118 protein-coding genes and 2 pseudogenes (1 of these 120 running past the window's edge) are annotated in these 115,343 nt (G+C 45.2%); 50 read left to right on the top strand and 70 right to left on the bottom strand.

The window, feature by feature from the left end; all coding sequences use genetic code 11:
* The 3 genes and pseudogenes from QUB64_RS12415 to QUB64_RS12405 all read left to right on the top strand — a co-directional run.
* Positions 1–592, top strand: a pseudogene (locus tag QUB64_RS12415) (cryptochrome/photolyase family protein); it begins 44 nt to the left of the window's first position.
* A 130-nt stretch (positions 593–722) separates the two neighbouring features.
* Positions 723–872: a hypothetical protein gene (locus QUB64_RS12410; RefSeq protein WP_333269401.1), complete on the top strand. Its 150-nt coding sequence runs from the start codon at positions 723–725 to the stop codon at positions 870–872.
* A gap of 152 nt (positions 873–1,024) precedes the next feature.
* Positions 1,025–1,210 (top strand): hypothetical protein, encoded by a 186-nt coding sequence (locus tag QUB64_RS12405; RefSeq protein ID WP_333269402.1) that lies wholly within the window; start codon positions 1,025–1,027, stop codon positions 1,208–1,210.
* Here QUB64_RS12405 and QUB64_RS12400 read toward each other — a convergent pair.
* Complete coding sequence (locus QUB64_RS12400; RefSeq protein ID WP_333269403.1) at positions 1,207–1,386, bottom strand: hypothetical protein; 180 nt, start codon at positions 1,384–1,386, stop codon at positions 1,207–1,209. The genes QUB64_RS12405 and QUB64_RS12400 overlap by 4 nt on opposite strands.
* A 420-nt stretch (positions 1,387–1,806) precedes the next feature.
* Here QUB64_RS12400 and QUB64_RS12395 point away from each other — a divergent pair, with 420 nt between their 5' ends.
* Entirely contained in the window at positions 1,807–2,061 is a 255-nt protein-coding gene (locus QUB64_RS12395) for a DUF2811 domain-containing protein (protein WP_332945218.1), read from the top strand.
* Between the two features lie 74 nt (positions 2,062–2,135).
* On the opposite strand, the gene QUB64_RS12390 is transcribed toward QUB64_RS12395, so the two are convergent.
* On the bottom strand, positions 2,136–2,354 hold the full coding sequence (locus QUB64_RS12390; protein WP_333269404.1) for a hypothetical protein: 219 nt from the start codon (positions 2,352–2,354) through the stop codon (positions 2,136–2,138).
* Between the two features lie 29 nt (positions 2,355–2,383).
* On the opposite strand from QUB64_RS12390, the gene hemG reads away from it, so the two are divergent.
* Entirely contained in the window at positions 2,384–3,841 is a 1,458-nt protein-coding gene (gene hemG, locus QUB64_RS12385; protein ID WP_333269405.1) for a protoporphyrinogen oxidase, read from the top strand.
* A gap of 232 nt (positions 3,842–4,073) precedes the next feature.
* On the opposite strand, the gene QUB64_RS12380 is transcribed toward hemG, so the two are convergent.
* The 6 genes from QUB64_RS12380 to QUB64_RS12355 form a co-directional block, all read right to left on the bottom strand.
* Entirely contained in the window at positions 4,074–4,766 is a 693-nt protein-coding gene (locus QUB64_RS12380) for a response regulator transcription factor (RefSeq protein WP_333269406.1), read from the bottom strand.
* Between the two features lie 117 nt (positions 4,767–4,883).
* Positions 4,884–7,103, bottom strand: a complete 2,220-nt coding sequence (locus QUB64_RS12375) for a hypothetical protein (protein ID WP_333269407.1) — start codon at positions 7,101–7,103, stop codon at positions 4,884–4,886.
* 631 nt (positions 7,104–7,734) lie between these two features.
* A complete protein-coding gene (locus tag QUB64_RS12370) occupies positions 7,735–8,946 on the bottom strand; it encodes an RNA-guided endonuclease InsQ/TnpB family protein (RefSeq protein ID WP_333269408.1) in 1,212 nt (403 codons plus the stop codon).
* A 394-nt stretch (positions 8,947–9,340) separates the two neighbouring features.
* Positions 9,341–9,508 carry a photosystem II assembly protein Psb34 gene (gene psb34 / locus QUB64_RS12365; protein ID WP_333269409.1) on the bottom strand — a complete coding sequence of 56 codons (168 nt, stop codon included), beginning with the start codon at positions 9,506–9,508 and terminating at the stop codon, positions 9,341–9,343.
* Between the two features lie 80 nt (positions 9,509–9,588).
* Positions 9,589–10,395, bottom strand: coding sequence for a thiazole synthase (locus QUB64_RS12360; RefSeq protein ID WP_333269515.1), 807 nt, complete (start codon positions 10,393–10,395; stop codon positions 9,589–9,591).
* 199 nt (positions 10,396–10,594) lie between these two features.
* Positions 10,595–10,810: a hypothetical protein gene (locus QUB64_RS12355; RefSeq protein ID WP_333269516.1), complete on the bottom strand. Its 216-nt coding sequence runs from the start codon at positions 10,808–10,810 to the stop codon at positions 10,595–10,597.
* A 348-nt stretch (positions 10,811–11,158) separates the two neighbouring features.
* On the opposite strand from QUB64_RS12355, the gene QUB64_RS12350 reads away from it, so the two are divergent.
* The gene (locus QUB64_RS12350) at positions 11,159–11,860 is read left to right on the top strand and encodes a Crp/Fnr family transcriptional regulator (protein WP_333269410.1); all 702 of its coding nucleotides are present in this window, start codon (positions 11,159–11,161) and stop codon (positions 11,858–11,860) included.
* Positions 11,861–12,159: 299 nt separating this feature from the next.
* On the opposite strand, the gene QUB64_RS12345 is transcribed toward QUB64_RS12350, so the two are convergent.
* From QUB64_RS12345 to QUB64_RS12325, 5 genes are all read right to left on the bottom strand, one after another.
* The gene (locus QUB64_RS12345; protein ID WP_333269411.1) at positions 12,160–12,489 is read right to left on the bottom strand and encodes a cupin domain-containing protein; all 330 of its coding nucleotides are present in this window, start codon (positions 12,487–12,489) and stop codon (positions 12,160–12,162) included.
* Between the two features lie 116 nt (positions 12,490–12,605).
* Positions 12,606–13,385 carry an SAM-dependent methyltransferase gene (locus tag QUB64_RS12340; RefSeq protein ID WP_333269412.1) on the bottom strand — a complete coding sequence of 260 codons (780 nt, stop codon included), beginning with the start codon at positions 13,383–13,385 and terminating at the stop codon, positions 12,606–12,608.
* 410 nt (positions 13,386–13,795) lie between these two features.
* On the bottom strand, positions 13,796–14,788 hold the full coding sequence (locus tag QUB64_RS12335) for a methyltransferase domain-containing protein (RefSeq protein WP_333269413.1): 993 nt from the start codon (positions 14,786–14,788) through the stop codon (positions 13,796–13,798).
* A gap of 103 nt (positions 14,789–14,891) precedes the next feature.
* Positions 14,892–15,989: a fatty acid desaturase gene (locus QUB64_RS12330; protein ID WP_333269414.1), complete on the bottom strand. Its 1,098-nt coding sequence runs from the start codon at positions 15,987–15,989 to the stop codon at positions 14,892–14,894.
* Between the two features lie 265 nt (positions 15,990–16,254).
* Positions 16,255–16,992: a LuxR C-terminal-related transcriptional regulator gene (locus tag QUB64_RS12325; protein WP_333269415.1), complete on the bottom strand. Its 738-nt coding sequence runs from the start codon at positions 16,990–16,992 to the stop codon at positions 16,255–16,257.
* Between the two features lie 90 nt (positions 16,993–17,082).
* Between QUB64_RS12325 and QUB64_RS12320 the strand changes: the two genes are divergently transcribed.
* The 5 genes from QUB64_RS12320 (at position 17,083) to QUB64_RS12300 (ending at position 20,484) form a co-directional block, all read left to right on the top strand.
* Positions 17,083–17,514, top strand: coding sequence for a DUF6220 domain-containing protein (locus QUB64_RS12320; protein ID WP_333269416.1), 432 nt, complete (start codon positions 17,083–17,085; stop codon positions 17,512–17,514).
* A gap of 9 nt (positions 17,515–17,523) precedes the next feature.
* Positions 17,524–17,949 (top strand): MAPEG family protein, encoded by a 426-nt coding sequence (locus tag QUB64_RS12315; RefSeq protein ID WP_333269417.1) that lies wholly within the window; start codon positions 17,524–17,526, stop codon positions 17,947–17,949.
* A 519-nt stretch (positions 17,950–18,468) separates the two neighbouring features.
* On the top strand, positions 18,469–19,047 hold the full coding sequence (locus QUB64_RS12310) for a hypothetical protein (RefSeq protein ID WP_333269418.1): 579 nt from the start codon (positions 18,469–18,471) through the stop codon (positions 19,045–19,047).
* Between the two features lie 625 nt (positions 19,048–19,672).
* Positions 19,673–19,888, top strand: coding sequence for a hypothetical protein (locus tag QUB64_RS12305; protein ID WP_333269420.1), 216 nt, complete (start codon positions 19,673–19,675; stop codon positions 19,886–19,888).
* 128 nt (positions 19,889–20,016) lie between these two features.
* Positions 20,017–20,484: a hypothetical protein gene (locus QUB64_RS12300; RefSeq protein ID WP_333269421.1), complete on the top strand. Its 468-nt coding sequence runs from the start codon at positions 20,017–20,019 to the stop codon at positions 20,482–20,484.
* A gap of 503 nt (positions 20,485–20,987) precedes the next feature.
* Here QUB64_RS12300 and QUB64_RS12295 read toward each other — a convergent pair.
* From QUB64_RS12295 to QUB64_RS12265, 8 genes and pseudogenes are all read right to left on the bottom strand, one after another.
* A complete protein-coding gene (locus tag QUB64_RS12295) occupies positions 20,988–21,434 on the bottom strand; it encodes a response regulator (RefSeq protein WP_333269422.1) in 447 nt (148 codons plus the stop codon).
* 29 nt (positions 21,435–21,463) lie between these two features.
* The gene (locus QUB64_RS12290; protein ID WP_333269423.1) at positions 21,464–23,998 is read right to left on the bottom strand and encodes a sensor histidine kinase; all 2,535 of its coding nucleotides are present in this window, start codon (positions 23,996–23,998) and stop codon (positions 21,464–21,466) included.
* Positions 23,901–24,164 carry a PAS domain-containing protein gene (locus QUB64_RS32960; protein ID WP_369124804.1) on the bottom strand — a complete coding sequence of 88 codons (264 nt, stop codon included), beginning with the start codon at positions 24,162–24,164 and terminating at the stop codon, positions 23,901–23,903. Before QUB64_RS32960 ends, QUB64_RS12290 begins: the two co-directional genes overlap by 98 nt.
* A gap of 115 nt (positions 24,165–24,279) precedes the next feature.
* Positions 24,280–25,518: pseudogene (locus QUB64_RS12285) on the bottom strand (DUF4118 domain-containing protein); the annotation flags it as partial.
* Positions 25,484–26,002 carry a transposase gene (locus tag QUB64_RS12280; RefSeq protein WP_333269425.1) on the bottom strand — a complete coding sequence of 173 codons (519 nt, stop codon included), beginning with the start codon at positions 26,000–26,002 and terminating at the stop codon, positions 25,484–25,486. The gene QUB64_RS12280 and the pseudogene QUB64_RS12285, both read right to left, overlap by 35 nt.
* Positions 26,003–26,172: 170 nt before the next feature.
* Entirely contained in the window at positions 26,173–27,747 is a 1,575-nt protein-coding gene (locus QUB64_RS12275; RefSeq protein WP_333394072.1) for a group II intron reverse transcriptase/maturase, read from the bottom strand.
* Positions 27,748–28,268: 521 nt separating this feature from the next.
* On the bottom strand, positions 28,269–28,706 hold the full coding sequence (locus QUB64_RS12270) for a hypothetical protein (protein ID WP_333269427.1): 438 nt from the start codon (positions 28,704–28,706) through the stop codon (positions 28,269–28,271).
* A gap of 19 nt (positions 28,707–28,725) precedes the next feature.
* The gene (locus QUB64_RS12265; protein WP_333269428.1) at positions 28,726–29,016 is read right to left on the bottom strand and encodes a hypothetical protein; all 291 of its coding nucleotides are present in this window, start codon (positions 29,014–29,016) and stop codon (positions 28,726–28,728) included.
* 60 nt (positions 29,017–29,076) lie between these two features.
* On the opposite strand from QUB64_RS12265, the gene QUB64_RS12260 reads away from it, so the two are divergent.
* A complete protein-coding gene (locus QUB64_RS12260; protein ID WP_333269429.1) occupies positions 29,077–29,259 on the top strand; it encodes a hypothetical protein in 183 nt (60 codons plus the stop codon).
* A 599-nt stretch (positions 29,260–29,858) separates the two neighbouring features.
* Here QUB64_RS12260 and thiO read toward each other — a convergent pair.
* Both thiO and QUB64_RS12250 read right to left on the bottom strand, forming a co-directional pair.
* Entirely contained in the window at positions 29,859–30,977 is a 1,119-nt protein-coding gene (gene thiO / locus QUB64_RS12255; protein WP_333269430.1) for a glycine oxidase ThiO, read from the bottom strand.
* A gap of 581 nt (positions 30,978–31,558) precedes the next feature.
* Entirely contained in the window at positions 31,559–31,897 is a 339-nt protein-coding gene (locus QUB64_RS12250; protein WP_333269431.1) for a 2Fe-2S iron-sulfur cluster-binding protein, read from the bottom strand.
* A gap of 117 nt (positions 31,898–32,014) precedes the next feature.
* Between QUB64_RS12250 and cimA the strand changes: the two genes are divergently transcribed.
* Entirely contained in the window at positions 32,015–33,628 is a 1,614-nt protein-coding gene (gene cimA, locus QUB64_RS12245; protein ID WP_333269432.1) for a citramalate synthase, read from the top strand.
* Between the two features lie 219 nt (positions 33,629–33,847).
* Here cimA and QUB64_RS12240 read toward each other — a convergent pair whose 3' ends face one another.
* The 4 genes from QUB64_RS12240 to QUB64_RS12225 all read right to left on the bottom strand — a co-directional run bounded on the left by QUB64_RS12240 (position 33,848) and on the right by QUB64_RS12225 (position 37,200).
* Positions 33,848–36,058, bottom strand: a complete 2,211-nt coding sequence (locus QUB64_RS12240; RefSeq protein ID WP_333269433.1) for a peptidase domain-containing ABC transporter — start codon at positions 36,056–36,058, stop codon at positions 33,848–33,850.
* A 135-nt stretch (positions 36,059–36,193) separates the two neighbouring features.
* Positions 36,194–36,376 (bottom strand): hypothetical protein, encoded by a 183-nt coding sequence (locus tag QUB64_RS12235; protein ID WP_333269434.1) that lies wholly within the window; start codon positions 36,374–36,376, stop codon positions 36,194–36,196.
* Between the two features lie 226 nt (positions 36,377–36,602).
* The gene (locus tag QUB64_RS12230) at positions 36,603–36,800 is read right to left on the bottom strand and encodes a hypothetical protein (protein ID WP_333269435.1); all 198 of its coding nucleotides are present in this window, start codon (positions 36,798–36,800) and stop codon (positions 36,603–36,605) included.
* A 172-nt stretch (positions 36,801–36,972) separates the two neighbouring features.
* Positions 36,973–37,200 carry a secretion protein HlyD gene (locus QUB64_RS12225; protein ID WP_333269436.1) on the bottom strand — a complete coding sequence of 76 codons (228 nt, stop codon included), beginning with the start codon at positions 37,198–37,200 and terminating at the stop codon, positions 36,973–36,975.
* Positions 37,201–37,658: 458 nt separating this feature from the next.
* On the opposite strand from QUB64_RS12225, the gene QUB64_RS12220 reads away from it, so the two are divergent.
* The 6 genes from QUB64_RS12220 (at position 37,659) to QUB64_RS12195 (ending at position 45,845) form a co-directional block, all read left to right on the top strand.
* A complete protein-coding gene (locus QUB64_RS12220) occupies positions 37,659–38,774 on the top strand; it encodes an HlyD family secretion protein (protein ID WP_333269437.1) in 1,116 nt (371 codons plus the stop codon).
* 414 nt (positions 38,775–39,188) lie between these two features.
* Positions 39,189–40,199 carry a tryptophan--tRNA ligase gene (gene trpS, locus QUB64_RS12215; protein ID WP_333269438.1) on the top strand — a complete coding sequence of 337 codons (1,011 nt, stop codon included), beginning with the start codon at positions 39,189–39,191 and terminating at the stop codon, positions 40,197–40,199.
* Positions 40,200–40,414: 215 nt separating this feature from the next.
* Complete coding sequence (locus tag QUB64_RS12210; protein WP_333269439.1) at positions 40,415–41,305, top strand: methylenetetrahydrofolate reductase; 891 nt, start codon at positions 40,415–40,417, stop codon at positions 41,303–41,305.
* Between the two features lie 270 nt (positions 41,306–41,575).
* A complete protein-coding gene (locus tag QUB64_RS12205; protein WP_333269440.1) occupies positions 41,576–41,782 on the top strand; it encodes a hypothetical protein in 207 nt (68 codons plus the stop codon).
* 87 nt (positions 41,783–41,869) lie between these two features.
* Positions 41,870–43,327 (top strand): esterase/lipase family protein, encoded by a 1,458-nt coding sequence (locus tag QUB64_RS12200; protein ID WP_333269441.1) that lies wholly within the window; start codon positions 41,870–41,872, stop codon positions 43,325–43,327.
* An 886-nt stretch (positions 43,328–44,213) separates the two neighbouring features.
* On the top strand, positions 44,214–45,845 hold the full coding sequence (locus QUB64_RS12195; protein WP_333269442.1) for a mucoidy inhibitor MuiA family protein: 1,632 nt from the start codon (positions 44,214–44,216) through the stop codon (positions 45,843–45,845).
* Between the two features lie 465 nt (positions 45,846–46,310).
* Here the strand turns inward: QUB64_RS12195 and QUB64_RS12190 are convergent, their stop codons facing one another.
* From QUB64_RS12190 to ebsA, 11 genes are all read right to left on the bottom strand, one after another.
* A complete protein-coding gene (locus QUB64_RS12190; protein ID WP_333269443.1) occupies positions 46,311–47,927 on the bottom strand; it encodes a response regulator in 1,617 nt (538 codons plus the stop codon).
* Positions 47,917–50,526, bottom strand: a complete 2,610-nt coding sequence (locus tag QUB64_RS12185) for an ATP-binding protein (protein ID WP_442921652.1) — start codon at positions 50,524–50,526, stop codon at positions 47,917–47,919. The genes QUB64_RS12190 and QUB64_RS12185 overlap by 11 nt, the downstream gene beginning before the upstream one ends.
* 50 nt (positions 50,527–50,576) lie before the next feature.
* Positions 50,577–51,563, bottom strand: coding sequence for an ABC transporter substrate-binding protein (locus tag QUB64_RS12180; protein WP_333269445.1), 987 nt, complete (start codon positions 51,561–51,563; stop codon positions 50,577–50,579).
* Entirely contained in the window at positions 51,556–54,300 is a 2,745-nt protein-coding gene (locus QUB64_RS12175; protein WP_333269446.1) for an ATP-binding protein, read from the bottom strand. Before QUB64_RS12175 ends, QUB64_RS12180 begins: the two co-directional genes overlap by 8 nt.
* A gap of 358 nt (positions 54,301–54,658) precedes the next feature.
* Positions 54,659–54,799, bottom strand: a complete 141-nt coding sequence (locus QUB64_RS12170; protein WP_333269447.1) for a hypothetical protein — start codon at positions 54,797–54,799, stop codon at positions 54,659–54,661.
* 559 nt (positions 54,800–55,358) lie between these two features.
* Entirely contained in the window at positions 55,359–56,339 is a 981-nt protein-coding gene (locus tag QUB64_RS12165; protein ID WP_333269448.1) for an SGNH/GDSL hydrolase family protein, read from the bottom strand.
* A 4-nt stretch (positions 56,340–56,343) separates the two neighbouring features.
* Positions 56,344–56,835: a YajQ family cyclic di-GMP-binding protein gene (locus QUB64_RS12160; RefSeq protein ID WP_333269449.1), complete on the bottom strand. Its 492-nt coding sequence runs from the start codon at positions 56,833–56,835 to the stop codon at positions 56,344–56,346.
* Positions 56,836–57,112: 277 nt separating this feature from the next.
* Positions 57,113–57,529: an MAPEG family protein gene (locus QUB64_RS12155; RefSeq protein WP_333269450.1), complete on the bottom strand. Its 417-nt coding sequence runs from the start codon at positions 57,527–57,529 to the stop codon at positions 57,113–57,115.
* Positions 57,530–57,544: 15 nt separating this feature from the next.
* Entirely contained in the window at positions 57,545–58,048 is a 504-nt protein-coding gene (locus QUB64_RS12150; RefSeq protein ID WP_293131869.1) for a DNA recombination-mediator protein A, read from the bottom strand.
* A 267-nt stretch (positions 58,049–58,315) separates the two neighbouring features.
* Positions 58,316–59,413: a phosphotransacetylase family protein gene (locus QUB64_RS12145; RefSeq protein ID WP_333269451.1), complete on the bottom strand. Its 1,098-nt coding sequence runs from the start codon at positions 59,411–59,413 to the stop codon at positions 58,316–58,318.
* Positions 59,414–60,089: 676 nt separating this feature from the next.
* Positions 60,090–60,464 carry a type IV pilus biogenesis protein EbsA gene (gene ebsA / locus QUB64_RS12140; protein WP_333269452.1) on the bottom strand — a complete coding sequence of 125 codons (375 nt, stop codon included), beginning with the start codon at positions 60,462–60,464 and terminating at the stop codon, positions 60,090–60,092.
* A gap of 377 nt (positions 60,465–60,841) precedes the next feature.
* Here ebsA and QUB64_RS12135 point away from each other — a divergent pair, with 377 nt between their 5' ends.
* The 3 genes from QUB64_RS12135 (at position 60,842) to QUB64_RS12125 (ending at position 65,208) form a co-directional block, all read left to right on the top strand.
* Positions 60,842–62,356 (top strand): glycosyltransferase, encoded by a 1,515-nt coding sequence (locus tag QUB64_RS12135; protein WP_333269453.1) that lies wholly within the window; start codon positions 60,842–60,844, stop codon positions 62,354–62,356.
* 516 nt (positions 62,357–62,872) lie between these two features.
* Positions 62,873–64,102, top strand: a complete 1,230-nt coding sequence (locus QUB64_RS12130) for a succinate--CoA ligase subunit beta (protein WP_333269517.1) — start codon at positions 62,873–62,875, stop codon at positions 64,100–64,102.
* A 209-nt stretch (positions 64,103–64,311) separates the two neighbouring features.
* Complete coding sequence (locus QUB64_RS12125; protein ID WP_333269454.1) at positions 64,312–65,208, top strand: succinate--CoA ligase subunit alpha; 897 nt, start codon at positions 64,312–64,314, stop codon at positions 65,206–65,208.
* Between the two features lie 163 nt (positions 65,209–65,371).
* Here the strand turns inward: QUB64_RS12125 and QUB64_RS12120 are convergent, their stop codons facing one another.
* Positions 65,372–66,073 (bottom strand): alpha/beta hydrolase, encoded by a 702-nt coding sequence (locus tag QUB64_RS12120; RefSeq protein WP_333269455.1) that lies wholly within the window; start codon positions 66,071–66,073, stop codon positions 65,372–65,374.
* 407 nt (positions 66,074–66,480) lie between these two features.
* Between QUB64_RS12120 and hpsL the strand changes: the two genes are divergently transcribed.
* Positions 66,481–68,145 (top strand): hormogonium polysaccharide biosynthesis protein HpsL, encoded by a 1,665-nt coding sequence (gene hpsL / locus QUB64_RS12115; RefSeq protein ID WP_333269456.1) that lies wholly within the window; start codon positions 66,481–66,483, stop codon positions 68,143–68,145.
* A gap of 792 nt (positions 68,146–68,937) precedes the next feature.
* On the opposite strand, the gene QUB64_RS12110 is transcribed toward hpsL, so the two are convergent.
* From QUB64_RS12110 to QUB64_RS12085, 6 genes are all read right to left on the bottom strand, one after another.
* Entirely contained in the window at positions 68,938–70,290 is a 1,353-nt protein-coding gene (locus QUB64_RS12110; RefSeq protein ID WP_333269457.1) for a hypothetical protein, read from the bottom strand.
* 68 nt (positions 70,291–70,358) lie between these two features.
* Entirely contained in the window at positions 70,359–70,805 is a 447-nt protein-coding gene (locus tag QUB64_RS12105) for a hypothetical protein (RefSeq protein WP_333269458.1), read from the bottom strand.
* Positions 70,802–71,674, bottom strand: coding sequence for a ParA family protein (locus QUB64_RS12100; RefSeq protein WP_333269459.1), 873 nt, complete (start codon positions 71,672–71,674; stop codon positions 70,802–70,804). The genes QUB64_RS12105 and QUB64_RS12100 overlap by 4 nt, the downstream gene beginning before the upstream one ends.
* Positions 71,675–72,110: 436 nt before the next feature.
* Complete coding sequence (locus QUB64_RS12095) at positions 72,111–72,335, bottom strand: helix-turn-helix domain-containing protein (RefSeq protein WP_333269460.1); 225 nt, start codon at positions 72,333–72,335, stop codon at positions 72,111–72,113.
* Positions 72,336–72,448: 113 nt separating this feature from the next.
* Entirely contained in the window at positions 72,449–72,919 is a 471-nt protein-coding gene (locus tag QUB64_RS12090) for a GIY-YIG nuclease family protein (RefSeq protein WP_333269461.1), read from the bottom strand.
* Entirely contained in the window at positions 72,900–73,106 is a 207-nt protein-coding gene (locus QUB64_RS12085) for a ribbon-helix-helix domain-containing protein (RefSeq protein WP_083888202.1), read from the bottom strand. The genes QUB64_RS12090 and QUB64_RS12085 overlap by 20 nt, the downstream gene beginning before the upstream one ends.
* A gap of 165 nt (positions 73,107–73,271) precedes the next feature.
* On the opposite strand from QUB64_RS12085, the gene QUB64_RS12080 reads away from it, so the two are divergent.
* Entirely contained in the window at positions 73,272–73,505 is a 234-nt protein-coding gene (locus QUB64_RS12080; protein ID WP_333269462.1) for a hypothetical protein, read from the top strand.
* Here the strand turns inward: QUB64_RS12080 and QUB64_RS12075 are convergent.
* Positions 73,490–73,708 carry a hypothetical protein gene (locus QUB64_RS12075; protein WP_333269463.1) on the bottom strand — a complete coding sequence of 73 codons (219 nt, stop codon included), beginning with the start codon at positions 73,706–73,708 and terminating at the stop codon, positions 73,490–73,492. The genes QUB64_RS12080 and QUB64_RS12075 overlap by 16 nt on opposite strands.
* 14 nt (positions 73,709–73,722) lie before the next feature.
* Here QUB64_RS12075 and QUB64_RS12070 point away from each other — a divergent pair, with 14 nt between their 5' ends.
* Together QUB64_RS12070 and QUB64_RS12065 are read left to right on the top strand one after the other, a co-directional pair.
* On the top strand, positions 73,723–73,956 hold the full coding sequence (locus tag QUB64_RS12070) for a hypothetical protein (RefSeq protein ID WP_333269464.1): 234 nt from the start codon (positions 73,723–73,725) through the stop codon (positions 73,954–73,956).
* Positions 73,953–74,408 carry an HNH endonuclease gene (locus QUB64_RS12065; protein WP_333269465.1) on the top strand — a complete coding sequence of 152 codons (456 nt, stop codon included), beginning with the start codon at positions 73,953–73,955 and terminating at the stop codon, positions 74,406–74,408. Before QUB64_RS12070 ends, QUB64_RS12065 begins: the two co-directional genes overlap by 4 nt.
* 96 nt (positions 74,409–74,504) lie before the next feature.
* Here the strand turns inward: QUB64_RS12065 and QUB64_RS12060 are convergent, their stop codons facing one another.
* Complete coding sequence (locus QUB64_RS12060; protein ID WP_333269466.1) at positions 74,505–74,861, bottom strand: HNH endonuclease; 357 nt, start codon at positions 74,859–74,861, stop codon at positions 74,505–74,507.
* Positions 74,840–77,245 carry a DUF262 domain-containing protein gene (locus tag QUB64_RS12055; RefSeq protein ID WP_333269467.1) on the bottom strand — a complete coding sequence of 802 codons (2,406 nt, stop codon included), beginning with the start codon at positions 77,243–77,245 and terminating at the stop codon, positions 74,840–74,842. Before QUB64_RS12055 ends, QUB64_RS12060 begins: the two co-directional genes overlap by 22 nt.
* A gap of 28 nt (positions 77,246–77,273) precedes the next feature.
* Between QUB64_RS12055 and QUB64_RS12050 the strand changes: the two genes are divergently transcribed.
* From QUB64_RS12050 to QUB64_RS12035, 4 genes are all read left to right on the top strand, one after another.
* Positions 77,274–77,762 (top strand): NACHT C-terminal alpha/beta 1 domain-containing protein, encoded by a 489-nt coding sequence (locus tag QUB64_RS12050; RefSeq protein WP_333269468.1) that lies wholly within the window; start codon positions 77,274–77,276, stop codon positions 77,760–77,762.
* A gap of 307 nt (positions 77,763–78,069) precedes the next feature.
* A complete protein-coding gene (locus tag QUB64_RS12045) occupies positions 78,070–78,282 on the top strand; it encodes a hypothetical protein (RefSeq protein WP_333269469.1) in 213 nt (70 codons plus the stop codon).
* A 225-nt stretch (positions 78,283–78,507) separates the two neighbouring features.
* Complete coding sequence (locus tag QUB64_RS12040) at positions 78,508–78,717, top strand: hypothetical protein (protein WP_333269470.1); 210 nt, start codon at positions 78,508–78,510, stop codon at positions 78,715–78,717.
* Complete coding sequence (locus tag QUB64_RS12035) at positions 78,714–78,980, top strand: type II toxin-antitoxin system RelE family toxin (protein ID WP_333269471.1); 267 nt, start codon at positions 78,714–78,716, stop codon at positions 78,978–78,980. Before QUB64_RS12040 ends, QUB64_RS12035 begins: the two co-directional genes overlap by 4 nt.
* Positions 78,981–78,996: 16 nt before the next feature.
* Here QUB64_RS12035 and QUB64_RS12030 read toward each other — a convergent pair whose 3' ends face one another.
* On the bottom strand, positions 78,997–79,392 hold the full coding sequence (locus QUB64_RS12030; RefSeq protein ID WP_333269472.1) for a hypothetical protein: 396 nt from the start codon (positions 79,390–79,392) through the stop codon (positions 78,997–78,999).
* Between the two features lie 380 nt (positions 79,393–79,772).
* The gene (gene typA / locus QUB64_RS12025; RefSeq protein ID WP_333269473.1) at positions 79,773–81,563 is read right to left on the bottom strand and encodes a translational GTPase TypA; all 1,791 of its coding nucleotides are present in this window, start codon (positions 81,561–81,563) and stop codon (positions 79,773–79,775) included.
* A 121-nt stretch (positions 81,564–81,684) separates the two neighbouring features.
* Here typA and QUB64_RS12020 point away from each other — a divergent pair, with 121 nt between their 5' ends.
* Entirely contained in the window at positions 81,685–82,011 is a 327-nt protein-coding gene (locus tag QUB64_RS12020) for a type II toxin-antitoxin system RelE/ParE family toxin (protein WP_333269474.1), read from the top strand.
* Positions 82,012–82,015: 4 nt separating this feature from the next.
* A complete protein-coding gene (locus tag QUB64_RS12015) occupies positions 82,016–82,375 on the top strand; it encodes a helix-turn-helix domain-containing transcriptional regulator (protein WP_333269475.1) in 360 nt (119 codons plus the stop codon).
* 310 nt (positions 82,376–82,685) lie between these two features.
* Here QUB64_RS12015 and QUB64_RS12005 read toward each other — a convergent pair whose 3' ends face one another.
* Positions 82,686–83,126 carry a hypothetical protein gene (locus QUB64_RS12005; protein WP_333269476.1) on the bottom strand — a complete coding sequence of 147 codons (441 nt, stop codon included), beginning with the start codon at positions 83,124–83,126 and terminating at the stop codon, positions 82,686–82,688.
* Between the two features lie 196 nt (positions 83,127–83,322).
* Here QUB64_RS12005 and QUB64_RS12000 point away from each other — a divergent pair, with 196 nt between their 5' ends.
* From QUB64_RS12000 to QUB64_RS11975, 6 genes are all read left to right on the top strand, one after another.
* Complete coding sequence (locus QUB64_RS12000) at positions 83,323–83,535, top strand: helix-turn-helix domain-containing protein (protein WP_293131940.1); 213 nt, start codon at positions 83,323–83,325, stop codon at positions 83,533–83,535.
* Between the two features lie 75 nt (positions 83,536–83,610).
* Complete coding sequence (locus QUB64_RS11995; RefSeq protein ID WP_333269477.1) at positions 83,611–83,829, top strand: helix-turn-helix domain-containing protein; 219 nt, start codon at positions 83,611–83,613, stop codon at positions 83,827–83,829.
* 219 nt (positions 83,830–84,048) lie between these two features.
* Positions 84,049–84,873: a M15 family metallopeptidase gene (locus tag QUB64_RS11990; RefSeq protein WP_333269478.1), complete on the top strand. Its 825-nt coding sequence runs from the start codon at positions 84,049–84,051 to the stop codon at positions 84,871–84,873.
* A 185-nt stretch (positions 84,874–85,058) separates the two neighbouring features.
* Positions 85,059–85,637 carry a pantetheine-phosphate adenylyltransferase gene (gene coaD / locus QUB64_RS11985; protein WP_333269479.1) on the top strand — a complete coding sequence of 193 codons (579 nt, stop codon included), beginning with the start codon at positions 85,059–85,061 and terminating at the stop codon, positions 85,635–85,637.
* A complete protein-coding gene (locus tag QUB64_RS11980; protein WP_333269480.1) occupies positions 85,520–86,206 on the top strand; it encodes a DivIVA domain-containing protein in 687 nt (228 codons plus the stop codon). Before coaD ends, QUB64_RS11980 begins: the two co-directional genes overlap by 118 nt.
* Before the next feature lie 353 nt (positions 86,207–86,559).
* Complete coding sequence (locus QUB64_RS11975) at positions 86,560–87,612, top strand: acyltransferase (protein WP_333269481.1); 1,053 nt, start codon at positions 86,560–86,562, stop codon at positions 87,610–87,612.
* Positions 87,613–87,626: 14 nt separating this feature from the next.
* Here the strand turns inward: QUB64_RS11975 and QUB64_RS11970 are convergent, their stop codons facing one another.
* Entirely contained in the window at positions 87,627–88,358 is a 732-nt protein-coding gene (locus tag QUB64_RS11970) for a TIGR04283 family arsenosugar biosynthesis glycosyltransferase (RefSeq protein WP_333269482.1), read from the bottom strand.
* 93 nt (positions 88,359–88,451) lie between these two features.
* Here QUB64_RS11970 and ubiG point away from each other — a divergent pair, with 93 nt between their 5' ends.
* On the top strand, positions 88,452–89,297 hold the full coding sequence (gene ubiG / locus QUB64_RS11965; protein WP_333269483.1) for a bifunctional 2-polyprenyl-6-hydroxyphenol methylase/3-demethylubiquinol 3-O-methyltransferase UbiG: 846 nt from the start codon (positions 88,452–88,454) through the stop codon (positions 89,295–89,297).
* Between the two features lie 31 nt (positions 89,298–89,328).
* Here the strand turns inward: ubiG and QUB64_RS11960 are convergent, their stop codons facing one another.
* Positions 89,329–89,526 carry a hypothetical protein gene (locus QUB64_RS11960; protein ID WP_333269484.1) on the bottom strand — a complete coding sequence of 66 codons (198 nt, stop codon included), beginning with the start codon at positions 89,524–89,526 and terminating at the stop codon, positions 89,329–89,331.
* Between the two features lie 118 nt (positions 89,527–89,644).
* Between QUB64_RS11960 and QUB64_RS11955 the strand changes: the two genes are divergently transcribed.
* The 7 genes from QUB64_RS11955 (at position 89,645) to QUB64_RS11925 (ending at position 93,795) form a co-directional block, all read left to right on the top strand.
* Complete coding sequence (locus QUB64_RS11955; RefSeq protein ID WP_333269485.1) at positions 89,645–89,971, top strand: cupin domain-containing protein; 327 nt, start codon at positions 89,645–89,647, stop codon at positions 89,969–89,971.
* A gap of 163 nt (positions 89,972–90,134) precedes the next feature.
* Positions 90,135–90,647 carry a flavodoxin FldA gene (gene fldA, locus QUB64_RS11950; RefSeq protein WP_333269486.1) on the top strand — a complete coding sequence of 171 codons (513 nt, stop codon included), beginning with the start codon at positions 90,135–90,137 and terminating at the stop codon, positions 90,645–90,647.
* Between the two features lie 215 nt (positions 90,648–90,862).
* Entirely contained in the window at positions 90,863–91,267 is a 405-nt protein-coding gene (locus QUB64_RS11945) for an alpha/beta fold hydrolase (RefSeq protein ID WP_333269487.1), read from the top strand.
* A gap of 150 nt (positions 91,268–91,417) precedes the next feature.
* The gene (locus tag QUB64_RS11940) at positions 91,418–91,600 is read left to right on the top strand and encodes a hypothetical protein (RefSeq protein WP_333269488.1); all 183 of its coding nucleotides are present in this window, start codon (positions 91,418–91,420) and stop codon (positions 91,598–91,600) included.
* Positions 91,601–91,800: 200 nt separating this feature from the next.
* Positions 91,801–92,301: a cache domain-containing protein gene (locus tag QUB64_RS11935; RefSeq protein ID WP_333269489.1), complete on the top strand. Its 501-nt coding sequence runs from the start codon at positions 91,801–91,803 to the stop codon at positions 92,299–92,301.
* Between the two features lie 39 nt (positions 92,302–92,340).
* Positions 92,341–92,604 carry a hypothetical protein gene (locus tag QUB64_RS11930; RefSeq protein ID WP_333269490.1) on the top strand — a complete coding sequence of 88 codons (264 nt, stop codon included), beginning with the start codon at positions 92,341–92,343 and terminating at the stop codon, positions 92,602–92,604.
* Positions 92,605–93,795 (top strand): ATP-binding protein, encoded by a 1,191-nt coding sequence (locus QUB64_RS11925; RefSeq protein ID WP_333269491.1) that lies wholly within the window; start codon positions 92,605–92,607, stop codon positions 93,793–93,795.
* Positions 93,796–94,086: 291 nt separating this feature from the next.
* On the opposite strand, the gene QUB64_RS11920 is transcribed toward QUB64_RS11925, so the two are convergent.
* From QUB64_RS11920 to QUB64_RS11900, 5 genes are all read right to left on the bottom strand, one after another.
* Positions 94,087–96,309, bottom strand: coding sequence for a heavy metal translocating P-type ATPase (locus QUB64_RS11920; RefSeq protein WP_333269492.1), 2,223 nt, complete (start codon positions 96,307–96,309; stop codon positions 94,087–94,089).
* 360 nt (positions 96,310–96,669) lie between these two features.
* Complete coding sequence (locus QUB64_RS11915; protein WP_333269493.1) at positions 96,670–96,936, bottom strand: FeoC-like transcriptional regulator; 267 nt, start codon at positions 96,934–96,936, stop codon at positions 96,670–96,672.
* A 164-nt stretch (positions 96,937–97,100) separates the two neighbouring features.
* Positions 97,101–99,440: a Fe(2+) transporter permease subunit FeoB gene (gene feoB / locus QUB64_RS11910; protein ID WP_333269494.1), complete on the bottom strand. Its 2,340-nt coding sequence runs from the start codon at positions 99,438–99,440 to the stop codon at positions 97,101–97,103.
* Entirely contained in the window at positions 99,440–99,682 is a 243-nt protein-coding gene (locus QUB64_RS11905; protein WP_333269495.1) for a FeoA family protein, read from the bottom strand. The genes feoB and QUB64_RS11905 overlap by 1 nt, the downstream gene beginning before the upstream one ends.
* A gap of 309 nt (positions 99,683–99,991) precedes the next feature.
* Positions 99,992–100,588: a FeoA family protein gene (locus tag QUB64_RS11900; RefSeq protein ID WP_333269496.1), complete on the bottom strand. Its 597-nt coding sequence runs from the start codon at positions 100,586–100,588 to the stop codon at positions 99,992–99,994.
* Positions 100,589–100,848: 260 nt separating this feature from the next.
* On the opposite strand from QUB64_RS11900, the gene QUB64_RS11895 reads away from it, so the two are divergent.
* Entirely contained in the window at positions 100,849–101,748 is a 900-nt protein-coding gene (locus tag QUB64_RS11895) for an alpha/beta fold hydrolase (RefSeq protein WP_333269497.1), read from the top strand.
* A gap of 132 nt (positions 101,749–101,880) precedes the next feature.
* On the opposite strand, the gene QUB64_RS11890 is transcribed toward QUB64_RS11895, so the two are convergent.
* From QUB64_RS11890 to QUB64_RS11835, 12 genes are all read right to left on the bottom strand, one after another.
* Positions 101,881–102,324, bottom strand: coding sequence for a DUF4079 domain-containing protein (locus QUB64_RS11890; protein ID WP_333269498.1), 444 nt, complete (start codon positions 102,322–102,324; stop codon positions 101,881–101,883).
* Between the two features lie 373 nt (positions 102,325–102,697).
* Positions 102,698–103,459 carry a WecB/TagA/CpsF family glycosyltransferase gene (locus QUB64_RS11885; RefSeq protein ID WP_333269499.1) on the bottom strand — a complete coding sequence of 254 codons (762 nt, stop codon included), beginning with the start codon at positions 103,457–103,459 and terminating at the stop codon, positions 102,698–102,700.
* A gap of 283 nt (positions 103,460–103,742) precedes the next feature.
* Positions 103,743–103,904 (bottom strand): hypothetical protein, encoded by a 162-nt coding sequence (locus tag QUB64_RS11880; RefSeq protein WP_333269500.1) that lies wholly within the window; start codon positions 103,902–103,904, stop codon positions 103,743–103,745.
* On the bottom strand, positions 103,901–105,271 hold the full coding sequence (locus tag QUB64_RS11875) for an O-antigen ligase domain-containing protein (protein WP_333269501.1): 1,371 nt from the start codon (positions 105,269–105,271) through the stop codon (positions 103,901–103,903). The genes QUB64_RS11880 and QUB64_RS11875 overlap by 4 nt, the downstream gene beginning before the upstream one ends.
* A 123-nt stretch (positions 105,272–105,394) precedes the next feature.
* Complete coding sequence (locus QUB64_RS11870; protein ID WP_333269502.1) at positions 105,395–106,495, bottom strand: glycosyltransferase family 4 protein; 1,101 nt, start codon at positions 106,493–106,495, stop codon at positions 105,395–105,397.
* Between the two features lie 470 nt (positions 106,496–106,965).
* Complete coding sequence (locus QUB64_RS11865) at positions 106,966–108,108, bottom strand: glycosyltransferase family 4 protein (RefSeq protein WP_333269503.1); 1,143 nt, start codon at positions 108,106–108,108, stop codon at positions 106,966–106,968.
* Positions 108,109–108,465: 357 nt separating this feature from the next.
* Entirely contained in the window at positions 108,466–109,680 is a 1,215-nt protein-coding gene (locus QUB64_RS11860) for an IS110 family transposase (protein ID WP_333269504.1), read from the bottom strand.
* Positions 109,681–109,972: 292 nt separating this feature from the next.
* On the bottom strand, positions 109,973–110,152 hold the full coding sequence (locus QUB64_RS11855) for a hypothetical protein (RefSeq protein ID WP_333269505.1): 180 nt from the start codon (positions 110,150–110,152) through the stop codon (positions 109,973–109,975).
* An 18-nt stretch (positions 110,153–110,170) separates the two neighbouring features.
* Entirely contained in the window at positions 110,171–110,398 is a 228-nt protein-coding gene (locus tag QUB64_RS11850; RefSeq protein WP_333269506.1) for a hypothetical protein, read from the bottom strand.
* A gap of 3 nt (positions 110,399–110,401) precedes the next feature.
* A complete protein-coding gene (locus QUB64_RS11845) occupies positions 110,402–110,953 on the bottom strand; it encodes a hypothetical protein (RefSeq protein WP_333269507.1) in 552 nt (183 codons plus the stop codon).
* A 95-nt stretch (positions 110,954–111,048) separates the two neighbouring features.
* Entirely contained in the window at positions 111,049–112,299 is a 1,251-nt protein-coding gene (locus QUB64_RS11840) for a hypothetical protein (protein ID WP_333325580.1), read from the bottom strand.
* 434 nt (positions 112,300–112,733) lie between these two features.
* On the bottom strand, positions 112,734–113,255 hold the full coding sequence (locus tag QUB64_RS11835) for a helix-turn-helix domain-containing protein (protein ID WP_333325583.1): 522 nt from the start codon (positions 113,253–113,255) through the stop codon (positions 112,734–112,736).
* Between the two features lie 424 nt (positions 113,256–113,679).
* On the opposite strand from QUB64_RS11835, the gene QUB64_RS11830 reads away from it, so the two are divergent.
* From QUB64_RS11830 to QUB64_RS11820, 3 genes are read left to right on the top strand one after another with little or no spacing between them, the layout of a single operon-like run.
* Positions 113,680–114,381, top strand: coding sequence for a hypothetical protein (locus QUB64_RS11830; protein ID WP_333325585.1), 702 nt, complete (start codon positions 113,680–113,682; stop codon positions 114,379–114,381).
* Positions 114,378–114,911, top strand: a complete 534-nt coding sequence (locus QUB64_RS11825; RefSeq protein ID WP_333269511.1) for a hypothetical protein — start codon at positions 114,378–114,380, stop codon at positions 114,909–114,911. Before QUB64_RS11830 ends, QUB64_RS11825 begins: the two co-directional genes overlap by 4 nt.
* The gene (locus QUB64_RS11820) at positions 114,866–115,024 is read left to right on the top strand and encodes a hypothetical protein (RefSeq protein WP_333269512.1); all 159 of its coding nucleotides are present in this window, start codon (positions 114,866–114,868) and stop codon (positions 115,022–115,024) included. The genes QUB64_RS11825 and QUB64_RS11820 overlap by 46 nt, the downstream gene beginning before the upstream one ends.
* Positions 115,025–115,343: the final 319 nt, after the last annotated feature.

The following is a 115,343-nucleotide window of genomic DNA, read 5'->3' as shown; positions in this document are numbered from 1 at the left end:
CCAAGTGACTCTCAACAGCACAGATCGTAAATCTGCCCTACCCGTAATTTTAATTGAATCTTGGCAGCACGTTCAACAGCGCCCCTACCACCGACAAAAATTAGTATTAATTTGGTCGGCAACGCGCCACTTGGCTGAAGAATTGCGCGGCGCTGGCTGTCAAGTCACTTACACAACATCGGCCGACTTTGAAACACCTCTCAAAGCTTGGATTCAAGCTCACAAGATCGCGGAAGTGCGGGTGATGGCGCCGAACGATCGCCCTTTTTTGCAGCTAATCCAAAACTTGCAACTTCCCTGGAAAATAACCCTACTTCCCAACAATCAATTTTTGTGGACAGAAACAGAATTTAAAGATTGGGCATCAACCAGCAAACGTTTGTAAATGGAAGACTTTTATCGAGCCAGCCACCAGCGTTTCCAAGTTTTAATGGATGGCAATAAACCAGTCGGAGGCAAGTGGAATTTTGACTCATAAAATCGCCAGCCCCCAAAAGGCAAACTGAATGCACCGAAAGCTATCTGGTTTGAACCGGATGCCATAACTCAAGAAGTTATCGCACAAATTAAAGCTCTGTCTTTCCCAACTTAGGGAAATATTGAACCTTTTCGCTGGGCGGTGACGCGAGAGCAAGCGAGAGCAAGTATTAAATAATTTCATCTAACAGCTTCTCCCCATTTTTGGCCCCGATCGAGACGCGATGGTAACGGGAGAAGAAACAATGTGGCATTCCCTAATTTCTCCGTATCTCAATATTGGCTTGTTGCATCCTTTAGAAGTTATTCAAGCTGCCGAAACAGCCTACCTCGACAAAAACTTAAATTTAAACGGCGTCGAGGGTTTTATCCGCCAAATTATCGGCTGGCGATAATACATTCGCGGTGTGTATTTTTACGTGGATGCTGATTATTTTCCGAAAAATTGGTTCAACCACAATCAGCCTCTGCCGGAGTTGTTTTGGGATGCTAGCAAAACTGATATGAACTGCGTCTGCGAATTATATCAATAAAATGAGCGATTATTGTGGGGGGTGCCAGTTCGATCGCACTGTGCGGGGGACAATGCCTGTCCCTTCAATTTCTGCTACTGGGACTTCCTGGCGCGCCACCGAGAGAAGCTTCAGTCGATCGCATCAGCTTTATTTTAGCCAACCTCGACAAAATGCCGCCCCAAGAACTGGCAACCATCCGCCAAACAGCCCCCGACTAGCACTCTTGAAGGAAGAAGGAAGAAGTCCGAGGGAAGTCGGAAGAAGGCTGAAGGTAGAGGGCTGAAAACACCAATGACCTGTTTGGCCAATGCCCAATGACCTGTTTGGCCGATGCCCAATGCCCAATGCCCAATGCCCAATGCCCGATGACCGATGACCGATGACCGATGACCAATTAATCCCCTTTGCAATTCTTATTTTTTCCCTGACTTTTCCCTAAACATTCCACAGCGTTTCCACAGGCAAGTCCGAGGTTTTCCACAGATTTGAGAAAGTTTTCCACAGAAATTAACGGCACGGTCGGATCTTGCTGCGGAATTGGGGATTTCGTTAACCTCTTGCCAAATCCCTCATACAAACCTCAAAAGTATAAATTTATGTAACAAAAAAAGCCTCAAAAGGCTTATTATTACGTAAATCTTTTTTTTACCTAAAGGACTTTGTAATATTTTGCAACATTGACAAACCCACCTATTCATACGCACAATGATGCGACCGACCTAAAAAAAGCGCTCTGATTTCGGCTGTGCCTGTACCTAATATCCGGCCGAAAAGGGGGTTCTATTTTCAATTTATTAGCGAGACTAAAAAAATGATGAACCCAACAGTCAGTATTTTTGCCGAAATTCCCGAAACGCTGCACGATTCTCTCAAAACTTACCTGGAAACTCATCCCGAATGGGATCTAGACCGAGTATTCTCCGCGTCCCTGTCCCTGTTTTTGTTGCAGAATGCCGATAGCGGTACGCCGGAAGCCTCGCGCAGCTACCGCCAAGCTGCAAGAGTTTATCTCGAAACTCTGTTTCAATCTCCTCAAGACTTGCACAGCAATGTAACTCCGTCGTCTTGAAGGAGACGGGGAGACGGGGAGACGGGGAGAGGGAGAGGGGGAGACGGGGAGACGGGGAGATGTTAATCCACAACCTACGAGAAAAATCCTTGAGAAATGCGGGACAGCTTACCAATTCCCAATTCCCGATTCCCGATTCCCGATTCCCGATTCCCGATTCCCGATTCCCAATTCCCGATTCCCGATTCCCAATTCCCGATTCCCGATTCCCGATTCCCGATTCCCGATTCGGTAATTGGGAATCGGTTTTGCGGTACAGCAAAGATCGCAAGCCGCGCAAACCCATGTAACATAAAGATTGCGATATTTTTATATATGTAATATGGAACTTTTAGATACCTTGATTGTGGGTGCGGGGATTAGCGGTTTGAGTTTGGCGCACGCACTTGTGAAGGAAGCAACGAGTGCATCGCCACGGGCGATTTTGGTCGCTGAGAGTCAGGGACGTGTGGGCGGGAATATCACAACTGCTACGGGGGGAGGGTTTCTCTGGGAGGAGGGGCCCAATAGTTTTTCGCCGACGCCGGAGTTCCTGAAGTTGGCTGTGGATGTGGGTTTGAAGCAGGAGTTGATTTTTGCCGATCGCAAATTGCCACGTTTTGTTTATTGGGAAAAGAAGCTGCAACCGGTGCCGATGACTCCTGGGGCGATGATTCAGTCTCGGTTGCTGAGTTTTCCGGGGAAACTGCGGGCGCTAATTGGGGCTTTGGGGTTTGTGGGGCCGGCAATGGGCGATCAACTTTCGCAGCAGGGTGATGAGGAAACTGTTTCTCAATTTTTCCGCCGTCATCTGGGAAAGGAAGTGATGCAGCGATTGGTTGAACCTTTTGTGTCTGGGGTGTATGCGGGAGATCCGCAACAGCTTAGCGCGGCGGCGGCTTTTGGGCGGGTAACAAAGATGGCGGATGCGGGCGGCGGGCTGGTGGCGGGGGCGCTGCTTTCTGCTAGGAAAAAACCCCCCCTTGGTAAGGGGGGGCTAAAGACTGTTGCAGACCCGAATATTCCGAAGACTAAGCCGGGGGAGTTGGGATCGTTTAAAGGGGGGTTGAAGGCTTTGCCAGAGGCGATCGCTGCTCAATTGGGCGATCGGCTGAAACTCAACTGGCACCTGACTAGGCTCGATCGCACACAACGTGATACTTACATTGCTGTATTTTCAACACCCGACGGACAGCAGGAAGTTGAGGCGCGCACCGTGGTGTTGACAACGCCGGCTTACGTGACAGCGGAGTTGTTGCAGCCTCTGCAACCGTCCGTTAGCAGCGCTTTACAAGCTTTTACTTATCCTACGGTTGCCTCCGTTGTATTAGCATATCCGATGTCGGATGTCAAGGGTAAATTAGTGGGATTTGGAAATTTAATTCCGAGGGGGCAGGGAATTCGGACTCTGGGGACGATTTGGACATCGAGTTTATTTGCCGATCGCGCGCCTGCGGGCTGGCAAACTCTTACCAGTTATATCGGCGGGGCTACGGATTCGGGAATTGGCAATCTCGACTCAGAACAAATTGTTGCGGAGGTGCACCGAGATTTGTCTCGGATTTTGCTGAAGCCGGAGGCGGCGCAGCCGAAAGTTTTGACTGTGAAACTTTGGAAGCGGGCGATTCCTCAGTACAATTTGGGTCATTTCGATCGCCTGCAACAGATCGATCGGGGCTTAAAATCTTTGCCGGGGCTGTATTTGTGCACCAACTACTTTGGCGGCGTGGCTTTGGGAGATTGCGTGCGCAGGGGTTTTGAGCGGGCGCAAGAAGTGGGCGAGTATTTGAACGATCGATAGTGGGGAGGGCGGGTTTACACATATCCTGGATGTGAATCAAATAGTCCTGGACGCACTTGAAGCTTGAAACCCCGATCCCCCCTAGCCCCCCTTAAAAAGGGGGGAATCTGAAAAGCCCCCTTGAGAAGGGGGTTGGGGGATCTCTTCTGCGTCCAGGACTATCAAAGATATTGGTGAACCCACCCCCTACAGCCTTGTCCCTAGAGATCCGGCTACCGAATGCCGAATACTACTAGGGTTTTGGCTCAAACTTGTAACCCACTCCCCGGACGGTTTGAATCATCGAAATTCGATTGTTCTCTGGTTCAATTTTGCGGCGAATTTGACCGATATGGACATCCACCACGCGATCGGCTCCCACATACTCGTAGTCCCAGACTTCATGCAGCAATTCCGATCGCCTCCACACGCGACCGGGTTTGCTGGCCAAACAGTACAGCAGGTCGAACTCTAAAGCAGTCAAAGCAACTATCTGACTGTCGAGAATCACCTCGCGGCGGACGGGATCTATTTGTAGCTGTCCAAAGGTAAGACTTTGTTGTTGAGCGGGAATAATCACGCGTTTGCGCTTCAAAATTGCTGCAACGCGAGCTCCAATCTCTACAAGACTAAAAGGTTTAGTAATGTAGTCGTCAGCACCTTCGGCAAACCCTTTCATTTTGTCAGCTTCATCGGTTCGGCTGGTCAGCATCAACACAAACACGCCCGTGCGTCTTTGCATTTCTTGACACAGTTTGTAGCCAGTAGTATCGGGTAAATTTACATCTAGAACTACTAAGTCAGGATTGAGTTGCTCAAATAATTCCAGACCAGTCTGACCGTCTGCGGCCGACTCAACTTGATAACCTTGCTGGCCCAAAAAACGGTGAATTAAATTTCTGATTGCCGGGTCGTCATCAACCACAAGGATTTTTACAGGGGCCATGACCACAACTTTGCTTGAAGAATTAGGCAAGAATATTCAGCCATAATAATAGAAAACTGGATACAAATCTCGAAAAAATTGAGCTTTTAACAGTTATAGCCATATTTATAGCCATATTTATAACCTACGCAAGATTTCGGGCAATAAATCTCCGGGAACTTTGGATAAGGCTAAATTTTGGCCTTGCAGCCCACATTCACTATAGAAAGCTCTAATCGTTTTGACAATATAGCTCAATGCTGTTTGCCGGGAATCGGCAGCTTGGGAGTTTGGCGGGGCTTGCAGGTTGAGTTTATCTCCATATGTTAACCCTTTGTCGTTGAGATGTTGTCCCCTGGCAGCGCACACTTGCAACTGGTGGTGCAGTGCTGCTTCTAGATGGCTGGTTTGGGCGGCTTTGTTGACGGCGAAATCGGGATCTGTGGCTAGTTGATAGTGGGCTAGTCCGAGATTGTTGCGGGCGGCAAGAGTGTCAAAGGTGAGTTGGGTTCGATCGAGCTCGGTAGCGGCAATATCCAGGGCAGCTTCGTAGGCGGTAATCGCCTGCTGTAATGATTTCGTCCGGGCCTGTTTCTGCTGGAACTGGTTCGCCAAATGCCAATAAGCGGTACCGAGATTGTTGTAAGTGGCGGCTGCGGCTGCGGGTACCAATTCTCGGGTGCGGTATTTCAAGGCTTCGCGGTAGGCATCAATCGCCCTGACTAACAAGAGTTCTGAGGGTTCGTGCTGGGCGAGGTTCCAGCAAGCTGTACCGAGGTTGTTTTGGACTCCGGCATAGTTTAGCGGTTCTCGTTCGGGACTGTAACAGCAGAGGGCTTGAGTGTAAGCGGAGATGGCACTTTTGAGATAGACGATCGGCTGACCATCTTGAGCTAAATTCCAGTATGCTGTCGCCAAATTATTCTGAGCCGCCGCGTACTGCTGGGGTTCCGCCACCGGATCTAGATCCAGTAGCGCTTGTTGGTAAGCTGCAACTGCTTGCTGCAAGTTCTCTGTCTTGTCTTGATAGCGGGCTAAATCTGCCGAAGCGATGCCCAAATTTTTGTTTAATCTCACGCGGGTTTGGGGTGCGCTCTCAGCATCTGTGCGGTTCAAACCTTCAAGGTAGAGGGCGATGCTGCGTTCGAGGCAGGATACGGGATCTGAGGCGTTGACGCCGTTGGTGCGATCGCGCGACAGCATCCAGTAGAAAGTCCCGAGATCGTTGATCAGATCGGAAATTGGCGGTAGGCTGTTGGACTCGCAGTCAGTTAAATTTTGTGTCAATTGGGCAATTAGCCGCGCGCATTCGTCGGTTAGTGGTTGATTTTCCTGCAAGCTGGCGTCGAGTTCGAGGTATCCAATCACTTGCTCGATCGCGCGAATGGCAATTGTCAGGTTTTGCGGGGAAGCATCTCCGCCCAAAATCCGATCGCGGTAGTAATTTCCCAAACTGTGATAAGCCAAAGCCAATGCTTCGGAACAGCACTGATGTTCTTGCAACAGTTCGATGTATTGCAGGGTTTGCAGCGGCAGAAAATTGTCCTCCGATGCGGCCTGATTTTCTGCTTCCAACTCCCCAGAGGCCGCTGCTAGTACCAAATCAGCCAGTTCGACGGATTTAGAATTTGTTGTGGCGGACGGGGGTTCGGGAATGGCGGATGGGGAATCGGCAATTGCGACTTGTTCGTGGGGAATTGGGGATTGTCCAGACTCTGAAGATTTTAAAAGTTTGGCGCCGGAGTCTCCGTTGTCCCGCAAAGAAGCAAAGTCTGGGGACTGTCCGAAGTCCTCCGAGTGTCCGAAGTCTCCCTTAGCGGGAGTTGGTTCGCCTTCAAACTCAAATACTCCGGTGCGCCACTGCCAAAATTCCGGGGCCGACTGCTCGATCGAACTCAGCCAAGGGCGCGACACCCACAGCAACAGAGCAGACTCGCACATTTGCAGGTTTGCTTCGATGTCTCTCAAATAGCTCAGGAACGACCACTGCACGGCCGGTGAGTGCCTGGTCAGGTGTTCGGCCCCGAGAATTTGAAATCCAGGCAAACGGCTGTAGCTGCCCCCGTTTCGTGGCGGTGGGTGTTGGGTCAGCCACGCAGCGATCGAGTCCCAAGGATTTGGATCGCTCACGTCGAGTTCCAAACTGACAAATCGGGGATAGTCGATCGGGGAGCGAGGAATGGAGTCAGGGCTGGCGGCTAATTCTGCCTGCAAGCGGGCTGCCAGACAGTCCCGCAAGCACAAGTCGTCGCAGGCGGCGATAAAAATTTGGCGGCGTAAGTTGAGGTCGATCGCCTGTTTCAAGCGTTGGTAGATCTGCTTGTTCGAGCTAGAAACTTTTTGGGAAGGAATAGACATCACGGTCTGGCGATTGAAGAATTGAAGAATTGAAGAATTTTAGATTTTGGATTGTAGATTGTAGATTGTAGAGTTGAGAGTTAAAATCTCGATCGCTCATAACTCGCAACTGGAGCGCCTGTTCGGCAGTCAATCGCACCGATGATGACCAAAGGATTGTAGATTTTCAATTAGGAGCGCGAATTAAATAACTTACAATTTTAATTGTTATTGTGGGATGGGCGGGATCTCCCGCCCACCCCACAAACTTGTGTAAGTTATTTAATTCTCATTCCTGAGCAATTTTATATTTGTGACCCGCCCCAAAAATGGTACAAGCCCCCGACCCTCAGGAGTGTCGATCCTAAAATTTTAGACGAAGGTTCAATCTCCCAGATTTATCAAACGGAGTAAATCTAAAATTCTTCAATCTAAAATCTAAAATCGACGCTCCTGAGGGTCTGATTAATTGCCACCCAAGTCCCTGAACCCAACAGCAGAGAGGAAACAACCAAATTTCTGCTTGTCTGATGATAGTTTTCCAGCTCGCGAGGCACCCTTCAGGACTATTGCAACTACCTGCTGTTTATTGAAACACAAAAACCATGTTGACCTTGGTAGGGAAACATGGTTTGTTGAATGATTATGTGAACTACCCACCAGCAATCGGAGTACCGATAGGCTGGGGGCTTCCAACTTCACGGGGGATTGCGCCCGACAAAACCGAAGGCTTGCCACCACGACTTACATCCCCTCTATTGGCAGAAGCACTGGTTCCCAATGCCCAAATCCGCAAGGCTTCATCCCTGATGTTTTTTGCTGCATTGATGTCTCTATCGTTGCAGCTACCACATTTAGGGCAATTCCAATGGCGAACGTCTAAAGGCATGGACGATACTTTATGGAGACAATTATTGCAAGTTTTAGAACTAGGAAATAATCTGTCGATCTCGATATATAGTTTCCCGACTTTCTCAGCTTTATACTTGAGCATTGTCCCAAACATCCCCCATCCAGCATCGCTAATTGCTTTGGCTAGGCAGTGATTTCGTATCGTGCCCTTTACGTTGAGATTTTCTACTGCGATAACTTGGTTTTTGTTGACTATCTTGCGGGATAGCTTGTGCAGGAAATCTTCGCGCACTCTTTTAACTTTAGAGTGAACTTTAGCCACTAATTTTATAGCTTTATTTCTCCGGTTACTACCTTTTTGTTTGCGGCTGAGTTTCTGCTGTTTCCGCTTCAGATTGCGGCTATGCTTCTTGAGATGTCTGGGATTGGCATATTTACTACCATCGCTGGTCACACAAAAATCTCTCAGCCCAACATCCAAGCCAATAGCTTTACCATCCCCACTTTCTTCAGGTGTTTCTTGCCCATCATCAACTAAGACAGAAGCATAGTATTTGCAATCGGTATTTTTGGAGATGGTAACTGTTTTGATAGTACCTTCAATTTTCCTATGAATTCGACAATGAATTTCACCAATGATGGGAAGTTTGATTATATGATCGCTGAGCTTGACATTCTGAGGATAACTAATCGATTGCCTACCATGCTTTGATTTGAAACTAGGATAGCCCGCCCGTTTGTCAAAGAAGTTTTTGTAGGCAGTTGACAGGTTTAGAGCCACCACTTGTAGGCACTGAGAATAGGCTGACTTTAGCCAAGGATATTCCTTTTTGAGATGAGGAAGTAAACCTTGAATAGCACCTCTTGTCAAGCCCTTTCCAGTAGTTTTATAGGTTTCTTGGCACAGATTCAAGCTATAATTCCAGAACCATCTACAGCAACCAAAAGCACCAGCCAAATATATCTGCTGTTCGGTCGTTCGATTGATTCGGAGTTTATGAGCTTGGTACATTACCAGGAACTTAGGTTAGTGATAAATATCATTATACGATGATTGGACAATGGCAAGGAATTTGCTCGTTTTATCATGCCCCGCCTGATGCCGTCTAGGTACGAAGAGTCAGATTATTTGGCGGGGCAATCTTCAACTCGCTGGCCTTTCATCCCCCACTAATACCAATTTAATGTGAAGTTGCACATATCTCGATCCCCCTCGCATCCCCCGGATAGTCGGGGGACGAAAGATCGGAATCTTGTCCCCCCCTCCCACCAGGGGGGCGCCGGGGGGATCGGATTCTATGCAACCTCATAAAAAATTGGTATAAGCGGGTACGCTATAGTGGGGGAATTCCGGTCTGTCTTGTTAAAATTGCGATTTGAAGCAACTTTGAGTGTCAGGCCAGTTTTTACACCGAAGCAGCCACAAACACCAAACCGGCCACTAACAGGGCTGCTGCAACACCCATGATGATGTAGTTCCGTTGCTGGTTCTTGTTGGGAGGCTCCGCACCGTACATTTTCGGCTCTTTGGCAAAGTTGTTCAAGCGTCCGTCTTCTTCGGTGGTGTAAGGCATTGGCAACAATCCTCAATATTTTTGATTGCCATCACTTTACCAAAAAACGCTATCAAATCGCCGCCCTTAAGTTCGGGAATTTATTTTGATGTGACAGTACCTGTTTCGGGGGAAGAGGCGATCGCGTAATCTTTGACCGGCATTCTTCCTGCTAAGTACGCTAAACGTCCCGCTTCTGCTGCCATTCCCATTGCTTTTGCCATGGCCGGAGAATTCTGAGCATTGGCGATCGCGGAATTAATCAACAGTGCATCGGCGCCCATTTCCATTGCTTGGGCCGCTTCGCTGGGAGTGCCGATCCCTGCATCCACCACCACAGGAATCTTCACCGTGTCAATAATGATTTGAATATTGGCAGCATTATTGATCCCTTGCCCCGAACCGATGGGCGAACCTAAAGGCATGACAGTCGCACAACCGACTTCTTCTAGGCGTTTTGCCAGCAGCGGATCGGCATTGATGTAAGGCAAAACGGCAAAACCTTCTTTGACTAATTGCTCTGCGGCGTGCAAAGTGCCGATCGGATCGGGCAGCAAATATTTAGCATCCGGAATCACTTCTAACTTGACAAAATTATTATCTTCCTGCCCTAAAAGCTTCGCCATTTCCCTACCCAAACGAGCCACTCTAACCGCCTCATCCGCAGTTTGACAACCAGCAGTATTGGGCAGCATCCAAATTTTAGTCCAATCAAGAGCCTCTGCCAATCCTTCATGACCGGGAGCATTTGTTTGCACTCGCCGCACAGCCACAGTCACAATTTCGCACCTGCTAGCGTTGACACTTTGCTGCATTTCTGCAATGCTGCGATATTTTCCAGTCCCAGTCATCAAGCGAGAATGAAAAGTTTTACCAGCAATCACCAGAGGTTTGTCCAAAGATGGCATTGCGGTATCTACTGGATAGCCAAAAATGCTATACTCAAGTGCCTCTTCCCACTGTTGTCTGCCGCCCATCATTTCTTCAAGCTGCCAACCTTCTTCATTGGTCATTTCGTCGCGGGTAACTGCATATAAAATTTGGCCGAGTGTAATCAATTTGGCATCTCGCGGCATATTGTTCTGCAATCCCCGCCCTACAATCTCTTTAAATTCGCTGAAATGATCTTCCATTTTTCCATTCTTCCTTTGTGATGATTTGAATCTGTTCGCTCTTGACAACAAAAATTATTTTTTGAATTTGCTTTGCGGTATCCCAAAATAGAGCTTGTTTGATACCAGCGTTGATTTTCCAGACATCATAATTTTCTCGGTTGATGTGAAAAATAACTGCTGATACACCTTGATTTTTGGATCTACTAATGCCTTATTGCACTCTGTCTCTGATGTTTTGAGTCTGCTCTGTCAACTCCTTAAATTCGCAAATCTGACCGTCAATCTCAGCATCTGGCGTTCTCACACCCTCTGCTGCTTGCTCGCTCAGCATTCTAACTCTCTTCCCTATTTTAGCCAAAACTTCAGCAACAAAGATTTCCTAATTATTAAGATTGTGTTGTTGGTGGATGAGGAAAAATCCGCCAGCTACCTCATCAAAATAATATCGCTGATATTCTGGTTCTGCATTTTCGTAGATGGCTCTACTTGTCTGGATATATTCTGAATTCACCGTTATTATACTCTCAATGGACTCCGATCGCCTAAAGTTAAATCTATGAAAGCAACCGTCGAGCAACTGGGCGAAATTGGGATATTTGCCAGCTTAAACCGAACTGATTTAGAGCAATTGCAAGAACATACAGCAATTCGGACTTACCAACAGGGAGAAGTTGTGATGTATGAGGGCGATCGCATCCCCGAAAAATTATACACGCTTTTGAGCGGTTCGCTGCGGGTCGCAAAAACAGCGGCGGCGGGCAAAGAAACAATTTTGCGCACTTTATTTCAGGGAGATATTTTTGCCGCACCTGCTTTGCTGGGTAACGGAGTTGCGCCGGCAACAGTGACGGCAGAAACTGACGTGCAAGTTCTTACCACAGAACGGGAATTTTTGCTAGCAGCAATTCGGCAAAATCCTGAGATTGCTTTGCGAATATTGGCGGTTTTTAACCAGCGGTTGCAGCAACTGCACGAGACTGTACACGGTTTGGTGTCGGAAAGGGCGATCGTGCGGCTGGCCAGATTCATTCATTATTTTGGCGTCGAGCAAGGCACGAAGATTGTGGATAATAGTGTATGTTTAGAAAAACGTTTTCCGTACTATCAAATTGCTCGCAGTATTGGCATCACCTATGAGGAATGCGTGCGTTTGTTTAAGAAAATTAAGCCTGTTGTATCTTACAGTCGAGGCGGAAAAATTACTGTGTTGGATTGGGTAAAATTGGATAATCTCGCCTCTGGAGATGAATTAGATTAAAGGTTCGTAGTGAGGACTTCAGTCCTCTGTTTTTTGCGGACTAAAGTCCTCACTACGAACCAGGTTTGAACAGGTTTGTATTCAGGACTTCAGTCCTTCCTTAGCGCGATTGATATTTTCGTAGGGTGCGTCAGCTTCCTAGATTCTTGTTGTTATCCCAAAGATTTAAAAAGGCTGACGCACCCTACAATGTCTGACTGCAAAGCGCGATTTATCTTCTCGTAGGGTGCGTCAGCCTCCTAGATTCTTGTTGTTATCCCAAAGATTTAAAGAGGCTGACGCACCCTATAATGTCTGACTCACTCCGAAAATGTCAAAATAAATGCTAAATTTTCTTCAGCTTTCAAAGCGTGGGGAGCGCGAGCGGGCATAAAAATAAACACCCCCGGTTCCAAGACAATATCCTTACCTTCCAGAGTCAAAATTCCCTTTCCTTCGAGTACATTAACCGTGGCATTCCGTGCCGAGTTGTGTTCGGCAATGTCGGAACCCGCAGCGAGACAAACTAAAGTATGCTGACAATTATTGTCTTTTACTAAAATTTTCGTTAGCACTCCGGCGGCGGGATATTCAATAGTGTCTCGGAGTTGGATTGGTGAAGATTGTAGCGGTAAAATGGTAGCAGTCATAATTTTTGACTCCCTAATGCGATCTTAGATTTTAGATTTTGGATTTTAGATTGGTAATGACTGATGAATTAAGGGGTTGGATCTGTTTCACAGTTGCATTCTTTTTGGAAACAGGTTTAAGATTGTTTTTTGGCACAGATGATGATGTTACCTAAATCCTGTTGGTAATGTTGGAAAACTCGACGCATTGCTAAAACCCGATCGCGAATTGGCTCACGACTAAAAACATTCCACAAAATCCGCACAGTGCCCAAAAACCCTTCATCCTCAAGCATCCGCCGCAAGTTTAGGAGTCCCATCGCCCCAGTTTGACAATTTTCTACCAGCAAACCCGCGTTTTGACAAACCGCAATCGAGCCCGACTCAGACAACGGCGTGGAATTAACGCGAATCACTTCCGATAAAGCTTTGTGAATTTCTGATTCTCGGTTTCGGGCTAAAAGTTCGTGGGAGAGAAACTTACCACCTGGCTTGAGCCGATCGCAAATTCCCGATAAAATCTTAGCTTTCCCCGATCGCGACTGCATCGTCAGGATAGCTTCAGCCAACACCCAATCAAACTGCTGCGAGATCCGATCCAAGTGCAAAATATCTCCTTCGACAATTTCCACTCGATCGCCCAAACCCGCTGCTGCAACGTTAGCACGGGCGCGCGCCACACTGTCGGGATTGTTCTCAACTCCCACTACTTTAACGCCAAAACGTTCAGCAAGGGCGATCGAGCTATATCCAAAACTTGCAGCCAACTCCAAAACAGTCTCCCCAGGCCCAAAATCCGCCCATTCAAATAACATTTCGGTAGCAGCTTTCCCCCCCGGCCTCAGCATTTTCTTACCAGCCGCTGCTAGCACTTCATGGCCCGGTGCAGTCTGCAAATTGAGAGTAGTATTGGTCATTGATTTGACCTCCTATTTAACCTTACTCTTAGTTTGCCAAATTCTCCCAAATGTTTCTATGAGCTAGCTCATATTCCAATTATTTTAGGGTGCGTCACCTACAATAGCGCGATTTATCTTCTCGTAGGGTGCGTCAGCCTCCTAGATTCTTGCTGTTATCCCAAAGATTTAAACAGGCTGACGCACCCTACAATATCTGACTGCAATAGCGCAATTTATCTTCTCGTAGAGTGCGTCAGCCTCCTAGATTCTTGCTATTATCCCAAAGATTTAAACAGGCTGACGCACCCTACAATATCTACAATAACTGCATCAAGCTATGGGATGGGCGTCTCGCCCGTGCCTTTTGGACGGGCGTCTCGCCCATCCCACAAGAACTATGAAAATTGCAGTTTATTTAATTCTCATTCCTAGACACCCGTCATCGTTTTACTAGAACTTGCTGCTGTTAATTCTGCCACCGAATTTGCTCGGATGGCGCGGAACATTCCAAAGCGACAAAGCCCCGCACCAAATGCTAAACGCATTAGTAAAAGAGTCGGTACTTCTCGCAGAGACTTAATGAAACCCGATACACCAAAACGTACTAATCCGGCCGGTCTAGCTATACCTTGCCAGATAGAATCTATCCATGAAGGAAGGGTTTCTTGCGTCCAATCTGCGGTGGTTACAGCGCCCTCTACAAACCCAGTTGCTTCTAAAAGTTCTGAAAAGCCCTCGATGCTTGAAAAAGCCGGATGCGACCATTGATCCAGCAGTTGTTTCATTACGGGTTTCTCCCAGAAATTGAGCGGGATTTTGCGATCGTCCCTTTGATTCCAGTCAGCTACAACCAGCACGCCACCGGGCTTTACGACTCTCATCAACTCTTTCGCAAACACGGCTTTATCTGGCATATGCGGCCCAGCTTCGATCGACCAAACCACGTCAAAACTCGCATCTGGAAACGACAGCGCCATAGCATCATCCACCCGAAACAGCAAATCGAGATCTGGGGGAGTTAATTCTTGAGCGCGTTTAACTTGCTGCGGGCTGATCGTAATTCCAGTGACAGCAAACTTATAATCCTGCGCTAGAATGCGGCTGCTACCGCCAATTCCACAGCCAACATCTAAGACTGTAGTGCCGGCAGGTAATTTATCCAAGCCTCCCCAGCGCACCATTTCATGCACAAAATCCGATTTGGCGGCGAGGAAATCTTTGCGTTGTGGCGGTGCACCGTAATGGCCCAAGTGGATGTGTTCGCCCCAATAAAACTCCAAAATGCCGTCTTCCGTCCATTCGTCGTAGGAATTGGCCACGGAGTCGGATGATTGATAAGGGCGAGCCGTGATTAAATAGATCGTAAGGGCGATCGCCAGTAGTACAAACAAAACTCCAAGTACAACAACAAATAAACTCATTTTTTACCTGATCTCCAGAGTAGAATGTATAGCTGTGGACAGTTGACAGTGGACAGTTGACAGCTTGCCCGCTTGCTTGTCGAAGGGTTGCACAGTACGGGAATCAAATCATTTCTACTTGTTGTCTAAATAATTCGATCGATTGCAGACTATCTGAAGCAGCATCCCAAAGAATGAACTTGAAACAATCAGGAATCTCCCGAAGAGTCAGGATTCTTGAATTACCAAGCAGGTGCAAATTAGCATTGTGACACGCCTGAAGATTGTAATTAGGAATGCGCTCAGAGAGATGATGAATATTGTGGTAAGCAATATCAGCCGAAAACCAATTGAGAATTCTCGGTAATTTGAGATAACTGCTACCTTCGATCGCGCCAAGCAGATAGTCCCAGCCCTCTGTTTTGTGAGCGTAGGAACCCTCAAAATTGTGCTGAACAAAGAAGATGCAGATAAATATCGCCGCCGAACAGGTCATCACAATTGAGTAAACACTCCAGAAAAACCCAAACCCAAGTAAGTTACCCAGATAAAGCCAGCTACCCACCACACAAATATTGTTGAAGAGTAAATCCCAAAACTCAGCCTTCGTATACCAATGTTTGGATTTGTAGGAAGCAATTATTCTAGAGAAACCCCTACCAAAATCTTGATTTAGACAATCAAAAGTATGTCGGATAAAACCAGCAATTCCCAATATTAGCGCGAGTCTTGGTTTGATAATCAGGTAGAAGAAGCCACCAGGAAACAGCATCAGCGGGTGTCTGAGCAACTGATATATCTTTTGGTTAAATGTACTGAGTGCCGCAAAACTTTCGGTGGAAATCAACGCCGAAGGGCCTCGGTACATATCCCAATTACCATTATTTTTGTGATGGTAAGCGTGTCCTCTAGACCAGGGGTACTGAGGAATTGCATTGATGATACCTAGCAGAAAACCCACGGTGCGATTGACTTTTTTGGAACTAAACAGAGAATAGTGTCCGCAATCGTGCATCAAAGAGAAACAACGTCCTGAAAAGAGTATCATCAACACGATTATCGGTGGCAGCAGCCATACAGAAATGGCAGCAGCTTTAAATGCTAAAAACCATAAACTTGTATAGGGGATGACTGTATTGAGTAGTTGGTATGTAGCTTTGAAATTGTTGCTCTTCATGTAAGGAGATAGCACAAAATCCGACTTTTCGATCGCGCTTTTCATTCAGTATGTCTGTAGTGTGGATAAGTGCTTAGTTGAGAATATAGTTGAGATTGCAGGTGATTGACATAACATCAAATTATATCATACTACTATACGGCTGGCTAATCGGTGAGGGCGCAAGCAAAATGTTATCGATCGGCGTTCAGCACCAAATCTGATACGGGTGCATCTGGTTTTGGCAAATATGTTTGTATGGGCTATAGCATGACCTCCGTGAATATAAGATTATAACTAATAACTTATATGCGGTCATGCTTCGCCCTATTCAAAAACCAGATGCACCCTCTGATACAGACTGTTTTATACTAAGTGCGTGGTATTTTGTAGCAGAAAGTTGTGCCACCATCTGCGCGCGGGATGAAACCTCAAGCTTGCGGAACATTCGCTTCAGAGCTTGCTTCACAGAATTTTCAGTAATCCAAAGTTCAGTCCCAATTTCTGAGTTGGTTCGTCCCAAAGCCACCAACTCGGCAATTTGCAATTCACGAGCAGTCAAGCGATCGCTTTTTAAAGGTTCGTAGGGCGATTCCCTACGGGATAGCTTCGCCGCGCGTACTGTTGCAGTCCAGACAGATAAGTGCAAACAAATTCCACTCAAATCAGCTAGATTTTGTGTATCAAAAGCAGGCATTGACTGTTCCCGAGTGCAGCCAAATACACCCACTAATTGACCGCAACTTACAATCGGCCCCGCCATCACGTGCCAATGATCGGGGCGAGGACAAATCATCGTCCAAACTTTGGGTGATGCTACCAGTGCTTCGTGGACTGGAGAATGGCGCTCAACTAGATAACGTGCAATAGGATTGTGTTCGATCGATAGTGCAATTTCCAGCGTTTTATGAATTTTTTTATCTAACAAAGGCAGTTGGTCAAAGAAAAATACTCCCGATCGCTTAGCGGCAAAATACTCGCCGATTTGCGGCACGACTTGCGATCGCAGATCTTGTTCATTCTTGACTTGATTGATTGCTTCAAATAAAGGCTGTAAGGAATTTGTCATCGTCGTGATAGCGCAAAGTGTACCCGATCGGGGTCTACGATCGCTGAATTACTCAGCTTATATTATCAACAGTATCAAAAAAAACGTGACATGACCATCAATTCGGAAATTGAGCGCGATCGCACTCCCATGCGTTGGATGTCGATCGGCTTTTATGCGACTTCAGTCGTCTTTAACCTCTGCTTGATTGCTCAATTGTTAACGGTTGGAGTCGCTTACTTTGTCAATCCTGCGTGGTGGGATATTCATGTTTGGCTAGTCCGAGGATATAGCGGGCTGTCATTATTATTACTGGGATGGTCGCTTGTCACTCCATTCTCACCTCAAATACAACGTCTCACCGCAAGTCTACCCGTACTGCTGGGACTACAATTTTTTACCATTCATCTCAAGACTCCTTTTCACCTAGAGGTACTCCATCCTCTGATTGGATTTACGTTAGTCTTTGTTTCTTCAAGTCTTGTACATAGCGTAGGGCGCATTTTATCGCCCGCCCATGTTCAGAATGAGCGAGTTTTATAGGTAAAAATCATGCAAAATGCTATTTTCAGTCCCTTCTTTGCAATGGTGTTTGTGACACTGGTAGTCTGGGTTTATCTCTACATCCGCCGTATCACTTTCCTCAACAATACAAAGCTCGCCCCGAAGGAGCTGGCTGTACCTGGTATGCTGGCGCAAATCTCGCCACCAGAGGTCTCAAATCCGTCCGATAACTTCAAGAATTTGTTCGAGATTCCCGTCCTGTTTTATGCGCTGGTGCTATACCTTTTCATTACGAACCAGGTAGATGCAGTTTATGTGAATGCGGCTTGGATCTTCGTTGGCTTTCGCGCTTTGCACAGCATCGTTCATTGTACATTCAATCTGATCCTGCTGCGGTTCTACCTCTACCTATTCTCAACCCTGATGGTGTGGTTCATCGCCATCCGTGCAGCATTTAGCCACTTTGCTGCATAGATAACTCGATCGCGCGCTCAAAACTTCGGCGACTCCCAAATCTTGCGATCCGCCGGGAAGTTGATGCGGGCGATCGACTTTCACGAAAAAATTGTGACTGTTCAGAACTATCAAGCATACTATAGCAATCCTAAATCATTTGTGAATTTCTTACTCCCTCCCCTTAATAAGGGGAGGGTTGGGGTGGGGTAAAAAACTTTACGACTCCTGCAAGGATCGCTATATAGTTTTTATCTCAGGGTTTTGGATTGCTTGTACGTTTTGCTATTTTGCTTTTAAGCTTTTCAGAGCAATCTTGTGCAAAGACCTATAAAAAAATTGAAAAATATCCTAAAATCATCCAAGTATTATATCATAATAATAGATCTATTGCAAAAATACAAAGCACCCCACCCCAACCCTCCCCTTGTTAAGGGGAGGGGGTAAGATTATTCTTGTTTCCCTCCTTAGTAAGGGGGGACTAAGGGGGGTAAATTTGACTTTTGCAAGAGTTCTAATGTAAAATTATCAAAATTCAAAATGCTCCGTCTGCTGACATTAGGATCTTTGCTTGTAGCGATCGCCTCAACTCTGCCTACTGCGATCGCCCAACCGATCGCCATTTCACCTAGTGTATTACCACAACGCGATCGATCGGCACTCACAACAGCGCCCCAAGCAAAACCAGAGACGATCGCAGAATCACAAACTGAGCCTGCTATCTTTTCTCCTGCGGAACTAGGCGAGAGTTTTCATAGAAACTTTGAAAAAATCGAAAAACAGCCCTGCAACGATCATCTGAAAACAGAAAAGTCTGTTCGCTATCGCATCTGTACAGTGAATCAAGGAAATGGTCAAACCAGAATTGTCTCAGCCTCTGAAGCCAATATTGAAGCGGGCGATGGTATGGGATACTGGTTTACAGAAACTGGTAAAGTTTACGCTATTCGTTTTTTTCATAGCGGTGAAACTTTTATCTTTGGACTTGAGAACGGCCGTTTGTTAGCTGAACTTATTGACAAAAGACAGGTCAACATGGATTTCAAAGATGAACAACGCAAGAACCTAGAGAAGCTGGCAAGAGATGGAGGCAAAAGCATTATTCAGAGATTTAAATAGGAGTAAAACATTTTTTGTTTGGTATTTTTGGTTTTTGACTACTACTTAATCCCTGGATCTAGCAATCCTCAATTATTTGCATAATTCTTGTATAGTTCTTAAAGAGTCCGGTTGCCCGATAGATAGGGGGTAGGCACGCACCATCCACTACCCCTACAAATCTTCATCAATCATTTAGGATTGCTATATGGGCTTGGCATATTCTTTACTTTCATATGGTGCACCATTTCATGACGGTCAAATAGTTTTAAAATAAGTCTAGTATGTTAAAAAAAGCAATCGTTGCGCTCGGAAGTTTGGCTATAATTTTGATTCCTTTATCTAGTGTCGCTAGGGCAGGAGATTGTAAGTTAACGAGAAATTATCCCTTTGGCAGTGAAATCAACGATCGTTGGATTGAGGGAGTGCATCTCGCTTTGGCAAATATATCGCTCCGGGGCGAAGCATGACCGCAATCAATATGGGATTATAACTAATAACTTAGATACGGTCATGCTTCGCCCTCTTCAAAAACCAGATGCACCCGATTGAGGGAGCTAGATTAGAACAAAGCGGAGACTTTGAGGCGGCGATAATTCAGTATCAAAAAGCATTAGATGCTGCCAACAAACTCAAGATTTAAACTTTGGGAATAAGGCCAAATCAACACTTGGGAAAATGTGCAGCCACAGGTTCAGAAGCCCGGTTACTCGCAGCTAGAGCAGGCAGACAATACTTGCGCGATCGCGGCGGCGGTACTCAATCTGTTCAAGCTGCGATCGCAAAGTCTCAACAAACCTTTCGTTTGGCGATCGCTCAAATGGACATCCAGCATCCCGATCTGGCATCCAGTTGTCCCTAGGATGGAGGATGTGGTTATTTTATAACTCCTGGAGGCACAAACAGGGTCTGATTGACAAAAATACTGCTTTAAAGCCTTTATTCCTCTGACTTGCTACAATCTAATCACACACGCAACTAGAAGAGATTATGACCGAACTGTTAGATGAGACGCTTTCTATTGAAATCGCAACTCGCATCAAAAGCAACGCTAAAAACTGCTTTGACAATGCTTGTAAAGCAGCATTAGCAACCGAGGGCGCAATCTACGTCCAAGGATTTTTAGCTGCACCGGGAGCGCCCTATAAACCCATTGAGTATAGCTGGATTGAAGTCGGCGATCGAATTGTCGATCCAACTTTTCCCCATCTCGGTCAAAGTGCAGGTGACATTCATTACTTCCCCGCGCAGCGCTTGACCGTGAAGAAACTTAAAGCAATTTTAGATGAGTCAAAAGAAGATTATCCTGAAGACGATCCGCTGCCAATTTATGGGAATCAACCTTATGAATATTACGGCGATTTGATGTTAGGCGGGAGCGATTACCAAAATGCTTACGATTTGGCTTTAGCTAAATGCAAGGAATTGAACCAACCGAAAAGAAAGGATGCAAACTGATCGGGATATTGTTGGTGCAGGCGCAGTCAGAAACCGGGTTTGATGGACGAAAAGACGCGCTGTCACCTACAGATTAAGTCAAAAACTCGGTTTCTTTTATCTTAGATCGTGTCCGATCGCTTAACCACAATCAAATTCGATCGCGCGTGCGGACTCCCTTCCGCTCTCTGGCTGCGGAAGGGAGTCCGCACGCGCGAACTAACCGTTTTTATTAGCGTAATCGAGGGACATGATATTAATGCGTTAGTCCCGCAAGATTAAGGTGAAAAAATGCTTTGACGCGCTGTAAAAATGTTAGATCGTGTTCGGTAAATTCACCATTATACATAGGCCGGGGCGGGTTTTTGAGAGGGTCGATTTTTAGCCAATATTGTTGGTGAGGGGAGCCCCTACTATATTCAGACTACTCGACCCGACTTGATATTATCAGGTGCGTCGCAGTCAGATTGTCGATCGGATGCCAGAAATTGTCGATCGCGACGCACCCTACTTTTGGTTCTTCCTCAATTTTGACTGATGTTTTCAAGAAGTGCGCCGATCGTCTTAATTAATTGCTCCGGCTCGATCGGCTTTGCTAGATGCCTTTGAAATCCAGCTTGCTTCGCTTGCTGTTGGTTAAAATCTCCAGCATAGGCTGTTAGGGCGATCGCCAGAACACTTCCCCCTTGCTCTGGCGGCAGAGATCGAATCTGTCGCATCAGCATATAGCCATCCATATCGGGCATTCCAATGTCGCTGAGTACCACATCCGGCGGAGATTGAGTCAACAGTGCAAATCCCTCGCCTGCGGTGGTGGCGGTAATGACTCTCGCCGAGGCTTGCTCTAAGACAAACGCCACAAACTCTCGCGAATCAATTTCGTCATCGATGACTAAAACTTTAACTCCATTCAAATCAAGGCAGGGAGAGGAAGATAAACGATCGACATTGGCGGCAGACTGAACAGGCATTAACGGCAGTTTCACGGTAAAAGTAGCCCCTAACCCTTCACCGGGGCTAGCTGCCTCAACTGTGCCGCCGTGCATTTCCACGAGATTGCGGACGATCGCCCGATCGCCAATCCCAAACCGCCAAATTTGCGCGTCGTAGCACTATCCTCCTGACGGAAATAGTCAAACACAAAGGGCAAAAATTCCGGATCGATGCCCTTACCGGTGTCGCTAACCGAGACGATCGCCCGATCGCCAATCTTTTCCAATCGCAGCGTCACGCGCCCCCCCGGCGGCGTAAATTTGACCGCATTAGAAAGCAGGTTCCAAATTACTTGCTGCAAGCGAGTTGCATCGCCCCAAACCTGTCCGACTTCAGGAGCGAGATTTGCTTCTAGCGTAAGAGACTTGCCTTCGGCGGCTAAATTAACAGTTTCCATCGCCCCTCGCAGCGTCGCGGCTAAATTAACCGGAGTCGCATTCATGCTGAGTTTGCCTTGCAAAATCCGAGACACATCCAGCAAATCTTCAATCAGTTCCGATTGCAGCTTGACATTGCGTTCAATCGTGGCAATGGCTTGAGCGGTTCTGGCTTTGTCCAGCTTGCCGGTTTTGAGGAGCTGCGACCAGCCCAAAATCGGGTTGAGGGGCGATCGCAACTCATGGGACAATACCGCCAAAAACTCATCTTTGATGCGATTTGCCTGTCTTAATTTTTCCGCTTGCTGCTGGAGCGAATTTGTCAGGTTTGCCCGCTCGATCGCGATCGCGATCTGATCGCAGGTGGATTGCAACAACTCAATTTCTGCCGTTATAAAGTGGGTTCGGGTGAGACTGGCAAAAGAAAGCGTTCCCGCTAATCGCCCTTGGGCAATTAGTGGGAACGAGGCATAGGCTGCGATCCCCGCGATACCCATTGCAGAGGCAGATTGAAGGTTCGGCTCGGTGGAAAGTTGCGCTTGATTGAGGACGAGTTGCTGCCGCTGCTGTGCCACCCATCCGCAAAAATATTGACCAAATTCGAGCCATTCGATCGCCTGCACTGATTCTTCACAGATGCCGTGAGAGTTTCTCAGATGCAGCATCGGACGGTTGTCTTTCTGTTCCACCATGAAGTTGTACACAAAGTGGAGATCCAGTAGGACTGCGAGTTTGTTAAATAGATTGTCGATCAGCATCAGGGGTTCGTCTGTCGAGAGCAGCTCGCGGGTCGTTTCATACAGCAATTTCAGCCCTTCACCTGACTGCCGCTCCACGGTCTTGTCCTGCATAATGTTGACGAAGCCTTGGGGACTACCTGCTTCGTCGAGCAGGGGCATCATCAACCCACTTGCCCAAAAGCGGCTCCAATCTTTGCGGTGGTGCCAACATTCGTTTTCTGCCCGTCCTTGCGCCAGAGCAGTTTGCCTCTCGAGATCGGCTCGTCCCGATGCGTTGTCTTCGGGCGTGAGTAAAATGTCGTAGGGGCAGCCGATCGCCTCTGCTTCGGTATAGCCAAACAGCCTCTGCGCCCCTGAGTTCCAACTGGCGATCGTGCCCTTGAGATCGAGGGTGAAAATCGCGTAATCTTTAGCACTGTCAACGATCGGGCGGAGGCGGGCTTCACTCTGGCACAGGTCTTCCTCTGCCTGCTTGCGATCGGTGAGATCGCGAGTTATTCCTGCTACTGCTTCTACTGCACCACCGGCATCAAACAGCGGTACAAAAATATACTCGTAAGCTCTTGTACCCGAAGCACTGGTGTAGGGCGTTTCGTCTTTGAGCGGTTGGCGCGCGGCGATGACTTTTTGGATCTGGCGTTGCAGGCGATCGGCTAACTCGATCGGATAATCCAATTCCCAGAAGTTTTTGCCAACAGATTCTGCCAATGTTTTCTGCCAGAGGTCGAGCAATGGTTGGTTGGCGTAAGTGAACCGTCCCGACAAATCAAAGGTGTAGATAAAATCTGGCACGGAAGATGCCACCGCATCAAACCTTCGCAATTGCTGCTCAATTTGGGCGGAAAGTCTTTGCAATTGGGCTTCGGCTTGTTTGAACTCGGTAATATCAACCAGCGATCCAGGAAAAGAAACCGGGTTCCCTGCCGCATCATACTCGACTCGACCCCGTGCCGTTAGCCAACGCTCTTCACCGCTGACAGTCCGAACTCGGCAGTCAACCGCATACTTTTCGCCTGTGGCGATCGCCCGATCGACTGCGGCGCCAACGCGAGGGCGGTCTTCCTGGTGTATGGCATTGACAAAGCAGGCGACCGGCAGCCCTTCTGTCGTCGCAACTGCGGGCTCTACGGCAAACAATTGAGCCATCGCAGCATCGACAATCGCGCGATCGCTCGGAATGTTCCAGCGCCAGGTATAAATGGCTCCAGCCGCTAAAGCCGACTCCAACTGCACGAGAGCTTCTCGCAGCGCCATTTCTGCCCACTGGCAATCGGCTTCGCTGCGCTTGCGATCGCTGATATCGATCATAAATTCTACGCCCTCTGCTTCACTGAGTCGCGTTGCAGCGAACAATGCCCACCAGCGCGAGCCATCCTTGCGAAGGTATTCCTTTTCGTAAGGATGGCTCGCGCCCGGTTGTTTCAAACTCCTCAATGGCGCAGAGGGAAGCGGGCATCCACTCCGGCGGTGTCATGATGTCCCACCGCATCAATCCCTGCTCGACATCCTGCTTGCTGTAGCCGCTCATCTGGAGGAAAGCGTCGTTGGTTTCGGTGATACTGCCATCGGTTGTGAAGAAAATGACTCCCACGGTTTCGATCGCAATTGCCCGTTGCAGGCGAGCTTCCGATTCGCTCGCCTGCAAGGCTCGATTGTTCGCGCTCAAACACGATGCTGGCAACCGAAACGCCAAACTCAGCCAGTCGGTATTCCCAATCGGTGGGCGGCCGCACCTTGTCAAAGCACAGCATCAGCGACCCGACCGGCAGTTTGTCTGCACCTAGTACGGGGGTGGAATGACACGCCCGCACGCCGTGAGCGGCGCATAAGTCTCGCCAGGGCCCGGCCCAGCGATCGTCGTTGGCAATGTCCGGGCAGGTAATCGGTTCACCGGAATACACCGCCGCAGCGCACGGCCCGATCGCCAGTTCGCTAATCGGAGCATCCTTGAGTCCTTCTCCGTAGGTGGGTGGAAACTCTGGAGCGATCGAGCGAGGAAACTTCAATCGCTGGGCATCCGCCAGCAAGAAGCAGGCTCTGACGCCTGGATTGAGCCTCGATACCGCGTCACAGACGGCAGCGAGGCATTCGTCTGGTGGCTGTCCCGATGCGATCGACTCTAGCAGTTGCTTCTGCTCGACTAGCATCAGTTCTGCCTGTTTGCGATCGGTGATGTCAGCCGCCAAAACCGCTACTCCATCGCTTGTAGGATAAACTCGGTGTTCGTACCAGCGATGCCATCTCGGATAAAAATACTCAGCGGAGTTGGGTGTTCGCTCCCTCATCGCTTGATGAAACTGCACGTAAACATCGGTGTCAATTAGATCGGCAAACAAATCCCAAATCTTTTGACCCAGCATGGCTTCTCGCTGCATTGCCACCATTTCACAGACGCGATCGTTAACGTAGGTAAACTGCCAATCGCGATCGAAAACATAAAACCCATCGCGGATGCTAGAAAGCACATTTTCTAGCTGTTCTTGCGCAGCACTTTCTGCTGCTTGGTTAACCGCCCCCGCTTTTTGTTCTGACGACCTTGCTTCCTGTAATGTCTGCAAGGATGCCTGGGCATTTTTGAGAGGACTGCGTCGCGATTGATTGAGCAAACTGATCGCTACTCCCGCCATCAAAAATGTACTCAACTGAGCAATTGTCGGGAAATTAGCAATATGTAAGGAATAGAAAGGCTCGATCGAGAAATAATTGATTGCCAAAGCAGACAAAACCGTTGCCAGCAAACCGGCACCCAAACCGCCATACCAGCCGCTTACCATCACCGCGATCGAAAATAGAGGTGTTGTGGTGGGATAAAGCGACGGTAAGAGCGATCGGGTTAGCCCCAGTGCCAGAGCCACGGAGAAAATCGCTACGCTATATGCAGGTAATCGAACATCTTTGACACTCTCAGGTCTAAAGACACTGAGATTCTGCTGACAGGAGTTCAACCGTAGGCAATACCCAAAGTCGAATCCTCGCTACGGTCGTCAAGCACCGTCTACTCAGTTGGTTTAGGTCAACGCCTAACTTACTGGCTACTTTTCTGAGAATATTTGCCGCTCCATTGAGATCGGCATTCACAATCGAACCATCCGCAGACTGATACAATCCCCGTCGAACGCGCTTACCCGATGCTTTCCACCCGTCCGGTTTTTCACCAAACTTAGGTAGGGACTCGCCATCTAGATAGCTTGCTTTTGACGTATAGGCTTCCTCAGTCTCTTCAAATCGAATCCCATGTAACTCACAAAGGTGTTTGAGCCTGTCTTTCAACTTTCCGAGCGGCATTTGGACAAACTTCTGATTATTCAATCTGCCCAGGCTAGCATTCGACTTAAAGCCTTCGTTCCAACCGATTACAAGCGTCCCAATGCCATATTTCAGGCAGTGGTCAACAATCGACTTTGCCGCTTTGTTAATACCGTCACGCATTTGATGGTTACGTTTCCGGGTCACACGGTCTAACCAGCTATCCCAATCAGCTTCTGGCTTCCCTTCTTTGCGAGTGGCAACCTTGGTAGAGTCGAAGGCGGGTATTATCCCGCGCTCCTCTCTGTTAAATCTGGGCGTGCGACTTTCACCGCACCCAGCTTCCGATGTTCTTAGCTTTCGCGTTTGCTCATGTGAATATAATCGTGGCAGCTTTCGTGAATGGCTAGAAGGTTTTTAGTTTTCCAGTTTTGGTGGTTTCCATCAACATGATGTAAGTGTACCTTCTCGTCACTGAGCATTTTTAGTCCACAGTATCCACATTTATGGTTTTGCCGCTTGAGGGCTTTAGAGGTATTATCGTTATAGAGCTTGCTGTTACGTTCGCTCCAATACGTCAAGTCGCCGTCGTAGGGTGATTTCTCGCCTTTGACGTTGATGTGTTTACTTTCGGAGTAAGGAACTGATGGGAACGCCTTATCTAGTAATTGTTTGCTAGAGTAGCGATTCTGTTTAGTTTCCTTGTTGAATACCTTGAAAGCTCTCGTTTCGATGTGGTATAACGAGTTTTTAGACCCGTCCATCTTGCAGAAGCGGTGGTAATTCCTCCAGCCTCTAACTACAGGGGCTAATTTCTCAGCCTTTGTGGTAGCACCATAGTTCGAGCAGTTGACGATGGCTTTTACTTTCTTACGGAAAACTTTAAAGTTGTCCACTGATGGAACGCATTTAAATTTCCCGTTTTTCTGGACTTTGAAATTCCAGCCGAGGAAGTCAAAACCATCTGTCGCGGCGGTTAGCTTGGTTTTCTTTTCACTAACTTTCATTCCCCGCTCTGCTAGAAACTGGTTGATTTTGTTAAGTATCTCTTGGGCATCGTCCTGTGGTCGTAATATTATTACCAAATCATCCGCATAGCGGACTGTTGGCTCAATAATATCTTTCCTTGAGGTTTTGTCCGTGATTCTGTTATTAGATATTCTGTGATATCTATGAATACTTTCAATCCCATCTAAGGCGATGTTAGCTAATAGCGGACTCACCACCCCGCCCAGGGGTGTTCCCTGCTCGGGAAACTCTGGATTGACCCCGGATTTTAGACAGCGGAAGATTCCCTGCTTTATGCTCTTAGGAGCGATGAGTCTATCCATTATGGCAGTGTGGTTTATCCTATCGAAGCATTTTTCGATCTCGAGTTCTATAACTCTTTTATCTCTTCCATTGGCATTGCTGCTTAGGTTAATGAACAAGATTTTCTGAGCGTCGTGTGCCGAGCGTCCCGTTCTAAAACCGTAGCTTCTAGCGTGGAAGGTAGCCTCATGTGCTGGTTCTAATGCGTATTTTGCTAGGCATTGCCAAGCCCGGTCTGCAATAGTGGGGATTTTTAACATCCTGACAGTACCGTCCTTTTTAGGGATGGGTATTTCTCTTAGCCCCTGGTGTTTCCAGTTGCTACCTGATGCTTTTAGCAGTTCATTAAGCTCGAAGCGTTCCTTAAAGTTAAGGGACTTTTTGCCGTCAATTCCTGCGGTCTTTTTCCCAGCGTTTAGCTGTGATACTTGACGGATAGCCAATAATCTAGCTGCGGTAGATTTCAGAATTAGCTTTTGGAGGGACTTGGCTTTTCGCTTGTCTCCTGCAAGAATCGCTTTATACACTCTTTTTTGTAGGCGGAATAAGTCACGGCGGAATTTCTTCCACGGTAATGTCATCCAAGATTCACTAGCATTATTGCTGTGCCTAACCATGCTCTTCTCCAATTTGTGTATTCTGAACACCTCAAACCAATTACGGTTTGTCCTACCCGAATTGAAGGAGTTCCGCTGCTCGTCCAGCCTACAAAGTAGGGTTCGACCTCCTTTAGACCTTCAATCCGTTTTTATTCGTTCCCTCGGTTGATTGATTGTTCCTTTAGATGTAGCCAATTCAACCACTGGAATCCCTGGACTCAGACCGCTATCAATAAAAAAATGCGGCGGGAATTAGCTCCAGTGAAGTCGGGTATTTGTGTTGTGTCCCGCTTCTCTGTAGGTTGCTTTTGCAGGCTCTGTTTCATCATAGGAACTCCCCATTAGCACCAGTGTCACCCCACAACGGGTGTCTGATTGCGCCCTGTTCCTAGCTTCGACCTCCAGAAACCGAGTCCGGTCATCGTAGGCAGATAGGGAGTCATACCTGAGTCTGGCAGATGGGACTTGCACCCAGATCAGACCGAGAGTTCAACCTTTTCCCGTCATCGGGTTGGGTTGGTGAGGTTATTTACGGATTTTCACCGTGATTCACTCACAACGAATCGCACCTTATTCCAGAGTTGATTCATTGCCTTCATTGCCCGTGCATCAATCAGCAGGGAGTTGCCCAAGGTATCGACACAGGCTGCAAGATTATCAGCCGTTCCCAAGTCAATCGATACCGCCTGATTAATGTCAAGCGCTTTGATTTGTGGCTTGACCTCGTAGGACAGTTCCAAATAGAAAGCACCGTTCTTAGGTAGAATCGTAAACTCTTTCACTTTGGCAATGTCAAGGTTTGACGGCATTGGTAGAAAGAATTCAGACAATCCAAACCAGCGTCTAACCGTCAATCCTAGGGAGAATTTCAACTGCCCATCAACTAGCTTAGGTTTTTGTCCGCCCGAGTTGGGGTAGGCAACCTTGAACAGTTTTGAACCTTTGAGATAGTCGGGTGCTTTCGGCTTGAAGTGCAATTGACCTTTGAAATGCAACTCACGTAAGCTTTTGAAAGATTTGAACGCCTCCGTAACCGATCGAGCGAGTTTGCTGTGCAGGCGTAGACGGCAGGCTTTGAGCCACCGCAGTTTTGGCAACGCTTGGTTCAAAGTCTAAATCAAACTTGCCTGTCAAGATCTTTCCGGTCTTGAAGAACGTTTGTCGTGCAAAGTAAACCCCATTGTTATAGTGCTTTCCTGACTGCTCACAGAGGTATCTGAGAATGGCTTCAGTTTCTTGATCTGGATGCAGCAAGACTTGCTGAACACCCATCTGTTTCTTGCCCATTGATTCGACCTTCAATGATTTGTTATTGTATTAGTATATCAATATATACAGGTCTTTGTCGTGCCGTTCCAGAAAAAACAAAAACTAGGTTTTGTTCCCACAAACGGGGTTGCCTACGACAAAACTCCTGTTCAAGTTAAAGTGCGTCCGGGTGTCCGGGAACAACTGAAAGCAGTAGATGACTGGCAAAACAAACTCAGACAATTGATCGATCAGTTAATCGAAGAAGAGTTAGGCGGCTAAAGCCGCTCGTTGGCTTGCCTCTCAGGTCTAAAGACGCTGAGCTTCCCGCCTATCGCTATTCTTTTTGTGAAAATGCTTTTGACTCGATCGAAACTCAGGGTTGTTACTCCCGATCCGATTAATTGTGGTAAAGCTCAGACCTATTCACCTGCCAACTTTTGCTGAGACAGCTTGAGCGGTTGTCGCAGTTATCGCTCCAAATTACCGCTAGCTGGTTGTTTCCCTTTTAGCCGTTCTATTTTCAAAGGCATCAGAGTAACAACTATAAAGCTATTTATATTTAACAACATTTTGGATAGTGTTTGATTGCCAACCGTAAAATAAGGGTTTTTGGGCGATCGCACAGATGCAAGTTTTGATGGCGGATCGCGATTGCTAAGTCACTGCGGGCGATCGAGCCGTTCTGCAAGGTAAAATCCAGAGTTTAACACTGCGACCTAAAAACAATCTGGACTATTCTTGTACGACCCCAATTAATTTCGTAGTAAGGAATGCAAGTCCTTCTTCATTCATCAAGAGAGGACTAAAGCCCTCACTACAAACACGCGATCGGGTGCTATAACAGCGCGCCAAAATAACCGAGTAAGGTGCGCCGAAAATCACCCTAAAGATAGAGATTTTGCGTCCCCAACAGCAGGTGCAAACCTCGAATAATGAAAAGCAGCCAACAACGGATCTAACTTTTGCTCCAACATCAAATCAGCCAACAATTTAGCAGTCACCGGAGCCAACAAAATGCCATTGCGATAATGCCCAGTTGCCAATATCAAATTATCCCAAGCAGAAGCACCCAAAATCGGCAACTCATCCGTCGTAGCCGGTCGAAATCCCCACCAAAACTCTAGAATCGGATAATTCTGCAATTCTGGATATAACTTAATCGCTCCTGCTAGCAAACTTTGGATTCCTGCGGGCGTATTTCCAGGGGTAAAATCCACATTCTCGCTAGTTGCGCCAATAATAATTCTGCCATCTTGACGCGGCACAATATAAATGCCAGTCCCGAATAAAACTGTTTGCAGCGGCTGAATCACTCCCAAATTTTCTGGTACGCAGACTGACAGCATTTGCCCCTTTCTGGGAAAAACTGGAATATTCAATAACTTTTCACACCAAGGTCCTGCCGCCAAAACATAACGGTCTGCTTGCAATTTTCCGGCTGTTGTTTCTACGCCAAAAACTCGGTTTTTATAGCTAATAATTTCCTGGGCAGTATCTTGAACAATCTCAATCTGCAATTCTTTAGTTGCAGCTTGAAGCGTCCGAAATAAAGCGCGGTTGTCAACTTGACCGTCGTCAGGATACCACCAACCACCAATTACTTCATCGCCCAATCCAAATTGATGTTGGCGAATCGCGTCTCTGTCGAGCCATTGACAATTAAGGTTTGATAAACACGGCTGTTGTTGAGGCTCATTTTGACAGACTGGTGCGATAATTCCCGATCGCCAATATCCCGTTTTCAACCCCGTAATCTCTTCTAGCCGTTCCACCCAGGAAGCATACAGAGAGCGACTTTGCCAGCACAAATCCAGCATCGGACTCGGGGGAATTCGTTCGGCTTGTGGCGCCAGCATTCCGGCAGCCGCCCGGGCCGTCGGTTGTTTAGAATCGGCGGTGACAACGGCGACAGAAGCCCCTCGCAACTTCAGTTCAACTGCTAGGGAAAGGCCGATAATTCCGCCGCCAACAATCAGAATATCTTGAGATGAATTCATTGACTTTTCTATGGACTTTCTGGCTTTTTTACCTCAGGACTTTCTTGAGAGTAAGGTGCTGGTGCAATTGGTGTCAACAATCGCCTAAAATCCCTGATAAATCTCGCTTTTAGTTGAGTTTCGATCCCCCTAAATCCCCCTTAAAAAGGGGGACTTTGATACTCTTGTTCCCTGCAACGATGCGGGGGACGCAGGAGGCTCTTGTTCCCCCCTTAAGAAGGGGGGCGCCGGGGGGATCGAAAGCCTAATCGTCAGCCAGCAGACTCATACTACATTTGACGTATTTGTTGACACTAATGGCTGGTGTTAGCACCTTACAGTTAGAATTTTTGGGCAAGTCTTACATATTATCTTGCAACTCTTGTGGGCCGTTGCTCCTAGGGCGTGTTTTCTTTCCCCGGAGCTCCCCCCTAGCTTGCCCCCTACTCCCCCTTAAAAAGGGGGGAGAAAGAGTGTCTTGCGTCCCTTGAGAAGGGGGATCAGAATCTGATGGGAGAGGAAAGAAAACACGCCCGAGCCCGCCAGAAAGAAATATGCAATCTAAACACAGTACAGCCGATCGGCTGTACTGCACCAAAAATCTATGCTTGAGGTTTCCAGACAGTCTCCGAGCCCTGGCCCCAGAAACCGTCATATTTTGTCACCTTAATATCGCCTAAAACCTTAGTCTGGCAGGACAAACGGCGGTTCGATGCGGGAGAATGGGGAGGAAGCCCAAGTCGCGCTTTTTCGCGCCACTCGGGCTCGGAAACTTCGCCCTCGATGCTGACGGCGCAGGTGCCACAAGTCCCCAAACCGTGACAGTTGATGACTTTGGCGTTACCGTTGTAGAGATCGATGCCGTTTTTGAGCAAGACTTCACGGAGATTCGATTCGCGATCGCACTCAAATGTTTTTCCTTGTGCTTGTACCTTGACCACAGCAATTTACCCCGATTAGATTTATGTTAATTTTCCTATATATTATCGCATTTATTTCAAATAATTTTATCTAATATGATAAGTGATATATTACCAATTGAGAATTGAGAATTCCCCATGAAAAATCGGCTCTGGATCTACGATACCACGCTGCGAGACGGTGCTCAGTGCGAGGGACTCTGCTTATCTCTCGAAGACAAACTGCGCATAGCTCGACAGTTAGACAGCTTAGGAATTCCGTTTATTGAAGGCGGCTGGCCCGGCGCGAATCCTAAAGACGTACAATTTTTTTGGCGGCTCAAAGAACAGCCGCTAAGTCAAGCAGAAGTTGTCGCTTTTTGTTCGACTAGACGGCCCGGGAAAACGGCAGCCAATGATGAAATGTTGCAGCCTATTTTGTCCGCAGGTACTCGCTGGGTAACGCTGTTTGGCAAGTCGTGGGATTTGCACGTGATTGAAAGTTTGAAGACGACGCTAGAAGAAAATTTGGCGATGATTCGAGATACTATTGAATATTTGCGGAGTCAGGGAAGGCGCGTTATTTACGATGCCGAACACTGGTTTGACGGATACAAGCACAATCCCGATTATGCGATTAAAACTTTAGCAGCGGCGGCGGATGCCGGTGCAGAATGGCTGGTACTTTGCGATACTAACGGCGGTACTTTACCTCACGAAGTCAGTCAGGTTGTTCGCGATGTTTTAGCAGCTTTGGGAACAGAACGCGCCCAATCTTTACAGTTAGGAATTCACACTCACAACGACTCGGGAGTTGCGGTTGCTAATGCTTTGGCTGCGGTGCGCGAAGGGGTGACTATGGTACAGGGAACTATTAACGGTTACGGCGAACGCTGCGGTAATGCCGATTTGTGTTCTTTGATTCCTAATTTTAAGCTCAAGTTGGGTTATGATTGCATTCAAGACGAGCAATTAGCTAAATTAACTCAAGTCAGTCGATCGATCAGCGAAATTGTCAACCTTGCTCCCGATGACCACGCTCCTTTTGTCGGTCTTTCGGCTTTTGCTCACAAGGGCGGAATTCATGTATCGGCGGTTGAGAAAAATCCGTTGACTTACGAACATTTGGAACCGCAAAAAATCGGCAACATCCGGCGAATTGTGATTTCGGATCAATCGGGTTTGAGTAATGTTTTGGCGAAGGCTAAGACTTTTGGTATTGAACTCGATCGCAAAAATCCTGCTTGTCGCCAAATTCTCCAAAAATTGAAAGATTTGGAAAGTCAGGGATATCAATTTGAGGGTGCTGAGGCGTCTTTTGAATTGTTAATGCGGGAGGCTTTGTCGCAGCGACAGCGCTGGTTTGAAATTACGGGATTTCAAGTCCACTGCGATAAGGTTGGCGCAGATTGTACGGCTTTAGCAACGGTGAAATTGTCCGTAAACGGTACAATTATTCTGGAATGTGCCGAAGGAAACGGCCCGGTTTCGGCTTTGGATGCGGCTTTGCGGAAAGCTTTGGTGAATTTTTATCCGGCGATAGCCCATTTTTATCTGACAGATTACAAGGTGCGAATTCTGGATTCTGGTGCGGGTACTTCTGCTAAAACTCGCGTGTTGGTTGAGTTTAGTAACGGCCACGATCGTTGGACGACGGTTGGGGTTTCTGGTAATATTTTGGATGCTTCTTGTCAGGCGGTTGTTGAGGGTTTGGAGTACGGTTTGGTGTTGGAAAATCAGGAGGCGATTCCCCTGGTTTGTCGGGTGCATTAACTAAGAATACCGGGCGGTGAGATAAAATACCGGGCGGTTAGAAACCGCGTCTATACAAACCAAACCCGCCTCCGCGGGTTGAAGATGAAGAGTCTGCGGTTAAAATTACCTTATTCTCTTCAGTCCCCCTGAGCTCGGACTTCGTTTGTGTAGGCGCGGTTTCTAACCGCCGTCTTATCTTATTCAACCGTATTGATTCTCAAGTAACTACAATTTTGTCTAAGGATGCAAAAACTCTAAATGATCTCCGGGAATCGATCGCAATTTTGCAGCAGATCCTTGCAGTTTCAACCGGCCGCGTTCTAACATGATAATCCAATCGGCGCGATCGATCACTCGCGGCCTGTGACTGATAAAAATCGTAGTTTTCCCCTGCCGGTGCATCAACAAATTTTCTAAGACTTCCGCTTCGCTAGCGGGGTCTAGCCCTGCGGTAGATTCGTCTAGAATCAATACGGGCGGGTTGTTGAGAATGGCGCGGGCGATCGCCAATCTCTGTCTTTGTCCCCCCGAAATATTTGCCCCAAACTCCCCTAAAACAGTTTGATATTTATCCGGTAATTGACTGATAAATTCATCCGCACCCGCAATTTTGCAAGCTTTCACAATCTGCTCAAAAGTGACATCAGGACTCCCCATCTGAAAATTATCGAGAATTGAACGACTCCAGAAATGCGCTTCTTGGGGAACAAGAACCACCTGCTGTCTGAGACAATCCAGAGACAAATCCTGCAAATTGTAACCGCCAATTCTCACATTACCAGATTGCAGCGGATACAAACCAGCAATTACCTTAGCTAGCGTACTTTTTCCACAACCAGAATAACCGATTAAAGCAATTGCGTGACCGCCCGGAAATGTCACAGAAAAATTTTCTAACAAATCAAGTCTACCTGGGTAGTGAAAATTCACACTCTTGCAAACAATCTCGTCGCGGTCTTGAAGCGTTACCACAGGTTTATTAATATCGCTTTTACTTTCTGGCTCAGCATCTATGACTTCGGAAAGCCGTTGAGTTGCTGTCTGGACGCGAGCCATTTCATCAGTACATTCGACCAAGGAAGTCACCCAAGTGCTGACGTTTTGATTCATGCTAATAAAGGCTAGCAACTGACCGATACTCAATGCCTTGTCAATCACCAAGCCGCTGCCCAACCACAGCAGGGTAATGCTGCCCGCTGAGGCGATAAAGCCAGAAAAAATATTGTTGAGAATGCCAATTTGTGTAGTGCGAAAAGTAAGACTCGCTAAGCGACCGAAGCGACCTTGAAATTCTTCCCAAAGTTGCTGGGCGCTGCTAGTCGTTTTGACGGTCAGCGCGCCTTTAAAGGTTTCTACTAAAATGCCTTGAGTTTCTGCTTCCAGCACAAATAGATTCCGCGTTTTTTGCTGCAAAACAGGCAGAAATACTACTGTAGAAGCAGTCATAAATACAGCCATCACTGTAGCTGCAAGGGTCAGTTCTTTGCTGTAAAATAACATAAAAATAAAAGAAACTACAGCTATAAAAAATTGACTGGGCAAGCTGATAGCAAATTGAGAAACTAATTTATTTATTTCTTGGATATCTTGTAATCTACTGACGATTTCGCCGCTGCGTCTGGTTTCGTAAAAGCTCAAAGGTAATCGCAGGAACTTGCGCCCGAATTCCATCACCAATCCCAACTCTAAACGCTGGGAAAATTGAGCAATCAAATTCGACTGTACCAATCCTAAACTGCTGCTAAACAAGTTCATAACTATAACTGCGATCGCCACACTTGCCAAAAGTTGCGTGTCGCCCCGCACCAGAATGTCGTCGGTGAGCAGTTGTACCAGAAAAGGCGAAGCAATCGACAGCAAACCCAACACCACATTCAGCAACAGTGCTTCCATTAAAAGCTGGCGGTAAATCCAAACCCGGCGCGTCCATTTTTGTAAGGAATTGGAGGGCACTTGGCCGTCTGCTTCGGCAAAAAATCGATCGGGATCTGGATCTACTAGCAAGCACAGCCAATCCGTCCAACCTGCTGCTAATTCTTCTTTGGAAATATAGCGCATACCGACGGCCGGATCGCCGATCGCATATTTGTCGCCCTGCTTTCCGTACAAAACAACCCAGTGATACCCGCTCCAGTGAATAATTGCCGGTAAAGGTGCTTCGTCAATTTTGTCTAAAATAGCAGCCGCTGCTCGCACGGATCGAGCATTAAAGCCCACCGCCTCAGCGCCTTGTTTCAAGCCCAGCAGAGTTGTCCCCTTTTGGCCTGTACCCGCAGATTCTCGCAAACGGCTAATCGCCAAATTCTGTCCGTAAAATTTCGCGATCGAAGCCAGACAAGCCGCCCCGCAGTCTTCTTCGCTCTGCTGGAGCACAACCTGATATTTCTTAAACCTGTTGACTTGTCCGAATAATGGCATTTTGCCGATCAAAGGGATGTTCTTTAACATTTTGCAAAATGAATAATGGTAGAGCATAAAGAAGATTACTCATCACCAACTACCCAATCAGCAAAAAGCACCCATAAAGTTATGGGTGCTTTCTCGATTCCACAGTTATAGAGCTGAATTGACTAGCACTAAACTTTACCAGTAGCCGTAGCGAACTACTCTTCTGTATGAACCGTCGCAATTGCGGCGGTACACGACCCAACGGCGCCGACGGCGACAGTTGTCGCGATCGGAATAATAATAGTGACCGCCGTTGACGCTAGCTGATTCTTCTGGGGTGAGTTCAGCAAACAGTGAGTTGTCCTTTGTTTCTTGCATGATGATTTGACTCCATTTAAGTTGATAAGATTGAACGAAAACTAGAAATTTTATCTAATTTCGATAGCCTCGTGTAATTACTGAGTAATACTTCTCAATGGCTCTGCGAAGTCCGGAATACCACTGAGAAGTTTTGAAAGTTCACCCGATCGCACTACCTAACTCACCTATGTAGACTATTAGGGTTTTGTCATAAGTGCGATGGTGGCATTGGCGGCACTAAACTTTACCAGTATCCGTAGCGAACTACTCTTCTATAGGAACCGTCGCAATTGCGGCGGTACACTACCCAACGGCGCCGACGGCCACAGTTGTCGCGATTGGAATAGTAGCGATCGGAATAATAGTAGTGACCGCCATTGACGCTAGCTGATTCTTCAGGGGTGAGTTCAGCAAACAATGAGTTTTCCTGTGTTTCTTGCATGATAATTTGACTCCATTTAAGTTGATGATATTGAACGAAAACTAGAAATTTGATATAATTTCGATAGCCTCGTATGATTACTAACTAATACTTCTCCATGCCTCTGCGATCGCCCGGAATATTACTGAGAAAGTTTTAAGATTTATCCGATCGCACTACCTGACTCATTTATCTAAACCACTAGGGTTTTGTAAGGGCGATCGCGACTCGGATCGAAAAGGAAAAGCTGGCTCGGCTGTGGCACGAAAAACAGCGTACAGACGCCATTGCTACTGCTGTTCTTGCTTTCGCTGTTGGTGTTTCCACTGCTGACACCGCTGCTAGTGCTGCCACCGCTGACAGTAGCAGATTCTCGATCTGTTAGTTCGGTAAAGAGTGAATCTTGTTGATTGTCCGGCATCAGGAACTCCTATTAATACATATGTACTTACTTACGTACACATCCCAGAAAAACCGGGTAACAGCGCCCAAAAGTCATTGCCCAAACGCTCTATTTTCATGACTGTTGCCCGCTGGCTTCACCATTTTTGATGTTTGGGCAAATTGGTGGGTGGGGACGGCAAAGCTGTGCGGATTTTGACCTTGACCCTGTGAATTTTGATTTAGACTTCTAAACTTATGCTTGGTGTCCGGAAAACTGAAAATAAATGTGACAAAAGAATTAGGATCTCGCTCTCTCCTTCTGCCAACTCATACCCTTTGAGATTTGGGAATGACTGATTTAATCAGGGTTGGGAGCAGTCTTACAGTTGCATTCTTTTTTTGAACTGGTATTAAAACTCAAAACTATCCTCCTCCCCCAATTCAAAATTCAAAATTCAAAACTCAAAACGATTCCTCTCACCCCCAGTAGCCACCATGTCTCGCACTCCCGAACCCACACCCGCAGAAACCTTTGATAACGACCAGTTTTTGCCCCCTGTCAGCCGCTGGACGACTTTGGGGGGAATTTTGATGGTGGCAACATTTGGCGGGGCGATCGCCCTTGCCAGCGTCACCAAATACAGTGCTACAGTCAAAGCAGACGCGATCGTCCGTCCAGCCGGAGAAGTGCGCCTGGTGCAAGCAGCAACCGAAGGAACCCTCGAAAGCATTGCTGTCAGCGAAAATCAGACAGTAAAAGCCGGAGATGCGATCGCAGTTGTAGACGCTTCACGTTTGGGCGCCCAAAAAAAGCAGTTACAAGAAATAACTAATCAGTCTCAAACAGCAGCACAGCAAATCAACCAGCAACTGCGGGAGTTGGAAAATCAAATTTTAGCCAGCGGCCAATTTCAAAGCATCCAAACTGCAAGTCCAGCCGCCCAGGAAATAGTCGAGTCAGCTCTCGTAAAAATCGCCACATCGCAGCCGGATGTAGCCGAGAGACTGGGAAGAAGCCGACGAGTTTTGCTCGTCAAGCGATCGTCCATTCAACAACAATTAATTCAATCTAAAAAAGAACTCAATCAAATTCAGTCAAAACTCGAAAATAGCGTGATCCGCGCGCCCGCTGATGGTACAATTCTCAGATTGGAAGTACAAAACACCGGTCAAACCGTACAAGCCGGCAGCGCGATCGCCCAAATCGTCCCCAGCGACGTACCCCTGGTAGTCAAAGCCAAAGTGACATCCCAAGACATCGCCCGCATCCAAATCGGCCAACCCGTACAGATCCGGATTTCCGCCTTACCCTTCCCAGATTACGGGACACTCAAAGGAACAGTCAGCGCGATCGCCCCAGATGCGATCGCCCCTCAAAATCCCGGTAATAATTTAGGTACAGCTTATTACGAAGTAGCAATTAAGCCCCAACAAACCTATTTAACAAAACTCCAATCCGGCAGCGGTCAATTCTTAGGAAACTCCCAGACAAATGTCCCCCGCCAGTATTCAATTCAATCGGGAATGGAGGGCAGAGCCGATATTATTACCGATCAAGAAACAGTTCTCACATTTGTTTTGCGTAAAGCAAGGTTGCTGACAGATTGGTAATTGCTTAAAAGGTAAGGACACGGCAATGTCCCTTCCTGTCAACTTAAGTCGGAAACCTGAGAAATCTCATTTACCACCGAGGCCAGATCCCCCTAAATCCCCCTTAAGAAGGGGGACTTTGATGACTTCCAGTTCCCCCCTTCTTAAAGGGGGACTTTGATGACTTCCGGTTCCCCCCTTCTTAAGGGGGGCTAGGGGGGATCTGGCCTTAATCGTCAGACAGTAGATCTGTAATACATAAGACCTAAAATTGACACGCCTTGACAACGCCGTGTCCCTACAGATGTCTTAAAAGTGGAACGGGCTTCTAGCCCGTTGCTGACAATGATGAAAAATGTAAATTTCAACCAAAACTATCTTAAATTAAAAGAACGTGTCAATATAGAAATGTGACTTCAATTCTATTCTTTCCTCATGGGCAAACAGCGCGTTCTTTCAGGAGTTCAGCCAACAGGCAATCTTCACCTCGGTAATTATCTCGGTGCCATTCGCAACTGGGTAGAAGGTCAAAGCCAGTACGAAAACTACTTTTGCGTAGTAGATTTGCACGCAATTACCGCACCGCACAATCCAGCAACTCTAGCATCCGACACTTACACCATCGCCGCTCTCTATTTAGCTTGCGGCATCGATTTAGAATATTCTACTATTTTCGTGCAATCCCACGTCTCGGCGCACACAGAACTAGCATGGCTGCTCAACTGCATTACGCCGATTAACTGGCTCGAAGATATGATTCAATTTAAAGAAAAAGCAGTTAAACAAGGCGAAAATGTCAACGCAGGATTGCTAAACTATCCCGTGTTGATGGCAGCAGACATCTTGCTTTACGATGCCGACAAAGTGCCAGTAGGAGAAGACCAAAAACAGCATTTGGAACTTACCCGCGATCTTGTCGTCAGATTAAATCACCAATTCGGCACACCAGAAAAACCTGTTTTGAAACTTCCCGAACCGTTAATTCGGACTGACGGCGCGAGGGTGATGAGTTTGACAGACGGCACGCGCAAAATGTCGAAATCCGACCCTTCCGAACTGAGTCGAATTAATTTGTTAGATTCACCAGAAACAATTACCAAAAAAATCAAGCGCTGCAAAACAGATGCAGTGCGGGGCTTGACTTTCGACGACCCCGATCGCCCGGAAGCGAGAAATTTGCTAACACTGTATCTCCTGCTTTCGGGTAAATCGAAGGAAGAAGTTGCAGCGGAATGTGAAAACATGGGTTGGGGAGATTTCAAACCATTGTTGACAGAGACAACAATTAATGCGCTCAAACCTATTCAAGATAAATACAAGGAAATAATGGAGGAGCCGGGATATTTAGAATCTGTACTCCGTCAAGGCAGAGAACAAGCAGAAGCAATTGCCAATCAAACTTTGAATAAGGTTAAAACTGCTTTCGGTTATTCTCTCCCTAATTAGTCATTAGTCATTAGTCATTAGTCATTAGTCATTAGTCATTAGTCATTAGTCATTGGTCATTGGTCATTAGTCAGTAGTAGTAACTGCCAACTGCCAACTAACAACTAACAACTGCCAACTAACAACTGTCAACTGTCAACTGTCAACTGTCAACTGTCAACTGCCAACTGCCAACTGTCAACTGTCAACTGTCAACTGTCAACTGCCAACTAACTATGAACCGTTTTCGTACAGCCTGCACCACCCCCGGAGAATTCATAATTACCGCCGAAGTTGCTCCCCCAAAAGGTGGCGACATGACTCATACGATCGCAATGGCTGAACTTCTCAAAAACAGAGTGCACGCCATTAACATCACAGACGGAAGCCGCGCAGTGCTGCGAATGTGTCCCCTAGCAGTTTCCGCAATTCTCTTGCAGCGCGGAATTGAGCCGATTTGTCAAGTTGCTTGTCGCGATCGCAATCAAATAGGCCTGCAAGCCGATCTCATGGGAGCCCACGCTTTAGGCATCCATAATATCTTGGCACTTACCGGCGATCCAGTCAAAGCCGGCGACCATCCCAAAGCCAAAAGTGTATTCGACTTAGAATCAGTGCGGCTGCTGCAAGTCATTCAAAAAATGAACGGTGGCTTTGACTGGAATGACAAAGCTTTAACAGACGGAGTTACCGATTTATTTGTCGGTGCCGCTGTCGATCCGCAATGCCCCAGTTGGTCGGGTTTAAAAAGCAGATTTGAGAAAAAAGTAGAAGCTGGAGCCCAGTTTTTTCAGAGCCAATTAATTACCGATTTTGACCTTTTGGATAAGTTTATGCAGCAAATTGCGATCGGCTGTAACAAACCAATTTTAGCAGGAATCTTTTTGTTTAAATCAGCTAAAAATGCTGAATTTATTAAAAAATACGTGCCGGGAGTTCACATACCGCAAGAGACGATCGATCGTTTGGCAAAATCTCCCCAACCTTTGCAGGAAGGCATCAGAATTGCAGCCGAACAAGTCAAGCTAGCGCGGCATTTATGTCAAGGAGTTCACATGATGGCCGTTAAGCGAGAAGACTTGATTCCTCAAATTTTGGATTTGGCGGGAATCGAGCCACTGAGCTAAAATTGAGCAAGCAGGCGGAAAAAACCATATACCGTAGGGGCGGGTTTTACCAACCATCCGTGTCCAAAATGAATAAGATAATAAACCCGCCCTCCCCCGCTCATATCGTGTCCGATCGACTAACCGCACGACAAACCGTTCGTAGTACAGACGAGTGGCACAAGCGATTTACGTAACCCAGGGCGATCGCATTTCTCGCTTTCAACCCACACAATCCCGTTAGCACGACGGAAATTCGAGGAGTGGCACCGATGACTGTCGCTCAAATGAGTGTCACTCGAAAATGCGACTGGGCGATCGAGGAGTGCGATCGCTACAACAGTTGTAGGTGCTTGGAAAAAAAGCGATCGAGATATTCAGGCTTTGTTTATTTGGTACATCAATCTAAAAAAAGCTTCTTTATGGAAAAAATCACAAATCTATCTTAGGAAACATCTTAATAGTAATCTGTCGAAAAATACAATAGACAATGAATGAACGAGCGAACAATTAACCCAAAAGGCTTAGTTACGCCACCTCCTGATAGAGAATCCTCGAAATCACTTAAAATTAAGGACTTAACTTATGTCACGCCCACGCCCCATTGTTCTCATACACGGTTACTCAGCTAATTCAACAGTTTTTGGTGAATGGGAAAAACATCTTAAAAGTCACTACCAAAACCCAGAACTTATAGTCATCCATACAGCTAGCTATAAATCTCTTACTAATGAGATAACCATCAAAGATATTGCTGAAGCATTTGACCGAGTGCTTCGCTCCTATATTGAAGACGATCAAGAATTTGATGCCATTGTTCATTCAACTGGAATGCTGGTTATTCGCGCTTGGTTAACTACTTACGCCTATGCTGCTGATGTCAATCGTCGCAGTCGCCTCAAACACTTGATTGGATTAGCACCAGCAAATTTTGGCTCTCCTTTAGCCCATAAAGGAAGAAGTTGGCTTGGTTCGATTATCAAGGGAAATAAAATACTTGGCCCTGATTTTATCGAAGCTGGCAATCTGATTTTGGATAATCTTGAATTAGGTAGTCGTTTCACTTGGGATCTTGCTCATATTGACTTGATTGGCTCTGCCCAAAATAAACCCGAACATAAAGCCTACTATGGCGAAGATAACAATACCCCTTACGTGTTTATTTTCTGTGGCAATCAGGGATATGACCGATTGAGCGCATTAGCTAATACTCCCGGGTCTGATGGTACTGTCAGATGGGCAGGTTGCGCTCTTAACACCCGCAAATTTATTGTTGATTTGACGCAAGATCCATCTCAAAAAAAAGACAAGCCTGTAGAAGAGCGAGCCAAACCAGACGAACATCCCGAACAGCAGATTGATATCCCAGTGGTGCTAGTTGATGGTCACAATCACAATACAATTGTGCAGAATCCTAGCAAAGATTTAGTTGAGTTAGTGCTAGAAGCTTTAGATGTTTCCGATCGAGACAGTTTTGGCAGATGGACAGCCAAGACAAAAGCTCATATGGATATCCTGAAAAAGGAAAAAGGAGCTCAATGGGAAGAATGGCAACAGTTTATTATTCGTGTTGTAGATGAGCGTCTCGATCCAGTTACAGATTGGAATGTTCAGCTTTCTATGAAGAAGGATCGAGATGGCAAAGAAGTTTGGTTGTATGAAAATTCAGATTTACAGGTTCATACCTATGCTCGGGACAAAAGTCTGCGATGCTTTCATCTCAATCTAAGTAAACTGAACCTAGAAAGCATTTCTGAATTATGTATGAAGTTGATTGTTTCATCTGGAACTAGCCTTGTTGCGTATTACGGTTATGGCAGTGGAAAAATTACTGTAGAGGGCGAGCTACAAGAGTCAGATGGAAGATGGGATGCAAAATTGAAATTAGATCATCTTCTTCAGGCAGAAGTGAAATTTTTCTGTCCTTTTACAACTACTCTGATTGAGATTCGTCTGAATCGCGAACCAATGCCAATAAACAGAGCCAAAGAAAATACTATTTTAACCTTTGCAGAGAAGCCAAAGAAACCTCTGTTAGAGTAAGAAATGGTGGCTGTCCCGTTAATCTGCTTCTCACCCAAAATATAGCGGGACTGCTATCAGCCTCAAAACCATAGACTGGGGCGCCGGAATTGTTAACCGCTCACCCCAACTTTTTACCTTAAACATCATTAGATCTCTTGCAAAAGTCCCTCTCATCAAATTTTGGAACGGGCCGAAGAGCCCGTTCCCCAAAAAAAAATAATCTTTGTGGAACGGGCATCTTGCCCGTTCCTAGGTGTTTTTGCAAGATATCTATTCAACTCTACCAAAAAGGATATCTCAGGGATAAACAAATCAAATTTTTCTACCAATTTGAAGAACTATTGCAGAATCAGAAATTAGAGGTTTTCACCTGTAGGGAAACGGCACTGCCGTGTCCGGCGGCGAGTTATGCCTGCCGGACAGATAATTTCTATAGGATTAATAACTGTAGCAACATTTTTGCTTGCATGGTATCAGTAGTTGCAAAATAGAGTTTAGTAGAGGCAAAAAAGGTAGAATAAAAGATGATGGCGTTGGCTGAAACTATCGAGCCATCGCTTTGATTATTTACCGAGGAACAAAAGGCAGACGATCGCCTAGTCCATGCTCTTCGGGACTCATTAAGAAAATCATGGAATTTGGATCGGTCAACAGTTGATAATAAGTAGGTAGGCAGGAAAATTTATCGTTGAGACAAGGTAGAGGGCAGAAAGTTGAAGGGAAAAAGATTTGAGCTAAGTTTACTTTTCGTTACATACTTCTCTGTATTTGCGCGTTTCTACTCATGAGCGAATTGCTAGCAGCGAGTTGCTGGCTGAGTTAGACTGATCTTTATGGAAGCGCTACATTTGGTTGGCGTCGCCATTGGAATCGTTAAAAGAGTTTCGTAAGGGCATTAGTAGCCATGACTAATTCAGATTTACTCGATCGCGATAATATCAAAATAGTAGAATCCCAAATTTCAGAAGTTACCGTGTACACTGATCGCGCCCTGATCACCCGCCGCGGCACAGTAGCCCTGACGGGAAACGAGCGCGAATTAACCATCGCCTCCCTCCCCACAACCCTCGAAACCGAGTCAGTCAGGGCCACCGGCGCAGGTACAGTCGCCGTGCGATTGCTGGGAGTGCGTAGCGAAATAGTGTTTCACAGCGAACCTGCGGGCGATCGCCTCCTCGAATTAACCGCACAAATCCAAGAGTTAGAAACCCAAAAACGCGCCATAAAAGACCAAATCGCCTCGCGAAGAATTCAACTCAACTTTGTCGAGAATTTGAGCGAAAAAAGCGTCGGTTCCTTTGCTAGCAGCATCTCCAAGCAGCAGATCGGTTTGAGTGAAGCCGGCGAATTGCTCAATTTTTTAGGCAGTAATTATAAAAAGTACATAAGTGCGATCGCTCAACACGAAAGACAGCAAAGCGACTTAGACAAGCAAATAGCAGCTTTGCAGCAGCAGTTGCGCCAAGTACAAACTCCCCATTCCCAGCAAAGCTTTAACATCATTGTCGCGATCGATCCCAGCGGCAGCGGCAATTTTGAACTAGAAGTTTCCTATGTAGTAACGCGAGCCCGTTGGACTCCCCTGTACGACTTGCGAGTCAATACTACCAACAACCAAATCAATCTCAATTACCTAGCCGAAGTCAATCAAAACACCGGCGAAGATTGGACTGGAGTAGCGCTGACTTTATCCACCGCCAAACCCGGAATGGGTACTTTGCCCCCAAAACTCGAACCTTGGTTTATCGATATTTATAGCCGAAATTATGCTCAAACCACAGAAGTGGAGAGCATGAAGCGATTGAGATCGAGTGAGCCAGAATTTCCATTGCCAATGATGGCTATGGCTCCTAGTGCTGATCCTCCCGCACGCGAACCCATAGCAGCTCAAACCGCGACAGCAACAGTATCAAAAGAAGGCAGCACCGTCTCATTTCAAATAGGAGGAAATACCAATATTCCCAGCGACGGCACGCCTCACAAAGTCACTATTTTCAGCGACAATTATCCCTCTAAACCTGAATATATCGCCGTTCCGCGTTTAGTCAGTTTCGCCTATTTACAAGCAATTATCACCAACCCAGCGACAGGTGCAACTCTACTGCCCGGTAAAGCAAATATTTTTCGCGACAACACATTCGTCGGTAATGTGCAGTTAGAAAATGTTTCCCCTGGCGAAGAATTCAAGCTTAATTTAGGAATAGATGAAGGATTAAAAATAGAGCGCGATTTAGTAGAAAGACAAGTCGATAAAAAACTGATCGGCAATCAGCGGCGCACGACATACGCCTATCGGTTAATTGTGACAAACTTGCAGCAAGTACCAGCACACCTCACCCTAAAAGAGCAACTTCCAGTCAGTCGCAAGGAGCAAATAAAAGTGCGCTTAACTCAGAGTAATCCGAAGATAGTAGCAGGTGAAATGGGAATCCTCGAATGGATAATCTCTCTGCCACCGCAAGCCAAGCAAGAGTTATATTACCAGTTTGTTGTCGAACATCCTCCCGAGTTAACTGTCATCGGTTTAGATATTTAATTAGGCTTTACGCTCTTAAGCTGTAGCTGCATCTACAGCTTATAACAATTCTGAAAAATATTTATGACTTACGCACGGGTGGTCAGAAACCGGGTTTTTTACGAAAATTATTCGTTGTAATGCACAGATTAGGTAAAAAACCCGGTTTCTTTGGTCTTAATGTGTAAGTCCTGATATTGCTAAATATCAATTAGAAGCCAATACAGTTCACATCAAACCGTCAAGAAAGTAAAAGCAATGTGAAAAATAGACTCTGCGATTGCTTCGTTCCTCTCTTCGGACAATTCTAAAAATATAATTTTTATAAGAGTGAGAATTGTAGCAATATTTTTTTAAACTGGTGGTGTTAGTTGTAAGTGCTGCTCAAGCATCTTTACTCAAATTTTATTGAATAAGAGGAATTTCAACGACAAACTTTGCTCCTTTTCCCAATAGTGAGTCACAATATAAATTCCCACCATGTTGCTATACTACAATTTTGTGACTGATAAATAGTCCTAGTCCTGTACCTTTTCCCACGGGTTTGGTAGTAAAGAAGGGATCGAATAATTGTGATTGTAATTCCTCAGAAACTCCCACACCATTATCTAATATTTGAATAGATATTTTGTTCTTATTCATAAGTTTAGTTCTAATTTTTATTTCTCCTTGTGTGCCGATAGATTTGGTACAAATGGAATCAATAGCATTATCCAGAAGATTCATAAATACCTGATTTAGTTGACCAGAATAACACTGAATTTTGGGCAAGCGAGCATAATCTTTTATCACGATTATTTCTGGATATTCTGCTGTGCCTTTCAGCCGACTTTTAAGCATCATCAGCGTACTGTCGATACCTTGATGAATATCCACTCGTTTCAATTCAGATTCATCGTGACGGGAGAAATTTCGTAATGACTGAACTATTCCCTGAATGCGATCGGTTCCTATCCGCATAGAATTCAGAAGTTTGATCAAGTCTTTTTGCAAAAAATCTAGGTTGATAGCATCAATTTCTACTTTAATTTCTGTTGGGGGATTGGGAAAATGTTGTTGATAGAGGTTTACCAAATACAGTAAATCTTTGAAATATTCAGTAGCAGGAATCAAATTGCCGTGAATGAAATTAACTGGATTGTTAATTTCATGGGCTACCCCTGCAACCAGATTCCCAATTGAAGACATTTTCTCACTCTGGATGAGTTGGGCTTGGGTGCGCTTTAGTTCGCGCAGAGTAAGTGCTAAATTTTTAGCTTGTTGTTGTAATTCAAATTCGGCTTGTTTGCGGGCGGTTATATCACGGATAGTAACGGAAAAACCATCTCCTAACTTGACTGCTACAACATGAAACCAACAAGATTCTCCTGATTCATAGTAAAAATCCTGTTCTAAAATTTCCCCAGTCTCGACAATATTAACGAAGCGATTAAATAGTTCTGGATCGACAGAATTCAGGATTTTTGTGAGTACCAATTTGCCAATCATCTCTTCACGGCTGCGTTGAAAAGCTCTAGCAATTACGGGGTTAACGACTAAACAGCGAAAATCTTCAATCTCCCCTGTTTCGGTGTTGCGAACAGCCTGCATTGCCGCAATACCATCCAGAGAACTATTCAAAACACTAGCCAGTAAAGCCCTCGATTGATAAAGTACCTCTTCTGCTTCCCGACGCTTAATATTTTCCTGTTCCAGCAGCCGTTGCTGGCGTTGAATGGTTAACTGATTTTCCAGACGCGCCACTACTTCTTCGATTTGAAATGGTTTGGTGATGTAGTCTATACCCCCTACATCAAAGGCGGTTACTTTGTCTAAGACATCATCTAATGCGCTAATAAAAATAACTGGAATTTGGCGGAAATCTGCATCCGCTTTGAGAGTTCTACAAACCTCATAACCATCCATTTCTGGCATTTTGATATCTAAAAGTATCACGTCTGGTCGCTTTACTTTCACTGTTTTCAGTGCCATCCGTCCACTGGTGACGCTGCGAACAGTGTAGCCGAGTTTGAGGATCGCATCGCTGAGTAATTGTAGATTTTCTAGAAGATCGTCTACAATTAGAATATTACCTTTATTTGCGGTTTCAAAATTAAGATTCATTGCTTATAAGGGGTTCAACTAGATCGACAATCTGCTCAAATTGAAATTGATGCACAATTTTTGTCAAGGATCGTATTAAATGAGTTTCTGTTTGGGGAATCTCTCCTACCAGTTGCAACACGAGGTTACTATTAGCCTCAAGAGCAGCTTCGTATAATTGAGCAATCCATTTTTGAGGCATACAGGTTAAATCTTCCGATGTCAAGGGGCGTTTCTCTGTATCATCCAACACTGGAGATATTATTTCTGCATAAATATATTTGACACCCAGATGTTTAGCTATTGCATCAAAAATACTGTGTTCTGTAAAAGGTTTGCGAACAAAGTCATCACATCCAGCCGAAAGCACGATCGCCCTTTCTTCTTCCAACACACTGGCCGTTAACGCAATTATAGCCGTAGCATTGCCTTTGGTGGTGGATTTGATGTATTTTGTGGCTTCGTAGCCGTCCATCACAGGCATCCTCATGTCCATCCAAATCAGGTGCGGTTCCCATTCATCCCAAATGGCGATCGCCTCTTGTCCGTTACTAGCTTCTTTCATCTCAAATCCCAAGGGACTCAACAGCTTAATTAATAATAGTCGATTAATAGATTTATCATCGACTGTGAGGATTTTGTAGGTAGGTTGACCGGACGCAAGTGCTAGCACCCTTGGATGTTCTACTGTACTCTTGCTGTGGGTTCCTTGACCCAATTTTACCTGAATATAAAATTGGAAAGTTGTACCTTTTCCTAATTCACTTTCTACGGAAATATCTCCCCCCATTAGTTGCACAAATTTCCGACTGATTGCTAAACCTAAACCCGTTCCTTCCTGCACTTCTTTTCCGGCTTGGGCTTGACTAAAGGCATTAAAGATGTTGGGCAGTTCGGCTGCTGCAATACCCACTCCAGTATCGCCCACCCGAAAATGCAAATTAAAAACATCTGTGGTTTCTTGCTCTCCCTGAAAGACATTGAGAGTAATGTTACCCTCTGAGGTAAATTTGATGGCATTGCTGAGTAAATTAATTAAAACCTGACGCAGTTTTACTTCATCGGTACAGATGTAGCTGGGGACATTTTCTGTTCCCTGGAATAGCAAATTCAATCCGGCATTATTAGCTCGCAGATGCAACATATCTTCCAAATCATTCAGCAAGATATGTAGGTCAAAGTCTGTAGGATTAAGGGTGGTTTTACCTGCTTCGATTTTCGATAAATCGAGAACATTATTAATTACTGTTAACAGATAATCACCGCTCCGATAGATGATTCCGGCATTTTCATGTTGCTCTGGGGGAATATTTGTGGCGCGTACCATCAATTGCGAAAAGCCGAGAATAGCATTGAGGGGCGATCGCAATTCGTGGCTCATATTGGCAATAAAGGTACTTTTGGCTTGATTTGCTACTTCCGCTTTTTCTTTGGCAATAACTAACTCTGCTGTTCGTTCGTTCACTCGTTGTTCCAAAGTTTCAAAAGATGTTTGTAACTGTCCTGCCATATTATTAAAAGCTCGTGCCAGTTGAGCTGTTTCATCTTTTGAGTTAATTTTAACGCGGATATTTAAGTTACCCGCAGTAAACTCAGCAACGATATTAGCGAGATCAATTAATGGCTTAGTCAGTAGTTGTCCAATGCCAAAGGCGATGATTGTTACTACTCCAGCGATTAGTGCAAATAAAATTAGTGCATCACTAATTTGCTTTTCCACAGGCGCTAGAGCCACAGCCAGCGGTTGTGCGAAAAGCACAGACCAAGGTTGGTATTGTAAACGATCGATCGCGATCAAATTTGCCTGATTATTATTGTCCGTAAATGATGCTATTAAAGAGGATTGTTTGGTATCTAATGCTTGCTTAATTTGGGGTAAGTTTGTAGCAGTTTCTTGACTCAATTTTTTTGACAAACGCCCTTCTATCTTTAGTTTATTTGCCACATCAGACGACAGAGGTACAAGGGATTTAAAAACCAGTTTTGGTGTTGTGCTATGGGCTAGATAAATATAATTTTCATCGAAAAGAATTGCTGATGATTTTGCGCCTGCTCGCTCAGTTTGTCGAGTTACTAATTGCTGAACAACTGTGGCATTGTAGGATACTCGCAATATCCCTAGTATCTTTCCCTTTGCATTGCGAACAGGACTACTAAAAAACAGTTGAATTAGATCGGGAATTGTTGGCGATCGCTTCATACTAGAGACAAAAGGTAGCTGAGTTTGCAGAGGTTCTCTAAAATAATTGTCACTGGATTCATCTCGACCAATATCCGGTGTATTCGTATCTAAAACATTCCGTCCGTTTAGATCTAGCAAAGCGTAAGAGAGAATATTGTTCGTATCTTTACGACTGAGACGGATTAATGTTTCTGTCGCTAACCGCATTTCACGACTATCCTTTCGCTGTTCGACCGTTTGGCCCAGGTAAGCAGATAAACCTGGTAAAAGCGCTTCTACGCGGACGGCATTGAGATTACCATCAATAAACGCATCTATTCTGTTAACAGTTTCCTTTGCCGCCGCCGATAGAGCTTGTCTTGCGTTGTCAGTTAGTGCCTTTTCTGTTGTCTGTTTATTCAGATAAGCTAACAACAATAAAGGGATAAGAGCCACCATAAGAAATGATACGATCAACTTGGTACGGATACTGTTAAAAAGTGAGTGATTCATGGCAAATTAGGAGAATATAAGAAAGATGAATTAAACAAAGTTTTGAGTTCGGGAAGGCGTGTAATGTTGCCAGAGCGAATAAAAAACTCTGCATTTTTCTTAGCTGTTTTGTAGATAGAATGACTGCTATTCGATTCAAAAAACTTCTTATTTTCTTCAAGATTAGTGAGGTTTATGCCATCTATAGATAGTTGAGTCGTAGAAAAATTTAATTCTTTACTGATGATAGCGTTTCCTTCCTTAACATTTGCTTCCCAGTAGTTCAGTGCTTGCAACCATCCTCGAATAAATGCACGAATATCTTCCGGACGTTCGCGGATTGCTTCACCGCGAAAGGTAAGCACATCTAAAATCAAGCCAGGAGTTTGCTTGCTGCTAAACAGGATGTGTCCTCCTAATTTTAAAGCTTCAGAAAGATGGGGTTCCCAAGTGTGTCCTGCTTGGATTGTATTGATTTTTAATCCTTTGGCAACTTCCACAGCATCGAATTTGACTAGGTTGACATCATCGCTAGTTAAATTAGCAGTTTTCAACATCTCAGCGACAAAAATTTCACTAAATCCGCCTAGACTTACACCCAGATTTTGCCCTTTCAGGTCAGCTACTGTTCTAATGTGTGATTGTGCAACTACCACATCTGCGCCTATGCTTTCATCTACAACCATGACAGTTTGCATATCGGGATTTGTGGCACTTAAGCTAATAAAACCTCCCAAGCTACCTCCAATACCATCATACTTCCCGGCACTAAAATCTGCGCGTTGTAATTGGGAGTATTTTACATAACTCAGTTCCACATCTATCCCTTGTGCTTTGAAGAATCCTTTTTTTTGGGCTATGATGGCTGGTGCATTGCCAACAAAAATGGCGCAAGCTACTTTTAAAGGAGGGCGTTTTACTTCGGTTGGTTCTGAAGCATGGCAAGTCAATAGCAACCAGCAAATCGCGAACAAAATAGTAACGGACTTGAGTAGTTTAGACATTGCCACTCCGGGGTTCTACTAAATTAACTATATGCTCAAACTTGAATTCACGTGCAAGTTTGGTCAAGGTTTTTATAAGATAAGTTTCTGTTTGGGGAATTTCTCCTACCAGTTGCAACACGAGGTTAGTATTAGCCTCAAGTGCAGCTTCGTATAATTGAGCAATCCATGATTGAGGCATACAGGTTAAATCTTCCGATGTCAAGGGGCTTTTTTCTGTATCATCCAAGACTGGAGATATTGTTTCTGCATAGATATATTTGACACCCAGATGTTTCGCCAATGATTCAAAAATCGTATGTTCAGCAAAGGGTTTGCGAACAAAGTCATCACAACCAGCCGAAAGGACGATCGCCTTTTCTTCTTCCAACACGCTCGCCGTTAACGCAATTATAGCCGTAGCATTGCCTTTGGTGGTGGATTTGATGTATTTTGTGGCTTCGTAGCCGTCCATCACAGGCATCCTCATGTCCATCCAAATCAGGTGCGGTTCCCATTCATCCCAAATTGCGATCGCCTCTTGTCCGTTACTAGCTTCTTTCATCTCAAATCCCAAGGGACTCAACAGCTTAATTAACAGTTGTCGATTAATAGATTTATCATCGACTGTGAGGATTTTGTAGGTAGGTTGACCGGGCGCAAGTTCCAGCACCTTGCCATGTTCTACTGTACTCTTGCTGTTGCTTTCTTGACCCAATTTTACCTGAATAAAAAATTGGAAAGTTGTACCTTTGCCTAATTCACTTTCTACGGAAATATCCCCTCCCATTAGTTGCACAAATTGCTTGCTGATGGCTAAACCTAAACCCGTTCCTTCCTGCATTTCTTTTCCTGCTTCGGCTTGACTAAAGGCATCAAAGAGTTTTGGCAATTCCGCTGCTGCAATCCCTACCCCAGTATCGCGAATCTGGAAATTCAAAGTAAAAACATCTTCTGTTGCTTCATTGCTTTTCCAAACAGTCAAACAAACCACTCCATTGGGAGTGAATTTAATCGAATTTGTCAGTAAATTCAGTAAAATCTGACGGAGCTTGATTTTATCGGTGCAAATATTGCGAGGTAATGATTCACTGCGCTCAAATATTAAATTTAATCCGGCATTTGTTGCTTGCAAATACAGCATATCTTCTAATTCATCCAGCAAGCAATATATGTCGAATACTTGAGGATTTAGGGTGACTTTGCTAGCTTCAATTTTTGATAAATCAAGAATATTATTAATCAGCGTCAATAGGTAATCACCACTGCGATAGATGATGCCAGCATTCTCGTATTGTTCGGGGGGGAGAGCCTTGGTTCTTAAAATTAATTGCGAAAAGCCTAAAATAGCATTTAGAGGCGATCGCAATTCATGGCTCATGTTGGCAATAAAGGTACTTTTAGCTTGATTGGCTACTTCGGCTTTTTCTTTAGCAATGACTAACTCTGCTGTCCTCTCTTCTACTCGTTGTTCCAAAGTTTCAAAGGATTCTTGTAATTGGTGAGCCATCAAATTAAAAGAATTGGCTAATTCTCCTACTTCATCAATGGGATTAATTTCTATGGTTTGATTCAAGTTCCCTTTGGCAATTTCTTTAGAAGCTTTGTTTAATTCTAAAATTGGTTTGATTACATAATTGACAGTAACAATCCCAATGCCAATAGCTACGAGTAAAGCGGAAAGAGAAATCAAAATAGTCTGTTGGTTGTTAGCATTAATTTTATCCATAAAATCCGCTTCAGGAATAGCCACAATAATCAGCCAGTCTATTCCCTCCGCATTTTTATATGATTGAACAGTTAAAAAATATTTTTGTTGATTTATGGTTATTTGTAAGTTGTCTATATTTTGGATTTTTTGTAAATTCCCCCAATTATTAAGTAGATATTCAGCAATAGATCTAGTAATAATATTATTGCTTTCGGCCATTTTCATGACTTGTTTTTTGTTAGATTTAATCCGAAAAAGAGGTTCTTGTGTAGAAGTTGCAATTAAATGTCCTGAAGTATCAACAATAATTACTTCTCCGCTTTTACTAATCTTAAGATTTCTTAAAAATTTGCCTAAATTTTCTAAAATCAAAGTAGTCATAACCATTGCTTCTAGTTTTTGACTGCTTTTTTCATAAATAGGAGTAGTATAACTAATTAATAACCTAGGCTCTACTAAAGAAAAATAAGTTTTACTCCAAGTTGGTCTTGCTCTTGCCACAGTTTCTTTATACCAAGGACGCTGCCGAATATCAACATTTTTATTGACTTTAATTAGCTTGGTTTTTTGACCGTTTTCGTTGGTACTAAAAGAGTCAAAATTACGATTTATTGATGGATTTACAACATTAATAATAATTGAACCATTAGCTATTTTTTGAGCTACTCTATATTGCCCTTGATTGTTTAACAATGCAAAAGAACTAACATTTAAATTAGGTTCGTCTTTGATAATTTGCCATAAATATGTCTCCAAATTTGATAAATTTTGGAGGTTAAACATTTTTGATTTAATCAAGTTGATATTGGCTTGGTTGAGCTTGATAGCCGTACTTAAATCATTAGTAATATTTTCTTCAATACGTAAAATAATTTCATTTTTTAGCTGGGTTAAAATTTCGTTAACGGCTTTCTGGCTATTTTTAAAGGAAAGATAACTAATGACGCTGACAATTCCCGCTATTTGTAAGACAAAGGGAACAATTAACAATAATTTTAAAGAGATTTGTCTGTTTTGTTTAGAGGTATTAGCTCGATTTACCATCATAATATGACTTGATATTTAGGCTTGATTGATTGTCTTGAATAATAGGTTTCGGCTAAGTCAGCAATTTGCTAAACTTAAAATCTACAGAGCTGTTGTTTCAAATATTCTGTGAAAAAAATCTCTGTTTCGGGAATTGATCCGATCGGTTCCATCACGAGTTGGGTATTCACCTCAAGAGCAGTTTCGTATATCTGAGCGATCGACTCTCACAGGTACAGCTTAGGCCCAATGTCAAAGTTTTGTCTGTGGAATGATCCCCAGTAAGCGATTGAGCTCGATCGCAAATATATTTTTTTGCACCCAGATGTTTAGCCAGCGATTCAAAAATCCTACGTTCAACCAAGGGTTTGCGAAGGAATTATTCACATCCAGCGCCAAGAACGATCGCCCTTTCTGCTTCCAAAACACTCCAGATTAAAGCAATTATACCTGTAGCATTCGCTTTGGTGGTAGATTTGATGATGTATTTTGTGGCTTCGCAGCCATCCCTAACTGTCATCCTCATGTCCGTGCCATCTTTCGGCAGCTAGGTAGATACACTTACCACAACGTAAAATATACTCATGGACGGAGAAACCGGGTTTTTAATCGGCAGTCAGCATCGCAGGATTTACGTCCGTTAAGTGCGATAAACTTGCAGCAAGTGCCACTAAAATTGTGAATAAAAAAGTCACAATTTTAGAGGTTTAATATTAATTTCGCTCGCATATTGCTAAAATTAAATTGTCTACCAATTATTGAAATTGCCGCTTCGACTCGGGACAAGGCAATACCGTTTTTTTACAGACAGTCGCGGAAAATATATAGCGGTTCAAGGGAAAGATGAGGTATGGCAAATTCTCCTACAAGCACTCTTAGAGAATACACACTGCGGGCGATTATTTTTACCCAGAGAAACCTCGGTCATAAGAGAGGAACCACCAATTCCCTGTTTGGCCAATTCCCTGTTTGGCTCATGCCCCATTCCCCATGCCCCATTCCCCATGCCCCATGCCCCATGCCCCATTCCCCATTCCCAGACATATCTCATCTTTCTGAGAAAGGCTATATGTGTAGAACTACTTTTCAGAGTTGGTATTGGTTAATGAGCAAGCAGCTAATTTTTTCTCAGTACACAACTGCTGAAACAATAAATCTGTCATTGATTTATAGGCTGGGGCTGTGGGGTGTACCCCATCCCGAAAATAACTTTCTACCGTGGTTTTCGGCAATTTTGACCAGGCTGCATGAGTGTCTGTGACGGGAATTTTCAAAGCTTTTAGCCGATCGACAAACTCAGATTTAAACTTCGGCTGATTCGGTATCGGCAGTAAATCGGAGCGATCGCAAGTATACAACACAAACAACGGAATATTTCGCGATCGCACCAAAGCCACTATTTGCTCAAATCGCTGCATATTTTCCCTAAACCGTTGCGCTTCGGGCACCTGCACGCCCGCCCCAGGGGAATTCGCCACAAAAACACTAGAAAATCGCGGCATAACGTGTCTGTCAAACACTTCTTGGATTGCCAATAACGGTTTGCGATTCGGCATCAGCGGGTTATTTTCCACCCCCGCGCTGCTGCTTGGAGGTTGTAGCAAATCGTGAGTACCAATTTGCAAAATCACAGCATCGCTTTCAAAAGTGCCAAACTTGCGAATATATCCCAATTGATTGCCAATTCCCCAAGAGCCCGCAGAAGCATTCAGTACCTGAACCTGCTTGTTGATAGCCAACAAACGCGCTGCCAATAATTCTGTAATAGTTTCTGCCTGATCCGTGGTATTATTCCCATTGAGAACCGAATCTCCGGTCATCAAAATTCTGATAGTACCTTCAGGCTTGGCTAAATCTATTTTTTGAGACCGTTGAGAAAATTGATTGTACTCAAGTCTATTGCCAAAACGATATACAAGTTGATTTGGTGCAAATATATAGCCAGCATCAGCATCAGCTTGCAGCAAAGCAGGATTTCCGAATCCCAGCAAGCGCAACGCAAGTTCAATCGCACTCAAAAATGCGATCGCACAACTGGGAATCCAATACCGAGCTTTCACAAGGCTACCTGTAATTGTTAAACTGCAAAGCCACGGGATAATCTTCTTGTTTCAAGCGTTGAATTACCAACTGCAAATCATCCTTGTCTTTAGCAGAAACCCGCACGGCATCGCCTTGAATCGAACCTTGAATCTTTTTGAACTCATCGCGGATTAACTTAGTAATCTGTTTGGCGATTTCCTGAGTCAGTCCTTTTTTAAGTTTAATTTCTTGACGGACGCGACTGCCGCTCGCAGCTTCAATTTTCCCGTAATCAAAAATTTTCAGAGATAAATTCCGCTTGGCGGCTTTTGTTTGCAAAACGGTGTGAATTGCATCGAGAGTAAATTCGCTGTCCGTATTGACAGTAATTGATTCTTCGCCCAATTCCACGGTGGTTTTGGTATCTTTCAAGTCGTAGCGGCTTTGAATTTCCCGCACTGTTTGGTCAACAGCATTAACTAATTCTTGTCGGTCGAACTCGCTGACAATATCAAATGAATAATTAGCAGCCATAAATTAGTAATTGGTAAATTGGTAAATTGGTAAATTGGTAATATCATGTCCCGTCAATTACCATTATTAAAAAGGTTTGTAGTGAGGACTTTAGTCCGCATTAATGATAGGACTAAAGTCCTCACTACCAACCAATTTTATTGAGAGCATTCGATTGGACATCATATAAGTGGAGATTGAGAATTGTTGTCATCAGTCATTAATTAAGCGTCTCTTAACTAATGACTAATGACTAATGACTAATGACTACTGACCAATGACTAATGACTAATGAAAATTAGCCCTTGACAGCCATCAAACTGAAATAGAATAAAGAGACAGTGCAAGAAGAACTAATCGCAAACATGAGCGATCGCCCCAGAGGCACATTCAGAATATAGAAAACCGAAAACAACAACCGGGCTAGAGGAAAAGCGATCGCAGCCCAGCCCGCCGCCTCCGAATCTACTCCTGTCACAAAAGCCATCAAAGCCGCCGCTGAAAACAGCATAAACGTCTCAAACGAATTTTGGTGAGCCCAAGTTGCCCGCTGAGCGTAAGCAGGCAACCTGTCAAACATAGCGCGAGGTGCCGCTTGGTCGTAACCTAGCTGCAAGCGGGCGAGGGCAACCACCAAAAACGGTGCGTAAACCAGCGCCGCCGCCGCCGCAATAGAATCAAGCAGAATAACCGACACAGGCAATCCCAACAGCATTATCCGCCTCGTATTTCAATCAAAATAGAACAGAGTCACCACTTTGCGCTGTTCCTCGGCATCCTGGCAAGTTTTCAGCAAAGTATGGCTTTCGTGAAAAGCAAAACAGATCAGTTGCTGACAGCGAGAAATAATCTCCTGATTGCACATGGCGCTTGCTTCCGGGAGAGACAAGCTGTCATTTTTGGGATTTTCTACCAAATGTATGACTTGTTCGAGCTGCTCGCGGGACTCCCGAGGCTGGCGGCTCATGCTTTGTGGCAAAATCACCGTCAGCAGATTAGGATCTGCTCGCATTGCTCCCCGAATTGCGGCTGAATTGGTGCCTGTAGCCCCGGATGTGATGAGCTGGTTGCCTCCCAGAACTAAGGCGTAGCTCAGCATCTCAATTAGCTGCTGGTGGGTAATAGGAACGTGGCGAGAACCCAAAAGAGCAACCCGCTTGGAGCTTGTTTGCTGGATCGCCGCAAGTTCTTGTAAAAAATCATCAACTCTGGGTAGCTCAATTGATTGACTCAAAGAATTTATTAAATTAAATAAAACTACGTTGTGGATTCTAGCAGACTAACTAGCAATTGCCACCAAAAAGAAGTTAAGAATTGCTGATTTACGGTATCTGACTAGAGGATGGGGAGGTTTGAGGAAGCCAGAAGGCAGAATGTCTGAAGGTAGAATTCAAGAAAAATTGAGAATTTAAGAATTTTTTATTTTATTTTTTCCATAAAAAAGTCTCTTTGCCTTCTTCGCTCTGCCGAATAGCTTCTTCGCTCACTTCCGGCTGCCTGCTTAATGGATTCGATCGCCCAAACCCAAGGATGCCATCATGCTCTTGAGGTCAAAGTGTTCTGCCATTAGCTGAGTAACACATTCCACCTTGATGCGTTCGTGCAGGCGGACGCTACCAAAGGTGCTGTCGATAATTTCCACCGTGGTTAAGGTATCCAAATCAACAGACAAAACTGGAATTTCCATTTCTTCTGCCCTGCCGATTACCAAGGGAGAAGGAGGCAAGTGGCCTGTGAGAATTAAGCACTGAGTCGAGCTTTCCAGAGCCGCTAGCTGAATGTCCGTGCGATCGCCCCCCGTCACCACAGCCATATTTCTGGCTTTGCGGAAATACTTCAGAGCAGAGCTAACATTCATCGCACCAATTGTCAAGGTTTCCACCATCAAGTCCAAACGGTCTCGACGGCAGAGCACGTCAGCTTTCAGTTGGTGCACCAATTCTTTGACGCTGACACTGCGCAGCAAAGCGCTTCTCGGTAGCATTCCCAAAACTGGAATACCCTGTGCCTCCAGAAAAGGTCGCACAGTTGCGGTTACGGATTCGAGTTTGTCCGAGGGAACGTCGTTGAGCACAACGCCAACCAAGCGCGAACCCAAACGTTGCTTAGCCGACAGCAAATCGTCTATATAAAGATCGATCGGGCGCACCACCAGCAACACAGAGGCATCAACGGCATCAGCGACTTGAGTCAAAGACAAGTCAAACAGACTACCTTCCTCCAAATTAGCGGGGCCTTCTAACAGCACCAAGTCTCCCGTGGGATTTTGCAAATATTGCGCCAGAGACTGGCGATAATCTGTCTTGTCTTCTCCCCGCAAACGCTTGTGAACCGTCTCTTCGTCCAAGTACAGCAGTGTTGACGGTATCTGACTTTCTGAGAGTTTCAGCGTCTCTACCGCAAACCGCACATCTTCCTCCGCCGCTCCAGCTCCCTCCGAGCTGAAACAGGTTCCCAGAGGTTTGCCGTAGGCGATCGCCAGTCCTTGTTCCCGGAGTGCGAGGGCCATCCCCAGGGCGATCGCGGACTTGCCGCTGTAAGCTTTTGTCGAACCGATCAGTAAATATTTAGTCAATTTGGGTACGCCTTCTCTCCTCAATTTGGACCTGTCTATTTAAATAAATTTAGTTTATTCAACAGTATTTCTGCACTGCGAGTCAATTTCGCAATATGATTATACTCGATTTTGTCGCGTTTGCGTAGATAGTTTTTTTCTGGGAAAACTTTTATTCACCTGTTCGCGACCCTGTTGTTCGCATTTTTTCACATCTTTTTTTCATGATGTTTTTTTTGATTCTCGGTTTTCAAGAACTATTGAGCGACAGTGATTTATTTCAATACTGTTTTTTTCGAGAACAATTGTCTGCCAATTCTGTTGCGAAATTTAGGCAATAATCAAAGAAATCAGTTAGTATTCCGGCTTCTCAAATAAAAGGCTGATGCATGGGAGGCGAGAAACGCGGTTTCTGAGTGTATTTCTCGTTACTCAACACAAAAAATCGTAGCAGCCGGGTTTAGCAAGGTCAGCGCGCGTAACTCCTCAAATACAAGGCTGATGCATGGGAGGCGAGAAACCCGGTTTCTGAGTGTATTTCTCGTTAGTCAACACAAAAAATCGTAGCAACCGGGTTTAGCAAGGTCAGCGCGCGTAACTCCTAAAATAGAAATAGCGCACCAATAATATAATCTCGCTGTCCCGATGGCATTACATTATTAATGCGGATTTTATGGACACAATCAATAGCGGACTTTCGGGAGCGCGGGTGCGGTGAAAGTTACTCATCCATGCGCATCAGCTTCCGGTAAAACGTTTTAGAAAAATCGACGGTACGAGTGCGCTGAAAAGTCAAAAGTACCTCAATTAAGCAACTGACAAACTCAGAGCTTTGCATAGTCACTTCGTAGCTGAGTTCAGCATTACCGTCAAACAACACCCGACAGCGGGTCAAATCCATCGGCAGCGACGAGATATTCCAACTAGCGACAAACGGCACGTCCTCGCCGCCGTCAATTTTTCTGGCCCCCTCCAAGCTTTTGAGCTTGTAGAGGCCAATAGCGTGCGGCAAGAACTTGCGCCTGGGCTCTTGATAGAAAGGCGCGTAGACTTTCACTTCTTTGTCGTCGGCTGGTTTCAGTTGAGGAAGAGACATATTTCCGCATCCTGACAGTGGGTTGAGATCATCTGAAAAAACTAGCAGATCTTCCTGGTCGATCGCAAGCAAGAGTCAGTCGCTTTTCCATTTTTCGATTTGGGATTTTCGATTTATTCCACAGATGAATCTGGGAACTGGAACAGGAGTCTAAAATTTGGGGCGGCTCACGACGATTATACGTGGCACGGTATCCGTTTTTGGGCGGGTCATCCCCAAGACTATATGCAATGCTAGTTTACCATTGCTGTACCAGACCAGCAGAGATCCCTCCTGCGGTGCCTGCTCCCGTCGGCTTTCGACAAAAGCTCAGAACCTGATACAGTAAATACTTATCTCTAAAATCAAAAACTATTGGTGGTTGAATCAAGTAACCTATGCAGGAGAGTTCTTGGCCAGAAAACGACGCTCGCAGCGAGCTTAAGTTGGACATCCCTGATTTAGCTCAAGAAGAGCTCAAGAGTTTGACCTCGAACTCGAAGCTCGGCACAATATTTGCCATACCAGACATGGGCGACAGGGTGTTTGACACGGAAACTTCATCAGAACTCCCGGTGGCGGTGTCTGTGCCGGGATCTCCCTCTTTTCCTCAAAATCTGTACCGGGGACGCCGGGGAAAAGCCGCCATAGTGCTGACTGCGATTTGGGGCGGCACGATCGCCCTACACTTAATTTCTTGGGGTGCGTGGGTAGTGTGGGGTTTGATGGGACTGTTGTGGATGCAAGCATTTCGAGTTTTGTTGGCGCAACCCAAGCCCGCACAGCCTCCTCTGGCGGATGAAAATCGAGAAGATTGGCCCTATGTGTCGCTGCTGGTGGCGGCGAAAAATGAGGAAGCGGTGATTGCCCGATTCGTACAATCAATCTGCAATGTAGACTATCCGATCGACCGTTACGAAGTTTGGGCGATCGACGATCGCAGCAGCGACGGCACGGCGCTAGTATTGGAACAGCTAACCAAACAGTACCCGCAGCTCAAAGTATTTAGCAGAGGAGCAAATGCCAGCGGTGGCAAGTCAGGAGCCCTGAATGAAGTTTTGCCGCTGACTCGCGGGGAATTTGTGGGAATATTTGACGCCGACGCGACGGTAACGCCGGATTTGCTGCGCCGGGTGCTGCCGGTGTTCGAGAGAGAAAAGGTAGGGGCGGTGCAAGTCAGAAAAGCGATCGCCAATGCAGCCGTAAATGTGTGGACTCGCGGCCAAGAAGCAGAAATGGCTCTCGACAGTTTTTTCCAACAGCAGCGGATTGCGATCGGCGGCATTGGAGAATTGCGCGGTAACGGCCAATTCATGCGCCGCACCGCCTTAGAACGCTGCGGCGGCTGGAACGAGGAAACAATTACCGACGACCTGGATTTGACGGTGAGGCTGCACCTAGACCAGTGGGACATTGAATTTCTGGCTTTCCCAGCCGTGTCAGAAGAAGGAGTCACGAACGCTCGCGCTCTTTGGCACCAGCGCAATCGGTGGGCAGAAGGCGGCTATCAGCGTTATCTTGACTACTGGCAGCTAATTTTGCGCAACCGTATGGGAACTGGGAAAACTTGGGATTTATTTGGATTTTGGGTATCTCAATATTTCTTGCCCACAGTAGCGCTGCCGGACTTTTTGATGTCAATTGCGCTGCGCCGGATGCCGATCGCCAGTCCCATAACTGTGATGACCCTTACCTTGTCAGTGGTGGGAATGTTTGTCGGTTTGCGCCGCACCCGCAAAGAGACCAAATTTGACATGAAAAGAGTTTTTGTCACCTTGCTGCAAACCCTCCAGGGTACTGTGTATATGTTGCACTGGCTGCTGGTGGGGATTGTGACGGCTCGGATTTCGGTGCGTCCCAAGCGACTGAAATGGGTTAAAACCGTCCATCAAGGCACTGCTAGCATCAATTGATAATTAGCTAGCAGAAATATGTCGGAACAGTATTACCAAAAGCCCGAAGACAAAACAACCAGCAATAATCAGCACCAGATATAGCAACCGCCCTGATGTCTAGGACGTTCTCGCATTGCTGAAACATCAGCTTTCATTGATTCTTCCTTCGTGTCCTTAGCGTCTTCGCGGTTCGTACCTCCTTCTTCCTGACCTCCGTGAGATCCGTTAAATCCGACGAGTGCGAATCGGTTGCCAAACTTCCTTCTTCCTTATCCTATATGTCCCCGCCAGAGCCGCCCATGAAATTTGGCAATTCTCGATCGGAAAAAACACTGCGAAACAGATTAAGTGATACGTAATCTGCAAGCAGCAATACCGAATAAGTAATCGCCCATACAAAAATCTAAAATTAAAAGATAAAAGCCATATTTTTTAACTTTTAACTTGACAAAAAGCCAATTGGTATCTATTAATTATGAATTGCCAATTACGACGAATTGCTTGTTGCCAAATACCCGTCACCCGTTATTAAGAATGGATTTGTTAGAGTACCAAGCCAAATCTTTATTTCGCCAGATGGCAATTCCGATTTTGCCCTCACAGCGGATTGATAAACCCGCCGACCTCAAAGGGCTGAAAATTCCTTACCCAGTTGTACTTAAGTCGCAAGTGCGGGCTGGGGGACGAGGCCGGGCGGGTGGCATCAAGTTTGTGGAAAATACGATCGATGCAGTTGCTGCGGCTCAAACAATTTTTAATTTGCCGATCGAGGATGAATATCCCCAAGTCCTGCTGGCAGAAGCAAAGTACAACGCTGACCAAGAATTGTACTTAGCGGTACTGCTAGACCCCATAGCCAGACGCCCGGTACTTCTGGGTTCGAGACAAGGAGGTATGGATGTTGAAGGGTCGATCGACCAAATGCAGCAAGTTGCCGTAGACCAAGAATTTTCGCCTTTTTACGCGAGGCGTCTGATGCTGAAAATGGGATTGCAGGGAGACTTGATTCAATCCGTGAGCACGATTGTCGAGAAAATGTACCGGCTGTTTGTCCAAAAAGACTTAGATTTAGTGGAAATCAATCCTCTCGGCATCAGTCCGACGGGAGAACTCATGGCTTTAGACGGTAAAGTCACCGCCAACGACGATGCCTTGGGGCGACATCCAGACTTGGCCGTACTTTCGGGTAAGAAGCAAAGCAGCGGTTTAGCAGCGGAGAGGAGAAGTCCCTCTGCCCCTGGCGGCCGGAATTCCCACTCGAAGCAGCAGCACTCGCCACCGGAGTTTGACCCCAAATCTCAATCCCCGATCTCGGATGGAGAATCCTTGCAATTAATCGAACTAGACGGGAATATCGGGATTTTGTGCAACGGAGTGGGCCTGACAATGGCAACTTTGGATGCTGTAGCCCACCAAGGAGGAAAACCAGCTAATTTTCTGAATATGGGTTCCCTAGACCGCTACGACGGGGCAAATGCCCTGCGCGATCGCGCGGATTTGGGTCTGGAGTTAGTCGGTCAGGATAAAAGCGTTAAGGTGATACTGGTAAATATTTTGGGAAGCGCCTCCAAGAGCGAGGAAATCACGGCCTCCGTAGCCGGCTATTTGGAACGGAAATCTCGCGCCAACCGGCATATTAAAGTTGTGTTGCGCCTGGTAGAGATCGATGCTGATGCTGTGAAAAAGCGTTTGGGACAGTTGCCGGTGCAGCTAGCTAGCACTTTGGATGAAGCTGTGGCTCAAGCTGTATCCGGGGCTAAGTAGCGGTAGTCGATCGGCAAAACGAGAGTTTTCGACAACAGATGAAACCCTTCTGCTTTTTAAAGATCGATGTCATCTGTTGTTAATAGAGAAGTTGACATTGATTAGCTCTCAATTCTAGAAAATATCTGCGTTTATCTGCGTTTATCCGCCTAGAATCTGCGGTCTCCCGATCGATCGAAGATTTATGCAATAAGTCTAATTTGGAAAAAATGAATTTAACTCCTGAAAGCAAAGTCCTAGTACAGGGCATTACAGAATCTCCCGCGTCAAGTCGCGCCGCCTTGATGATGAAAGCATACGGCACGAATGTAGTCGCCGGTGTCAGCCCCGGTAGGGGGGGGCTGGAGTTGGAGGGAATTCCGATTTTTGATTTGGTAGAAGAAGCTGTGGCGGCAGTGGGTCACGTTGACACTACGGTAATTTTGGTAGAGCCTTACTGGGTGCTGGATGCGGCTCTAGAAGCGATCGCCGCAGGAATTCGGCAAATTGCGATCGTCACTCCAGGAGTTCCTCCTCTGGATATGGTGCGCTTAGTCCGAAAAGCAGAAGCCACGGAAACTTTGGTAATCGGGCCCAACAGTCCGGGGATTATTGTCCCCGACAAACTGCTGCTGGGAACTCACCCCAAGGAATTCTACACTCCCGGCCCGATCGGGGTAATCAGCCGCAGCAGCACTTTGACTTATGAAGTTGCTCTCGAACTGACTGAGGCGGGCTTGGGACAGTCGATGGCGGTTTGTATTGGCTGCGATGCGATTGTTGGTTCTTCTTTTATGCAGTGGCTGCAACTTTTGGACGAAGATGAGAGTACGGAGGCGATGGTTTTGGTGGGGGAAGTTGGCGGGTGGAGCGAACAAGCTGCTGCTTCTTACATCGCTTCGGCGATCGACAAACCTGTGGTTGCTTATTTGGCTGGCCGTTATGCTCCCAAGGGCCCGTCTTTGGGCCACGCCGGCATCCTGATCAGTTCTCGGGCTGCTGCCCAGAAAGCCTTTGGTGTTACGGTAGAGAACAAAATGGCTGCCTTTGAAGAGGCGGACATACCCGTGGCTGCTCGGCCTTCGGAGGTTCCCAAGTTGCTCAAAAAATTGCTCAAGAAAAATTAATTGCTTCTTGGTTTGATCGTTCCGAATGCGAGTCCTTAAATTGCTCAAGAAAAATTGATTGCTATCGAACACAATCAAATGGGTTTGATCGTTCCGAATGCGAGTCCTTAGAAAAGTCTGAGGACTCGCATTCGGAACGATCAAACCGATGACGATGATGTGCTTACCAAAGTCCTCTGACGGGCCTCACAGGCTGCGGTGCGGGTGCTGGTAAGGGTGCGGCGGGGCGGCGCACTCTCAGGGGGGTTGTTGGGGGAACGCTGCGGGGAGGTGCGATCGGACTTTCGACGCGATTTGTCTGAGTTGTCCTCGTTGTCTCGCGCGTCGAATCTTGAAGCAGGCTGCTCAGATTTCCAGCCAAACCCTGAATTTTCCCAACAGTCGCAGCAATGGTGGCAACATCTACATAAACCTCCGGCAGAGGATACTTTTTCAAAATTTCCAGCAGCGATACCTTACCGTCGTCGCCCGATGCCAGAATCACCGCCGCCCGCAGGGCTTTGCCACCTTCTGTGCGGCGCTGAGTCCGAATTGCTTGACCGATTTCGTCAGTAATTTTTTCCCCCGGCGTGCTGTAAACTACCCGGGCGAGATTAGCGGGCTTTAAACCGATTTGTAAACCGATCAACCCCTGCAAAATTTTGGGGTCCATTTTGGAGAACCCGATAATTTGTTTGAGGGTTGGCGTCGTCGTGCCATCTTTAGCAAAGTCTTCTAAGTCGCTGATATTGATGGCTTGTCTGATCGGGCCAAATGTCAGGATAACTTTTTCTGCCCCCAATGCTCTACTGCTGCTAGATAATAAGCTCGCGCTTGCTCCTACAACTAGGGCAATGCCGATCGATACAAATTTTGTTAACTTCATATTCAGTTTCAGCGATCGATTAAAATTATTCTTTCGAGATTTGTACATTATAGATGCAGCAGTTATATTCTACAAGGTCGCGAGTGTAAGTTATGCCAGCCTCGCACCCACAATCTCGACCCAAATTATTTCGAGTTCTGGACTTTAAGAATAAGTAACCACATTTACCAAAATATTTTTTATTCTATTCATTCTGCCTTCTATTTTCTACATCCGAGTGCCTTCTACATCCGAGTGCCTTCAGCCTTCTACATATAGCAGTTCGAGCTCTCATATGAGGTATTGACCAATTAATTCCTCAATCCCTCAATCCCCCAATCCCCCAATCTAAAATCTAAAATCTAAAATCTCAACCTGTACCTGTACCTCACCTTTTTGAGAAAGGCTATAAGTGCCTTATAGAAGTCATGTTCAAAACCAAGCGCAAATCCCAAAAATCAAAAAAAAAGCAGAGTGAAAAAACAACAGCGCTCAGCAAAAAAGAAGTCGCTGCACAAAAACGCAAAACTTCACAAAAGCGCAATGAAGTTGTGCAAGCGATCGTCATAAGCTGTTTGATCGGCGTTGCTGTCAGCATCCCCCTGTTATTCGTAGTCCGCGCTAAGATTGCTATTGCAGGAGGCGCCGCCGTAGCCATTTTACTGCTTTCCTACAAATACCCGCGTCCAGCTTTCTGGGCTTTTTTTATTTACCTACCTTTGAGCGGTACAGTTACTTACGCAATTGGTGGCGGGAATGCTGCATTTCAAGTAGCCAAAGATGCTTTCTACATACCAGCTCTCATTGGCCTCATTCAAAGCTGCAAAAAGAAACAGTTGCCTCTGTTCATTCCCAAACAAATGCTTTCTACCTTCAGCATCCTGTTGATGATGGCGATGCTGACTTTGATTTTTGTCAACGGAGAGATGCAGCTCAATCCGATGAAGGGCGACAAACCCATTCTACAAGGAATTCTCGGCTTAAAAGTATTGATAGGTTACATACCGCTGATTGCCTGTACCTATTATCTGATCCGCACTAAGAAGGATTTGGTATTTTTTAGTCGAATGCACGTAGTTTTGGCGATCGTTTGCTGCCTTCTCGGTTTGATTCAGTACCTGTTGCTCCAAAGTGGAAAGTGCGCTGGTACCAGAGGCATGAGCGGAGAAGAATTATATAAAGCAACGCTGCAAGCTAGATGTTTTGTTGGCGGTTCTCTAGTATTCAGTCCAGAAGTCAAATTTATCCGCTTGCCGGGAACTTTTGTTGCCCCTTGGCAGTGGGCATGGTTTTTAATTTCTAATGCTTTTTTAACCTTCGCTTCTGCCTTTTGCGACCCTTCCTTCTGGTGGCGAGTTATCGGCTTATTAGGCATGGCATTAGTATTTGCCAATGCAGTTATTTCTGGTCAAAGAGCAGCTTTAGTTATGGTTCCAGTTGCCACAGTCATCCTGCTAATTCTCACAGGTCAATTAGTTAATTTCAAACGATTCATTCCCATCGGTGTAGGACTGGCGATTCTGCTGTTTATCGGCGCAGCAAGTAACCCAGGAATTATCGAGCAGCGGTGGGAGAGTTTTATTAACCGTTGGAATGCTGCACCACCTCAGCAGTTTTTCTTGAATCAGTTACAGCAGAGTAACAATTTTATCATTGACAGACCTCTCGGTAGAGGTGTGGGACGAGCGACTAATTCAACGCGAATATTTGGTACTACGCAACTAATTGAAACTTTCCATCCTAAGTTAATCTATGAACTTGGTTATCCGGGAATGGTTGCTTTTCAAATCATGGTTTTACACTTAGCTTTTTTAAGTTTTCGAGCTTACCGTTCTGTCAAAGACAAAAATTTGCGGAGTTACGGAGCTAGTTTTTGGGTATTTGTGGGATTTATTACGATTAATCCTCAATACTATCCGCTGGATGTAGATCCAGTTTCCGTGTATTACTGGGTGTTGGCTGGGGCGATTTTAAAGTTACCCAAAATTGACAAACAGGTGCAGGAGGAAAAACAGCAGGAACTTGAGGGACTGGAATTGGAAGTTCACCAGCAATTAAAGGAGAAAAAAATTATTGCATCTGCTCCAATTTGATAAAAGTTTGTAGTGAGGACATCAGTCCTCTCTCATTTGAAGAGGACTGAAGTCCTGACTACAAACCAATTTAATTGTGGTAGTTTCACCGGAGATGCAATAATATCATATCCGGTCGATTACCATAAAAAAAAGGTTTGTAGTGCGTCCTGGTGTCCGCAGCATGAGAGCGGACTCTTCGGGGGCACTACGAACTAATCTGATTGCGGTTAATCGATCGGACACGATAGCAATTAAAGGAGAAAAAAATTATTGCATCTGCTCCAATTTGATAAAAGTTTGTAGTGAGGACTTCAGTCCTCTCTCATTTGAAGAGGACTGAAGTCCTGACTACAAACCAATTTAATTGTGGTAGTTTCACCGGAGATGCAATAATATCATATCCGGTCGATTACCATAAAAAAAAGGTTTGTAGTGCGTCCTGGTGTCCGCAGCATGAGAGCGGACTCTTCGGGGGCACTACGAACTAATCTGATTGCGGTTAATCGATCGGACACGATAGCAATTAAAGGAGAAAAAAATTATTGCATCTGCTCCAATTTGATAAAAGTTTGTAGTGAGGACTTCAGTCCTCTCTCATTTGAAGAGGACTGAAGTCCTGACTACAAACCAATTTAATTGTGGTAGTTTCACCGGAGATGATATAAGATCGTGTCCGGTCGATTACATAAAAAAAACGGAACGCACGTGCCCCCGAAGAGTCCGCAGCATGAGAGCGGACTCTGGGCGGGGCACTACGAACGAACTAATCTGATTGCGGTTAATCGATCGGACACGATATAAATTATAAATTTACTGCGGTTTCCAAACCGCGGTGCCAGCATTTAAGTCCTTGTCGTTTGTCAATTTTGTCAATCCAGAACCGTCGCGATTAATTACATACAAATTGCTTTTGTCATTTTTGATGTCATCAAATGTAAAAGCAATTTGCTGGCTGTCAGAAGACCAAGCTAATTCAGAAATTCCCGACAGTCCTAGCCGAGAAGCTAGTTGATTTAGCTGAGCACCGTCAGCGTTTATTGTGTAGAGTTTTTTATGGTTGAAGTCTCCGGCGGCGCAGGCGATAAGTTTGCCGTCCGGCGACCAGGAAAGTGCATCGTAGTTTTGGGGTTTTTGGGTGAGGTTTTTGGCGGTTCCCCGGTTAATGTCGATCGCATAAATATCCTGCTTTTCTCCGCTCAAATCGCCCGCTTTGCCATGATAGTAAGCAATCCGGCTGCTGTCGGGCGACCAAAATAGCTTGACGCTATAGACTTGATGTTGCGGGTTGTTGGTCAAATTCTTGAGGTTGGTGCCGTCGGTATTGATGGTGTAAACTTGCTGTTGGGGATAGGTGCCGGAGAAAAAAGCGATTTTTGTGCGATCGGGCGACCAAACAAGTTCGCTACCGCCGGATGTATACTCGCCGGGACTTTTCGTTAATTTAGTCATGCCCGAACCGTCAGCATTCATTTTGTAGATATTTTTATCCTTGATAAATGCTACCTGCTGACCGTCCGGTGAAAGATAGAATGCCGATGAAATTTCTGTTTTAGCAGGTTGTCCTCCTACTTGCAAATTCCGAATTAATTTAGTTCCTTTAATACCCGAAGTGTCGCTCGTATAAAGTGATTCACTACCGGGAGAATCTGAGGTGAAACCATTGCAAGAACGGGCACAAACAAGTTTTTGGCTGTTGGAAAACCAAACTATTTCAAAATTAGCTGCTTTGCAAGCATCCCCAGCAAACTGTTTAGTTAGCCGGGAACCGTCAGCCTTGACTGTGTAAATGTCAGTGTTTCCGACAACGAAAGCCAGTCGATCCCCATTGGGCGACCAAACTACGGTATAGCTAACATCTAGATTGGGTGTAAGTTCGCGGCGGGCCAAACTGGTAGCATTGACGGTAAATAAACTGTTTCTCACCTCGCTGCCGCGCCTGTGGAGAGCTGTAAACGCCAGTATCCTCGGTTTTTGGGCTGCGGTTGTCGGAGGGCCCTGAAGGCCCAAAAACAGGGTTATTCCGAGTGTTAGGGCGATCGGGGCGATCGACCAAAACCGCCCTAATTTATGGAACCTGAAAAGTTGCAGAAGTTGCCACAAGTTGTTCAGGGGCGGGCAAGATGCCCACCCCACAATCAACTTAAACTCTTGTGGAACAGGCATCTTGCCTGTTCTAAATCCCAGTGGGAAAGGCAAATTAAAACCCATTTTCTCGATTCAGAGGCTAATTTTTACAGTGTTTGGCGATCGATATGTCGCGACAGCATCAAACTCTGCTTAATTCTACCAATAATTAGCTCAAACATTTTTTTGCGGGACGGATTCTTGCTGCTCGGTGGCATCCCCAACTCGCAACACATCAAATTCAAATCAGTTGCACTCATAGCCGACAATTTTTGCCTCACCTCTAATTCATGACCCTTCTTAGCTTGTAAACGCAGTTCTTCATAAACTTCGAGAACATTGCCCGCCGATAAATTAGCAGGTTGATCGACATCAGCAACAGTAGGTAATTCCGAAGTTTTCGACCCAGCCGAAAGCACTCCCTGCTTGACTTGATCCTCAATCCTAGTTAATTTCTTGGAAACTTCACGCAAGATAGCCTTAAGTTCGCTAATTTCATCAACCAATCCTCCGCTTTTTTGCTCACCAGCAGCCAAAATATCTTTTTTAATCATTTCAGATACTCCTCACACTCGCGCCAAAGTTGCTCAAACTCTCTAACTAATTCTCGCGGCAATTCTCCCTCATTAATCGCCCGTTTTAGCCCGACGCTTTCCCGAATCGTCGATTCTAAAAATCTCACTTCTATGTTATTGTCTTTAGATATTTCAGCACAAAGTCTCTTGACTTCTCTCATGTAAAACTGAACTTCATTTGTCAGCAATCCTCCATAGATTTTAGCTTTATTCATAAACACGGCAATTTTGGGAAACGGGTAAGGCTCAATCCGTTTCTGGAGCGAGTTTAAAACTAAACTCAATCCCCTAGAACCAAAATAATCTGGGTTGACGGGAATCAGTATTAAGTCGCAGGAAGAGAGGACGCTGTAGGTGAGGAGACTGAAGGAAGGCGAACAGTCAAACAGCATTAAGTCGTATTTGGGGAGATTGGGAGAGTTGGCGATTTTCCCGCTGAACCTGCGGATGAAGTCTTTAACACTTTTCCCCTCAAATCCATCTAAATCTAACCAATACAATTCTTCAACAGAAGGGATAAAATGCAACTGTTCGTCAATCTGATAAATGGTGTCGAAACCAACGGGAAATTTAAAGTTCTGTCCGGCTTTTTTAAAGACTTCGAGAGCGTCGTAAATTGTGAGTCTGTGCTTGAGAGATTTTTCGTACCACTTACCAAATTTGTCATCTAAATGACCAGTGTTTTCGTTAAGCCCGATCGCCTCTGTGAGCGACATTTGCGGGTCTAGGTCTAACATCAAGACTTCTAAGTCGGTTCCTTGCGATATAATATTTCCCAGACTCCAGGTGACGGTGGTCTTTCCGACACCGCCTTTGAAGTTGATTACTGCTATGGATTTGGGGTTCATGGCTGGGTATGCTTAGGTTTTGCTCAATTTTTTATTAAAACATATTGTGGAGGTTAATTGAAAGGGCGATCGTATACCAGAGTCACGATGTGTCAACTGAGACAAGAAGGAAAGTGAGATCGATAAAATCATCATAAAATAAACATGAACTGATGTCAAATCAACCTTTTTTCTTACCGTTAGATGCCTTGAAATCAAATACAATTTGTCGAGATATTTAATCAATTATAATTCATTTTAAGCGGGTGCATATCACTTTTGAAGAGGGCGAAGCATGACCGCATATAAGTTATTAGTTATCATCTTATATTCACGGAGGTCATGCGAGAGCCCCGGAGCGATATATTCGCCAAAACCAGATGCACCCTTTTAAGCCATCATAATTTTCCTGTTCATACATCATTAAATTCCTCGGCTGACAATTCAGATTTCCAAGTCATTTTAAGGCATCGGGCTCGTCCTCTTCATAAACCATTAAATCTCCCGGCTGACATTTCAGTGCTCTGCACAAAGCGCTGAGAGTGGCTTCATCGATTCGGGTGAGTCGGCGACGGGTTTTGATTTTAGACACGGAAGTGGGGTGCATTCCCATTAAAGCAGCCAATTCTTTATTGCTGATATTGCGATCGGCCATCACAACTGCCAATTTCCAACGGATCACTGCTGATGCTCAACTGCTAGCGATAACTTTGCAAGCAGATGTTACCATTCTGCAACGTTCACGAGCTGATATCCGAGAACAAATTCTGACTTTTGCCATTTGGTGTCGCCCCTTCAGGTGTTTGACTCATCCCGTTTCGCCTCGGCTTGCTCTTGCTCTTGACACCAGTTTTCTATTAATTGACTTCCGACGCTGCTCATATCCCTTTGGGCACGAACGCACAAGGCTTTGAACCTGATTTTCAATGCCTTGGGAATTACAAGTTTGATGGTGTTTTGTTCGCCTTCAACCCTTGTTCGGTTAAGAGATGGCTCGAAGTGTTCGATCGAGGCTGTTTCAATAGCTACCAGCAGACTAGCGTCGCTGCATTCGAGCCAAGCAATGCGAATATTACCGCTCATTACCTTTAGCTGATACCAGCGATGATGTGCTAGCCAACGCTGTTGAAGGTTCTTAGTGCTGCCAATATACAAAACCGCATCACCGTCCAACACAAAGTATACGGCAGGACACACAGGCAGTTGAGAGCGATCGGCAAGCGGCAGTGAGGGTAGAGTTAGCGGTTTAATCGTCTTTGGATTCATTGAACTTACCTTCCTTCTGTGCTCTTTCGAGCCCTTCCTCCACCAAAAGTAGTGCCATTTGGGAAATCGAACGACGCTCAATACTCGCCAGTTTCTCTAACTTCTCCTTGATTTCGGGCGGGGGGTAAAAGGCAACTCTTGGAGATTTTGCAGGACTCACATTGTTTGGGGGTAGCGTGTTCACCATGTCATTTTAGCTGACTGCAAATTTTTTAGAGCTTTTTTGAGCTAAAGTAGCACACCGTAGTTTAATTTATGCTATAATAATCTAACAACCAAAAACAAAACCCCCACCGCTCAGACTCATGATCGTTCGGTGGGGGCTTGAACTCCCATATTTAGGAGAAACCATATGATATCACAGCCAAAATCTGTTCCCGAACTGCTTCGGGAAGAAATTCCCGACGTACCTCAAGGGAAACAACCGATTCGTTTGCTCATTTGCGGGGTTCCGAAAGCGGTAGAAAGCATCGTCAATCTGCTGCAGGTTTTGGGTTTTGCACAAGTTGGGGAATGGAGTCCGCCTCTACCGTCGCCTCTAGCGGGTGAGGTAATTCGGATTTTAACTCGTTACTGGAAAGAATAGTCTTTGAGGGCGATCGCACTTTTTGTGTTAAGTGCGATCGACCTTTGTGTCTCATTGAAGGGCGATCGCATAAATATCAAAGAAACCGGGCTTTTAGCAGTTTCTGCGAGGTGTGACGAGTATTCAAGGGAAAAACCCGGTTTCTGGCCTCCCGTAATTTGAGATAAAATACGGACAAGGCCTAAACATGACAAACAATTCATCAAAGTCAAATATTATGCAAGTTGTCATTCAACCTCCCTCCCTCATTGAAACCGGAATTAAAGTCGAAACAGTCAATAATCGCCCTTTGTTCAAATTTACCGATCGCCTTCAACTCCATCTAGAAACCCTTCTGGAAAAAAATAAAATTAATGACCTAACCGCTGAAGAACAAGACGAACTCACCGCCATCAACGAACTCGATCGGCTTTTTACTTACCTCAACTCCCTCCTCCTCGCTCAAACATGACCCTTACCGAAGCAACCCGCCAATATGTCAGAGAACGGGCTAAATACCTTTGCGAATATTGTCACTCTCCAGAAGAAATCAGCACCTCTCGTTTTACCATCGACCATATTAAACCCCGTTCTTTAGACGGTACTGATGATGTCAATAATTTGGCGCTTGCTTGTAGCCGTTGCAATCAACGCCGTTACAATTTTACAGTCGCTAGCGATTTAGAAACTCAATCGGAAGTAGCTCTATTCAATCCTCGAATTCAGCAATGGCAAGAGCATTTTATTTGGACGGGGGAGGGTACAAAAATTATCGGAGTTACAGCAATTGGTCGCGCTACTTGCGATCGGCTTGACGTGAACGACGAACGCTATCAAGGAGAGCGATCTATTCAGGAAGCACGCGGTTTATGGATTAAAGCTGGCTGTCATCCACCAACAGACGATCCCAGAGAAATGCAATAAACTATATTAATCAAAACTAAAGAAACCGGGTTTTTAATGACACTTAAAGGCAGGAATGCAGTATTTAGGATAGGACTTACACACGAGTGGTCAGATCTATTGAGATGGAGGTTTAGAGCCTTTCTTCCTATTACTGTCCCTGTGGGTAATTTGAAGGTTCTCTATAGAATCTACTCCCCCAATGCTTAATGGTGTATTATGATCTACCTCAATATCATCTCCTATAAATAGAGGATCTCCTGAGATAGCACAGCGATTATCTTGTTCTCTAAGTTTTTCAAACTTTTCGGCTTCAGAAAGTTTAGTTTGTCTTGGCTTTATTGCATACTTTTCGTAAAAATTTTGAGCTTTTGACCGAAATAAGTCTTTTGTGAAATTTTCTGAATTCTTCCTCAAATCATAAAAGATATTTTGCAAGTCTTGTTTTATTTTTAACCTATTAAACTTAACCATTTCAAGATTAAGTGGATTGACAAGATACCACAGAATGTAAAAGTCTTGTTTTGTACACATGAACGAACTTGTCTTTTTTGCGCTTTGAATAGCAAATTCAATTCATCACCAAAAAACTTATCTAATGCTTCTTTGGCTCCTTCAACATCTCTATCCAGCAAAATAAGCTTCACTTTTTTTACAAAGCTTTCTACATTCTTGATACCTTTGAGAAAGTTAGTCTTTACCTCTTCATCTTCAAAAGCATTTTGAAGTAGCCTAGTAATTTCGTGTGATGGAACTCTTAAATTGATGCCATCATTTCTATTATAAATAGACCAACTCTTATCAGCATCCTTTCTCTTCCGGTGCTGATATTCAAGGTACGCTAAGGATGTATAAAGCTCTTCATTTTCCATCCTGTCTCTATCATTACTGCTCTTGACAAGTTTGATATAAAACCACTCTCTATGCCGATCGAGATTTTTTCTGATAGTTTCAATAATATCTCTATCTACCCAAGAATTCCACATCTCGAAAGAATTCTCTCTAATCGGATATGGCTTGTTATTGAGCCTAACAAAAAGATCAACTGGGTTAAACTCTGGATTAAGATTTTCTTGAATTTCGACTACCAAGAGTCCAAAGTCTAAAATTTTATCTTGTAAAGAAGCATCAAAATCCTTAAGATCGTTGTAGGTTTTATTGTTTAAATGCTTCAGTATTTTTAATCCTTTTAAAGGAAAGCCAGAGTTTTTGCTTGTACATTGATTACCGTTCTCATCCATGTAGCTTTTACCTATAAAACCTAAAATTGTTAGTAGACGTTGTTGTCCATCTATCACTTCAGAAACATCATCTTTACGCTTATAAATAAAGATTGGAGGAAGGCTGATGCCTAAAAGAATACTTTCAATAATTGAAGATGCTTTAGATATGTTAATTACTTCCGATCTCTGGTAAGAAGGACGAACGAGAAACATATTACGATCCATCACTGTCGCAATATCATCTATTGAATTTAGCGATGGTTCTGGTTTTGTTACTCTTAGAGAGGCTAACTCACCGAGTATTGTAACCGTATCATCATTTTTACTCTTCCTAATCAGGTTTAATTCATCTCTTGTCTTCTTGTTACCCTCTAAATAGACACGAAAATTTACACTAAATTCCTGCTCAAATAACTTCGCCGTAAACGAGAAACGTTCTTGAACATTACTATAGTAGTGAGAATCAATAAACTTATGATTGTTATCTGAAATTGCCTGACCTAAGCGTTCAATCAGATCGTTATTATTCACCTCAGATAAATCAATTTGTTCAGCATCTAATACTTGAATTACCCATAACAAACATTCAAAAGCTGGTCGTTTTAAAATTAGAGTTTTATCTGTAAATATCTGCTTCATTCGATGAACCAGACGAACTTTTTCTACAAATTTATTACATAAATCATCTATATTATCTACTTCATTTGTCATGTGTTCATACAATTTATCTAACGTTTCAGTTCTGTTGTTTCCCCATGAGTAATACCTAATAGGAAACTTGTAGAGAACTAAATACCTACGAATAAACTGTAGTATTCTTCCGCGATCGGAAACTCTTTCACTCTCCTTCGGCAAGAAAAGGTCAGTAATCATGTTACAGAATTCAGAGTCTTGTTTTACCAAATTCTTGAATTTCCGAAACACTGAATCTGCATCATAGAGAGCATTATCTATTTCTGGTTTCTTTAAAGGGGTTATACCAGAATTATATCTGCCAAATATTTCCTTCTTAACCTTGTCTTCAAGGGCTAAATCAAGTCTATAGCCTTTCTCAGAAAGATGAGGTACTTGACGGCCAAACCGGGCATAGGCCAAACCGGGCATAGGCCAAACCGGGCATAGGCCAAACCGGACATAGGGCATAGGGCTATGGACATACCTCACTTTTTTGAGAACCGCTATAGGTTCACTAACTATTTTAAATTCTATGATTATAATTTTTGCGGTTAAAAATAAATTGATTATACTTTTTGTTTCAGAACTAGCTTGTAAAGACTCATAAGTTGCTTTGGCAATCTGCTTTAGTGCTTCCAGACCATTCCTTGTTAAGGAAAATTCATTTTCTTTAAACCTTTTGATCGTCTCAAATCTTTGCCTTCCATCAATTACTTCAGTACCAGATCCGTTATCAAAAAATATAAGAGGAGGGATCTCAGTCCCCAACAAGATACTTTCAATAAAGTAAGTTGCTTTATGGTCGTCCCATACATAATTTCTCTGATAATACGGCTTGTAATTGATTTTATTTAAATTCCGTAAACTAAAAAGTGATTCTATAGATATTGAATAGGTTCCAATCTTCAAGTGCGATGTAAAAATTTTTTCAAAGTCTTCTTGTGTTAAAAAGCCACTCATTCTCAAGTTCTCGCTTACATTTTGTACAATGGGTAGAGTCTTTAACTATAGCATAGCAACACCCCAAACTCTCAACCTCGCCCAACTCCCCCAACTCCTGCAAACCCAACTCACCGAAATCAACCTCGCCCAAACTTTCCAACTCTTCTGCATCGACACCAGCAAATTCATCGACACAGATAACCCCGCCCTCGAAATCTACGAACAATTCCTCGATCGCAACTGTCCCCAACGCCCCACCGGCGAACCCGAAACCCTCCCCCAACTCAAATCCTACTGGAATCAACTCCGCCGCGACAGCGACAAACACCCCATCCTCATCTTCTACCAAGACCCCACATCCCCCGCCGCCCAAGGTTTGATCCCTACTTTCCTCAATGCCCTTACCCGCTTCGGCGGTACAATCTGTCTCATCGCAGATACGCCTCACCCACCCCTGCAAACCTTCTCGCCCCATGACCCCGATTTACTGCAATCTGTCGTAAATTGGCTCAAAAGAGTTCATTTAGAGTCCTGAGTTATGATAGTTTCAGAAAATCCCCTTTTTACAGCGCAAAAGTTTAAACCATTAGGAGTAGAACTCGATTGAACTTTGAGATTTTAGGAGAAATTCGCGACATTGAAACTATTGCTATTGGTAACTCAATTCGAGAACTGAAACGACTACAAAAAGCTTAGGGTTCTGGACGCTGGCGCAAGCTGAAAGGACTCACGACCATTCAACTTGAAGATGGGACAATATGCGAGGCAGAAATTCACTGGTACGAAGCGCATGGAATCGGCAAAAAAGAGATTAAGCTCAAATATATTTTGGAGTAAAAGTTATGGAATTTGTGGTTTGCATCAATAACGAAGACTACTCAGCTTCCTTAGAAGTCCGCAAAATTTATCAGGTTTTGCCAAACACTCAGGCTAATTCTCATCAAATGATTCGCGTCATTGATGAATCGGGAGAAGATTACTTATACCCAAGTCGTTATTTTATGCCAATTGAACTCTCTGAACCCGTCCAACAAGCTCTTGTTGCTTCCTACTAACCAAAGAAACCGGGTTTTTCGCAGATTCTACGAGGTGCGGCGAAGTATCCTCGAAAAAACCCGGTTTCTGACTACGCGCAAACCCAAGAAACCGGGTTTTTCGCAGATTCTACGATGTGTAGCGAGTATGCTCGAAAAAACCCGGTTTCTGGCCACCCGCGAACTAAATTTGCCCTGTTTTGTGATATAATTAAAACCTTAAAAAAAATAGAACAAAAAAAAGCTATGTCTGAAATTACTCTAGACGAAACCAAGCTTAAAGAATTACTCAAAGCAGCTATTTTTGAGTTAGTAAAAGAACACAAAGAAGTATTTTCGGAAATTGTAACAGAAGCCCTAGAAGATATAGGGATGGAAAATGCTATCAAAGAAGGCGAAAATACTGAAACAGTCAGTCGCGATCGAATCTTCAAGATTCTGAAGGGACAACCATGAATGTTGAGTTTATAAAAAGCTTTGAAAAGGATTTGCTGAAGATTCTTGATGCCGACTTGTTTCAAAGAATTCAGGAAGCGATCGAAGATGTTGAGAATGCAGAAAAATTAAATGAAGTCAGCAATCTTAAAAAACTCAAAGGCGATCGAGACTACTATCGCATTAGGCTAGGAGATTACCGCATCGGTATTAAAGTTAATGATGGCGTAGTCTGTTTTGTCAGAATACTGCATAGGAAAGAGATTTATAGATACTTTCCCTAATCAATTTAATTTAATATCAATCACGTTCGTGAATTGATTTACATTCCCAAAAAAATCCAGGCCCAACCGTCAAAACTTGTTCTGTTGGCATGAACAATTCCCAATAGGGAAGTCCAGAATCATCTGGGAAATCTGGCTGTAAAATTAGTTGGTAATCACACTCAAAAACTAGAGTGAAACTAATATTATGAGCAGCAATCGCAAAATCAATCAATTCTTTATTTTCCAATTGCTGCAAAACTTTTTTGACAGCATCTATTTCTACCTCATCTATTTCTGCATCTATATCTACTAGCAAGGAAGAAGTTAATATGCGATCGCCTTGCTTGAAAACCCAAGGTGTTGCCCTTGTGCCAAATTGCCAACTACCTTTGCATAGATGTGCTAATTTTGGGTGAGTATAGGCAGACATCTCACCAAAATCTAGCCGTAATTCATCCCTATAACTAAATATAACCTGATGACAAATTTCTCCGATTATCGGTTTCGTCATTATCTGCTAAAATATCTTGTAAGATTTCTGGTGTTAAGCCTCGCTGCGCGGCTCTGTCAGAAATCTCTGCCATAACCTGGGTTAAAGTTTTGTTATGTAAATTTTATCTAAAAAACAATTGAATAATCGAACTTAACTCTTGCTGAGTCTTAAGACTAGCTTCTTCAAACGCTGTCTTAATATTTTCATCAACTTGAATCGTAATTATTGCCATAGACCTTAAAAATAGTTGACAGTTGACAGGTGACAGTCAGATTTTTAGGATGGGGTATAAATCCCCATCCTAAAAATATTTTATTTTACCGTTTCACCAACTTCTTAGACACCTTCCGCAAGCGAATTGATTTTGGTGTTACTTCCACCAATTCATCCTGGCCGATGTACTCCAAAGCGCGTTCCAAACTCATATCGACTGGTGCTTGCAATTGCGCCAATTCTTCACCACCAGATGCGCGGTGGTTTGTCAACTGCTTCGACTTGCAGATATTCAGCTCCATGTCTTCATCTCGGTTGTTTTCTCCGATAATCATCCCTCTGTAAACCTTGGTTCCAGGGGTAATGAAAAATACGCCACGGTCTTCAGCATTTTTCAGTGAATAAGTAGTTGCAGTTCCTTCTTCAAAGGAAATCAATACTCCGTTGCGACGGGCGATAATTTCTCCGCCGAGGGGGCGATAGTCGAGGAAGCTGTGGTTCATAATTCCAGCGCCGCGAGTCAAGCGCATAAACTCGCCTCGGAATCCAATCAAACCGCGAGCGGGGACTGAAAATTCGATTTGGGTGCGGCCGGTGCTACTGACGTGCATATCTTGCATTTCTGCTTTCCGCTGACCGAGGCGTTCGATGCAGCCGCCGACTGCTTCTTCGGGTACGTCTAACACCAAACATTCAAAGGGTTCGCAGGGACGACCGGCGATTTCGCGGAAGATTACTTGCGGTTGAGATACTTGGAATTCGTATCCTTCGCGACGCATATTTTCGATCAGGATTCCGAGGTGGAGTTCGCCACGGCCGGATACGAGGAATTTGTCGGGAGAGTCGGTTTCTTCGACGCGCAAGGCGACGTTGGTTTGGAGTTCTCGCATTAGTCGATCGCGAATTTGACGCGATGTTACCAAACTACCTTCTTGACCGCAGAACGGCGAATCGTTCACGGAGAAAGTCATCTGCAAAGTCGGTTCGTCTACTTTGATTAAAGGTAGGGCTTGCGGGTCGTTGGGACAAGTAATTGTCTCGCCAATATACGCATCAGCAAAACCGGCAACGGCGACAAGATTACCAGCAGAAGATTCTGGGATATCAATCCGCTTCAGGCCTTCAAAGCCCATTAATTTGGTGATTTTTGACTTGACAAGCGCGCCGCTTTCTGTGATTAAAACTGCTTGTTGACCGATTCTAATCGTGCCGTTGTGGATGCGGCCGATGACGATGCGGCCGACGTATTCGGAGTAATCTAAGGTGGTTACTTGCAGTTGCAGCGGCTTTTCGGGGTCGCCGACGGGGGGCGGTACGTGGTCTAGGATTTCTTCAAACAGGGGCTTCATATCTACCCCTTCGTCTTCGAGGTGTTTTTTGGCGTAACCGCTTAAACCGGAACCGAAGAGGTAGGGAAATTCGCACTGATCGTCGTCAGCACCTAGTTCGAGGAACAGATCCAAAACTTTATCGACTGCTTTGTGGGGGTCGGCTCGATCGCGATCGATCTTGTTGACAAATACGATCGGGCGCAGTCCTTTTTCGAGGGCTTTTTTGAGCACGAAGCGGGTTTGTGGCATCGGGCCTTCGTTGGCGTCTACGATCAGCAAACAACCGTCTACCATGCCGAGAACTCGTTCGACTTCACCGCCGAAGTCCGCGTGTCCGGGGGTATCGACGATGTTGATTAGGGTTTCACCGTATCTGACGGCGGTGTTTTTGGAAAGGATGGTAATGCCGCGTTCGCGCTCAATGTCGTTGGAGTCCATGACGCAATCTGGGACTTCTTCCCCTTCGCGGAAGACCCCGGACTGTCTGAGGAGAGCATCCACAAGGGTGGTTTTGCCGTGATCGACGTGAGCAATGATAGCAACGTTGCGAATGGGAAGACTCATAATGCGTCTGGAACGTTAAACGGATTTAACTAAAGATTTCTTAATAATTGTAGCGCATGGAGTCAAGGGGCGATCGGGCGCGACTGTATAATTAACGTGCTGACCCGCTAAAATTGAAATTATGGAAGCGCAACCCAAGGAAATTCAGCGTTATAGCCAGCCTGACGGCAGAGTTCCCTTTGATGAGTGGTTTAGTTCACTCCGAGATGCTAACGCCAAAGTTAAGATTGACACGCGACTTGACCGCCTTCAGGAAGGCAATGTGGGAGATTCTCGCTCAGTGGGAGAAGGTGTCTGCGAGTTGAGGATTAATTATGGCCCTGGGTATCGAGTTTATTTTGGACAAGTTGGATCGACAATTGTACTTTTGCTCGTAGGTGGCGATAAAAGCACTCAAGATCGAGACATTCGCAAGGCTAAACAATACTGGACAAATTATAGGAGTTGAGACAATGACTAAGAGTCTACCTTACCATCCCTTTAAAATTTCTAATCTCAGAGATCCAAACTATTCTGCTGCTTACCTCACAGAGATTTTTGAGGAAGAAGAAGGAGATTTGGAATTAAAAATCATGCGAAAAGCGATGAGAGATGTATTTGAGGCTCTGGGTGAACCAAATATGTCTGCTGATGATGCTAAGTTGCATCTGGAAAAGTTAGATTCTTTGTTGGCCGTAGAAGGAAGTGCGACAATTTATGCTTTGGCTAGTTGGCTAAAGGCTCTGGGATTGAAGTTAACCGTTGCGGTTGATGCAGGAAATGAGGAAAGTTCTGCTAATGTTGCTGAGTTCGCGGAAGTTGGTAATGTTTGATTTTCGGCTTCATGCCGGTTGAAAGTAGAAAACGTCATAATCAAACTAACTGTAACATTTTTCCCATGGTTTGAGGATCTGGTAAAGTTTTTCCCTCTTCGTCGGAAGATTCGATTAAGAGTTCTAATACTTCTTGGGCATTCTTGAGAGCTTATTCATAGGTATCTCCATGAATGTGAAAAAAAGCTCCCCACTCGGGAAGACTGGCAACCAAACAATTATCTTCTTCAGACCATTGAATTAAAATGGTGTAGCGATATTTAATCATTTTTCCGCCTCTTATTGTTGTCTACTTTCCTATCCCAGCCCTTCAAAAAGCCTCGAGACACTGTTTCACAACAACATAACTTTTTCGCAGCCAATCCACCTGAAAACCTGACAAACCGTGCTTAATCTTACCTACCAATTTACCCCAGTTGAAAAGCTCCTCGACACCGCGACACTGCCGAAATTTCCCCTCGTAAAACTCTACCCAAAATGCTGGTGCTTGCTGCTGAGTTTTCCGCCAACGCTTCGACCACCGCGTACAGTCTTGCAGCGTCGGCGGCTCTACTCCTAAAATTGGTGGCATATCTGCGTAACTCACAAATTTGCTGAGGCTAACTCCCACAACGTGGATGATATACGGCCACAGCCGAATCTCGCGAATCTGTTCGGGCTTGACTTTCAAGACTTTGGCTACTGCTTCTTTTGTCACAAATCGAGCCAGTGGATTTATTTGCTTGGCTTCTGAGTGTTGTGTTGCTATCATAGTGGGTGCGTCTGATTGAATGAGTGCGTCTGATTGAATGAGTGCGTCTTAAATAAGTGCGTCTGATTTAAGTAGGTGTCTCTGATTCGATCGGAGTTTGTTTGAAAAAGCGATCGCCCTTTAGTTTCCAAGGCCACAGGGCGATCGCTCTTTAATCTTTAATTACTTTAAGGCAAATACTTGCCCTTTGTCAAGCATGGGATTGGTGAGGTTGCGAATTCGAGAGCTGGCTGCCGAGAACGGCTGGACTTTGACAGAGGTTGCCGATCGCTCGGGAGTCCACTACAGCACGCTGAAAAATTACGCCCGATCGCCCGGATTAGCAACCGTTGACGTTACTTATCTGCAAAAATTAGCTCGAACTTTTGATGTGTTGATAGAAGACTTGTTTGAGGTTGTGGAAGAATAAGTTGCCGTCGGCGTTTCCTCCGTTGGGGATCTAACGTTCATTTATATAAAATAATATAGGTGAGATTTCACCGTCATGTCAAGAGGCGAATTGATCAAATTGCGGATTCGAGAGTTTGCTGCTAGGGAAGGTTGGACGCTCAAAGAAGTAGCCGATCGCTCCGGGGTATCCTACAACACCGTCAAAAGCTACGCTCGATCGCCCGGTATGACAATGGCTGACATCGGTGCTCTGCTAAAATTGGCGCGGACGTTTGATGTGTCGATCGAACAATTGTTGGAATTTGTCGAATAAGTAGCAAATGACACTTAAAATAAATCAGCGCCAACCAATTTGACTAAAACGGGCGATCGACTGTAGGCCCAAATAACAGAGTTGAGAGTTGGCGGATGGGACGGGGCTCCGTCAGGAAGAGAGTATATATTCTCAGCGGCAATGGTAGGTGTGCGATCGCCCAGAACCGTCTACAATTTGTAACGTTGAGCCTTATTGAAGTGCAGGAGTGGAGCTGGCTTGGATAACGCTAGTCTGTCGAGAAAACCCCCGCAAGCCTCGGAGCTTGCCGCCGACGAAATTCCAGAAGCAGTGCGAGACCACCCATACCTAGAAGCAGGAGGGAGTCAGTCCAAGAAAAAAGGGCTGATTTGGAAACTGCTAGGGTTGGGCGCAGTAGCCTTTGGGGTCAGCATCTGGCTGCACCTCAACTTTAACTTTTTCCCAGCCACCAGTCGGGCAGAGCCAACTAAACAAAACCCAGCACTGGCGACTTCGGCGCCTGGATCCGCCCCGAGTCCAGCTACCAACTCAAAAGCCGCCACCCCAGACAACCTGCTGGGACACTTGCCTTACCCAGAAGCACCAGCCCAAGACTTGGTAAACGTCACCCCCGACGGTAGCGTCAAACTCCGCACCTCAGCAGCAGCAAAATATCAAGAAATGGCCAACGCCGCCGCCGCATCAGGGATCTATTTCGCTCCCATATCCGGCTTTCGCTCCCTGGAAGACCAACAACACGTATTTTTTGATGTGAAAGCCGAACGGAAGCAAAACGCCAGCAAGCGAGCCGAAGTCAGCGCTCCTCCAGGTTACAGCGAACATCATACGGGTTATGCGATCGACCTCGCCGACGGCAGCGCACCGGATACCAACCTCAGTCCCAGCTTTGAAAATACCCAAGCATTCAAGTGGCTAGAAGCCAACTCCGCCTCCTTCAGCTTTGAAATGTCATTCCCCAAAAACAACCGCCAAGGCGTCAGTTACGAGCCTTGGCACTGGCGGTTTGTGGGCGACAGACAAAGCCTGGAAACTTTCTACAAAGCTCATTCTCTCAAAAAGTAGAAGATAGTGGGCAGTTGACCGCTTGACAGTTGACAGTTGGCAGTGGGCAGTTGACAGTTGACCGCTTGACAGTTCACAGTCAGAAGGAAAAAGGAAAAAGGAAGGTTTTCCACATCTCTCCCTCTCTCCCTCTCTCCCTCTCTCCCTCTCCCCCTCTCCCCCTCTTTCCCTCTCGGGCCAAACAAGTGATTGCAATCTATCCAGGCAGCTTTGACCCCATTACCTTCGGTCACGCAGATATTATCGAGCGGGGATCTAAACTGTTCGATCGCATAATTGTTACCGTAGTCAAAAATCCCAGCAAAACCCCTCTGTTCACCGTAGAAGAACGGATCGAGCAGATCCTGCGCTCTACCAAACACTTGCCAAACGTAGAAGTAGACAGTTTTGAGGGTTTGACAGTAAACTATGCTAAGATTCGACAAGCCAAAGTGCTGCTGCGGGGACTCCGGGTATTAACAGATTTTGAAATGGAACTCCAGATGGCCCACACCAATAAAACCCTTCTGGGCGAAATTGAAACAGTTTTTTTGGCAACTTCTAACGAGTACAGCTTTTTAAGTAGTAGTGTAGTTAAAGAAATCGCCAAGTTTGGTGGCTCCGTAGATCATCTTGTTCCGAAACACGTCGCTCTAGATATTTACAAATGTTACGCCAGCAGGAACCAACTCGCATCGAACCCGACACTACCGGACGCAGCACTGAGAATGAATCACCTCAGAACACAGCCGCCTTCGGAGACGAGACCAGAACCGCAGGAGTAGACATCCAGCGGGAATTGAACCGGCTTGAGGAAATTGTTCTCGACAGCCCGCGCATTCCCATGACCAGACGCACTCTGGTGGATGAAGAACAGTTGCTCGATCAGTTAGACTTGGTGAGGCTAAATTTGCCGCTCGCCTTTGAGGAATCCGAGACAATCATCCGTCACAAGGACGAACTGCTCCAAGAAGCTCAACTCTACGCTCAAGAAGTGATAGAAGCAGCAGAACAGCGAGCGGCAGAACTTTTAAACGATATGGGCCTGCTCCAGCAGGCGAAGATAGAAGCAGATCAGTTGCGACAGCAAGTTTTGCTCGACTGCGAAGCAATTCAGCAGGCGACGCTGGCGGAAGTCGAACAAATTCGCTACCAGGCTCAAGAGGAACTGGAAGAGATGAGAGTCAGGGCGATGGCTGAATGCGAGGAAATTCAAAACGGCGCCGACGATTATGCTGACCAAGTGCTCGATAATATTGAGCACAAGCTGAGCGATATGCTGCGCGTGATCCGCAACGGGCGCGATCGGTTGGATAGTGTTTCGGCGTCGCACATCCACCACAACAACGGTTAGTTAACTGCTTTCGATCGAAGCAAGCGTTACTTCCCGGTAATTTTCGGAATTGGCGGGCGATCGGGTAGTAGGGAAACGGCCCAGCATCCGTACAGGAGAATTGGCGGGCGATCGGAGGATCGAGTGCTAGGAAAACCGCTGAGCCTAAGTCCGGCGCGGGGAGCTGCAACGCCGGAGAGTTTTATTTGAGAGAATTAATAATTGGGATCAGATTGAGGATTGTAGCAAGACTTGTTTAAATTGGTATAAGTTTTGTGAAGATAGGAGCAAATATAACATTTTATGGTATGGTGAAAACTCATCACACAGAGAATTATTGATTTGACTCGAATTTTTGCAATCTAATTTTTATCATGCAAAAAGCTTCTAATCGGTTCGCTGAATTTGACTTGATCCGCGCTTTAGCGATTGTCAGTGTTGTGATTACTCATGCTGGCTTCTCGGCATTTCGCGATCGCAGAATTTTGTTTGTCGCGATCGATACATTTCAACTGTTCTGCGTACCTGCATTTTTACTTCTGAGCGGTTTTTTCCTCACCAACAAACTCGACAATCAAAATAATCCCGGACAGGTAGTCAAAAAAAGACTGTCAAGAATTATACCACCCTACCTGTTTTGGTCAGTAACTTTGTACATCTTAAATAATTGGAACTCACTCCAAAAAATTGATTTGCTTTCATTGCTCAGAGACATCCTGACAGGCTCCGTGATGCCTCCCTATTACTTCATCGTTGTAATTATTCAATGCTACGGCTGGTGGTGGCTGCTAGTGAAATTAAGAGTTTTAGAACCCAGAAAAGTTTTGACCTTGGGTTTAACAATTCAAACAATTTTTACCGTATTCTTTTACTTAACCGCTCTCAAATACATATCAATACCTCTACCTTTGATGGAGCGCTGGATTTTTAGTTGGATTTTGCCATTTTCAACAGGTCTATTTTTGGGCGCAGTCTATGACAAAATTCAACCAGTTCTCGAACGCAAAAAAATTCTAGTTTTAGGAGCAACAGTCCTCTTTTATCTAGCAAGCATTTGGGAATATTACCTGCTCAGCGGAGTTACTGCGGAGGCATGGTTTTTCCGCTCGTTTTTTAAACTATCTGCCCAAGGATACGCAATTTTGTTCGTCTTGTCGATCCTCGCATTTTCTAAAAATATCGCACTTCCAAATAGAGTATCGGGATTAATCAAAATATTGGCTGCTTATTCATTCCCTATATATCTCCTAGATTCGACCGTCGTGAAATATGTGTTATTAGTATATTATAAGTTTATTGACCCAGTACCTCCGCTACTGAAGCTCAGCTTTTTAGTTACAGGCACTTTGTGCGGTTGTTTGGCGATTATTTACCTGTTGCAGAAAGTTTTGCCCAAAAAATACAGCCAGTACATTCTGGGAATTTAATCGGATTTTGTGTTTCAGCGAATGTCTTCATAAAACTGCTTGAGATACCTCGCAGGAACACCAAATCCCCACAAAAAACCGATCGCAAGATAGATAGCAGTTGCTTTCAATTCGCCCCAATGCGCCACTCGGCGATCGCTACTTTCCACAACCCGATTGACTAACTTCAGTCTCCCCCGTAGCACCAACTTCAAACACAAATCCGCTTCCTCCATAATTGGTAGCGCCGCATCGAAACCCGCGCATTCCCAAAAATCTGTCCGGCGGCAAAAAATAACTTGATCGCCAAACAGCAATCGCAATCCTTTAACAAACAAATGAGGGCGAAATAACAGCGGTGCGTAATAAGTTTTCAGGTAATTGTGCAGCGAAAAACCCCATCTTGTTTGCTGCGAACCTGTCATTAAAGAAATAAATCCGCCGCCGACAATTTCGGCATCGGATAATGTGTTTTGGATAACTGCTACCATGTCGCCGGGAACTAGAGTATCGGCGTGGAGGAAGCAGAGAATTTCCCCTGTAGCGGTTTTTGCACCTAGATTCATTTGCACGGAACGTCCCGGCATACTGCTAACAATAACACGGGTGGCAGCGGAAAGTGCGATCGCCACTGTTTCATCTTGACTACCGCCGTCTACCACCAAAACCTCCCAAGCCGGAGGATCGAGGATGCTGAGTTGGCGGAGGGTGCGTTCTAGACAAGTCGCTTCATTCAGGACGGGGATGATAATAGAAACGCTAGCCATCAGGTTGAAATTTATGCCAAAACTATTATAATAAAAAACTGTGGCGATTGACAACTGCCGCTGTATCTTCCACTAATCAGGACTAAAAAAATCGTGCAGAAAACAGAAGTAAAAAACGATTTAGAATTTTACGATGAAAATGCTGATAATTGGTGGGACGAAAATGCTAAAATCTATGCTCTCTACCATCTCAACAAACCCAGATTTGAGTTTTTCGACAGACACGCGACCAATTGGCGAGGGCTGAAAACCTTAGATGTCGGGTGCGGCGGCGGTTTTTCCTGCGAGTTTATGGCCGAGAGGGGCGCTGTGGTTTCGGGAATAGATCGATCGCAAAAGTGCATTGTAGCAGCTCAAAATCACGCAGTTACCAGCGGTTTTGAGATTGACTACAGGCAAGGTTTTGCCGAAAATATGCCCTACGAAGACAATACCTTTGATGTTGTAATTTGCGTGGATGTTTTAGAACACGTTGCAGATTACAAACAAGTTGTGTCAGAGGTTCACAGAATTCTCAAGCCCGGAGGAATGTTCTTTTTCGATACCATCAACCGAACTTTTTCCTCGCAAGTGGTGATGATTGGCCTGATGGAAAATATTTTGCAAGAAATTAGGCGGGGGGTTCACGATTGGGAAAAGTTTATTACCCCGGAGGAACTGTCTGCGGTAATGCGAGATACGGGTTTTGGGAATATTGAAATTAAAGGTTTTGATATGTTTGGAGAAATGGGTTCTGTTTTAGCCCAGATGCACGGTTTTTGGGGGAATTTTACACGCGGAAAGCAGTTGTTTCCTTCCGGGGCAGTTTTCAAACAAGCGGCTCAACTTTTAACAGTTAATTTCGCTAACTATATTGATTACAAAAAGTCTGGGTTGTTTAAAATCCAAATCAATGAGGATACGTCGATTATGTATGTGGGCGTAGGGGTGAAAAATTAGACGGTTAATTGTTGATAGTTGACTCTTGCCATTAGGGGCGGGTTTGAGAGGGATTTGTGCGATCGACCAAATCCCCCTCAAACCCGCCCCATTTTTTTAGACATAACTGCATATAATTTGCAATTATTTTGGGATTTGACCGATCGCCATTTCCACCTCTATCGCCCAAAACCACCGCTCTGTATAAATTTAAGGCTGTAATTTCGTCAACTATCTCCAATGCAGCCACCTTTTTGTTACAAATCTTAATATTTAATTATTGATATTTTATCTAAATTGCATGGTAGCTTATTGAATATTAATTGCAATAACTACCGGAAGTTAACAGTACCTGGAGGTCAATCACCGTGACAGCAGCAATAGTTTCCGCGTCAGCCTCGCGAATCAGCGACGGACAACCCACGGACAGCCAAAAACTGATGAGTTTGGGTCAAAATTCCGAAATACCCGACCTCGATCGCTCCAAAGATGTCACCATAGCCGTCTTAGAAGGAGTGGGAACTCTCACGGTGTGCGATCGGACAGTCACTTTAACACCGGGAGTATTTGTGTTTGTACCCGCCGGCATCCCGCGCACCCTAAAAGTACAAACGACGCTGAATTTGTTACTAATTGACTGCGAAGCAGATCCCGATATGAGCGAGTCAGCTTGGTTAATGAATTTTCAACTTTAAACAAGATGAAAAAACAGTGCCCTTGCTGCCTTGACTCACTAATTTCTCAGGTTAGCCACAACCGCGTCTACTGGTTTTGTCTGAATTGCAGGCAAGAAATGCCAAATTCCGACTCAAAAAAAAGAAATCTCAACCACTATCAAATTTCACATTCGGAGTAACAATGTCAAAAGCAATTGGTCTTTTCTACGGAACTACAACTGGCAAAACTGAATCTATCGCTGACATGATTCGAGATGAATTTGGCGGCGATATCGTAACTTTGCACGACATCGGTCGCGCTGAGTCTGATGATTTCGCCGAATACGAATGTCTGATTATCGCTTGTCCGACTTGGAAGATCGGCGAACTGCAAAGCGACTGGGAAGGTTTTTTTACCGAACTTGATGATATTGATTTTAGTGGCAAAAAAGTAGCTTATTTGGGAACTGGCGACCAAGAAGGCTACCCGGATAATTTTATGGATGCAATGGGGATTTTGGCTGAGAAAATCTCGGATCAGGGCGGTGAAACTGTCGGTCAGTGGCCGGTAGATGGCTATGATTTTAATGAATCTAAAGCTGTAGTTAATGGCAAATTTTTGGGTTTGGCGATCGATGAAGACAATCAATCTGAGATGACGGAAGCACGGGTTAAATCTTGGGTGTCTCAACTCAAGAAAGAATTTGGTATCTAGGATTACTTGTACTTGTTCCCAGGCTCTGCCTAGGAACCAGTTATATCAATTCCGGTTGCACCGGAATGACAAGCGAGGAGACGGCAGTGCCGTGTCCCTACAATATTATTTTGAGTAGGGACACGGCACTGCCGTCTCCTAATTTCTTTCTTCCTTCTTCCTTCTTCCTTCTTCCTTCTTCCTTCTTCTATAGTTCAATTTCCAACTTAAAATTGATGAGATTTACTTCAGATGATGTGCTGTGGCTAAGTGCCAGTCCAAGTTTGCAATTATTCGATCGCTATGAGCTTGACTACTTAAATCAGTCAGTACCAATCCAAATATGGGAATACGAACAAACGGAAGACGAAGGTTGTTCCTTAGATGTCGCTGTTGAGTTACTGCATCACTATTTAAAATTTCGCGCTCGCCCAATTCATCTAATAGGCCACAGTACCAGTGGATTAGTTGGTTTAATGTATGCCCGTCGCTATCCTCACAAAGTAAGTTCTTTAGCACTCTTAGCTGTCGGCTTGCCATCTGCGATTAACTGGCAAGCTCATTACTATAAATATCTGGCGGCTTTTCCTTGGAATCGCCAACAAGTTTTAACTCAAATGGTTGGGGATATGTTGGGATAAAAAAATCCGTATATAAATCAAAGATTTATTTCATATTTTGAAGAAGATTTAGAACTTTCGCCTTCCCCTCACTCGTTATTTAGTACGATAGATTTCTCTGATGAACCTGTAGAAGTACCTTTGTTAGTATGCAGCAGCAAAACTGATTTTGTGGCATATCCTGTTGTCGTGCGTCGCTGGCTTAAATTGCTGAAAAAAGGCGATCGGCTTTGGGAATGTAAAGACGGTAGGCATTTTTTCCATCACTTTTATCCAGAACAAGTTGGGGAAGAGATACTGAATTTTTGGCTATCGATACACAGTCGCCAACCGATTTTAGATTTGAAGTTCTAAATTTGCGATCGCCACTATTGATATAAATAAGTAACAAGTTTTGGGGTGCTAAAAGCAGTCTGCTCGCCATGCTGCAAAAATTTACTATCCTGTCAACTCTTTATATATTCAGGATTTGCAGCACTACCATCTCCCGGCAATGAAAATTTACGGTTGATGTATTATCATAGATTAATGAGTCTTATTCTCAATAAATAATTGTGAAAAATTTAAAAAGTGCGATGGCTACGCCCCGGCGTGCGCCTACGAAAGCAACAACAGCTCAATCAAGAGTCCGCCGTTTTCGGGTACCGCTGAGCCTCAAAATTATCGTGCCGTTTCTAAGTGTATCCGTCACTCTATTGTTGTTAGTGATACATACAGTCAAAATCGGATTTGCCAATACTCTCGAAAAAGGAGTGCGCGATAGAGTTGAAAACCAAGCAGCTTTAGCCGTGCGAGACTTCAAAAATCGATCGGATCAATTGACAAAGCAAGCCAAATTATTATCAGAATCACCAGAAGTTATTCGGGCTTTACAACAAAAAGACACAGACATCTTGCGTCAAGATATATTATCTCTACAAACCACTTTAAAACTAGATTTAGTCAACGTAGTAGACGCACGCGGCGACATAGTAGCAGAGTTGCGAGAAGAGTGGCTCACAGGCAATAACTTGAGCAATCGCGCAGCGATAAATTCAGCACTCAAAGGCTTATAAAAGTCAAATTTCGTCAGCATTGACGGCAAACCACAAGCATTGCTAGTAGGATTTGCACCGATTAGAAGCAATAATACGATAATTGGCGCTGTACTCATAGGTTACTTAATCACAGACGAACAATTGCAGCAAATCAGCATTGATACTAACAATATAAATTACTTTGCCATCTTCAAATTCGACCAATTAATAGCGACTAATTTTCCCGAGATTCGCTCGAAATCTTGGCAAGGATCTGCACCACAGACATCGACAACTAAAATTGATATTGAGCGCAAATCTTACATCATGCAAACGGTATAAATGTCGGATATAGGTGACAGCATAAAGCTAGCCGTATTTAACCCAATGGCAACAACGCAGCAAACACAATTAACTTTATCTAATAGGCTCGATAGTTTCTTTTGGGCAGGAGTAATTCTAGCCACTATTGTTGGTGCCGTAGTCAGCCGAATTATCGGAAAACCAATTCTTGACTTAACTAAAGATGTGAATTGGATGGCAAGCAATGAATACTTTTCTGATAAAGTACCCATTCCCTCCGCTGATGAAGTAGGTCAACTTGCGGAAGCTTTCAACTTTATGATAGAACAAGTAGAAAAGCGCGATCGTACACTCAACCTACAGTTGCACCAATTAAAACAAACGCTTCATGATTTGAAAAATACTCAATCTCAACTAATTCAAGCCGAAAAAATGTCCGGCTTGGGATTGATGGTGGCCGGAATCGCTCACGAAATTAACAACCCAGTTAACTTTATTTATGGCAACCTCTGTCACGCTAACCAATATACTCAAGATTTGCTCAGACTTGTAGGACTTTACCAGCAGGAATGTCCGAATGCAAGCGCGCCGATTCAAGAGTACATAGAAGAAATTGAACTCGACTTTTTATCAGAAGATTTGTCTAAGTTGCTATCTTCTATGAAAATGGGAACCGAGCGCATTCAGCAAATTGTTTTGTCGCTGCGAAACTTCTCTAGGTTAGATGAAGCTGAAATGAAACCAGTCGATATCCACGAAGGAATTGACAGCACACTATTAATTTTAAACAGCAAAATCAAAACAGCCATTAAAGTCATTAAAAATTATGGACAATTGCCCTTAGTAGAGTGCTATCCATCGCAGTTAAACCAGGTATTTATGAAGATCACAGCCAATGCTGCTGATGCACTGCTTAGCAATCCAAATCTGCCAAACAAGCAGATTGAAATTTCCACTGAAATAGTAGGAATAGATCGAGTGGTGGTTAAAATTAGAGATAACGGTACAGGGATTGACCCGGATGCGATCGATAGGCTATTTGACCCATTCTTTACTACTAAACCTGTGGGCAAGGGAACTGGTTTAGGGTTGTCAATTTCTTACCAGATTATCGAGAAACATCAGGGGAAAATAGAAGTGAATTCGGAAATAGGTGAGGGAGCAGAGTTTGTGATTTATTTGCCGATTAAAGCCCGCATCAGAGAAGGCGCTTGTCTTTGCCAGAGTTAAGACACTTGTTTGAATTTACAGCATATTCTATGTATGTGTGGTACACATAATCTTCTCGTCAGTAAGGTGCGTCGCCCTCAAAAATCTGCAAGTTATATCTAAGATATCGCAGATCCGCACCCTACGGATTAACACCACACAATATAGTTGCTACTGTACTTCATTAACCTGGAATATCCTGTAATATCAGTGCGTCAGGAACTAGCTTTTTGATTAATGGCAAATATCTCGACTGACGCACCCTACCTATCATCAATCATGAGGATATTGATGCTGAATATGGTATTACTACTAATTCAACTTAGAACGAAACAATCGCATTCCATTTGCTGTCACAATTAAGGATGTTCCCGTATCTGCAAGCACTGCAACTGCTAACCCGACAAATCCAAAAGTTCCCAACAACAAAAACAGCGCTTTTGTGACTAAGGAAAAAATCACATTCTGCCGAATTACAGATACAGTACGGCGGCTCAAATCGACTGCATAGGCGAGTTTTCTTAAGTCGCTACCAACTAGCACTACATCGGCGGTTTCTAGTGCGATATCAATGCCGCCAACTGCAAAGCTGATATCGGCGGCTGCTAAAGCTGGGGCATCATTTATGCCATCGCCCACCATCCCTACAGCCCCAAATTTTCGCAATTCTTGAATCTGTTGCAATTTGTCTTCTGGGAGCAGTTCTGCTTTATACTCAGATAGGTTGAGCTGTTCAGCTATTTGGGCTGCTACAAAAGTGCGATCGCCCGTGAGCATTACCAGTCGCTTCAGCCCCATCTGTTTGAGCGAATGTACCGCCTCCGCAGCTTCCAGCCGCAAGCCGTCAGCTAAAGCAATGATGCCCAATAAACCGCGATTGCTGCCTACCAAAACAGGGGTTTGTCCTAACTTTTCAATGTCATCTAAAAGAGATAATGTTGATTCTGAAAGTGCAATATTTTGATCTGCAAATAACCTGCGATTTCCTGCAAGATAGAGGTTGTTGCCGAATTGTCCGCTAATGCCTTTACCCAGATCGGCTGTAAAGTTTTCAGGAGTTTCTAACTGAATTCCCTGTGCCTTGGCTTGGGCGACAATTGCCTTAGCTAAAGGATGTTCCGATCGCTGTTCCAAACAAGCTGCAATCAATAATACCGCACTTGCGCTCAACTCTCCCAAATCGTACACTTTTTTTACTATAGGTTTGCCTTGGGTCAAAGTTCCGGTTTTATCAAAAGCAATACTCTGGAGTTTTCCAGCAGTTTCTAGCCCATTTCCACCCTTGAACAAAATGCCTTGACTGGTGGCGGCACCAATGGCGCTGACAATTGAAACAGGAGTAGAAATTACCAAAGCGCAGGGACAGGCTATTACTAACATTACCAGCGATCGGTAAAACCAAACGCTGAATGGTTGACCAAAAATTAAGGGCGGAATTACTGTCAGGGCGATCGCGCTTACAATTACAATCGGAGTATAAATCTCTGCAAACCTGTCCACCCACTGCTGAGTCTGGGCGCGACTGGATTGGGCTGATTCGACTAAATGAACAATTTTAGCAACCGTGGTATCGCTAGAAATGTGGGTGACTTGAACTTCCAAAAAGCCAGTTTGATTTAAAGTTCCCGCAAAAACGCGATCGCCCGTTTCCTTATCTTCCGGGATAGATTCGCCCGTAATTGGCGATTGGTCGATCGCAGAATTACCCGATACAACTATACCATCCAAAGCCACCTTTTGTCCGGGGCGAATTGTCAGAATTTCTCCTACTTGAATCTCCTCGACGCGCACCGTTACTTCCTGATTATTGTCGCGCTTGACAGTTGCCGTCGGAGGTGTAATATCCATTAAACTAGCAATGGCGCTGCGAGTGCGACTGAAAGTGAAAGTTTGCAAAGTTGTTCCCAGACTAAACAGGAAGATAACCAACGCCGCTTCAAACCAATCGCCTAAAGCCACCGCGCCAATTACCGAAATAGTCATCAACAAATTCATGTCGGCGCGACGCAAGCGCAACTCCATCAGGCCCGCGCGGGCGATCGCAAATCCAGCTACAATAATACCGATACCGTAAAAAGCCCGCGATATCCAAATTGTCAGGGCTAAATGCTGAGTTAGCAATCCCAGGATTAATCCTATTCCAGCTAAAATTACACTTTGTCCCCGGCGATTGCGAATCCAAAATTCCCAGTTTGTTGGGTTGGTTTTTTGAGCTTTCTGGACTGTAGAATGCTGGTGGTGGTGTTCGTGGTGGTGTTCGTGTTCGCCCGAACAACAGTCCTCCTGCGAGGATACTGCTGCGGTAGGCTGTTCGATCGTGTAGCCTAGAGTTTGAATGCGATCGAATATTGCTTTTTCGCTTACTTGTTCGGGGTCGTAATTTAACCGCAAACTTTCTGTTGCAAAAACTACATTGATGTCGGTAAGTCCGGGAAGTTTTTCCAAGCCTGCTGCTACGGTTTTGGCGCAGTTACCGCAATCCATGCCGCCAATTTTAGTTTGTAGCGTTTTGAGGGAAGGAGTTTGAGTCATCATCAGTATCCTTTTGAGATTTTAGAATGATTATCACAATTATTGAACATATATTCATGTGTATGATTAAATGGTAGCCTAATTTTATTGGATTTGTGAACAAGATTTTTTTTAATTAACCCCAGAGGGCGCAGGAAACGGCAGTCGCAGGAGACAGTAGTGCCTTTCGTCGTGTCAACTTAACGTTAAACGTAGCATCGGTCTTTTGTCGCTTCCCGGTAGCTCATCGATCCCCCCTAACCCCCCTTAAAAAGGGGGGGGACAAGAGCGTCAAAGTCCCCCTTCTTAAGGGGGATTTAGGGGGATCGAGACGCTCGGTAGAGGCGAGGTTTGTCATGGCTCTTCCTTGATGCGCTGATTAAGTTAATGGCAATTTGCAGAAACTGGTTCTTTTACGGATGCGGATTTATCGGCATTTACCCACACATAAATCTCCGTTGCATCGTCGCTGCAACTGTGACATCCGCCGCACTTCTTGGCTTCTGCCATTTTACTGATGCGGCCTTTACGCATGAGGCGGTTCAGCATTCCGCGCAAAGCATCGCCATCCATCCGAAAATGAAGTTTTAAATCGGCGATAGATGCTCTTTTGTTTTGGGAAATAAACTGTTGAATTTCGCTTAAAATCATGGTTTTTCTCCTTTCTTTGTTAACGTAAATTTGTCAGGTGCGTCGCTGTTATATTGTCATTTCTTTTGAGAGATTTTCGAGGGCGACGCACCCTACGGCTACTAAATAATGCCCAGATAGGATTTTTTTGAACCGCAGATTAACGCAGATGAACGCAGATACATTTAATTCATGACTTCGCGCCGTTTGGGGCGTGTTGCACCAGCTATTCTTAATCCCGCAAGTGTCAGCGCCATAGCTATTGCCAGTCTCACTACCCAGATAATTGAAGATTCTGGATGCTCTGCGTATGTCGCAACTTGATAATAAAGCACTGCAACCCAGTAACCTAAACCAGTAGTCCAAGCACCCGCAAATATTGTCCAACCTAAGTTAGTTTCGCGGTAAAGCGCTGCCGTTGCGGAGACACAAGGAAAGTACAGTAATACAAACAGTAAATAGGCAAAAGCCGCAGTGTTGGAACCAAAGCGTTGCGACATTTGTCCGTAGGTGCTACCTGAAATACCTTGCTCTTCTGCTGCTGTTTTTTGGTCTGTAATATTGGCGGAACTTAAACCGAGGGGGTCAAAAAGTTGACCGGGCAGTTTTGCGAGATTCTCTGGAATGCTGAGATATGCTTTGCTCATGCCGCCCCAAAAACTAAATTCTTCTGCTTTTTCTGGTGCTGCACCTGTTGCTGCTTTTTGTTCGTCTGCTAGTTCGGTATAGAGTGAGTCTAAGGTTCCCACCATGACTTCTTTGGCAAATACTCCTGTTAGTAAACCGACGGTGGCAGGCCAGTTTTCTTGGGTGATTCCCATCGGGGTAAATACGGGTGTTACTGTGCGGGCAACTGCGCTCAAAATTGAATCTTTGCTGTTTTCTTTGCCGAAGGAACCGTCGGTGCCGACGGAGTTCATGAATCCGAGTACAATCACCATAAGTACGATCGCAATTCCGGCCTTTTTGATAAAAGCCTGCAATCTGTCCCAAGTCCGCAACAGCACGCCTTTCAGTTTGGGAATGTGGTAGGGCGGGAGTTCCATCACAAAGGGTGCAGCTTCTCCTTGCAGGATGGTGTTTTTTAAGATTAGTCCGGTGAGCACTGCTGCTAAAATTCCTAACAGGTAAAGCCCTAACACCATATTTTGACCGCCGACTTGGAAGAATGCGCCACAAAATAGGGCATAAACTGCTAATCTGGCACTACAAGACATGAATGGATTCATCATAATCGTCATTGTGCGATCGCGCTTATTTTCCAAAGTCCGCGTCGCCATGATTCCGGGAATATTGCACCCAAAACCGATCATCATCGGTACAAAGGATTTGCCGGGAAGTCCGACAAATCGCATTAATCTGTCCATGACGAAGGCTGCCCGTGCCATGTAGCCGGAGTCTTCGAGGGCAGATAAACACAAGAACATCATCCCAATTTGGGGAATAAAAGTAGCTGTGGTTTGAATGCCACCGCCAGCACCTTTTGCCAGCAGTCCGATTAACCATCCAGGAGAATTGACGCTTTCTAAAACAGCAGCTAAACCGTCTACGAAAATTGTCCCGAAGAAGTTGTCAAAGAAATCGATAAATACTGCGCCAACGTTAATCGAAATGGTGAACATTAAGTACATCACCATCAAGAATACGGGAATGCCCAACCAGCGGTTAAGCACAATTTGGTCGATTTTGTCGGAAACATTGGTTTTGACTTCCCTGGAAGATTCGGCGACGCCTTGGGTGAGGGTGCGGATGAAGGTGTAGCGGCTGTCGGCGATGATAATATCTAAGTCGTCATCAAGGGTTTCGTGGACTCGGCGGCGGTGCGGAACGACTATTTTTTCTAACTCTGTATCGGCGAGTTCCGGGGCGACTTCATCCTGGTATTCTAGGAGTTTCAGGGCAGTCCAGCGGGCATCGACGTTGCGATTTGGGCTGTGTTGTTCGATATGCGGTATTAGTTGGGCGATCGCATCTTCGATGACAGCCGGATAAGCTACATAGGCAGATGGTACGATCGGCTTAACCAGCGCCTTATTCACAGCATCGCGCAACAAAGGCACCCCGTCATTTGACGTAGCACTCATCGGCACTACCATACAGCCGAGGCGTTCTGCGAGTTTGCTAACATTAATTCGGATGTCTCGTTCTTTGGCAACATCCATCATATTTAGTGCTACTATCATCGGCACCCGCATCTCTAAGATTTGGGTGGTGAGATACAAATTTCGCTCTAAGTTGGAAGCATCAACAATATTAACAATCACATCAGCTTCGCCAGATAGCAAATAATCTCGCGCTACCAATTCATCGAGTCCGGTATCTCCATCTTCGGCATCGATAGAATAAACTCCCGGCAAGTCAACAATAGTAATTACAAAACCGTCGTGAGGGTATTTTCCCTCTTTGCGTTCGACTGTTACTCCCGGCCAGTTTCCCACTCGCTGGTTAGCACCTGTCAAAGCATTAAATAAGGTAGTTTTGCCACAGTTGGGGTTGCCCACCAATCCAATAATTTGCTTAGCCATTATTCCACCTCCTCTATAAATAAGGTATTGGCTTCCTCTTTGCGCAAACTGAGTTTGAAACCCCGCACTAGGATTTCTACGGGATCTCCTAGGGGTGCGTGGCGAGTGACGGTAAATTCTGTTCCCGGCGTCAATCCCATTGCTAACAATTTGCCTTTGTAAGCGCGGGCTGTTTTGTCATAGCCAACTACTCGGCCAGTGCTGCCAACAGCTAAATCCCGCAATTGCTTCTTTTCGCTCATTTTTTTCTATTGGTTATTGGTTATTGGTTATTGGTTATTGGTTATTGGTTATTGGTTATTGGTTATTGGTTATTGGTTATTGGTTATTGGGGATTGGTTATTGGTTATTGGTTATTGGTTATTGGTTATTGGTCATAATATCAGTTCCAAAAACTAATCTAACTGTAGGAGAGCTTCCCAACTCTGCTCTCATCAGTCATTCCCAATCCCCAATCCCCAATCCCCAATCCCCAATCCCCAATCGAAGATGGTATAACTTCTTTTTCACCTCCAATGTCCAATGCCCAATACCCAATGCCCCTAATTCCGTTAATTAGTACACATAATTTTCTGTGCCATACCAGCCCCCAAACCGATGCGGTTGTCGCCAATTCCCACAATCACCGAGCCCCCAGAATTGCTGACTATTTGAACTTCGATGCCGGGGACTAATCCCATGCCGATGAGGCGTCGCACGGTGCCTTCTGAACCTTTGAGTTTGACTATCCGCAGCTTGTCGCCAATGCTTGCCATTGCCAGCGGGAATGATTTACCTATAGCTAAGTCTGGCTGACTTTCTGTACCTTCTGCTGTTGTAGAGACTTCTGGTGTCTCGCCGTAAAAGGTAAAAGCCCCGAACTGTCTGTGGTTTAGCTGTTCGTTTGGCTGGCTGTATTCTTGGGTGTTTTCTTTCATCTGTTCTGGTTGTCGATCGATTTTAGTAACAAGCTCTTTGGGCTTGCTGTCAGCAGCAACTTGATATTTATTCTCAATACGCGAGGCACGCCACAGTACACATAGCAAAATTCGTCGTTTGAGCGAACTCGTTCCCTTTTTGATCTTTCGGGCGCAGATATTGCCCGCGCCGAGGATTTCGACTGATTTTGGGCGATCGGCAAGTTTTATCTCTCTTGCGTTAGATGCCAATGTGCGCTTGGACTGCGTGCAAGGAAGAATTACTGCTCTTTAGCATAGTAGATTAAAAAGGAATTATTAGCAACTATTCTCAAATATTTTAACATGAGGTTAACAGACTCATCCTTAATAGGGGCTGAGGGATACTAAGTACCGATCGCATTTTAAGGGGTCGATCGCCCTAAATCCTCTAGCGGGCGATCGAGCATATATACTTAACTGTTAGGGCGATCGCGGGGGCATCGCCCCTAATTTACAATTTATCAAGAATTATGTCAGCAAGTTTTCTGCCAAAGTCGATCGCACAACTCACAGAATCTACCTCAATTGCTTTAGGCCAAAGCATTCAACAGGAGGCAATTACAACTCCCCTAACAGAGGGGCCAATTGCCACAACCTACGTGCGCCAAGGCAGCGGAAATACGCCGATTTTGTTAATTCACGGCTTCGACAGTTCCGTGTTTGAATATCGCCGCCTGTTGCCGCTGCTGGCCGAAAACAATGAGACTTGGGCAGTTGATTTGTTGGGTTTTGGCTTTACAGAAAGAGCTGCGGGTTCGGCCTTCAATCAAAAGGCGATCGCCACTCACCTATACTATTTTTGGAAAACGCTAATTTCGCAGCCTGTAATCTTAGTGGGCGCGTCGATGGGAGGTGCAGCAGCAATTGATTTCACCCTCGCCCATCCCGAAGCTGTCAAAAAATTAGTCTTAATTGATAGTGCTGGTTTTGCGGTAACATCTAATAAGGGAAAATTTTTAATTCCGCCTTTAGGATATCTGGCAACTTCATTTTTGCGCCACCCAAAAATTCGCCAAAAAATTAGCGTCAATGCTTATTTCGACGAAACTTTGGCTTCTGTAGACGCTCAAAATTGCGCCGCTTTGCACTTGGAAATGCCCAATTGGAATCAAGCTTTAATTGCGTTTACCAAAAGCGGCGGTTACGGAGGTTTTGGGGCAAAAATATCGCAAATTCAGCAGCAGACGCTGATTTTGTGGGGAAAACAAGATAGAATTTTAGGGACTGGGGATGCAGAAAAGTTTAAAAGTGCGATCGCAAATTCTCAACTTATTTGGATACCCGACTGCGGACACGTTCCCCACTTAGAAAAACCACAAATTACCGCTCAACATATCTTAGATTTCACAGCTAAAGCAGCAGGTTCGTAGTGAGGACTTCAGTCCGCATCTCCGATCGGAGGACTGAAGTCCTCACGATCGAACGTTAAACTTTCGGCAGGTTTGTAGTCAGGACTTCAGTCCTCTTCAAACCAGAGAGGACTGAAGTCCTGACTACAAACGTTAAACTTTCGGTAAATACTTTTGTACAATAGTCCATCCTGTAAGCAATACAATGACAAATCCCCCACACAAAGCCAAATTAGTGCCAATGTGAAGGGGACGCGCCCAAGGATGTTTAGGGCCAATTTGCAGCCCGCTTCCCACAGAAACCAACACCAAAGCGACAACAGCTAACCCCGCCGGTAAATGAGCTGAGTGACCCAAATTGCCGTAGTATCCGAGCGTACCGACTACGCCAATTCCCAGCAGTAAAATTACCAAAGTCGCCATCCCCGCGCCAGTCGCCAAATGAAAGGGACGCAGCCATTTGGGTCGCGGCTGTTTCGTACTGCGGGCGCCAAACATCCACGTTCCAGTAACGGCCAGCAACAGGTAAGCCAAAAGTGACGCACCCATTGACCAAGCCGCTATTTTCCACAACCACAAGAAAGAAGGCAGATTCATGATTTAAATCCCTAGTTAGGGATTTGCAAGAAAGGTTTCTTTCCGATTTTACCTACACCTGAAACCAAAAATGAATATTTTTGCCAGAAAGTGCGATCTGGCTATCCACAGATTGCATCCGTCTTACCTTGAAGTCGATCGCACTTTCTCTGGTACTCAGCTTAATTTACGTTATATAGCGGTTCTCAATTAAGTGAGGTACGCGGGCGAGCCATTACCAATTACCCATTACCAATTACCCATTACCCATTACCAATTACCAATTACCCATTACCCATTACCCATTATCAAGCGTACCGCACTCTTACTCAGAAAGGCTATGGATTTGTCGCTCCAGTTTTTAGGAACCGCCTTCCCATTCTAGCTTCGTGGTTTAACTGTCAACGAAAGGCATTTTATAAAACCCTAATTTTTGTTCTACGATTAATCGGAAAAACGGCATACCTTCTATCAAATATCTTTTCCACAACCTTCTCGGTTCGCTTAACAGTCTGTACGCCCATTCTATGCCGACTTCGCTCATCCATTTGGGAGCTCGGGCTTTGGAACCAGCTTCAAAATCAATGGTTGCGCCTACGGCCAAGAAAACTTTGACGTGTGTGAATTTGCTCTGGTATTTAACCAGCCACTTCTCTTGCTTGGGCGATCCCACTCCTATGGCCAGAACTGTAGCTCCTGATTTATTGATCGCGTCAATTATTGCTTCACACTCTTCCTCATTTTTTTCAAAGCCAAAAGAAGGAGAAAGTGCTTCAATCACTATTTCTCTACCAATTTTTTGATTGATTTTTTCTTGGGCTTTCCTAGCAATACCTTCCGCCGCTCCTAGCAAAAATATTTTAACGTTTTCGTTATCCTTGTGATACATATAAAATGCAGGAAACAAGTCCGAACCTGAAATTTTTTCTTTGAGAGGAGTCCCCAAAAATTTTGAAGAATACATCAATATTTGACTGTCGCAGACTCTATAACTAGATTTATTGTAAGCTTCATAGAAGTCGCGGTCATACTGCAACTTAATCAAGTGGTCTACATTGGGCGTAAATACGACACCGCCTTCGCAGTCTAGTTTTTCAAACAACTCTGTAATCGTAAAGTTATCTATCTCTACATTCAATAAATTAACTGTTTTCATTTTGTTATTCCCGAAGGGCCTTGATATTGAACTACAACTTTAACTACTACAACCGGCACTACACCAATCGTGTTTTGACTACTTGAGCGCGGGGCATGAATATATTTTCTTCAGTATATCCCGTAAACCCTACCTGTCCACTCATAATTTTTAAAGATTCTGTAAAGAATTAGATCGTTTTAGCAAAAAGTGTATCAAGCCAGTTTTTGTTTACAACTCGCAACACAGTTTTCCGAGCAATATCGTCTCGTGCTAATAGTTGAAGCATTTTAAATTAATGCCATCAATATGATTTTACATAAATTTTGAGCAACTGAGAAAAAGAGCGCAACTCCCGAACTTGATTTGATGCAAAGCTAGTAGACTTTTTAATCTTTGTATCCAGGGAATGCCAGATATTTTCAAGCTGTAAGTGCGATCGGCGATCGCCAACAGTAAAAATCATCCTGATTTTTGGTGAACCAGCGACTGTCTTCTTGGTGGCGAACTGGTTTTCTTGGCCTTGAGACTTTCTGGAGCTTTTAAGACCAGACCGGATATTCCTCCAGCAATGACCGCAAAAATCGGGTTAGTCATCGCGTTCAAAACACAGTCAAACACGTACATAGTTAAGGCTACTCCCAGGACCGCAGCGGGCGCTACTTTGGGATTAGACCAGGTTCTGGCGGGATACTTGAACACGCAAAAGACGACAACAGGAAGTAACAATGAAGAAAATAAACTAGCTAAACCGACTATACCGTTGAACCCAAATGTAATAATCCACAAGCTGTCGGTGACTGAGATATCTTTACCGTACCCGTCGTACACGCGGTTTCCGCCCGAATCCCCCCAGCCAAAAAGAAATCTTTGTCGCGCTTTATCCCCCAATATCTCTTCCATGTCAAATCTAAACTTCAGAGAGGAGGCTCGTTCTTCGCCAAATATTTGAGTCATGAAGGCAATCACGTCTTTGCTCGAAAATTGACCCGATGCAGCTACGTACAGATAAAACCATATATATCCAATTACGAATAGCAGGGGCAAAGAAGTGCGAAACCACTTTGCCGAAAATAATATGAGCAACCCGATCGCAAATAAACTGTAGGCGCCAGTAGAACGGCACAGGAAAAAAGCAATAGTTAATACAATTGCTAGAGTCTTGATGCTGCGGCCCTGAAACTTTTTGAGCGTCCCAGTTTGCCAGAGCCAAACTCCGATTAAGGCGGCTGTCATCATCCACACGCCCACCATCAAACCGTGCTGCATAAATACTACCGGTCTCCACCCCCCCAGACGCCTTGCTTGACTCCAGTCATTAAAGGCATTGACGCCGTAAACCATTTGGTGCAGAATTGGGCCTCTAACCCCTTCAATTAAAGTAAAAGGAATGTAGGCTAACCCACCTGCAAAAATCCCGATCGCCAATTGTCGCAGCCCGTCTAAACTACCCAGATACAAGCGTCCTAAAAAATAAGGCAGACCCCAAGTAATGATTTGGTTTAAAGTCGGAGAAATCGGGCTGCCGCCATTAGTAACTTGTGAAAGAATTGGACACAAACAGCAAATTACCATTGGCACGTCCAGCCAACCTGGCTTAAAAGTGGTGATGCGCGGAGTATCGTAGACAATAGTAGCAATCAAAATGGCGTAGCAAGATGCCGAAATTTTGTTATAGGGTGGCAATAGCGGGACGGGATAAGAAGTTTGTGGCAAAAACAGCCACGCTACCACAAAACTGATAATTACCGCCCGCTGATTCGGAAACCTCACAAACAAGTAACAAACGATCGGAATCCAACCGAACATAACAATTGGGATTAATGCAACCATAGGTTTTTTTTGGCAGTAAAATTGTAGAAAGACTACTCTATTTGCCCGATAAAAATTCTCGCTTAAACGATCGCCCAACCCCGATCTTTTAAATCGACCTCAATTTTACGCCTTGTCAGTTAATTATGCCGGACATTCCCGTGCCGTGTATAGTGCAGCCTCGAACAGATCGGTTGCATCCTCCCAAGTATAATTGATCACCGTCTCCAAAGCAGTCTCGGACATTGCCCGCCATTCGGCATCAGACAACTGACAAATCTGCTCGATCGCTTTTGCCATATCCTCTGGGTCTTCTGGCTTGACAAGTATGCCACCCCCGCCAGCCAGTAGCTCAGGAGCCCCACCAGCGGGAGTGCCGATGACTGGAGTGCCGCAAGCCATCGCCTCTAAAATTGGCAAGCCGAAGCCTTCGGAGCGGCTGGCAAACAGCCAAGCATCGCATTTGCTGTAAAATTCTTTGAGTTGGTCTTGGGTAGGAAATATGTCATACTCAGTACCATTCGGAAAATTGGCAGGAGCAGGGTCACCGCAACCAAAGGCAACTAAACGCAGGTTGGGAATTTTTTTAGCCGCTATAGAGAAAGCTTCCAGGGCAATATCGCAGCCTTTCCAAGGAGGTGTACTGTAGTACATCCCGACTGTGGGAACTGACTGCTTGGCTCGTGGCTGCTTCGATCGCGAGTGGGGGTCGTAAAACTGTTTGGTGTCCACCGTGGGAGGGACGAGAGAGGCAGACAAATCGCCGTATTCATTCCGCGCTTTGTCTTCGAGCCACCTCGCCACAACTATTTTGTGCATCGGCAGCCGCCAAGTTGCGTCTACTCGATCTTTTGGTGTGTACTCAAAAGCTTCGTAGTGTTGGAGAAAATATACTTTCGCTCCTTTGCTCGGGGAGAGTTTTGACACCCACTCGGCAGTCTCCCACCAAGTAGCCATGATAATATCGGCATCAGGTACGTCACGGTCGGTAATTGGACGCCAGGTTTCGAGAACTCGGCTTTCGACATCTACCTTGTCAAAGAAAAACGCTTCTTCCTTGGGAGCGGCCAGCCAACCCCTACCCCTGAGCACCGATCGCAATTGTTGCCTCAACGTCGGTCGTGGCTGGGGTGTAGAGACGATAAATATTTTGTGTCCTCGCTGGAGGAGAATTTCTGCGTATATAGATAACACCCTCATGCCACCTGTAATAGCAAGGTTGGGAAGGACAAAAGTAATTTTCATGAATTAATGCCGAAGATGAACGCTGGTTTATAATAAATCTCCATCACATCGCAGATACTTCGGACTTGAGGGCCTGTGTTTGGCTGTTGTGAAGGATGCTGCTTGCTGCTGGATGGTCTCGTCACTTGAGTTAAAGCCGACCGTACTTTGTCGTCAGGGACTTTTCCCAATTAGAAATCGGGAGATGTGTGAGGACTAGACAAGTCTAACCCGTAACTGCGCTAGCTTTAAAATTTCCGTTGCACTTGGCTGGAGATTTTTGCCTGCGGTAACATTGAACCACTATTATATCCATGCGATCGGAATTCGTGTCGAGACTGCTGGGTAGAAACAGGACACGGGCGATTTGAGTTTTGGCAGAAGCACCCCACCAAACGATATTCAGTTCATGCTGAGAATCCCGCGTTCGCTGGCGTGACTAGGCGCAGAATTTCAAATTTCCGGATTTAGCATCCAACCTTAACTTCTTTCTAGACCCGTGCTGGCTCCACATAGTAGGGAGAAAAGGAAACTATGTTAACGTCGCGTTGTTGAGATTTGTCTACAGCAACTTTCAATCCTGCTTCAAAATGCTCCGTGGCATCTTCCCAACTGTAATTGATGACCTTAGCATAGGCGGCTTCGGACATGGCTTGCCACTCAGCATTGGGCAACTGACACATACGCTCTATGGCTTTTGCCATTTCTTCGGGAGCTTGAGATTGTAGAAGTATGCCAGTACCGCCGCTCAGAATTTCAGGAGCAGCGCCTGCTGGGGTACTGATGACGGGAGTGCGGCACGCCATCGCTTCGATAATTGGCAATCCGAAGCCTTCAGAGCGACTGGCCAGCAGCCACACATCGCATTTGCTGTAATAGTCTTTGATTTTGTCTTGGTCGGGTTGAATTACATACTCAGCATTGTCTGGTAGCGGCAATTCCGGGGATGGGGCCTCGGAACTGAAGGCAACCAGACGCAGGTTGGGGATATTTTCAGCAGCTAGGGAAAAAGCTTTGAGGGCGATATCGGTTCCTTTCCAGTAGATTGTAGAGTAAAGGATGCCGACTGTAGGAACCGATTGTTTGTTGCGACCAGAGGCATAAAATTGCTTGGTGTCCACGCTCGGAGGAGCTAAGGAAACTTTGTCGTCTTGATATTGAGTCCTCGCTAGGTCAACTAACCACTGAGAGATCGTAATTTTGTGCATGGGCAGCATCCAGGTTGCTTCTACTCTACCTTTAGGTAGATAGTCAAAAACTTCGTGGTGCTGGATAAAATAAGCTTTTGCTCCTTTGCTCGGGGAGAGTTTTGCTACCCACTCGGCGGTTTCCCACCAGGTGGCCACTACTACGTCAGCGTCAGGCACATCTTTGTCTTCTATGGGGCGCCAGCGATCGGTAATTTTGTGTTCTACACCTAAATTATCGAAAAATGAGGGCTCTTTTTCTGGCGTGGAAATCCAACCCCGTCCCCGCAGCAGCGACTTAACTTGCTGGCGCAGACTCGCTTGGGCGTGGGGTACAGAGATGACGAACACGGAGTGCCCTCGCTTTCTCAAAAGTTCTGCGAAAATAGATACTACTCGTATTCCACCAGTCAGAGAGAGAGTAGGAAGAACAAAGGTGATTTTCATTTTTTATTCCCGCTGAAGACTCCGACTCTTCACGGCGCTGTGATGAGCGCTGGTATTAGAGTGGGACAGGAAAGAGGGGCGGGTGAATATTAATTACCGCTTTCCTGGTGTTTACATAGAATCAAACCTAGCGACTGTTGGCAACACCCCTGTATTGACGATCGGCAATCATCTCGCTGTCATTCAATTAATAGTAACGATGGATGGGATTGCCAAACACGTTCCTATAGGCATAATTTTTGAGGTCGCCAAAAGTTCCGTCTCAAGACATATTCCTCATCAAACAGCAGCTTTTTTCGCGGCTAACACGCCCGCTAGACAACTATTTCACTCTAGCAACTCCGTAACCGAACTAAACTATAAAACCAACTCTTTAAACAACAATTTGACAGCTTTGGCAGCAACGCGCGATCGAATTAACCGCACCGGACGACCGCTAGATTTTTCAACCAAACCGACAAAAATAAATTTTTCAGCATCAATAATTTTCCCCAACCGATCGCCAATATCATTCTTCAAACGGCAACGCTGCGGTTCAATCCGAGTAAACACCCACTGCCACAAAGCTTTGCGACACAAATCACTACCCCCAACGACCTTAGATTTGCGCAAGTCACCGCTGCTCTCTTGGGACGGCGCGCAACCCAAAGCTTTCATAAACCGCCGCAAGGACAAATACCGCTTAGTCGGCTTGCCAGAGTTGCGACCTTTACGAATCTTCACATCTGGTTTACCATCAGCAGCAAGATAATTTTCAAATGGATAAATCTGTGACAGCAGCAACGCCTCAACGCGCCGGCCGAAACCAAATCGAGCAAAAACCTTGCGGTAAGGAAAAAACTGAGGTTCGCCAACCAACTTCGATAGCTGAAACTCCAACGCCATCTCTTCCCGCTGAAGGTCACAAATCCGCGCAGCGTGGCGGCGAACTTCATCAGTTATCCCTAAACCGATAGAACTTTCCAACATCAAATCGTACTTAACCGACTGGCGCTGGCCGCACAACCACCCCCACAACAGCGGCACCCTCTCGACCGATCGCACCGATCGAATAAATGCAGATTCTGGAAACTGCCAAGCCAAATCTTGCCGAGCGCGGTTAATAATCGGCGACTGCACGCGGTTTAAATGCGCTAGCCGCAAAACTAAACGGCGAATCTCAACAATAACTGGCAATCGCACTTGGGTAAACCGACGGAGGTTGCTAAAATAATCCCAACCATAAATCGCCAGCGCTAAAGCATCCGCATCATCATCTTTGTCCGGCAGCCCAAGGTGATGTTCGCGAAACGATCGCAATTCTCTATGACCGACCAGCCGCACTTCTACGCCAGCCCTAGCAAGCATTGTTCCCCACAATTTTTGGTAATTAATTCCCGACGGCTCCATTACCGCAATTGTGTTCGTAACATCGTTGCCAATAAATTCCAGCAACGCGCTAATTCCAGCAGCAGTCGCGTCAAATTTGCGAAAGTTGTAATCGTAATAAAACTGTCGCGGTTCAGCAGGCTTTTCCAAAAGCAAGCAAGCAGAAACTGAGGCTTTACTGATGTCAAGTCCAAGAAGTTGCATTAATTTTTACAGGTGATAAATTTTCCAAATTCCCGCAGCAAAGCTTATGAATCACCCAAAGGCCGCAAGAGCCTAATTCACTGTTAAAGCTAAAAAATGCACGGGAAAACAATCAGCAAAATTGCAACCGAGCTTGTGAAATAGTAAAAGCCCTAACAGCTTACTTCTGTCTAAAAGCCCTAAATTACAATTCAACCAATTGACGAACAGGTTTGGACTCCATCCGCGACTCCCCATTTAAAAGGGGGAGTTTCAGCCGCCGAATCAAGCAGCATCATCAGGCGTTCGTCATTCAAAACTCCGAAAAATGCTCGCCTGCAAACGGCACCGATTCAGAATCATTAAGTCGATCAGAATCAGATGATAAAGGCATTTCAAAATGTGAAAGCAACAAGCCACCAACATCACCAATGACATCAGAAGATGAAAAATAATCAACTAAATTATTCCACCTTCTAATTGCAACCTCCAAATCAAACTTAACTTGCTCTCAAGCAATAACTAACTCAGATAGTTCAATCTTTCCGGTAACTATACGTTCTCTCAGGTGGCGATACTCGTCCCCAAAATTGGCTTCATCGGCAACTCGGGTACGAAGGACATCAAGAGCAATATCAGCATCTTCGCCTAATTCCAAATCCGCCTCTAAATAAATCCGAAGATTTTGATAATTGCCTAAGTTTTTTGTAATCCCAAATCCAATTTTGGTAATGTTCATATTTCATGGTGAACAAAAAAAATCGTAACAATCGTCAGTAGCACAATTCCAAATCTCAAAAGAATTCTGAGCTTGAGTTAAAACATTGCCTGCAACTAAATCACCATAAACATTAGTCGAAAATCCATGGCCAAAATCGCCATAAATATCAATCCTAAGTCCATTCTCGATTTTAGATGAAACAGGAATGATTTTTTTAGCACAAGGCTTAGCAATCAAAAAATATCCAAACAAATCAGACAAACTCCAACTGTCTAAAGTGAGAATGTCCCAAATCTGAATCAGAGATTTAAACCGACGAACAGTTGAACCCAAACTCAATATCCAACCACCGCCTTTGTCCTTAGAACCCTTACACAAATCAAGACAAGCCGCTTTAGCAAGAGACAGCACCCTACCAAAACTCGGACGAGCAAAAGGCGCAATATCCTTAGCTCGACTGATAATTTCGGTTTGCCGGCGAACGCGATCGCACAACTCATCATTGGCTTGTCGGAGTTGCTCAATTTCAGCTCTGGCAGCAGCTAGCTCGGCTTGAAGTTCGTAAGTGTCCATAAATTCAGAAAGAGAAAGCGATCGCTCGCTTCAAACGATCGCTGTAACAAGAGTAAATTGTCAAAACGTCACACTAGAAAAAGAAACTCAGAAGCTCATGCCATCAAATCACCTCCCGGAGGCGATCGCCCGCCAACTAAATTGGAACCATTTCGAGTTTTGTAACAAAACAGTCGCTTCACACGATCGAGATAAACGCGAATAATAACTGTCCTACCGTCACACTGATGAGCAAAAGCTTGACCACAAAAACAACGTTCACCAGATTGCACCGAAATATTTTCGCCAGTAAAAAGTTGGTCACAAGGAGCCCACTGACACATCGACTCAAGAGAAACCGTCTCGACAGTTCCAATATCGGAAAATACACCGGGGATATTTTCAGCAGGTAAGTCGATCGGCTCAATCTCAGGATTTTCTAAACTCCAAGCATCCCAAGCCTGCTGAAAACCTGCAATTGATGGATAATCATCTGGGTCGAGCGGTTCGCTGACTTCCCACTCAAACAAATTCAGTTGACCGCTGGCATCTGCTTTATACAAAACCTCTCCAAAATCTGCAGGATTCCAAGCGTCAGCAACAGTCAGAGTTAGCGGCTGAACATCAAAGCCCTCACCTTCAGACAAAAATTCAATTAGGAAAATTAACGGTTGAGGCAAAATGCTGTCACAAGCGATCGGCTCCTGGGCAAAATCAACACCGAGGAAACTCTCAGCGGCTAGTTCGATCGGCTCCTGGGCAAAATCAACACCGGAGAAACTTTCAACCGCTAATTCGATCGACTCCTGGGCAAAATCAACACCGGAGAAACTCTCAGCCGCTAGTTCGATCGGCTCCTGAGCGAAATCAACACCCAGCTCCTGGGCAAAATCAACACCAGGTGAACTTTCAACCGCTAGTTCGATCGACTCCTGGGCAAAATCAACACCAGGTGAACTCTCAGCCGCTAATTCGATCGACTCCTGGACGCAATCAATACCGGGAGAATTTTCAGCAATTAACTCGCTTGGGTCATGAACCCAACCATATTTAGCAAAACGTTCAACCTGTCTAAAAGCCCGCTTCTGAGCAGCTTCAGCTATACCGCGCTTAGACGATGAAAAATAATGTTTTTCGGTTATTTGTTCAATCGCCTCTTCTATTTGATCGTCAGAAAGGCCGTTATGCTCTCCCAACGCATAAAACCGCAGAAGTGGGTTACAAGCAGCTTCAACGGATATACCCATAGACTGAGCAGCCCGTTCGATCGCCAACTCCCACGTTTCAATTTTGCGACGATCACCGTCAGGTTCGATTCCGAGGTCGCGGGCGATCGCCTTTAATTCATTCCTTCTACACTGGTACATAAACTGGCTTCAAATTTTTGGTACCCGTCTCTCCGGGTTGTCACGGTTCTACAAAAGTCTCTAAACCTTTGTAAAGTTTGCGCTTCCGTTAGCGCCAGCGCTCTGTCTGCGTCACGTCTTGTATTAAGCCAACGTTTCCGATCGCCTGTAAGCCGACGATGGCATCTCGAGTATTACGAGTTCACCACAACCTCTCTGTGTAGTCACACCACTCGCTGGCAGGTGTCGCACTAGAAACCGCCTTGTCTTTAACCGGCGTGGTATCCCGAATATCACGGTATTAGCGCGCTCTCACGCAGTCACACCACTTAACGGCAGGTGTCGCCAAAAATTTCTAAAGAAAGAGCTTAAAAGGCAAGCCCAAAGGTATGCAAATTCAGCTGTGTCTGTTATATGCCAATATACTGGTTTATGTCAATATACTGGTAGATAAATTAACAAGCGGATTCAACATTATCATTAAGAGAATCCTCGGGGACCCAGTAGAGAAATTCCCCTGGCTGCAAGCGAAAAGTCTTACAAATAATTTCCAAAGTTCTTTCGTTAGGAACCCAATTCGGATCGTTAATCTTTTCAGACGTACCACGACCCAAACCAGTCAACTTGCCAAATCTATAGGAAGTCAACCTAGATATTTGCAATTTTTTTTCCAAGACTGGCTTCAAACAGTTTCTCACAGGCATTCTTGTAAAATCTCCTTTTATTATATGCCAGCGTATTGACACATAACAATATGCAGGCACATAATAAGCTAGTAAAACAACCATCAGACTTTGAATTGAGCCTCTAAGTCTGAACCCCCTTATTTTCTCAAACAAGGGGGAAAACCCTAGTAATTGCGTTATTCCAATAAAAACCAGCCCCCGCACCACCGGGATTAAAGCCGCGCTGCCGAGTGGGACAACGGCAGTTTCCTTACCACCATGAAAACCTACCCCCCATCCGTCCACAAGCAAATTGAACTCTTCCTTCAGTACAGAAGCGGAGAACAAATAGTCAAACGCTACCTAACTATGCTCAGCAGCCCTACATATATAGATCGACCCAGACAAACCCGCACCAAAAAACAGAGGCAACCACAATGAGCACACCCAACCTTGAAAAAGCCAAAGCAGAGCTACGCGAACTTGAAAAAACGAGCGCCACAACAACTCTAGAAATCAGCTCAGTCGCAATATTCGCAATAATCGTTAAATCACAAATAATCTACAGTCAATAAAAATGCAGAGACATCGATGCTGCAAATGAAGCACTCAAAACAGGGCTAAGTCTGCAAAAACTGTTCAACAAAGAATCAGAAATTTACAAAATATTGCAAATAAGCTGGAAACTTCAAGAGTCAGAAATTTGCAAAATGCTTGAAATAACAAAGCTATAGCCATGCAACAGCTAGAACTTTTCAAGAGCCCAGTACCGACACCACTATACAAAGCCGGTGACTGGGTAAAAACCAAACGCAAGCCAGCGGTCGCAGCGTGGATTAAGCGCGGCGAAATTTTCCGAGTCAACGCCGTACACCCGATCGACGGCAGCATCCAATTCTGGAACCCATATATCAATCAGTGGGATTTTTTATATCCAGATGAAGTTAAAACTTGCCCCACACCAACTGATGTCGAGACTGTTGTGGAGAATGTACCAGCGGTCGAGACTGTTGTGGAGAATGTACCAGCGGTCGAGACTGTTGTGGAGAATCTATCCACCGTCGAGACTGTTGTGGAGAATGTACCAGCGGTCGAGACTGTTGTGGAGAATCTATCCACCGTCGAGTCTGTTGTGGAGAATCTATCCACCGTCGAGTCTGTTGTGGAGAATGTTGAAGCTTCATCTAGCGGCTGGATAGACTTCCACTACAAAGTCCGCATCAACGGCAAGCAGCACTCAGTCCGCCACCACCAAGATAAATGCACCGGGCCCTACTACACCTACCGCTGGCTCGAAGGCAAAAAACAGCGTGCTCGTTACGTACCTAACAAAAAAATGGGGAAAGTCTACAGAGCGATCAACATGGGGCAACCCACAACCGAAATCTTGAAAATCATCTCAAGTCCAGACAAGCTAAAAACAATCCTCAAAAAATGAACCACAAAATTTCAGAACTGCAAGCGCGGTACAATTTAAGCAGCAAGCAATCAATTTACAATCGCATGAAAGCGCTACACGTAACACCAGTCAAACGAGGGGAAATATCCAGTGACTCACTAGACAAACTAGACGAATTCCTAAAAAACAACCCAAGCACCACACTGTCAGACTTTCCCAAAAGCGCAGAAGCTATTACACCAAGTAAACTAAACTTGCCCAGCAGACAACTGGACTTGTCTAGCGGACAACTAGACAACTTTAACGAAACACTGCAATTAATAGAAACGATCGCCCGGCACTTGAGCACCAATCAAGACCCGCTAGCAAAGTACAAAGCCCTAGAATATGCCGCCAACCACATTCTGCTACTTCCAACTTCCAAAGTACAAGAACTAATTGGGGCAAAACCTCGAAAACCACAATTTCAATGGGGAACATTCATTTTCAGAAAATTAGAAACAAAACTAGGTCGGGAAACAGCGTGGAAAATCCAAATGACACCAAACGCATTCAGGCAACCAACTTAACCACATTACCGATCGCCTCGGCGGTGGCGGCTATTTTTCTGACGGCCGACAATAATTTTCGCATTACCCCACAAATCTCTAGCGCCAGTCAGAAAAATCCCGCTGAAAATTAATAAATTACAAAAAACACTAGACTGTTTAGCCTGTAAGGGTTTAAGAGTTTTATTTATTCAAGGCTCTTATTTGTGGATTGTAAATATACCATTATTTGTGTTTTTTTGGGTTGTATACCGGGTATTACTCAACCCGGTTGTTTTTAACATCGCGTCACCTTGCCTGCGGCGCCCCAAACTGTACCTGTCGCGGCCGGGGGGGCGGGCCATAAGCCGGCTCCCCCCCCGGCGCACGTTCTCAGTCGATCGCCAACTAATTTTAGATTTGAGATTTAGGATTTTTACCATCTTGCAGTCCGCGCATTACAGCCCACCATAT

The organism is Microcoleus sp. Aus8_D2 (assembly GCF_036702665.1).
Taxonomy (GTDB): domain Bacteria; phylum Cyanobacteriota; class Cyanobacteriia; order Cyanobacteriales; family Microcoleaceae; genus Microcoleus.
The sequence above is the reverse complement of the archived record's forward strand: the minus strand, read 5'-3'. Positions and strand labels throughout refer to the sequence as shown.

What these genes read in the sequence shown, in the direction of transcription:
- QUB64_RS12410 (WP_333269401.1), top strand. Translation starts at nt 723, where the DNA reads ATGTGGCATTCCCTAATTTCTCCGTATCTCAATATTGGCTTGTTGCAT.
- QUB64_RS12395 (WP_332945218.1), top strand. Translation starts at nt 1,807, where the DNA reads ATGAACCCAACAGTCAGTATTTTTGCCGAAATTCCCGAAACGCTGCAC.
- QUB64_RS12390 (WP_333269404.1), bottom strand. Translation starts at nt 2,354, where the DNA reads ATGTTACATGGGTTTGCGCGGCTTGCGATCTTTGCTGTACCGCAAAAC.
- hemG (WP_333269405.1), top strand. Translation starts at nt 2,384, where the DNA reads ATGGAACTTTTAGATACCTTGATTGTGGGTGCGGGGATTAGCGGTTTG.
- QUB64_RS12380 (WP_333269406.1), bottom strand. Translation starts at nt 4,766, where the DNA reads ATGGCCCCTGTAAAAATCCTTGTGGTTGATGACGACCCGGCAATCAGA.
- QUB64_RS12375 (WP_333269407.1), bottom strand. Translation starts at nt 7,103, where the DNA reads ATGTCTATTCCTTCCCAAAAAGTTTCTAGCTCGAACAAGCAGATCTAC.
- QUB64_RS12370 (WP_333269408.1), bottom strand. Translation starts at nt 8,946, where the DNA reads ATGTACCAAGCTCATAAACTCCGAATCAATCGAACGACCGAACAGCAG.
- psb34 (WP_333269409.1), bottom strand. Translation starts at nt 9,508, where the DNA reads ATGCCTTACACCACCGAAGAAGACGGACGCTTGAACAACTTTGCCAAA.
- QUB64_RS12360 (WP_333269515.1), bottom strand. Translation starts at nt 10,395, where the DNA reads ATGCCATCTTTGGACAAACCTCTGGTGATTGCTGGTAAAACTTTTCAT.
- QUB64_RS12350 (WP_333269410.1), top strand. Translation starts at nt 11,159, where the DNA reads ATGAAAGCAACCGTCGAGCAACTGGGCGAAATTGGGATATTTGCCAGC.
- QUB64_RS12345 (WP_333269411.1), bottom strand. Translation starts at nt 12,489, where the DNA reads ATGACTGCTACCATTTTACCGCTACAATCTTCACCAATCCAACTCCGA.
- QUB64_RS12340 (WP_333269412.1), bottom strand. Translation starts at nt 13,385, where the DNA reads ATGACCAATACTACTCTCAATTTGCAGACTGCACCGGGCCATGAAGTG.
- QUB64_RS12335 (WP_333269413.1), bottom strand. Translation starts at nt 14,788, where the DNA reads ATGAGTTTATTTGTTGTTGTACTTGGAGTTTTGTTTGTACTACTGGCG.
- QUB64_RS12330 (WP_333269414.1), bottom strand. Translation starts at nt 15,989, where the DNA reads ATGAAAAGCGCGATCGAAAAGTCGGATTTTGTGCTATCTCCTTACATG.
- QUB64_RS12325 (WP_333269415.1), bottom strand. Translation starts at nt 16,992, where the DNA reads ATGACAAATTCCTTACAGCCTTTATTTGAAGCAATCAATCAAGTCAAG.
- QUB64_RS12320 (WP_333269416.1), top strand. Translation starts at nt 17,083, where the DNA reads ATGACCATCAATTCGGAAATTGAGCGCGATCGCACTCCCATGCGTTGG.
- QUB64_RS12315 (WP_333269417.1), top strand. Translation starts at nt 17,524, where the DNA reads ATGCAAAATGCTATTTTCAGTCCCTTCTTTGCAATGGTGTTTGTGACA.
- QUB64_RS12310 (WP_333269418.1), top strand. Translation starts at nt 18,469, where the DNA reads ATGCTCCGTCTGCTGACATTAGGATCTTTGCTTGTAGCGATCGCCTCA.
- QUB64_RS12300 (WP_333269421.1), top strand. Translation starts at nt 20,017, where the DNA reads ATGACCGAACTGTTAGATGAGACGCTTTCTATTGAAATCGCAACTCGC.
- QUB64_RS12295 (WP_333269422.1), bottom strand. Translation starts at nt 21,434, where the DNA reads ATGCCTGTTCAGTCTGCCGCCAATGTCGATCGTTTATCTTCCTCTCCC.
- QUB64_RS12280 (WP_333269425.1), bottom strand. Translation starts at nt 26,002, where the DNA reads ATGCGTGACGGTATTAACAAAGCGGCAAAGTCGATTGTTGACCACTGC.
- QUB64_RS12275 (WP_333394072.1), bottom strand. Translation starts at nt 27,747, where the DNA reads ATGGTTAGGCACAGCAATAATGCTAGTGAATCTTGGATGACATTACCG.
- QUB64_RS12265 (WP_333269428.1), bottom strand. Translation starts at nt 29,016, where the DNA reads ATGGGCAAGAAACAGATGGGTGTTCAGCAAGTCTTGCTGCATCCAGAT.
- thiO (WP_333269430.1), bottom strand. Translation starts at nt 30,977, where the DNA reads ATGAATTCATCTCAAGATATTCTGATTGTTGGCGGCGGAATTATCGGC.
- cimA (WP_333269432.1), top strand. Translation starts at nt 32,015, where the DNA reads ATGAAAAATCGGCTCTGGATCTACGATACCACGCTGCGAGACGGTGCT.
- QUB64_RS12240 (WP_333269433.1), bottom strand. Translation starts at nt 36,058, where the DNA reads ATGTTAAAGAACATCCCTTTGATCGGCAAAATGCCATTATTCGGACAA.
- QUB64_RS12235 (WP_333269434.1), bottom strand. Translation starts at nt 36,376, where the DNA reads ATGCAAGAAACAAAGGACAACTCACTGTTTGCTGAACTCACCCCAGAA.
- QUB64_RS12230 (WP_333269435.1), bottom strand. Translation starts at nt 36,800, where the DNA reads ATGCAAGAAACACAGGAAAACTCATTGTTTGCTGAACTCACCCCTGAA.
- QUB64_RS12225 (WP_333269436.1), bottom strand. Translation starts at nt 37,200, where the DNA reads ATGCCGGACAATCAACAAGATTCACTCTTTACCGAACTAACAGATCGA.
- QUB64_RS12220 (WP_333269437.1), top strand. Translation starts at nt 37,659, where the DNA reads ATGTCTCGCACTCCCGAACCCACACCCGCAGAAACCTTTGATAACGAC.
- trpS (WP_333269438.1), top strand. Translation starts at nt 39,189, where the DNA reads ATGGGCAAACAGCGCGTTCTTTCAGGAGTTCAGCCAACAGGCAATCTT.
- QUB64_RS12210 (WP_333269439.1), top strand. Translation starts at nt 40,415, where the DNA reads ATGAACCGTTTTCGTACAGCCTGCACCACCCCCGGAGAATTCATAATT.
- QUB64_RS12200 (WP_333269441.1), top strand. Translation starts at nt 41,870, where the DNA reads ATGTCACGCCCACGCCCCATTGTTCTCATACACGGTTACTCAGCTAAT.
- QUB64_RS12195 (WP_333269442.1), top strand. Translation starts at nt 44,214, where the DNA reads ATGACTAATTCAGATTTACTCGATCGCGATAATATCAAAATAGTAGAA.
- QUB64_RS12190 (WP_333269443.1), bottom strand. Translation starts at nt 47,927, where the DNA reads ATGAATCTTAATTTTGAAACCGCAAATAAAGGTAATATTCTAATTGTA.
- QUB64_RS12185 (WP_442921652.1), bottom strand. Translation starts at nt 50,526, where the DNA reads ATGGTGGCTCTTATCCCTTTATTGTTGTTAGCTTATCTGAATAAACAG.
- QUB64_RS12180 (WP_333269445.1), bottom strand. Translation starts at nt 51,563, where the DNA reads ATGTCTAAACTACTCAAGTCCGTTACTATTTTGTTCGCGATTTGCTGG.
- QUB64_RS12175 (WP_333269446.1), bottom strand. Translation starts at nt 54,300, where the DNA reads ATGATGGTAAATCGAGCTAATACCTCTAAACAAAACAGACAAATCTCT.
- QUB64_RS12170 (WP_333269447.1), bottom strand. Translation starts at nt 54,799, where the DNA reads ATGACAGTTAGGGATGGCTGCGAAGCCACAAAATACATCATCAAATCT.
- QUB64_RS12160 (WP_333269449.1), bottom strand. Translation starts at nt 56,835, where the DNA reads ATGGCTGCTAATTATTCATTTGATATTGTCAGCGAGTTCGACCGACAA.
- QUB64_RS12155 (WP_333269450.1), bottom strand. Translation starts at nt 57,529, where the DNA reads ATGCTGTTGGGATTGCCTGTGTCGGTTATTCTGCTTGATTCTATTGCG.
- ebsA (WP_333269452.1), bottom strand. Translation starts at nt 60,464, where the DNA reads ATGTCTCTTCCTCAACTGAAACCAGCCGACGACAAAGAAGTGAAAGTC.
- QUB64_RS12135 (WP_333269453.1), top strand. Translation starts at nt 60,842, where the DNA reads ATGCAGGAGAGTTCTTGGCCAGAAAACGACGCTCGCAGCGAGCTTAAG.
- QUB64_RS12130 (WP_333269517.1), top strand. Translation starts at nt 62,873, where the DNA reads ATGGATTTGTTAGAGTACCAAGCCAAATCTTTATTTCGCCAGATGGCA.
- QUB64_RS12125 (WP_333269454.1), top strand. Translation starts at nt 64,312, where the DNA reads ATGAATTTAACTCCTGAAAGCAAAGTCCTAGTACAGGGCATTACAGAA.
- QUB64_RS12120 (WP_333269455.1), bottom strand. Translation starts at nt 66,073, where the DNA reads ATGAAGTTAACAAAATTTGTATCGATCGGCATTGCCCTAGTTGTAGGA.
- hpsL (WP_333269456.1), top strand. Translation starts at nt 66,481, where the DNA reads ATGTTCAAAACCAAGCGCAAATCCCAAAAATCAAAAAAAAAGCAGAGT.
- QUB64_RS12110 (WP_333269457.1), bottom strand. Translation starts at nt 70,290, where the DNA reads ATGCCTGTTCCACAAGAGTTTAAGTTGATTGTGGGGTGGGCATCTTGC.
- QUB64_RS12105 (WP_333269458.1), bottom strand. Translation starts at nt 70,805, where the DNA reads ATGATTAAAAAAGATATTTTGGCTGCTGGTGAGCAAAAAAGCGGAGGA.
- QUB64_RS12100 (WP_333269459.1), bottom strand. Translation starts at nt 71,674, where the DNA reads ATGAACCCCAAATCCATAGCAGTAATCAACTTCAAAGGCGGTGTCGGA.
- QUB64_RS12090 (WP_333269461.1), bottom strand. Translation starts at nt 72,919, where the DNA reads ATGAATCCAAAGACGATTAAACCGCTAACTCTACCCTCACTGCCGCTT.
- QUB64_RS12085 (WP_083888202.1), bottom strand. Translation starts at nt 73,106, where the DNA reads ATGGTGAACACGCTACCCCCAAACAATGTGAGTCCTGCAAAATCTCCA.
- QUB64_RS12080 (WP_333269462.1), top strand. Translation starts at nt 73,272, where the DNA reads ATGATATCACAGCCAAAATCTGTTCCCGAACTGCTTCGGGAAGAAATT.
- QUB64_RS12075 (WP_333269463.1), bottom strand. Translation starts at nt 73,708, where the DNA reads ATGAATTGTTTGTCATGTTTAGGCCTTGTCCGTATTTTATCTCAAATT.
- QUB64_RS12070 (WP_333269464.1), top strand. Translation starts at nt 73,723, where the DNA reads ATGCAAGTTGTCATTCAACCTCCCTCCCTCATTGAAACCGGAATTAAA.
- QUB64_RS12065 (WP_333269465.1), top strand. Translation starts at nt 73,953, where the DNA reads ATGACCCTTACCGAAGCAACCCGCCAATATGTCAGAGAACGGGCTAAA.
- QUB64_RS12060 (WP_333269466.1), bottom strand. Translation starts at nt 74,861, where the DNA reads ATGGTTAAGTTTAATAGGTTAAAAATAAAACAAGACTTGCAAAATATC.
- QUB64_RS12055 (WP_333269467.1), bottom strand. Translation starts at nt 77,245, where the DNA reads ATGAGTGGCTTTTTAACACAAGAAGACTTTGAAAAAATTTTTACATCG.
- QUB64_RS12050 (WP_333269468.1), top strand. Translation starts at nt 77,274, where the DNA reads ATGGGTAGAGTCTTTAACTATAGCATAGCAACACCCCAAACTCTCAAC.
- QUB64_RS12045 (WP_333269469.1), top strand. Translation starts at nt 78,070, where the DNA reads ATGGAATTTGTGGTTTGCATCAATAACGAAGACTACTCAGCTTCCTTA.
- QUB64_RS12040 (WP_333269470.1), top strand. Translation starts at nt 78,508, where the DNA reads ATGTCTGAAATTACTCTAGACGAAACCAAGCTTAAAGAATTACTCAAA.
- QUB64_RS12035 (WP_333269471.1), top strand. Translation starts at nt 78,714, where the DNA reads ATGAATGTTGAGTTTATAAAAAGCTTTGAAAAGGATTTGCTGAAGATT.
- QUB64_RS12030 (WP_333269472.1), bottom strand. Translation starts at nt 79,392, where the DNA reads ATGTCTGCCTATACTCACCCAAAATTAGCACATCTATGCAAAGGTAGT.
- typA (WP_333269473.1), bottom strand. Translation starts at nt 81,563, where the DNA reads ATGAGTCTTCCCATTCGCAACGTTGCTATCATTGCTCACGTCGATCAC.
- QUB64_RS12020 (WP_333269474.1), top strand. Translation starts at nt 81,685, where the DNA reads ATGGAAGCGCAACCCAAGGAAATTCAGCGTTATAGCCAGCCTGACGGC.
- QUB64_RS12015 (WP_333269475.1), top strand. Translation starts at nt 82,016, where the DNA reads ATGACTAAGAGTCTACCTTACCATCCCTTTAAAATTTCTAATCTCAGA.
- QUB64_RS12005 (WP_333269476.1), bottom strand. Translation starts at nt 83,126, where the DNA reads ATGATAGCAACACAACACTCAGAAGCCAAGCAAATAAATCCACTGGCT.
- QUB64_RS12000 (WP_293131940.1), top strand. Translation starts at nt 83,323, where the DNA reads ATGGGATTGGTGAGGTTGCGAATTCGAGAGCTGGCTGCCGAGAACGGC.
- QUB64_RS11995 (WP_333269477.1), top strand. Translation starts at nt 83,611, where the DNA reads ATGTCAAGAGGCGAATTGATCAAATTGCGGATTCGAGAGTTTGCTGCT.
- QUB64_RS11980 (WP_333269480.1), top strand. Translation starts at nt 85,520, where the DNA reads ATGTTACGCCAGCAGGAACCAACTCGCATCGAACCCGACACTACCGGA.
- QUB64_RS11975 (WP_333269481.1), top strand. Translation starts at nt 86,560, where the DNA reads ATGCAAAAAGCTTCTAATCGGTTCGCTGAATTTGACTTGATCCGCGCT.
- QUB64_RS11970 (WP_333269482.1), bottom strand. Translation starts at nt 88,358, where the DNA reads ATGGCTAGCGTTTCTATTATCATCCCCGTCCTGAATGAAGCGACTTGT.
- fldA (WP_333269486.1), top strand. Translation starts at nt 90,135, where the DNA reads ATGTCAAAAGCAATTGGTCTTTTCTACGGAACTACAACTGGCAAAACT.
- QUB64_RS11945 (WP_333269487.1), top strand. Translation starts at nt 90,863, where the DNA reads ATGAGATTTACTTCAGATGATGTGCTGTGGCTAAGTGCCAGTCCAAGT.
- QUB64_RS11925 (WP_333269491.1), top strand. Translation starts at nt 92,605, where the DNA reads ATGTCGGATATAGGTGACAGCATAAAGCTAGCCGTATTTAACCCAATG.
- QUB64_RS11920 (WP_333269492.1), bottom strand. Translation starts at nt 96,309, where the DNA reads ATGATGACTCAAACTCCTTCCCTCAAAACGCTACAAACTAAAATTGGC.
- QUB64_RS11915 (WP_333269493.1), bottom strand. Translation starts at nt 96,936, where the DNA reads ATGATTTTAAGCGAAATTCAACAGTTTATTTCCCAAAACAAAAGAGCA.
- feoB (WP_333269494.1), bottom strand. Translation starts at nt 99,440, where the DNA reads ATGGCTAAGCAAATTATTGGATTGGTGGGCAACCCCAACTGTGGCAAA.
- QUB64_RS11905 (WP_333269495.1), bottom strand. Translation starts at nt 99,682, where the DNA reads ATGAGCGAAAAGAAGCAATTGCGGGATTTAGCTGTTGGCAGCACTGGC.
- QUB64_RS11895 (WP_333269497.1), top strand. Translation starts at nt 100,849, where the DNA reads ATGTCAGCAAGTTTTCTGCCAAAGTCGATCGCACAACTCACAGAATCT.
- QUB64_RS11890 (WP_333269498.1), bottom strand. Translation starts at nt 102,324, where the DNA reads ATGAATCTGCCTTCTTTCTTGTGGTTGTGGAAAATAGCGGCTTGGTCA.
- QUB64_RS11885 (WP_333269499.1), bottom strand. Translation starts at nt 103,459, where the DNA reads ATGAAAACAGTTAATTTATTGAATGTAGAGATAGATAACTTTACGATT.
- QUB64_RS11880 (WP_333269500.1), bottom strand. Translation starts at nt 103,904, where the DNA reads ATGATTTTTACTGTTGGCGATCGCCGATCGCACTTACAGCTTGAAAAT.
- QUB64_RS11875 (WP_333269501.1), bottom strand. Translation starts at nt 105,271, where the DNA reads ATGGTTGCATTAATCCCAATTGTTATGTTCGGTTGGATTCCGATCGTT.
- QUB64_RS11870 (WP_333269502.1), bottom strand. Translation starts at nt 106,495, where the DNA reads ATGAAAATTACTTTTGTCCTTCCCAACCTTGCTATTACAGGTGGCATG.
- QUB64_RS11865 (WP_333269503.1), bottom strand. Translation starts at nt 108,108, where the DNA reads ATGAAAATCACCTTTGTTCTTCCTACTCTCTCTCTGACTGGTGGAATA.
- QUB64_RS11860 (WP_333269504.1), bottom strand. Translation starts at nt 109,680, where the DNA reads ATGCAACTTCTTGGACTTGACATCAGTAAAGCCTCAGTTTCTGCTTGC.
- QUB64_RS11850 (WP_333269506.1), bottom strand. Translation starts at nt 110,398, where the DNA reads ATGAACATTACCAAAATTGGATTTGGGATTACAAAAAACTTAGGCAAT.
- QUB64_RS11845 (WP_333269507.1), bottom strand. Translation starts at nt 110,953, where the DNA reads ATGGACACTTACGAACTTCAAGCCGAGCTAGCTGCTGCCAGAGCTGAA.
- QUB64_RS11840 (WP_333325580.1), bottom strand. Translation starts at nt 112,299, where the DNA reads ATGTACCAGTGTAGAAGGAATGAATTAAAGGCGATCGCCCGCGACCTC.
- QUB64_RS11830 (WP_333325585.1), top strand. Translation starts at nt 113,680, where the DNA reads ATGCAACAGCTAGAACTTTTCAAGAGCCCAGTACCGACACCACTATAC.
- QUB64_RS11825 (WP_333269511.1), top strand. Translation starts at nt 114,378, where the DNA reads ATGAACCACAAAATTTCAGAACTGCAAGCGCGGTACAATTTAAGCAGC.